Origin of the sequence: Persicitalea jodogahamensis, from assembly GCF_014651615.1 — a bacterium.
GTDB lineage: Bacteria > Bacteroidota > Bacteroidia > Cytophagales > Spirosomataceae > Persicitalea > Persicitalea jodogahamensis.
In genome coordinates this window covers 346027-461369 of sequence record NZ_BMXF01000004.1, presented here as the reverse complement: position 1 = coordinate 461369, position 115343 = coordinate 346027, and the positions used below count along the sequence as shown (strand labels likewise).

Genomic DNA, 115343 nt, shown 5'->3' with positions numbered 1-115343 from the left:
GTAAGTAGCTCGCGAGAGGGATTGAACTCCCCCCATGACCATCCCGACCACGGCCGCCAGCACGTAAAATTCGCTCTCCTGAGTAATGAAATAAGCCCCGGCACAAATCCCGATCCATATCACCACGCCGATCATCAGGGCATATATATTTCCCACCAGGGAAGAGAGGTAGGAAAAAGTGTAAGAGCCCAAAATCCCCACGATCTGGATCAGCAAAATGGTGGTGATCAGGCTCTGAGATGGAAGCTTCAACTCGTTGGCTCCAAACATGGCTGCTACATACATCACCGTCTGAACGCCCATGTTGAAAATGAAGAATGCGGTAAGGTACTTGGGCAGGTACTCCTGGGTGCGCATCTGCCCATATACTTTCCGAAGTTCCCCGAAGCCTTTAAACAGCCAGTTGCCGTCAGGCTTCTTATCGAAAGTATTGTTGGGAAGGTACTTGAATGGAATTTGTGCGAAAAGTACCCACCAAACTCCCACGGTCAAAAACGAGATCCGGGCGGGCAACGATTTGTCGGTGATTCCATACCAATCCGGGAAGAGTACCATTGTAAGGTTAAAGAGCAGCAACAATACACTGCCGACATACCCAAGTGAAAAGCCCCGTGCGCTGTAACGGTCGTAGTTGTCTTCGGTGGCAATTTCTGGTAGAAAGGAATAATAAAACACAATGCTTCCGGACCACCCGACCAGACTTAGCATGAAAACTATGACTGCAAAAGTGGTAGTTTCGCGAGTAAAAAAATACAGTAATCCGCAGCAGACTGCTCCCGAATAACAAAATATTTTCATGAATACCTTTTTCCGGCCCGTATAGTCGGCAATGGCCGTGCAGAACGGGATCAACAGCACTACCAGCAGGAAGGAAAAAGAAACCGTATAAGAAAAAAGTACTGAATTTTTGATGGATATGCCCAAAAACTCAATGATATCTCCACCCTGCGCATTGAGCGCGGTGGCACTGAAATAAACGGGAAAAATGCTGGACACGATTACCAGGGCATGTACCGAATTTGCCCAGTCGTACATGCACCAGGCATTGATGGTGCGAGGGTCGTTTTTTTTTAGCAATGGTTTTTGTTGAATTGAATTAGGGGAAGAATGGGAGCTATCTATGTTCCCTCATCCTTCCCCTAGAGATGTCTCAGAGTTCTCTTACCCAAATATTCCGAAAGCTGATCGCCTCGCTGGGATCACCGTGGTCTTGAAGTTTGATTGGCGATTTCCCGTGTGGCTTGTTGTAGGAAGGCAAGCCGATGTACTGTGTTGGCCCCTGAAGAATGGTATTGTTTTGCACAACTACCCCGTTGTGAATTGCCGTTACCCGGGCAGGTGAAAATAGCGTACCGTCATCTTTAAACCGGGGAGCCGTAAAAATTACGTCGTACACATTCCATTCGCCGGGCTTTCTGGTGGCGTTTCGCAGGGGTGGCGATTGTTTGTAGATACTACCCGCCTGACCATTGGCGTATGTGCGATTATTATAGGAGTCAAGTATTTGCAGTTCATAGCCGTCATTGTCCTTGCCGGTAGATGCCAGGAAAAGACCACTGTTGCCCCGGGCCTGACTTTTGCCGGTGATGTTCGAAGGTACTTTCCACTCGATATGTATCTGGTAGTCGAGAAACGATTGTTTAGTCTGGATATTCCCGGTGCCTTTTTTTACAGTAAAGGTACCGTCGTTGTTCACTGTCCATTGGGCAGACTTGGCCGGGTCATTCGTCGATACCCACTCGTTCAGGTTTTTGCCGTCAAATAATATGACAGCATCCGATGGGGCGGCATTTTCTGGTGTGGCAACGGTCTTTACTTCGGGCTCCCAGAATTCAGTCATTTCGGGCACCATTTTTGGCGGCTTGGGGACATCCTGAGCGAAGGAATACCCTGCAGAGATTCCCGCCAGGCAAATTCCAAGCGTAATGTACTTACTATGCATATCGATATTTTGATTGAATTTGACAGGAAATGAAAAGTGACATGCAAATTCGTAATTCCGGGCAATTTCACCAAAAGCCAGCTCCAAATAAAAAAAGAAAGCGATGGTTTGTGCCCATCGCTTTCTTTTCCGAACGTTAATTCATCACTTGACTACTGGTTCAAAGACCAGGTTTGCCGGTTGGTTTACTCCTTTCACTGATATTTCGTTACTAAGGGTCATTTTTGCCCGGCTCAGTTCCTTTATCCCAAACTTGCCTTTAAACTGATTCACCTCTATGTCTAGAATTTGTTCATTTTCGACCAGGTACCATGTGCCGCCATTTACCACTTGTCGGGATGTACGGTCGAGGGCTTTGGTGACGTTGTTATCGAAAAACTGAATGTCAAACAGGTAAATGGCTAACGTTTCGAGACCAAGTTGATTTTGGGGTATTGCTTTTCCGGAAGCATCGGTAATATTGACTAATCGCCAGGGATTGGCGATCAGTACTTTGTCTTTAGTGACGTTAGTATCAGGATTTTGGGGATCAGCTGACTGCTTATCACAGGATGTGATAAACAGCAGCACCAAGGCTGCAAGCAGTATGGACTTTACACTTTTCATAGGCTATAACTGCGGTTAGGGATTATGCTGTTTGGTGTTGTTATTTGCAAAAGTAACGAAATACACACTACGAACGATGCTCGCACCTATGCGTTTTTTTATAAATATCAAATTTCTACTGATAGGTACCATGTTGGTTATCAGTACTAATATTGTATTTTCCCAATCATGCTCTCCCGATTTTGTCCTGAATCCTGTGTCAGAAAACAATAGGATCGACTGGAAAAAATTCCCTGAGTTCTCCCTGCCATTTACCATTATTTTCAACGGCCCCCGCTTCGGCGATTCTGAATCGCAACCCTTAAAACACGGGTTCAGCCATCTCGCAGCTTTCAGCGGTCCCGAAGCCAGCAGTCTTCCCGTCCAGAACCGGGCCGTGTTATGGAATAGCGTGGCAAGCATCGATGGCTCCAATCAACCATGGTCGGTGCTTGGCCTGGAAAGTCCCTGGGGCAATGACACCTTAATCTATCGCCAGCATTGGGACCGATACATTGGGGATATGGCAAATCTTTTTGATGATTCGCGTGGCAGCGGCATTCCGAGGGCAGATATTATCAGCCTGGACGTTGAGCGGGTTCAGGAGCTTGACCGCGACATCGTGGCCCTAAAGCGCGATGACCGTATCGCCCAGGGGTATCGCATCCTGACCGATGAAAAATTCCTTTCCACCTATAAAAAAGATATTCGCTGGTGGTACGCTGAGGCAGCAAAGTATTTGAAAAACAAAGGGATTCCGGGCTCAACCAAAGTCACCAGTTATAGCGATGTTCCGGTGCGTGGGACCTGGCTTAACGTGACCAGCAACAGCTGGCAGGACTGGACGACCAATCGGGAACGGACTCATTTTCTCATGCAGGATGAATCCGGGAAAATTGGCGGGCCGTTTTATGATCAAATGAACATACTTTCGCCCTCAGCCTATTATTTCTATCCTTACGAAAACCCGCTTGGCAAGGATTACTTATCTTATTTATTATTCCAGATCGAGGTCAACCGTGCATGGAGCGATAAGCCTGTCGTACCATTCGTCTGGCTCAGGTATCATGACAGCTTCGTGCCGGGCTCTCCCCTAATTCCGAAATTCATGGCCGAAGCCACAGCTATTTTCCCTTTCTTTTCTGGTGCCAAAGGATTGTGGCTTTGGGAAAACCCCTTTTTCGAGGGAAACAAGCAGGAGAACTATGCCACCTACGAGCATTTTATTAATGGCCTCTACCGGTTATCCCGCTTCGCCGATATGTTCAGGGGCGATTACGAGCTGGTGATCCCTATGTCTGCGCGCGACCATATGGAACGGCGAAACCCAATCTGGCGCGCTGTGGTCAAGGATGGCCGCATTCTGGTGGCTGCCCAAAACACCTACGCCAGCGAATCGCAACAAACGCAGGTCCAACTTAATTACAAGCAATGGACAAAAACGATTACTTTGCAGGGACGTGAAGTGTTTCTATGTCAATTCGACCTGGCCGACGTCGTTTCTGCCCTGGATTCTTCACTGGCTGTCGCCTCTGTTTACCCCAACCCAGCACAAAAATCGGTTTACATAGACCTTGTAAGCGCCAGTAGCCAAAGTGAAATCAAGATAGAACTCCTGGATATAAAAGGAGTTACCCTGAAAACACAAACTTCCGCAACCCAGCAGGGCAATTTCCGCTATGAACTGGAACTACCTAAGCTACCGCGTGGAATGTATTTGGTAAGGGTTAGTTCAGAAAGTACCTCAATCACCAGGCGGGTATTCGTAGAGTGAGCAGCAGGTCCGGTTTATCTATTTCTCCCCGCCTTACATTCGATCACGCTCCCTTCGGCCCCCCGCTTATATTTCATCAATCAAATCTCGTCAAAAAATTGAATAATCTCGCCCAGGAATCCAGCCCTTACCTTCTTCAGCATGCTCACAATCCAGTCGATTGGTATCCCTGGGGTGAACAGGCACTGGCTAAAGCCCGCGCCGAAAATAAACCGATACTGGTAAGTATCGGCTATTCGGCCTGCCATTGGTGCCATGTGATGGAACGTGAAAGTTTCGAACAGGAGAGCGTGGCGGCAGTAATGAATGAAAACCTGGTATGCATTAAAGTAGACCGGGAGGAAAGGCCGGATATTGATGCCATTTATATGGATGCAGTGCATATGATGGGAGTGCGCGGCGGCTGGCCGCTCAACGTCTTTTTAATGCCTGATGCGAAACCATTTTATGGGGTTACCTACCTCCCACCCCAAAACTGGGTGCAATTGGTAAACAGCATTCGCAATGCGTTTGAGAATCATCACACTGAACTCACTGAATCAGCAGAAGGCTTCGCACAGAGTTTACAAATGAGTGAGATGGAGAAATATGGCCTTCAATCTGACGGCGCCGCATACTCTGTGGAGGTACTGGATGCGATGTTCGACCGATTAAAAGCCCGGTTCGACGAGATGGATGGCGGTATGGATCGCGCCCCCAAGTTCCCGATGCCTTCCATTTATAAATTCCTGTTGCGGTACTATGATGTGACCCAAAATCCCGAAGCACTGGCACAGGTTGAACTTACACTGAATCGCATAGCGCTTGGTGGGATTTATGATCACGTGGGTGGGGGTTGGGCCCGCTATTCGGTAGATGGAGAATGGTTTATTCCGCACTTTGAAAAAATGCTTTATGATAATGCGCAGCTATTAAGTGTTTATGCCGAAGCCTACTCGCTTACCAAGAACCCACTCTATGAGGATCGGCTGCGGCACACCTTTGACTGGCTAACTCTGGAAATGAGGAACGAGCAAGGCGGTTATTATTCCGCTCTGGATGCCGATAGTGAGGGCGTCGAGGGAAAGTACTATGTCTGGGAGGCAGAAGAACTTAAAGAAGTACTGGGTGATGATTTCGACTGGTTTGCGTCGCTTTACGAAATTTCCGATGCAGGAAACTGGGAACACGGCCTGAACCACCTTCACCTGACCAAGGACATTGAAATAGTTGCCAAAAACAAAGGAGTTTATTTTGATAACTTTGAAAATCACTATCGTGAGACTTTGCAAAAACTCCACTCGCACCGTCAATCACGGATCAGGCCCGGCCTGGATGACAAAATCCTGGCTTCCTGGAATGGTTTGTTATTGAAAGGGTTGGTCGATGCCTATCGCGCGTCTGGTCATGAAACCATCCGCGAATCAGCTGTACAACTCGGGGCCTTTTTGCGGGATGAGATGTTTAAGGATGGTACACTCTATCATACTTACAAAAATGGAAAAGCCACCATCCCCGGTTTTCTGGAAGATTACGCATCGGTCAGTGAGGGATTAGTGGCCCTCTACCAGATAACTTTTGATGAAGCATGGTTACGCCTGGCAGAAACCTTGCTGGATAAGGCGATTTCCAATTTCTACGATGAATCTGACGGGTTCTTCTTTTTCACCGATGAAAAGGCCGAAACTTTGATCGCCCGAAAAAAAGAACTGCTGGACAACGTGATTCCGGCTTCAAATTCCATCCTGGCTCATGCTCTCTACCAGACGGGCACAATACTTGATCGGGTAGATTTTGTGGATAGTGCAGACTCGATGTTAGATAAAATGTCGCGCCTGTTGAACACGGATATTCAGGTGGGCACCAACTGGGCAGCCCTCTATTGCCAACGGGTCGCTCCAACCGCGGAAATTGTGATAATCGGCCCAGAGGTGGATGATTTCAGAAAGGATTTCGATCGTTTTTTTATCCCAAACAGAGTGATGGCAGGTACAAAAAGCACATCCAATCTACCATTATTGGAAGGCAGAACTGCGATTGAAGGGCGTACGACCATCTATGTTTGCTATGACAAAACCTGCCAACTACCTGTATTCAGCGTGGAGGAGGCGATGAATCTTTTGTCAAAAATTGACTAAAAGGGCATCTCATTTTTGGCACAAAGTACCAATGCTTTATTTCACTCGTCCGGGATTTTCGGTAACGAACGCCCCCCAGCCTCCTTTTTTGTTTTTAGCAGAACCGGATGAGGCCGACGATGCGGGTGAGCCGGCATGGTAGTGGTGACAAATGGCAATGGCTATGCCATCGGTGGCATCCATAAACTCTCGGCTTAGTTCGGTGTTCAGGATATTCTCCAGCATATAGGCCACCTGCTCCTTACTTGCGTTTCCATTTCCCGTCACCGATTGCTTTACTTTTTTGGGAGAATACTCAACAATGGGAATGTCGCGCGAAAGAGCAGCAGCCATGGCAACGCCCTGAGCACGCCCTAATTTGAGCATGGATTGCGCATTTTTTCCATAAAAAGGGTCTTCAATAGCCATTTCGTCCGGCAGGTACTCATCAATGACCTGGATCATCCGCTCAAAGATTTTCTTCAGTTTCAGTTCGTGGGTAGTATATTTGTTCAACTTGATTACCCCATATTGAACCAGTGTGATCTTTTGGCCTGAAACCTGAATCACCCCATATCCCATCACCTGAGTTCCGGGATCTACACCTAATATTATCTTTTCAGCCGCTGGTTTTACACTAATCATCTTGCAAGATAGCCAACTCCTCCCGCCAAAAGAAAAATCACCCACACACAGGTGGTGGCGGTTGGCTAAGTTGATCGTCACCTTATTGATTTTCAGCTATGTATTCAGGATTTTCCGAAACCCTGAAAGTGGATTTTCGGAGGTACTTCAGCTGCTTGGCACTCTATTTACCGAAAAGCACCTCATTTCGTTGGCGGTACTTTTCCTATTAGTTCCATTGAACTGGGCACTGGAAAGTATCAAGTGGCGATTTCTTGCCCAAAAAGCGGTTCGAATTTCTTTTTCAGAAGCGTTCCGAAGTACCCTAACCGGACTGGCAGTGGGCGTTGCCGTTCCGGCGCAATTGGGTGACACAATCGGACGCATCACCTCATTAAAAGCAAAATCCAGGCTGCGAGCTCTGGGAGCAGCGTTGGTTTCCAATGGGATACAGTTCTATGTTTCCATTGCTGGAGGCAGCATTGCCTGGTTCTGGACGGGTAGTTCTCTGGGATTTTCCAAGAAATTATCCTGGTCTATCAGTGCTTTGCTGATTACTATCCTAATTGGCGGAATTCTTTTGGGGCTTTCCCGTCAGCGTTTGCTCAACTGGAAGAGTGAACGTTTATGGATTGTCAAACTTAAAAAAAACCTGGCCGTGGTGAAGCATTACTCAGGCAAGGATTTAACCATCGCATTCAGCGTGGGTTTTATCCGTTACCTGGTTTTTGTCACGCAGTTTACGATGGCATTCATCCTGTTCGAAATTCCCGTATCTACGCTTGACACCATAAGTAGTGTTGGGTTGATTTATCTGGTAAAAACGCTTCTGCCTGCCATTAATGCAATCGGTGACCTGGGTATCAGGGAATTTACAGCCTTATATGTTTTTGCACCCTATCATGTTTCCTCTGAAAAAGTCATGGCTGCCACCTTCCTGATCTGGCTATTGAATATTCTGGCGCCGCTGTTGGTAGGCGTTTATTTCATCTGGAAATACAAATGGAGTGTCCGGTATGCCTAGTTATTTCGTCGCCATGGTACTTTTGATGGCAACCTACGCCCTTTTCACTCTGACACTTTGGTACTTTTGGTCGAAGATTCCGGCCGTTGTCCCGAAAATCGGCTCCCCTACTGTTAAAATCACGGTAATCATCCCGGTACGGAATGAGGCCAATCATATAGGTGCTTTGTTGATGGATCTTGCCCAACAGACTTACGATCATAATTTATTCGAGGTAATCATAGCCAATGATGGTTCTACTGACAATACTTCGTATATACTGGAAACCTTCAAAGAGAAATCGCATCTTTCTCTAAAAATTATTGAATTGGACCAAAGCTTAAAATCAGCATCTCCCAAGAAGCGAGCCATCGAAACAGCACTTAAAAGGGCAAGCGGAGCGCTTATTGTTACGACTGATGGTGATTGCCGGGTTGGTCCGGGTTGGCTGGCAAGTTTGGCCGAAGCTTATGTATCCACGGGTGCCAAGTTGATAAGCGGCCCCGTTACGTTCATAAAAGAAACTACCTTAACCGACCATTTGCAGACGATTGAATTCTCAAGCCTGATTGGCAGCGGTGCTGCATCTATCGCAGCGGGCAATCCTTCGATGTGCAATGGCGCAAATCTGGCTTACGAGAAAATAGCTTTTGAAGAAGTGGGGGGCTTCGAAGGAAACGAACATATTGCCTCAGGTGACGACGAATTTTTATTGCACAAAATTGCGGAACGACACCCCGGGAAGATTTTTTTTCTGAAAGACCCAAGATCCATTGTTCGAACCACACCACACCATAAGTTGGAAGTTTTTTTTCAACAGCGAAAGCGCTGGGCCAGCAAGTGGAAGCATTACAAAAATCCGGTGAGTGTTACTTTGGCGGTTTACATCTTTTCCTGCAATGCTGCCTTACTTATTGCGGTAAGCCTGTCACTGTTTGGTTTGCTTTCCTGGCCACAAATAGCGACGATTTTCCTTTTAAAATGGATTCCAGAGTGGTTATTTATTGGTACTATTTTAAGTTTTCTGAGAAAAGAGAAATCAATTATATACATATTATTTGTACAAGTCCTTTATCCATTCTACGTCACACTATTCGGGATCGTCGCTCAAAAACCAATGTATAGGTGGAAAGGAAGAGAACTGAGTTAGAAATATAAGAACTTCATAAATAATTTTCTCTGATTACTACCAATTTATAATTTCCCTTTAATTGAATTTATTTTTACATAAATCTCCTTGGCTCCTGCGGGCTGTTTATCCAAATTTTCTTTGGAGGATGCCTGCATACGAGAAAGCTTTGTATTTGACATTCGACGATGGGCCTATTCCCGAAGTGACAGAGTTTGTGCTGGATGCTTTGGAGAAGTATCAGGCAAAAGGTACTTTTTTTTGCATAGGCGATAATGTCCGAAAGCATCCCCATATTTTTAACAAAATTAGCGCGCAGGGTCATACAATTGGAAACCATACATTTAACCATTTAAATGGCTGGAGGACAACTGACGAAGACTACTTAACCAATATTCTGCAATGTGACGAGCAACTACCGAAAGCTACCGGGCTGTTCCGTCCGCCCTACGGCCGTATTAAACAATCTCAGGCCAGGCGGATTTTACCTTCAAAAAAAATAGTCATGTGGGATGTTCTGACCGGTGATTTTTCACCAAATATTTCACCAGATACATGTTTCAAAAAAACAGTTAAATACAGCAGATCTGGTTCCATTATTTTATTTCATGACAGTCTGAAAGCGCGAAAGAACATGGAGTATGCGCTACCGCTGACTTTGGATTATTTCAAAAACAAAGGCTATAAATTTCTTCCCTTATAAATAGTTTCGGCTCATGTTTGTACTGGCAAGGCGATAATTGGTCACGAAGTAGATGAAAGATATTCCAGATACTATACAGATAAGTATTCTTCTGGCCGCACGCAATGAAGAGAATACTATATCTCGCTGCATGGCTTCTTTACAAAACCTTGATTTTCCAAAAGATCAGTTTGAGGTCCTGATAGGTAACGACCAATCTGAAGACCAAACTGAAAACATAATCCTTAACTACATTCAGGATAAAAGTACATTTCAATACCATTTAATTGATTCTCAAACTCCCGGCTTACGCGGAAAAGCCAATGTACTTGCTCAGCTTGCTCATTACGCCAAGGGTCAGTACCTGTTCTACTGTGATGCTGACATTGCCGTAGCCCCCGGTTGGCTTAATGAGATGCTTGCCCTTTTTAATGTGAATACAGGGGTGGTGGTAGGCGTTACCCGCATGACGCCAACGGGCGTGTTTGCCGCCATGCAGTCAATCGAGTGGCTGTTTTCTCTTACGGCGATGCGTTTTTTCTCCCATTTTGAAATCCCATTTACCGGTATGGGCAACAACATGGCCGTTCGCCGGGAGGCCTATTTTGCTGTGGGTGGTTATGAAAATATCGGGTTCTCAATTGTGGAAGATTTCGCCCTCTTCATGGCGATCCTATCGAATGGTTACGGCTTTGTGCAGGGTTTCCAACCCGGAATTATTTCCACTTCACAGCCTACTCAAACCCTTTCCGAACTCCTGACGCAGAGAAAGCGTTGGGTCAAAGGCGCCATGCAAGCGCCCTGGCAAATCAAATCAGGCTTTTTTGCATCAGCTTTATTTTTACCGATGGTGATTAGCCTGATTTTTATCGCCCCATCGTGGTCAATTGGCTTGGCGCTTGCTCATTTTCTGTTGGTGACGGTAGTAGGCCTCACTGGACTTACTATTCTGAAGCAAAGGGATTTATTCAAGTACCTTCCCCTGTTTTGGTTTTATTTCAACCTCAATAATACGCTCATGCTTATCAATTACCTGCGTCCATCCTCTACCGTATGGAAAGGACGCAGCTATGAATAATCTACCATGAGCATTAACAAGACTACCTAAGGATCAAGGGATCTGAACAAAACTACCATGATAGAGACCCACGCCCATATTTATGACGACCAGTTTGCCGAAGACAGGGATGAAATGCTGCAAAGAGCCTGGAATTCGGGGATCAGGCAAATCTGGATGCCAAATTGTGATCAAGGTACTATTCAAGGCATGCTGAAGCTCGCGGATGTTTACCCTGAGCGCTGCCTACCGATGATTGGATTGCACCCTTGCTATGTAAAAGAAGGGTTTGAAAAAGAATTACAACTTGTGGAAGAATGGCTTAATAAGCGTTCTTTCCTGGCCATTGGAGAAATCGGAATGGATCTCTATTGGGATAAGTCTTTCCGTTCCCAACAGGAGGAAGCTTTCCTTTTCCAATGTAATTTAGCCTTGGAGCATGATCTATGGATCGACATTCATAGTCGCGAGGCATTCTGGGAAACTGTGACTTTAATCGAAAAAATTGGGGATCAACGACTCAAAGGGATCTTTCACTGTTTTGTGGGCAATCTGGACGAAGCGAATAAAGCCATTGAATTAGGCTTTAAACTTGGGATTGGGGGAGTATCGACTTTTAAAAATGGCGGCTTGGACAAAGTTCTTCCCCACATTGCGCTGGAACATCTGGTGCTGGAAACGGATAGCCCGTATCTGGCACCTACCCCTTATCGTGGAAAACGAAACGAACCCGCCTATCTTGACCTTGTGGCCGAGCGCGTGGCCAATCTCAAACAAACCTCAAAAGAAGTAGTAATTGAAGAAACTACCCGTAATGCCATGAGTATGCAACTTGATTTTGCCCCCAATAATGCCATATAATATAATCCGCCTGAACACCCCCAAAACTCAACCCTCAGATCTGCCGGTTTTGGTCATCTACACGGGTGGTACTTTGGGGATGGTTTACGACACCAAAGAGGGGCAGTTGGTCCCATTTGAGTTTAAGCAGGTTCTGGACCTTGTCCCGGAAGTTAGACGGCTAACTTTCGGAATAAGCTTTCTGGCTTTTGATGAACCCATCGATTCAGCCAACATGACACCTGAGCTTTGGCAGGAGCTGGCTAAAATAATTTCCGCCCACTATGATGCATTCGACAGTTTTGTAATTTTGCATGGCACGGATACTATGGCCTACACCGCCTCCGCGTTGAGCTTCATGCTTAATGGGCTGAACAAAGCGGTGATATTGACCGGTGCCCAATTGCCGATTGGTATTGCCCGATCTGATGCCCGGGAAAATTTTATCACTGCGCTGGAAATAGCTACGGCTAAGGACAAAAACAAGCGACCAATCATTTCAGAAGTATGCATTTACTTCAATTCCGTATTACTTCGCGGGAATAGAGCCAAGAAAAAAGAAAGTTCAGACTTTAATGCTTTTCATTCTGAAAACTACCCCATACTGGCGAAAGCCGGTGTAAGCATTGAATACAATTTGCCATATATAAGGCCTTATGCCAAAGATTCTAAACTTGAATTACTGGACAATCTTGGAAACCAGGTTGCTTTTCTAAAAATTTTCCCGGGCATAAGCCGGGAAGTCGTGCGAAGCGTCTTAAGTATGGAAGGTTTAAAAGGCGTTGTTTTGGAAACTTTTGGTGCCGGGAACGTACCGACTTCGGAGTGGTTTTTGGCAGAGATCGGCGCAGCAATTGACCGTAAGCTGTTGATTTTTAATGTTTCGCAATGCGACGGGGGGCGTGTTATGCAGGGACTATATCAGAGCAGTCTTTTTTTAAGGGATTTAGGCGTGGTAAGCGGCTCAGATTGCACGGCAGAAGCGGCTATTACCAAAATGATGTTTGTTCTGGGTCAGACTGATGATTTTGGTAAACAAGCCGAATTGCTTAAAAAGCCCTTGTGCGGGGAAATGAGCATTTGATATTAAAGGATATTCGGCTATATTTGCGGCCCCAATAGCGTATTAGAGAGGTGCCCGAGTGGTTGAAGGGGCACGCCTGGAAAGCGTGTAAGTCGGTAACGGCTTCGAGAGTTCGAATCTCTTCCTCTCTGCAAAATGCCGTCCCTGTCATCAGGAACGGCATTTTTTTTGTCCCTCTGGATTTTTATCCAGAAATTTCACACCATATGTTTTAATTTCAAAGCTTGATATCCCTATATTGTTGGATAATTAAATTTCGAGATCTTCCATTCAACTAAAATTTCATTTCCAATGACTCGCAAATTACTATTTGTGTTATTCATGGGCAGTATGCCCTTTTTATACTCCTGCGACAAGCTGAAAGGCGAAATCGGTCCGGCAGGCGAGCAAGGAGAACAGGGAATTCAAGGAGAAAAAGGTGATCCTGGTGATCCGGCGGGTGCGATTCAAGTCACCTTGGACACTGCCTCTACGGATGCCAACGGAGATTTGGCGCGGGGCTTCGAAGTGGGTGCTGCCAACGCAGCCATTGTAGAAAAAGGCGCTGTGCTTGTTTACGCCAAAACCAGTATTGCCTGGTTCCCGCTTCCTGGTCCCATCATTTTTGCGGATGGGGTTTCCAATTATACCTTCGCTTATGTAATTCAGGGCGCAAACCTGGTCGTTCAGTTGCTTCAGTTGGATGAAGTACCTAAAAAGCGAAAGTTTCAGGCGGTTCGGGTTGTCCTGATCCCTGCTGCCAACGCCAGGTTAAATGCCGATATTGACTATAAAGATTACGAGGCGGTCCGAAAGGCCTATAATTTGCCTGAGTAGTTTATTGGGACGGCTAAATTTTCCAGTTGCGGGCAATTTTCAAAAGGCCGGGTTTGCGCCCGGCCTTTTTTGATTTCCGGCACGATATTATTCTTAATTTCAACTACTCATACTATTCTCCCCTGGGTCACGTGGCACTCAATCCCGATAACATAAAATTAGTCTTTGGGCTTAAAATTAAACAACTGCGCCTGGATCGTGCGTTATCGTTAAATGATTTGTCCCAAAAATCCGGTCTATCCATTTCCTATATTAATGAGATAGAAAAGGGCAAAAAGTACCCGAAAGCGGATAAAATAATCTCCCTTGCCCATGCCTTGGGCACTGATTATGACTCATTGGTGTCCCTGAAGCTAAGCAAACGGCTCGAACCGATTTCCGAACTGTTAAGTTCTAACATCCTGACCGAACTACCGCTCGATATTTTTGGCATCGATCAATCGAACTTGCTGGAAATGCTCTCCGACGCTCCTACGAAGGTCAGTGCTTTCATTGGCACACTGATTGAAATCTCCCGCAATTACAATATGTCGGTTGAGCAATTTTACTTTTCAGCTTTACGGACGTATCAGGAGATGCATGACAACTACTTCGAAGAAATCGAAAATGCAGCAGAACAATTTTTGAGTGAAAAAGGAGTGGATGGTAGCTTCATTTTGGATGAAGCCTACCTGATTGCGGTTTTACGTAAAACCTACAACTACGAGATCGAGCAAATCGACAAAATCGCTCACCCGGAGCTAAAAGCGGTGCGTTCGTTGACAATTCCCCAGCCCGGTGGTCCCAGGCTACTCGTAAACGGGAGCCTCACCCCGGTCCAAAAATCTTTTATCTATGGCCGGGAAATTGGCTATCAGTACCTCAAACTAAACAATCGACTGTACACGACGTCTGTGCTTGAAGCCGACTCATTCGAACAGCTTCTCAACAACTTCAAAGCCTCCTATTTTGCCAGTGCCATCATCATCCGCCGTTCCCTTCTGATTCCGAAATTGAAGGAATTTTTCAATTTAAAGATCTGGCAACCAGAGCAATTGCTGGGCATGATCGACCATTTCAATACTACTCCGGAATCATTCAGTTACAGAGTGAGCAATATTCTTCCTAAACACTTCGGAATCAATCAAATATTTTTTCTTCGTTTCAATAATTTCGCCGGGCAGAATAAATTTGAGTTGACCAAAGAGATGCACATAGCCCGAAAGCACATACCGCATTCGGTGAAGGATGAACACTACTGCCGCCGGTGGTTATCGCTTACCATTTTGCAGGATCTGGCTGAGCAAAATCAGGAAACGAAAAACCCGGTCAATACGCTTTGCAAAGCTCAGATATCCAAGTACGCAGATAGCGGAGAGGAATATCTGATGGTCAGTTTTGCTAAGTCTTCCCTGAACTCGCCAAATCCCAATGTAAGTGTGTCGATGGGAATATTTTTAAATGAAGATTCCCGTAAAATTATTGGTTTCCTGAATGACCCAGATCTGCGGTTGAGGCTGGTAAACGAAACGTGCGAACGCTGTACTCTTTTCGACTGTAAAGAAAGAATGGCCGCGCCTACAGTTTTGCAACGCAGGCACAAAAACGAAGAACTCAAAAAAAGAATCGCAACCTTATTGAACAGCAAATTAAATTCCGTTAGCCTTTAAATGCTGGTATTCCCGTAATTTCTGCGCCCAAAATAAGCAGGTGAATGTCATGTGTTCCTTCGTAGGTCACAACCGATTCAAGGTTCATCATATGCCGCATGATCGGAAATTCTCCGACAATTCCATTCGCACCCAATATTTGCCGGGCTTCCCGGGCGACGTGCAGGGCCATCGCCACATTGTTACGCTTGGCAAGTGATATTTGGGTAGTTGTGGCTTTCCCTTCGTTTTTAAGTACCCCAAGTCGCCATGCAACCAATTGAGCTTTTGTGATTTCAGTAAGCATTTCGGCCAATTTCTTTTGCGTAAGCTGAAACGCTGCGATGGGCTTTTCAAATTGAATGCGTTCGGCAGAATAGCCTACCGCAGTTTCGTAACAGTCGATTGCCGCACCGATCGCGCCCCAGGCAATGCCATACCGGGCGTTGTCAAGGCATTGAAGGGCGGCACCAACGCCCAGGGCCTGCGGCATCAGATTTTCACTTGGTACTTTCACATTGTCAAATACCAACTCACCTGTCACACTGGCCCTCAGTGACCATTTGTTGGTAATTTCGGGCGTGGTAAATCCTTCCATTCCTCGTTCCAGAATCATTCCCTGCACTCTTCCTTCAGGGTTTCTTGCCCAAACTACCGCCACATCAGCCAATGGCGCATTGGAGATCCAGGACTTTGAACCATTCAAAACATACTCCCCATTCACATTGGTCAAGCGCGCCTGCATGCCCGCTGGATTCGAGCCATGGTCCGGTTCCGTCAAACCAAAGCAGCCCAGCCATTCGCCCGAGGCAAGCTTTGGCAGGTACTTTTTCTTCTGCGCCTCAGTACCGAATTGATGGATGGGCCAGATAACCAGCGAATTCTGAACTGAAAGCGTGGACCGCATACCTGAGTCGCCCCGTTCAATCTCCTGACATACCAGGCCATAACCAATATAATCAGCGCCAGTGCCTCCGTGGTCTTCCGGTAACGTTACGCCAAGGATGCCTAATTCGCCAAAACGCTTTACCATGTAAGCAGGAAAAGCTGCACGCTGGGCGTAGGAGTCAATGACAGGTTTAATTTCTTTATCCGTAAATTCGGCCACTGATTGACGAATCAGCAGATTTTCTTCCGAAAGCAACTCATCAATTTTAAAGAAATCAGTCATTTATTCTGGGAGATATGAACGGTAAATTTTGAACTTATCAAGTTAACTGGATTTACCCGAATGCGCAACACAGACTAAAAAATCCAGCCCAAATGCTTGTATATTTAATGGGGGGCCTGTACTTTCTGGCCGGAGTCAATCATTTTATCAGCCCCAGGTTTTACCTGAAAATAATGCCGCCTTACCTACCTTATCACGATTTTCTGGTGATGATTTCCGGGGTGGCTGAGATAGTACTTGGGTTGTTGCTCTTTATACCCGCCACCCGAAGTTGGGCCGCCTGGGGAATTATCCTTTTGCTGATTGCTGTTTTCCCGGCAAACATATACATGGCTTATGGTGAAAAGTTTCAGGACATATCCCCATTGATCCGCTGGGGTCGTCTGCCGCTACAATTCGTTCTGATTTGGTGGGCCGCGCAGTATATCAAATAATTAAAACATTCATCAGGAATTCGCGTATTCAGTAACGACACGAAAATTCCCAATAACGAATTCAAGTATTGCCACTCACGAAACAATATATTCTACCGCCAGAGGTGGCGATGGAAGATAAAAGCTTTAAAGAATTTGTCCTGTCCGATCTCAGAATCAGCGGGCGGGAGGATGTAACAGTCCGCAAAACCCGGCAATCGATCGACGCACGAGGCCAGCAAATAAAAGTCAATGTGCAGGTTGACGTATTTGTGAATGAGGCACCGGACAATTTTATTGACTATAAACTCCCGACAACCGACGTAAGTCATCAGCCCGCGGTGATCATTGTCGGCTCGGGTCCCGCCGGGACGTTTGCAGCGTTGCGTCTGATCGAATTAGGCATTAAACCCATACTATTGGAAAGAGGGAAAGATGTCAGGGCACGAAGGCGTGATTTAGCAGCGATTAACAAACAACATATTGTTAATCCCGACTCCAATTACTGCTTTGGTGAAGGCGGGGCGGGTACCTATTCCGATGGAAAGCTTTACACCCGCTCCAACAAACGCGGAAACATCAGGCGAATACTGGAAATATTCGTGGCACATGGAGCGAGCGAAGATATTCTGGTAGAAGCGCACCCCCACATTGGTACCAACAAACTACCAAAAATAGTGGCCGAAATGCGGTCCACAATTTTGCGTGCGGGAGGTGAAATTCATTTTGATTGCCGGGTAACGGACCTGTTGCTAAAAAAACAGGAGATAAAAGGGGTCACCACTGCCAGTGGCCAGGAATTTGCAGGGGAAGGAGTTATCCTGGCAACGGGTCACTCGGCACGGGATATTTTTGAATTGCTGCACAGGCGCGATATTCTCATCGAAGAAAAGCCCTTCGCAATGGGGGTCCGCATTGAACACCCTCAACGCGTAATCGACCGCATTCAATATCGATGTCGTTCTGACAGGGGTCCCTATTTGCCGGCAGCCTCGTACAATCTGGTAGCACAGACTTATTTTGAGGGAGTGCAACGCGGTGTTTTTTCGTTTTGTATGTGTCCGGGCGGCTTCATAGTGCCGGCGGCCACGGCCCCGGGCGAACTGGTGGTTAACGGAATGTCCCCCTCGCGGCGCGATTCCCGGTTCGCCAATTCCGGAATTGTGGTGGCAGTGCAACCCGAAGACACGAAAAAGTACGCCAGCTATGGGCCCTTGGCAGGGCTGCAATTGCAGCGCGTAGTTGAACAGGCAGCCTGCCGATTGGCAGGAAATGGTCAGGCGGCCCCCGGTCAGCTAGTCAGCGATTTCGTTGCTGGAAAACTTTCTGGTGAGCTTCGCGAAACCTCCTACCAACCCGGACTGGTGTCAATGGACATGCGTGAAGTTTTACCCTCTCACATTGCTGATCCGCTACGGGACGGGTTAAGGCAGTTTGGGCAAAAAATGCGGGGCTACCTTACCCATGAAGCCCAGCTTATCGGTATTGAAAGCCGTACTTCTTCGCCCGTCAGAATTCCCCGTGACTCAAAAAGTTGCGAACATCCTACGGTGAAACGGCTATTTCCTTGCGGTGAGGGAGCAGGGTACGCTGGCGGCATTATGTCGGCAGCCATGGATGGCGAACGTTGCGCCGAGCAATTGGTGTTGCATTATGGCAGGAAATAATTAACATCCACCATGTCTCTACCCTTTTTTGAAGAATTTGTAGTCAGCTTACACCAAAAATTCGAACGCCCGTTACCCGGTCAGCTCGCCCACGCCCGCATGCTGACCAACTCAGAGTCAAGACTCAAAGCCAGGCCAAACTCGCGTACCAGGAAAAGTGCCGTATTGATTTTGTTTTATCCTCATTCAGGAGCAGTTTCACTCCCCCTCATCCTCCGCCCACCCTACGATGGCGTGCATTCAGGCCAAATGGCTTTCCCAGGTGGTCGTTACGAACCAACTGATGAGGATTTGATCCGGACTGCCATGCGTGAAGCCCAGGAAGAGATTGGCCTGCGGCTGACCGACGTCAAGGTAGCGGGCCTTCTGAGCGAGCTTTTTATCCCACCCAGCAATTTTTTAGTGCAGCCCGTGGTGGCCTACATTCCCTACCGGCCCGAATTCTTTCCTGACCCCCGCGAGGTTGAAAAAGTGCTAGAAGTACCATTGCACGAGATTCAGGATAAATCAATCATTGGCAGCAGTGAAATTCAGGTTGCAGGGAGTTTTATTCAGGCTCCGCACTATCTCATTCAGAATTATAAAGTCTGGGGCGCAACGGCGATGATGATAAGTGAGTTGCTTGACGTTTTGAACGTTTAGTGACTGCCTTCGCATCTGGTTTTCGGAGCGGAGCCCTATCGCACGCAAATTTGGACTCCTTAAAAGCGTGGATTAGTATCTTTTAGATTGGAAGAAAGTCTGGCGCCCCTTTATCAGTTTCAGAACGAAATACATAGAACGACGAACTAAAAGACTCTTAAATTTTTCGTATTTTTACCCCACACCATAACCCCCAACACCCTTTCTCCCCTACATGGAAGAAAATACTGAAAACCTCGAAAACATCCCACAAGAAGACGGCGAATTACACGAAAAGACTCCCATTTCGGGCTTATACGAAAACTGGTTCCTCGAATACGCATCCTACGTTATATTAGAGCGGGCGGTTCCCGCCACCGAAGACGGCCTCAAACCCGTTCAGCGGCGGATTATGCATGCCCTCAACGAGATGGACGACGGCCGCTTTAACAAGGTGGCCAACGTGATAGGCTCCACGATGCAATACCACCCACACGGGGATGCGTCAATCAACGACGCGATAGTCAACCTTGGGCAAAAAGAACTGCTATTCGACACGCAGGGAAACTGGGGTGATGTGCGGACAGGCGATAGCGCCGCGGCTCCTCGATATATCGAAGTCAGACTTTCGAAATTTGCCAAAGAGGTAGTTTTTAACGGCGATACCACCGATTGGCAGCTTTCTTATGACGGACGCAAACGTGAGCCTATCACACTGCCTGTAAAGTTTCCGCTTTTGCTGGCACAGGGTGTGGAGGGTATCGCAGTGGGCCTTTCCACTAAGATTATGCCGCATAATTTTTGCGAGCTGATCGAAGGATCCATCAATATACTACGAGACAAGAAGGTAGAGATTTACCCTGATTTTCAAACGGGTGGTTACGTAGACGTATCCAACTACAATGATGGTGAACGTGGCGGCAAAATCAGGGTAAGGGCAAAAATCGAGGAGGAGGACAAAAAAATGCTGGTTGTCAGGGAAATACCTTATGGCACCACGACAACCTCTATAATTGATTCGATCATCAAGGCTAACGATAGCGGTAAGATTAAGATTAAGAGAGTAGTTGACAACACCGCCGCCGATGTTGAAATCCAGATTCATCTTGCCCCCGGAGTTTCACCGGATATCACGATGGACGCGCTTTATGCTTTCACTGACTGTGAAGTGTCGATTTCCCCGAACGCTTGTGTGATTGTAGCCGATAAGCCGCATTTTCTGGGCGTAACTGAAATCCTGCGCTACAATACTGAGAAAACAGTTGATTTGCTACGGCAGGAGTTGGAGATCCGTAAAGCTAACCTCCTGGAAAAAATCCTTTACGGCTCATTGGAAAAAATCTTTATAGAGAACCGGATCTACCGGGACATTGAAGAAGCCGTGACTTTTGAGGATGTGATCAAGCGCATCGACAAAGGGCTGACACCTTACAAGGGGCAGTTCTACCGCGAGATCACCGAAGAAGATATCACGAATCTGACTGAAATCCGAATCAAGCGTATTTCCAAATACGACGGTTTCAAGGCAGATGAACAAATGAAGAAATGGCAGGAGGATCTCACAGAGACGGAGGACAACCTGGCTAATCTGGTTCGCTTTGCGATCGACTACTTCAAGGACTTGCTTAAGAAATTCGGCAAAGGGCGTGAACGTAAAACGACCATACGCACCTTCATGCAAATCTCGGCGAACATCGTCGCCGCCAATAACCAAAAGCTCTACGTCAATCGAGCTGATGGATTTATCGGCTATGGTCTGAAGAAAGATGAGTATGTGATGGACTGCTCAGACATTGATGACATTATAGTCTTCCGCCGGGACGGGGTGTGCACAGTGACTAAAATTCAGGATAAGGTTTTCGTCGGAAAAGACATTATCTATGTGTCGGTTTTTGTCAAGGGAGACGAGCGGAAGGTGTACAACATGGTCTATCTTGAAGGGAAGTCAGGAGTATCCTACATCAAGCGCTTTCAGGTCACGGCTGTGACCCGTGACCGGGAGTATGACCTGACCCAGGGGTCACCGCGCTCGAAGGTGACCTACTTTACCGCCAATGACAATGGTGAGGCGGAGATCATAACCGTAAATCTCACTGCTCAATGCAAGGCCAAAGTCAAGCAGTTTGATTTTAATTTTGCCGATCTACTTATCAAGAATCGAAACGCCAACGGTAATATTCTAACCAAGTATCCTGTCCGGAAAATCACTCTTAAGCAGGCAGGAGGATCGACTTTGGGTGGGGTGGATATTTGGTATGACCCAACGATTGGCCGGCTGAATCGTGATGAGCGTGGGCTCTTCCTCGGCAATTTCGATTCTGACGATACTGTTCTGGTAATTTATAAGGAAGGATCGTATGAGTTGACAAACTTTGACCTCACCAATCACTATGAACCCGGCGAGATCCTACTTGTAGCTAAGTTTGATGCCAATCGAATCGTAACGGCTGTTTATTACGATGCGGGCACCAAAACCCATTTCATCAAGCGATTCCAGATTGAAACCTCCACAATTGACAAAAAATTTGGGTTTATAAGTGAGGCCAAAGGCAGCAAGCTTTTATTGACAACACTCGAAAAACACCCCCGCCTGGAAATTTCGACACAAGAATCAGCCAAAAAACCCGTAGAAGTTTTAGAAATCCTGGCCGAGGAGGCAGTGGATGTTCGGGGCTGGAAGGCCATTGGAAACAAACTGACCGCGGACAAAGTCAAAGATATTCACTGGCTTGCCCCCTTGATAGTCGAGAACGAGGGTGCCGAAGACGATGAGGAGGATGAAGAAGGGCCAGAATCGGAAAATAGCCCTTCGGCAGAAAAAATCTCCATTCCCAACATCAAACAGATTGGATCTTCCGCCAACGGTAAAAATCAACTTGGCATGTTTGAATAAGGCCAGACAAACAGAGTTATGCGGGTAAAACGAATGCTTAAAATCCTGATTTTTGTCTCATTTCTGGGAATTGTATTCGTTTTACTCTGCAACGTTTGGGTGGTGGTAAGTACCCGCCCCCACAGCTATTTCTCGGTGGATAGCGTACCTTCTAACCAGGTTGGTCTGGTTTTGGGAACCAGTAAAACTACCTCCGCCGGAGAGGTGAATTTATATTTCAAACACCGGATGGAAGCTGCCGCCCGCCTTTACAATGAAGGGAAAGTTAAGTCACTGATCCTAAGTGGAAATAATGATTCGAGGTACTACAATGAGCCATTGGATATGGAAAAAGCCATGTTAAAATTGGGTATTCCAAAATCCGCACTGCTACTCGATTATGCCGGCTACCGGACATTTGATTCTGTAATCAGGTGTAAGTACCTTTTCAAACAAGACCACATCACTATCGTGTCGCAGGATTTCCATAACGCCAGAGCGCTTTATATCGCTCAAAATGAGGGCCTCAATGCTGTTTCATTTGCCGCCCAGGACGTACCAGCGGGTTACTCCCTACGTACATTGGTGCGGGAGTACCTGGCACGCCCCAAGGCGGTGCTTGATGTGCACTTTTATCGACCTGAAACAGAGCCTAATAACGAAATGCGCTAATGCCTGGCTACTAATTGGCTGTGTTTTTTGCTGCTGGTAAGGAATACCTTTTCTCCCACCTCCCTGTCCCTCCTGCTCCGATAGCACAATAGGTCTTCTCCCTGTTCTGTTCTGCAATAATATTCGTAATGAGTGCCTTTGAAGCGGATTTTCACAATTACGGCAGTCCAGCACGCTTTGCTTTCATCCTTTATTATTCGAATAAAATTCGGCCGGATGACCCTTTGCCCGGCGTTATTTTCCGCTGAAAGAATATTAACCAATCCAGTCAGCTCCGCAGCGTATTGATTTATTGGGTATTGGTAGACCTCTTCCGGCCGGCCTTCCTGAATAATATTACCTTCCCGCAAAATGACAATCCTGTCTGCCCAGGCCAGCGCTTCGGAAGCGTCATGGGTCACGAACAGACATGTGAGTCGGTGAGACTTTTTTAAATCCTCTATCGCGTCAGCCAGTGTCTGTTTGTTATTGGGGTCAAGATGGGCAAACGGTTCATCCAAAAGAAGGAGGCCGGGTACTTCGGCCAGCGAATGAGCCAGTGCCGTTCGTTGTTTTTCACCACCTGAAAGAAGTTTGGCCTTACGATGTTGGACATCCTCCAACCTTGTAAGTTTCAGGAGTTCATTCACGCGTTGATTACGGTATTCCGGCTCATAAAATCGCAGTGCATAGGCTATATTTTCCCGAACGCTTTGATTGGGAAAAAGCTCATATTCCTGATGCACCAGTTTGATCGCCTCATGGCCTTTGAGAAGTTGCGAGCTAACCGGTGGTAGTTTTTTCTCATCTACAAATATCTCGCCCTTGTCCGCATCGAGAAAACGGCCTATGATTTTCAGCAGGGTACTTTTGCCTGAGCCACTTTCACCAATAATCCCAACCCATTCTCCTGCCTGAATATCTAGGTCAACTGAAGCCAATGCTTCTTGGCCATCATAGGTTTTGGTCAGAGAATGAATTTTGAGTTTTTGCATATGGATGGATTTTCAAGAGGCCATGTAAGGATTGAAAGAGAACGCAAAGCTAGTGAAGCCCGGATGATTGTGACGATCGTATCCGAGAAACATCGGTGAGACCCGAGTCGCCTGAACTGAATAACACAGGATATTTACCGTTTGTGCTTTTTTGCACCCTTCAAAACTTTTTAAGCGGCTCTGAGGATTTTATTTAATTAGTTTTGTTACGGTTAATAGTAAATATTTCATTTTAGAATCAAACCTAACCTATGTTGCAGTTTCTGAAATTTGTTCTGGCCACGCTCGTGGGGCTGTTTTTATTTTTTGTATTGTCATTTTTCATTCTGGTCGGTATTGGATCGGCATTTTCCAGCGAAGACAAAACGGTCATTAAGGACAACTCTGTGTTGAAACTAGACCTCGACAAACCTATCCAGGAAGTCGGCGTTGAAAATCCTTTTGCCGAACTGGGTGCTTTTGGCGGAGGCGAAGAAGTGATAGGCCTGAAAGATATTCGCGAAGCTATCACCCTCGCGGCTCAGGACGACCATATCAAAGGAATCTACCTGAAAAGTGAAAACCCTGGCGCTGGCTGGGCCACCCTTGAAGAAATCCGCGATGAACTTGTGGAATTCAAGAAATCGAAGAAATTCGTGTATTCCTACGGAGAGTTTTACTCAGAAAAAGGCTACTACATTGCTTCCCTGGCCGACAAGATCTACCTTAATCCCGCCGGTGGAATGGAATGGAACGGTCTTTCGGCGGATTACGATTTTTATAAAGGAACGTTTGACAAGCTGGACATCAAACCAGTGATTTTCCGGGTGGGTGAATTTAAAAGTGCCATTGAAACTTTCACCCGCACCGACATGAGCGAAGCCAGCAAAAAACAGTCAATCGAACTCCTTGACGCACTTTACGGCAACTACATCAGTAACATTTCCGAATCACGTCGCATTTCTGTAGCCGAACTCCGGGGTCTGGCGGACTCTCTGGCAGTCACCTCCGCGGAATCGGCAGCCAAGTACAAGCTGGTCACCCATGCCGGGTACTCCGATGAGATGGAAGCAGCTATGAAAAAAGAGCTGAAACTCGACGAAAAAAAGGATATTGAGTACGTGAGCCTGGGCAAGTACCTGAAAGGGGATCATCCCAGTGAAGATGGTGATTTTAACAAGCGTGTTGCCGTCGTAATAGCGCAGGGAAGCATCGTTTCCGGTGATGGAGACGACGATAACATTGGTTCTGATTCGTTCGTAAAAGAACTTCGGGAAATTCGCGAGAATGACAAGATTAAGGCAGTAGTACTTCGGATCAATTCACCTGGTGGCAGCGCCCTTGCTTCGGATGTAATGTGGCGCGAAATTGAATTGACACGCAAGAAAAAGCCCGTCATCGCTTCTATGTCAGACGTTGCCGCTTCGGGTGGCTATTACATGGCGATGGGTTGCGACACCATTGTTGCACAGCCCAATACGATCACCGGTTCCATCGGAATATTTGCCCTGTTATTCAATCTTCAGGATTTTATGAACAACAAGCTGGGTGTGACCTTCGATGGTGTGAAGACGAACCCTCATGCTGACTGGCCTTCGCTGACGCGGGAGATGACTGATTTTGAAAAAATGAAAATTCAAAGGAACGTCGAGGAAGGCTATGCGACATTTACCCGGAAAGCCGCCGAAGGTCGCGGAATGTCAGTCGAACAACTCCGTAGCCTGGCCTCGGGCCGGGTATGGTCGGGGGTAGAAGCCAAAGCCAATGGACTGGTGGACGTGCTGGGAGGACTTGATGAAGCGATCAAAATTGCCGCAAAAGCTGCAAAACTTGATGATAAGGACTACCGGGTGCGCTATTATCCCGAAAAGAAAAACGTGGTACAAGAGATGATTAAAGAACTGACTGGAAAATCAGAAGATAAAATCCTGTCAGAAAAATTAGGTGTTCTTGCCCCGCATATTAAAACCTATCAAAAACTCATGAATATGAATGGTATGCAAGCCCGCATGCCGTTCGACCTTAATATTCATTAATTGATCAGGCAAACAAAGAAACGGGCGGTCAGAGTTTCACACTCTGACCGCCCGTTTCTGTATATTTAATAGTTTGAATCCCAAGCCATTCGATTACGGATTCATCCGTTACATAAGCAATCCTGCAAAAGTGGCGGACATGTAAGAAGCGAGTGTTCCGCAAATCAAGGCTCTGAAACCCAGGCGGGCCAGATCAGACCGACGTGAAGGAGCTAACTCCCCGATGCCACCCACCTGAATGGCGATGGAGCTAAAATTAGCAAAGCCACAGAGCGCAAAACTGGTAATAACCAAGGTCTTGGGATCTAGCGTTTCCTTCATTTTTACCAAATCCAGATAAGCGACAAATTCATTGATAACCATTTTGGTACCCATTAAAGCGCCAGCGGATTGGACATCCTGTGACGGTACTCCCATTGCCCAGGCAAAAACAGCAAAGATGTTTCCCAGGATGTAGTTGAAACTCAACTGGGGAAAGTTGAAGACGCCACCTACTTTACCCAATAAATAGTCGAAAAGGGCCACCAGAGCTATAAAGCCTATCAACATGGCGACCACGTTGAAACCTACTTTTAACCCTTCGCTTGCGCCGGCGGCAATAGCGTCCAGCAGGTTGGCGTGCGTTTTCTTTATTTCGAGCTTAATCGCCCCTTTTGTTTCTGATTTTTCGGTTTCCGGGTAGACAATTTTCGAAATTACTAGCGCACCCGGTGCGGCCATCAGGCTCGCTGCGATCAAATATGGTGCTGGAACGCCAAGCGATATGTAAACAGCCATTACTCCGCCCGCTATGCACGCAAAGCTACCAGTCATTGAAGCCATGAGTTCCGAGTTAGTCATACCTTTCAGATACGGCTTTATCATGATCTGGGCCTCAACCTGACCCACAAAAGTACTGGCAACGTTGGACAGTGCCTCCGCCCCACTGACACCCATCAGCCAATATACACCCCGGGCAATAACCGCCACCACCCGCTGCATTATACCGAGGTGATAGAGCATGTTGACCAAAACGGCCACAAAAATGATCGTGGGAATTACTTTGAAAAAAAACACGAAGTCATTGCCCGGTCCAAAAGCCTTTTGCATCAAATCGCTTCGAACCAAAGTACCAAAAACAAAATCGGCTCCCTGATCTGAAAATGAAAGCAGTTTTTGCACCTTATCCCCCAACCACTGGAAAATAATTCTGCCCGTTTCGGTACGCAGTATAAACACAGCCAGCCCAAATTGAAGACCCAAACCAACTCCCACGGTCCGGTAGTTTATGGCTTTGCGGTTGTTGGAAAGTGCGTAGGCTACGCCCAAAATAAGTACAATGCCAATGAGTCCGGTAAATCTTTCCATGCAGGTAGGCTTGGGATAAAAGTTTTTTGAACCAAACCGCGAAAGTAGCTAAAATTAGCCTTACAAATGAGTACGGGATGCAGGTTTGCGACTTTTCTCAAAAATCACCCATCCTAAACCAAACCATCAATGGAAGATTCAAATCTTATTTCTCCGGCCGGGGTGCCGTCTGAACAGCGTTCACTTGGAATGTGGATGCACCTAACTCCGCTCCTGGCAACTGTTGCCAGTTTTGTAGTACCAATTCCCTTCTTGTCGCTGATCGCCACTTACGTAATCTACTCCACCCAAAAGGACAAAGGTGATTTCGTGGCAGAAAATGGAAGAGAATCTGTTAATTTTCAGATTACCCTGGCGATCGTATTTGTCGCCTTGATCATCATTCTTATTGTCATGTTTGGCGGATCGATTTTATCCACCATTTTCGGCAGCCAGTCAGACAATGATACAGCTACTGGTGCGGGGATTATGGGGATGATTGGGTCAAGTTTATTAATGATTACCGCGTTTGCCATTATCGGCATTGGCGCACTGGTATTTATGGTAGTTGGCACTTTCCGGGCCAATAACGGGAATGTATACCGTTACCCGGTTTCATTACGCTTGGTTAAGTAGTGATTTTAATAAATAAAAAGCCCCGTCAGGTACCTGACGGGGCTTCTCGTTCCGATTCATTTTCCATTTACTAGATCTTCTCGGCATTTTCATTTTCCGCTAGTACTGGATCAGGACTCGTCCGGGCAAACAACTTTGCTTCCATTACCTCCTCGGGCTTGATCTCAAAAAATGCCTGATGAATGTTAAACGGCTCTGTCCCCTCCCCTACGTGGCACCTTTCGTAAGTACCGTCCTCCCGGAGTTCATACGAGTTGACATTATCCCTTAAGTTGTATTCAAGCATCAGAATGGCTTCCTGGCGCACCCGATCACTGACCAACAGGAATAATGATTCTATGCGCCGATCGAAGCTCCGGACCATGACATCAGCACTTCCCCCGTAAACCAGCGGGTCGTCGTTGTTATGAAAATAGTAAATCCGGGAGTGTTCCAACAAGTCGCCAACAATGGAGCGCACCCTGATGTTTTCACTCAATCCGGTCCGACCAGGTCTGATGCAACAAATACCGCGTACAATCAGGTCAATTTTCACTCCTGCCTGCGATGCCTTATAAAGCTCCTCAATGACGGCACGGTCTTCCAGTGAATTAATCTTTATGCATATTCCGCTCGGCAAACCGTTCCTCGCGTTTTGGGCTTCCTGTTGAATCATCGCAATGATCCGGTCACGCATCTGCCGGGGGGCAGTTATGAGGTTACGGTAGTCACTGGGAAGCGAATGGCCGGTTATAACGTTGAAGAACTCCGAAATATCGTGCGTATATTCCTCATTGGTTGTCAGCAGTCCAATGTCAGTGTAAAGCCGCGCGGTATCCTCGTTATAGTTTCCCGTTGACAGGTGAGCATAGCGGACCACTTTTTCAGCCTCCTTTCTTACGATCAGCAGTAGTTTGGTGTGGGTTTTGAGTAATCCGATACCGTAGATTACGAAGCAACCAGCCTTCTGCAGCCTTTGTGCCTCCCTAATGTTGTTCTCCTCGTCGAACCGCGCTTTCACTTCAAACAAAACGGCCACATTTTTGCCATTTTCGGCAGCGGTAAGCAGCGCCTCGGTCACGCGCGATTTTTTGGCCAGCCGGTAGATTGTCAGTTTGATGGATAATACATTCGGGTCTTCCGCCGCTTGCTCCAGTAGCTGAAGCACTGGCTCAAAGTTATTGTAGGGATGGTGCAGGAGAATGTCCCGCTCACGCATCACCTCGAATATATCGGTAATACGCTCGCGGCCCATGGTCAGCGGCGGTATCGGGGCATGCAACGGTGGAATCTGATCCTTGAATTCGCTATGACCGATGAGTTGCCAAAAGCAGGTATAATCCAGCAAACCTCCTGCCCGGAAAACATTGAAATCATCAATTTCCCAGCGCTTTTTCAACAAGCTCAGCAGGTCTTCGTCAATGTCGTGCTCTACCTCTACTTTAACGACGCGCCCCAAGCGACGATTCTTTATTTTCTGCTTTATTTCATCAATGAAATCTACCTCCATATCATCATTCTCCTCCAACGAAAAATCCCCGTTTCGGGTAATCCTGATGAGGTTGGTGGAGACGATATCCACATTACGGTAAAGCTTTTTTATGTACGCTTTAACGATGTTTTCCAGCGGAAGGAAAAGTATTTCGTCTTCTCGCTCTATAATATAAAAGCGGGGCAGATTGGCTGGCAGCTGTACGAAAGACAGTTTCCTATCCTCCTCGCTTGTAGTACCGGAAACCTGGGTGATGACGCCCAGAATCAGTACCTTGGCCAAGAGAACCGGAAACACATGGGTATAGTCGTACAGCATCGGAGTCAACATCGGGTAAATCGTCCGATCAAAGTACTCCGAGACCTTTTCGGTTTCCGGCTCGCGCAAGTCTGACATCTGAGCCAGCGAGCATCGTTGTTCATTGAGTAGCGGCAGAAGTTCCTCTTTGTAGCATTTGTTCTGCTCAGCCACGAATTGCTGCAACGATCGCAGCAAGGTTTTCCGGAATGGCACTTCCCTCAAACCCGAGTAGTCCACCCGCTCTTTTCCGTAATCCAGGTAGTTGTACAAACTACCCACGCGGATGGAGAAAAACTCATCAAGGTTGGAGGCTGTTATTGCCAGAAATTTCAGCCGGTCGAATACCGAGCGTGACGGATCCAATGCCTGGTCCAGTACACGTTCGTTGAATTTCAGCCAACTCAGGTCCCGACTGATAAAATCGCTCTGTTCGATCAGCTCATTTACCTTATCCCCGGCCCGCATGAATTTCCCTTCCTCCATGATTTCTTTTTTGTCTTCAAAAAATGAAAATATGTTAGATAAAGGACTTCTTCGCTCACTACTTCTCATATCTTTCGGCATGGCTTGCTTCACTCTTCTTGTTATTCAATTCTATTTTCAATTTCGCAGGCTCAATCATTCGCGTATTTGATCCTTCTAAATTATCGGTTCTTAGTGATTGAAAGGAAATTTAGCTAAAAATCTTTTTATTGACCTTCTACTGACAAAAAAATATGGCTGACCCTTGACAGTCAGCCATATATATTCGTCGTACCGATGCTTTAAATGATAACGGCCCGGATAAGCAAATTAAACATCCACACGGGCATACTTGGCGTTCTTTTCGATGAACTCCCGGCGTGGGGCCACCTCGTCGCCCATAAGCATCGAGAACAAGTGGTCAGCTTCAGCAGCGGATTCAATACTTACCTGTTTGAGACTGCGGTGTTCGGGGTTCATGGTAGTTTGCCAAAGTTGCTCGGCGTTCATTTCACCCAATCCTTTGTACCGTTGGGTATTTACCGATTCCTCACGGCCATTGCCAAGTTCCAGCACGGCGGCTTCACGCTGTGCTTCGTCCCAGCAGTAACGCTCCTCTTTCCCTTTCTTGATTAAATAAAGGGGTGGCTGAGCGATGTAAATGTAGCCCATCTCGATCAGCACCTTCATGTACCGGAAAAAGAATGTCAGGATCAGGGTACGAATGTGGCTGCCGTCGATGTCGGCGTCGGTCATGATGATGATCTTGTGGTAACGAAGCTTTTCAATGTTCAGCGCCCGCTCGTCGTCCACCATGCCAATCTGTACACCCATTGCGGTGAACATATTCTTGATCTCTTCATTTTCGTAGATCCGGTATTCCTGCGCTTTTTCCACATTCAGGATTTTACCCCGCAGTGGCAAGATTGCCTGGAAAGCCCGGTTGCGGCCCTGCTTGGCAGTACCACCTGCCGAGTCTCCCTCCACCAGGTACAATTCGCACTGCTTGGGATCTGTCTCGGAACAGTCAGCCAGTTTGCCGGGCAATCCGGTGCCGGTAAGGACGTTCTTGCGCTGAACCATTTCGCGGGCCTTGCGGGCGGCAATGCGGGCCTTGGCAGCCAGCAACACTTTGTCCACGATGGTGCGGGCTTCTTTGGGGTGTTCGTTGAGGTAGTTGTCCAGCATTTCGGAAACTACCTGACTCACGGCTCCGGCTACGTCAGAGTTGCCCAGTTTGGTTTTGGTTTGTCCCTCAAACTGCGGCTCCTGCACTTTCACTGAAATAACGGCTGTCAGTCCCTCGCGAAAGTCATCGCCACTTACTTCAACCTTTTCTTTGGCCAGAATCCCTGACTTATCAGCGTAGCTTTTCAAGGTCCGGGTCAAAGCTGCCCGGAAACCAGATACGTGCGTACCGCCCTCGATGGTGTTGATATTATTGACGTACGAAACCACGTTCTCGCTGTACGAGGTGTTGTACATCATCGATACCTCCACCGGCACAGCCCCTTTGTCACTATCCATGTGAATCGGTTCCGGAATCAGCGGCTGCCGGGTATTGTCGAGATAAGTAACAAATTCAACCAGGCCACCCTCCGAATAAAACTCATCGTATTTCGGTTTGCCTTCATCGTCCAGGTCGCGCATATCCGTGAGCGTCAGACGCAATTTTTTATTCAGGAAAGAAAGCTCCCGCAATCGCGTCGCCACCGTTTCATACTTGAACTCAGTGACGGTGAATATAGAGTCGTCGGGCTTGAAGTGAATGAAAGTACCCGTATCGCTGGCATCACCGATAGCACGAACCGGATACTGAGGTATACCCTTCTTGTACTCCTGCTCGAAAACCTGGCCCTCGCGATGTACCTCGGCCCTTAAATCAACGGACAGGGCGTTGACGCAGGATACCCCCACACCGTGCAAACCACCCGAAACCTTATACGTGTCTTTGTCAAACTTACCACCGGCATGCAGCACGGTCATTACCACTTCCAGCGCCGAGCGTTTTTCTTTCGTGTGAATTCCCGTAGGGATACCACGACCGTTGTCCCGTACGGTGATGGATTCATCTTCTTCTATTATAACATGAATGGTGTCGCAGTAGCCTGCCATCGCTTCATCGATGGAGTTGTCCACTACCTCCCAGATCAAATGGTGTAAGCCCTTAAAACCGGTGTCGCCGATATACATCGCCGGGCGTTTACGCACAGCTTCCAGTCCTTCAAGGACCTGGATATTTTCGGCTGAATAATTATTTAATGCCAGTGTTGCTTCGTTAGCCATGAATTTTGTTTTACGCTACAATTATTGGTGCCCGCCGAAGCGGTTATTTTGAACGTGTAAAGATACCATTTTTTCCTCGTTTTGCCTAGCCCAAGCGATCCAAACTATGTCGAATGAAATGATTCCTGAAAACAGCAATGATATCCTCGCATTGGCGAAAAATCAAGACGTTCACAGCAGTTTTATTGAACGCTCGTTGTCAATATTCAGCCGATATCTTGACATCAGCAGAGAATCCCTGAATTGGTATCCAATTCGGTAGGTGCCCGAAGGCAGGTTGTCACTAAAAAATCGAGTGGAAATTTCCGGTTTCCGGAGTCTCTGTTCGGTCAACATTTTACGATAGCCATTTCGTCCCCGGTAAAAAGGAACCATCATTGCCGGGCCAGCTTCCGGAATGAGGCACAGGAAAGGGATTTCACCGGAGAAATTTTTATCCACAAAGACAATCTCTTTTTCAAAAGTCTTCCCACTAGCGTCCGCAGTTGGGTTCTCCACTAGCTCAACGCCCAGCACAATGCTGCTATCCATGGCAGTCCTTAAAGTAGTTGAAGCGGGTAAGCTCAGCGTGGGGCGACAAATCCCACGTGCAAGGGCGGACGAATACACATCACGAATGTTGTGATTGAAAGAAGGCTGGTACTCCAGAAAAGTTTGGTAGTTGAGCCAGTTGACATAATCGGCGGTAAGCCAGTCGCGACGGTACTCAAGATCACTGACATAATTCAGATGGGAGACCAGGTTGAAAAGTACCGCGCCTATGCTCCAGGAAATGGCCCATCCTTTCGCAGCGAGCCGATAAAATACAGCCAGCCCCACCAGGTAGAACCAGGCGGTAAGGTAGGGGGAGTAGTGGGCATAACGGGGCGGAATATCAAGGTCTGGCGAGGACCAGCTTCTTGACACTGCCACCAGCAGGGCGGTGATGCTTAGGAATAATAAGTTTCCGAGCAGTAGTTTGTCGAAATAACTCAGCGATACATTGAAACGGTAGTGCGCATAAACCCGGGGAATACCATACCAGGCAATTCCCCCAAAGACTAGAATACCCAGAGATACGGAAGGCACAAATCCAACGCCAAGCACTTCGGCAGCGGAACCAAAAAATGCAAAAAAGTAGCCGAACATCTGAACCGGATGAGTCAGGCTTTGCAGAAAGTCGGCATTCTGGCCCTTCTCAAATCCGTAAAAATAAAAGACGGCCGTACTCAGGCAAACCGCCAGCCATATCCACAGCCATTTCCACTCCTTGTAAAGGACAAGAAAAGCCACTCCTACGGCGACGCCAAAAATCCCATTTCCGTGAGTGAAGGTACCAATCAGAAAAATGAATATGGCAAGCAGAAAACGGCGATTGACGAAAGAATACACCAACCACGCTAACAAAAAAACAATGACAGACTGCTGCAGCACACTGATGCTCCAATTGTAGTTGTCATAATAGGCGGGTTGGAATAGTAGCCAGGGAACGGGAAGGAAGTACCAAAGACTGAGTTTGAGGGTTCGGAAGGCGTCCCAGAGAAAGTAGAGGACCGTACACCACAACAGATTCCCAAACACCATCAACACCGGCCAATCGATATGCCCCTCCAACTGGTAGTTTAGCCAGGTAAAGAGGCGCGGGATCAGTATCCGGTGTTCGTTATGCTGCTGGACGAGTAGCTTGAATTTCTCCGCGATAGAATCCGTTTCCTGCCCCCAGACAATTGTTTTCAGCAAGTGGAAATCGTCCGCAAAGAACAGGGTCCCGGAATAGTGGTAGACAAGAAATAACAGGAGTACAGCTGGAAGTAAAATAAGCACCCAGGCGGAGAGCTTTGCAACAGACTTCATGGTAGTGCGGGAAAGCCTTTCTTTGTGAGCAATTGGATCAAAATGGCAAAGCCAAAAATTCGTAATGCCAAACTGAGAAAGAGAAAAGAGCCGCCAAAAAGATTAGTCTTCTGGAAAGGGAACAAAAACGAAGCCTGCGAAATCGGCCTGAATAACGAACAGGCAACAATACTCCTCCGGATTCTTGTAATTTTCAATAAATAACTCGACAGATTCCTGACCAATCAGATTTCGATCCACAAATTCCTGCAAATAGGAGGCCTGGTAGTTCCAGCGATTGCCCATTGACTCACGTTCAAAGAGCAACACACCTATTCCGGAGGGTTCCTTGGAGACGGCGAAAACCGGATGTTCGGAGAAGCCACGCTTACGAATCTGATAGGAAGCTTCTTTCAGCTGGTCGGCCACTTTCACAAAGTCCTGAGAAATCATGCCAAGAAGTTTTCGGTTCACTTCCGGAGAGTTGGCATCGTCCATCAGGACATTTTCATTACTGTGATTTATCATGATTGGGCTTTAAAATATTTTCCTTTCGGGCCGATTGTCAGACCTTATGCGGTGTTTTAATTAAGATAATACGTATCCGCGCTACCCTTGACCGATTCGCCCTCAACCTACAAAACTACATTCTCGCCGCCAGCAGCAGCGTAAGATCCTTATACCGCATCCCGAATTTTCGGGCGATATAGGCATTGGTGAGCGTTCCATTATGACTGTACACTCCTTTCATAAACCAACGGTTGGCATAAATCATTTCTTCAATCCCGCCGATTGTGCCGGTTTTCAACAAAAATGGCAAGAAAATATTACTCAGCGCCGTACTGGCAGTATGGGCCACCCGTGAGGCAATATTGGGCACGCAATAATGCAAAACGTCACTATAATGGTAGACGGGGTCTTTATGGGTAGTCATACGCGAGGTCTCAAAACAGCCTCCCTGATCGATGCTTACGTCCACAATGACGGAATTCGGCTTCATCCGCCCCACCATTTCTTCGGTCACTACACAGGGGCTGAGGCCATCCTCTGCCCGCATGGCACCGATCACCACGTCAGCGCGGGCGATGGCCTCTGTCAGAGTGTCAGAGTCAATGATGGAAGTGTAGAGATTCTGACCGACTGAGTATTTCAACCGTTGCAGCCGGTATATGTGGTTGTCAAATACCTTGATGTCGGCTCCCACCCCCATAGCGGCCCGGGTGGCGTACTCTGCCACTGTTCCGGCTCCCAGAATCACCACTTTGGTCGGTGGAACGCCCGTTATGCCGCCCAGGATAATTCCCTTGCCTTGGTTAGAATTACTCAAATATTCAGCGGCGATAAGCAGCACAGTGCTACCTGCAATCTCGCTCATGGCCCGAACGATGGGCAAGCCACCGCTCTGGTCCTCGATAAATTCGTAGCCAATCGCGGTGATTTTCTTTTGATTGAGCTTATCAAAATAGCTCTTATCCAGGGAGGGCAAATTGAGGGTCGAAATAAGGGTCGCTCCTGCTTTGATCATCTCAAACTCCTTATCCACCAAGGGCTCTATTTTGAGAATCAAGTCTGCCTGAAAGACCTCTTTGGCCGAATACACGATTTTGGCACCTGCCTCACTATATTCATGATCGGAGTACTTGGCCTCTTTTCCGGCGTCTTTTTCGACCCAGACCTCATGACCGTTCCGCACCAGGACGGCCACGCCATCGGGTGTGAGGGCAATGCGGTTTTCCTGCAAAGCCACTTCACAAGGCAAACCGATCAGCAGCGAATTACCGTCTTTTTTTACTTCAAGAAGCGACTCTTTGGGGTATAACGCCGACTGCTTGGCCAGTTGCTCGAATCCGGTAACTTGAGGCATGGTTGATTATGGATTTGTGAATGACGGTGCGGCGCAGGCTTAACGAGAAAAGAAAATAATCAATGCCAGTGGCAGATTTATTGAGTTGCAAGAAGGACTTTTGCCTTAATCGATCTCTTACCATCGACCTGGCTCTCCATCTGCACGCTAAAAAATTTTGGCGGCCAAAGGGACTCAATTTTTTCAGGCCACTCAACAAAACAATAATTTCCTGAATAAAGGTACTCTTCTGCGCCGATATCGAAGGCTTCGTTCTCGTTTTTCAGACGATAAAAATCAAAATGATAAACTGGTTTCCCGACGCTATCATCATATTCATTAACGATTGAAAACGTGGGACTCTGCACGATGCGCTTTACGCCCAATCGTTCGCATACCTTCTTGATCAAGGTCGTCTTTCCCACACCCATTTCACCAAAAAAAAGCCACACTGGAACTTCCTTGCCCAATTCCATGAGATCGCTGACTACGCGGTCAAGTTCAGACAAGTCTGAGTATTGAATCAAGGCAATCCGGTCTTTCATCACGCAAAGGTAGTTCTAGCGTGGCTATTTGGCAACGCGGAACAGATTTACTGCCGTTTGTCTTTTCATAAGTACTAATGATCCACTGAACTTAAACCTTCCACTCTTTCTTCATTGGCCTTTTGAGCAGGTCGTTTGCTTCTTTGTCATTTTCGAATCTTTCCTTGACAGGATCCCAACGCAACGATTTGCCCAGACGGTAGGCAATATTCCCGATATTGCAGACGGTGGCCGTCCGGTGCCCAATCTCCACATCACATATCGGCTTTTTGCGCGACTTGATAGCATCCATGAAATCCTTGTAATGGTTCTCACTTACGTACACCTTGTAATCGCCCTCAGCGAAAGATTTATCAGCCAGACTTTCAGGGGTAGTTTTGATTTTTTTCCGGGTTACCCATACATCGCCTTCGCTACCAAAGAATTGGCAATAGTTGCCATTTTTAGAATCGTGGGTCATCTCGATTCCGTTGGCGTATTTATAAATCAAACCGTCGCTCATACCAGGTCCCGGCGCAATCACCTCCACAGGTCCACTATCGTCCATTCCCAGACCCCACTGAGCTATATCGAACATATGTGCCCCCCAATCTGTCATTCCGCCCCCACCAAATTCATCGATATACCGCCACTCCGGCCAGAATTTCGCATCCAGAGTCGGGGCAAGCCTGTTGCTGTAAGGTCGTTCGATGGTGTTCGGCCCCATCCAGGTGGCCCAATCGAGTCCTGAGGGAGTCGATTCCGCTTCTAGATCCCAAGGCCGAGGTGGCCCACCATTTCCCACCACTACCCGCTTCACTTCCCCAATGGCACCACTTTGTACAAGTTGGACTGCCTGCCTGAATTCGGGCCAGGAACGTTGCATACTCCCGGTCTGAAACACCCGCTTATGCTTCCGGGTGGCATTCACCATCGCGCGTCCTTCCTGAACGGTAAGGGACAGAGGTTTTTCGCAATAGATATCTTTACCCGCCTCAGCGGCCTTTACCGCCGCGGCAGCGTGCCAGTGGTCAGGGAGGGCAATAACCACGGCATCCACGTCCTTCCGGGCGAGCAGTTCGCGAAAATCACCATACCCTGTTATACCTTTATAGCTGGCTTTATCAGCCTTATCGGCGTACCACTTTTCCACGTTGTCGGTAAAAGTTTGCAACTTATCCTTATACACATCGGAAGCGCCGACAATCTGGGCGCCATTGGTCAGGAAATTCCCCCGCAATCCGCCACTTTGTTTGCCACAGCCGATAAAGCCCATTGTTATTTTGTCGCTGGGCGCCAAAAAACCCGGTCCGCCAATGACGTGGCGCGGCACGATCATAAAAGTAGAAAGCACAGCTCCTGCCTTCAAAAAGTCCCTTCTTTTTACGTTCTTGACAGTTTTCATATAGAATTGGAAAAATTTGGTCGGAAAATTGAATTCATTTTTCATTAAAAAGACGCTTGTGGGCATCTTTACTTATTCTCCGGACAGTTCTACTTTTGTTTAATTCCTTAATCATCGGGCGGCGAATCGCTCAATTACTATCAAAATAATGAAAACGTTAAACGTCGGCCTCATCGGCTTCGGACTTTCAGGTCGCTACTTCCACGCACCTTTCCTATCGGTAAACCCTCGATTCAAATTAAAAACCGTTGTAGAACGCTCCAAAAACGAAGCGCAGGACTTTGACCCCGCCATTGGCAATGCCCGGTCCGTCGAGGAAATGCTGTCCGACCCGGAGATCGATTTGGTATTTATCTGCACCCCAAACGACACCCACTTCTCCTACGCGATGGACGCGCTGGAAAATGGCAAGCACGTAGTAATCGAGAAACCCTTCGCCAATACTGAATCTGAGGCAAAGCAGTTGTTTGAGGTTGCGGAACGGAATGGGCTAGTCGCTACGGCCTACCAGAATCGCCGCTGGGATTCTGATTTCCTTACTATCCAGAAACTGATCCGGGAGAATAAGTTAGGTAAAATCGTGGAATACGAAAGCCGCTACGACCGCTTCAGGCCAGAAGTACTTGCCAACACCTGGAAGGAAAAGCAGGCCGATGGTAGTGGTAACGTATACAACCTCGGCCCTCATTTGCTCGACCAGGCCTTTGTTCTGTTCGGAGATCCTCAGACGGTCACTGCGACCATCAGCACGGTCCGGGAGGGGGGTGATGTCGACGACTATTTCGATATCCGCCTGGGCTACGACGACAAATTTGTCATCGTCAAATCAAGTCTGATGGTTTATGAAAACAGTCTGCGCTACGCAATACATGGTACCAAGGGTACTTTTATCAAACGCGGACTTGACGCTCAGGAAGAAACCCTCCGGCGGGATGTACTACCCAATACGGAGAACTGGGGCGCAGAACCGGAAGACCGTTGGGGAACATTGTATAGCGAGGAGGACACTGGCATCGTGTGTAGCCTGAATGGGGATTACATGGCTTTTTACGATTCGATATATGACGCAATAGTGGATGGCAAGGAACTGGCTGTCAAGCCGGCCGAAATTCTGCGAACGACGCGCGTCATTGATCTGGCCTTCGAAAGCAACGAGCGGCAGACTACCATCAGCTACTGAACAGAAAGCGGATATTTAGTGTAAATTTGCTTTCCTATGGGAACCTCATATTTCCTTATCGTCCTCTTCTTCGTTCAGTACATCCGCAAGACGCTGGGTACAAAGGAAACGCATCCGCATTGGGATCAGATATTGATCTATTCCCGGTTTACGGCCATTTTTTTGATGTGCGGCCCCTGGGTATTTGACTACGATGCGGCATTCGGCTGGTTCTGGCATATTTTCATGCTGGCATTTGTAGGCGTTATTTACACCCGCTACGAATTCAAATCCGTTCGCTCGCTGATGATGTCGGTTATTCCGCTCATTGTCATCGGCGTGTTGGGCGACGTAACCTCTCTGGTGTCGAAATCCTTCTACGACAATTACAATGAGTACTTTGACATGTTCAAGGTGTTCGCCATTATTTGGGTAGTTGCGATGTGGTACCAGAACCGCAGACAGCAAAAACAATTGGCTGCCGAGCGGCTTCAACGACTCGAAGAAGAAAAACAAAACCAGCTGATGCAGGCCCGTAAGGCCGAACTCGAAGTTCTGGTCGCGGAGCGAACGAATGAGATTACCCGCCAGAAGGAGGAGCTGGTCATTGCCCTTGATCATCTCAAAACTACCCAGGGCCAACTGGTCCAGTCCGAAAAAATGGCTTCGCTGGGGGAACTGACGGCGGGTATCGCCCACGAGATTCAGAATCCACTCAATTTTGTCAACAACTTTGCTGAGGTAAACACTGAGTTAATCCAGGAACTGAAAGAAGAACAGGAAAAAGGTGATCCCGACCATGAGCTGGTTGAGGAAATTCTGCGTGATCTGGCCGATAACATGGAGAAGATGGTGTACCACGGCAAGCGCGCCGACTCCATTGTGAAAGGCATGCTGATGCATTCCCGAACAGGGACCGGCGAGAAAGAGAGTGTGGACGTAAATGCGTTGGCCGACGAATACATGCGCCTGGCGTATCATGGCCTGCGGGCCAAGGATAAATCTTTTAATGCCACACTGGAAAAAGATTTCGATCCGGAAGTTATCGTGGCCCGAGTGATGCCGCAGGACTTCGGGCGGGTTTTGTTAAATATTTTCAACAATGCTTTTTATGCAGTGTCCCAGCGGGCCAGGCAAGAGGGCGAAGAATATCGCCCTACCGTTTGGCTAAGTTCAAAACTGGAAAACGGGACGGTTGAAATCAGAATAAAAGACAACGGTACGGGAATTCCTGATGAAGTTCGGGCCAAAATATTTGAACCTTTCTATACAACCAAACCTACCGGACAAGGGACGGGGCTTGGATTATCGCTTAGCTACGACATCATTCACAATGGTCATGGCGGTAGATTGGAAGTTGAGAGCGAACAAGGTTCGCATACGCTGTTTATCGTCAGGATTCCGGTTAACTAAGCACTATTGAGAGGTATTTCCCTCCATGCGATTGAACTATATAGAGTTATGGAAAATACTACCGATGCACACGCCAAAATATTGGTCGTAGATGATGAAAGAGACATAAAGTCTCTATTTGAAATGAAATTCCGGCGAGAAATCCGAAAAGGTGAACTCGCCTTTTCCTTTGCTTTTTCGGGAGAGGAAGCGTTGGACTACATGAAAGGTCACGCTTCAGAAATAATATTGATCCTCTCGGACATTAATATGCCGGGCATGAGCGGAATTGAGCTGTTAAAGCGAATCCGGGTACAACACCCGTCACCCAACCCCAAAGTGATGATGGTGACCGCGTACAACGACGACGATTATTATCAACAGGCGATTACGAATGGGGCCAATGATTTTTTGACAAAACCTATTGATTTCTCTCAACTTAAAGAAAAACTGCAAAGCCTATGACCACTAAAATATTGGTTGTGGACGACGAAACGGATTTGCAATCATTGATTAAACAAAAGTTCCGGCGCGAAATACGTGAACAGAAATACGAGTTCGCATTTGCTTTCGACGGCGAGGACGCTCTCGAAAAGTTGAAAGAGCAGCCCGATATCCATCTCGTGCTGAGCGACATCAACATGCCTAAAATGGACGGGCTGACGTTGCTGTTAAAGCTTCACGACCTTAGTCCGATGATCAAGGCGGTAATCGTGTCGGCCTATGGGGATATGGAAAAAATCCGAACCGCCATGAACAGGGGCGCTTTTGACTTTGTCACCAAACCGGTAGACTTCAAGGACCTTGGACTGACGATCGAAAAAACGATCGATCATATACAGCAACTGAAAAGGACGCTCGATGCCATAAAAGAAAATAACATTCTTAAAATGTACGTGGATCGCAATGTCCTCGATTTTATGAGTGGCAGCGAATACGAAAATGTGATCACCGCCAACGAGACGGTGGTGGCTACCGTGGTGTTCATCGATATATGCGGCTTCACGGCCATCTCGGAAAAAGTCGCTCCGGATGTGGTGGTAAGGCTCATCAATAAATACTTTGACGTGATGGTGGGCGAGATCATCAACCAGGATGGTTACGTCGACAAGTTTATGGGTGACGCCATCATGGCTGTTTTCCGCGACGAATTCCATCTGGATCGGGCCATCGAAGCTTCGCTCGCGGTACGTTCAAAAATCGCCGAAATTGAAGAAGAAATCACCGCCGAGCTCACCTACCTGCCAGAGGTAGCCATCGGAATCAATTCAGGAGAGATGATAAGTGGCAACATTGGTTCGGCGAAGCTTCGGAGGCTCGATTACACCGTCATTGGGGACACCGTCAACATCGCCCAGCGTTTTCAGTCAATCGCTAATCCCAGCCAGATAATTATCAGCGAAGAGGCATTTCATCAGGTAAAAGAATCGTTTATTTGCGCCGAAGTCGGTACAGTAGATTTGAAAAATAAGGCTTTGCCGGTCATGGTTTACGAAGTGGTGGAATAACCAGGTTGAGAAAACGCCTCGATTTAGTACCCCGCCAGGGCCGACTCATTACTTTCATTTTCTTCAATTGAAACATCTTTTAAGATGCTTTCGTTGAAAATGCGTCCCCTATACCTGTTTCACAAATCCATCAGATTAAATTATATCAGTCAATAAAAGCTAACAGCAGAGAGCTGATCGCCAGATATGAAGAATTTCGCCCTAGTTTTCCTATTAAGTATTACCACCCTTTTTGCCCAGGTACCTGACACTTTTCAGTGGCTACCTGATGGCAGTGGCTATCGTGACGTAACACAGACCGGCACCATTGAGCAGGTGACCTTGCCTGCCCGGACTAGTAAGACGCTGGTATCCAAGGAGCAGTTAACGCCGAAGGGAGAAACTGATGCCCTCAAAATCAGGAGTTATGCCATTTCAGAAGATGGTAACAAAGTACTGATCTACACAAATTCCAAGCGTGTTTGGCGGTATGACACCAGGGGTGATTATTGGTTGCTTGACAAATCGAGTAATTCCCTTACCCAAATTGGCAAAAACAGGCCCGAGTCGTCACTAATGTTTGCCAAGGTCTCGCCCGACGGGCAGAAAGTGGCCTACGTGAGTGAGCACAATATTTATGTGGATGACCTCAAATCGGGTCAAACCAAGGCCCTGACACAAGATGGAACAGACCGGATTATCAATGGTACTTTCGACTGGGTGTATGAGGAAGAGTTTGATTGTCGTGATGGTTTTCGATGGAGTCCCGATAGCAAATCCATTGCTTACTGGCAGCTCGATGCCCGAAAAATTCGCAATTTTCTGATGATCGACAATACCGATTCCATCTACGCCTTCACTGTGCCGGTTGAGTACCCAAAAGTAGGTGAGACACCCTCTCCTTATCGCATCGGAGTAGTGGATGTGTCTTCAGCCAAAACGAAATGGATGGATATTCCCGGTGATCCGCAAAACACCTATGTACCGCGTATGGAGTATGCGGGTAACCCTCAGGAGTTGGTGATCCAGCAGCTCAATCGCAAGCAAAATGAAAGCAAGTTGATGTACCTCGATACAAAATCGGGCAAGGCTTCGCCGTTTTTTTCGGAGACAGACCAGGCCTGGATCGACATCAAAAGCCGCTGGACGGATGGTCCCGACGGCTGGGACTGGCTCAATGGCGGCAAGGAATTTCTGTGGGTGAGTGAAAAAGACGGTTGGCGCCACACGTACCGCATGAGTCGGGATGGCAAGAAAGAAACGCTTATTACAAAGGGGGAATATGACATGATCAGCCCCGTGCTGATCGATGAGAAAAATAACGCCTACTATTTCATGGCTTCCCCGGAAAATTCCACGCAATCATATCTTTATAAAACTACCCTTGACGGGTCAGGAAAGGCAACGCGCGTTTCGCCGGCTGACCAAATAGGGACGCACCGGTATGACCTTGCCCCAGGTGGGACTTTTGCAAAGCATACGTTTTCTAACGCCCGAACCTACCCGATTACCGAGTGGATCACGGTGAAAGATCAGGTTTCGCTTGATCCCAGCATGAGTGTCGATAAGGGTATAAAAGCCGCACAGCGAGGAGATGCTCTGAATATCGAATTCTTCAAACTAAAAACGCAGGACGGAGTGGAGGTTGACGCCTGGATGGTAAAGCCAACGAATTTTGATCCAAAAAAGAAGTACCCGATTGTATTCACAGTATATGGCGAGCCTGCCGGAAGTCAGGTAATGGACCGGTTCGGTACCGGACGCAATCGCCTGTATATGGGAAACATGGCCAACGATGGGTACATTTACGCCGCAGTGGACAACCGCGGAACCCCTATGCCAAAGGGCAGAGAGTGGCGGAAAGCCATCTACCGCAGCATCGGCACGATCAACATCCGGGATATGGCCATGGGTGCAAAAGCGATGTTCGAAAAATATCCCTTCATCGACACCGACCGCGTGGCTGTACATGGATGGAGTGGGGGCGGCTCCTCTACGTTGAACTTATTGTTCCAATATCCGGAAATGTTCCAAACGGGCATTGCCGTGGCAGCGGTGGCCAACCAATTGACTTACGATAATATTTATCAGGAGCGTTACATGGGGCTTCCCCAGGAAAACCGGGAGGATTTTGTAAAAGGCTCACCCATAACCCACGCTAAAAATCTGGTTGGTAATCTGCTCTATATTCATGGCACAGGGGACGACAATGTCCACTATCAAAACGCCGAGATGCTGGTAAACGAATTGGTGAAGCATAATCGGCAGTTTCAGTTCATGGCCTACCCGAACCGTTCCCATGGCATTTACGAAGGGGAAGGAACCAGCCGGCATTTGGCAACACTTTTCACAAAATTTTTAAAGGAAAACTGTCCTCCCGGTGAAAAAGCATCCGGCAGTAATCCCTCCGGAAGCGCCAAAGTATCGTCAGGTTCCAACTAGGCAGTCATCAATCCAGACAATTGCTACTTGAAAAATCTCACCGTCATTTTTTGTCTGTTATCTGCTCTTTGTGCTTCGGCGCAAACCGCGATGATGAATACTACCCGGGATCAGATCAACCTCAACGGAATGAGAATTCCGACAAACGGTACTTTGTGGGGAGTCGCTTCCGGCGATAAAGGTGAGACGGTGGGAAACACCTATTTGGATACGACCTGGGCCAAAGGGAATCTGAAACTTTATGAGCCTGTCCTGCCGGTAGGTGGGCAATCTGTGGATACTTTGACTGGCTTGGCGCTGCGTTATAACGTGTATTTTGACGAAATAGAAATCCTCATGAACACCTATAATGACGTTAAAGCATTACAGGGCGGAAAGGTCAGGGCTTTCTCACTCGAAGAAAACGGAATACCTGTAACTTTCGTGAATACAAAAATGTATGAGGCGGAAAAGGTTCCGACAGGCTTCTACGAGATTCTGACCTCTGGAAAAATTACCTTGGCATCTCACCATAAGACACTAATAAAAAAGCCAACTTATAATGCTGCCTTTGAAGTAGGGAGCAAAGACACGGAAATTATGATGCAAGAGGATTTTTACGCCCTGCAAAAAGGTAAAGCCCGGAAAATAAAACCAAATAAGAAAGGTATTCTCGACCTCATGAAAGACAAATCAAAACAGATCGAGGCCTTTCTGAAAATAAATGATCTCGACTTAAAGGAGCGCGGTAACCTGACCACGTTGTTCGAGCGATACAATAGTCTTTGAGCGTCATGCACGCAAACTGTTAACTAGTCTTTTGACGCCCCGTTGACTTAAACAGGTTGATTGGGACAGGCAGGTTAACCTATTAACTTTTTCACACTCAATTTATAAGATGGAATCTAAAAGGCAACAGAAAGTAGGCCGACAAATTCAGAAAGATCTCGGCGATATATTTCAGAAGGAAGCACAGCACCTCATCAACGGTTCATTGGTGACGGTGACCGGAGTCCGAATGACACCCGACCTGGGGATTGCCCGCGCGTACCTGAGCTTTCTACCCGAAAAAAATAAATCGGTCGTATTCGAAAGTATTCTTGAGAATACGAAGTTTATCCGCCAGAAACTTGGCGAGCGCGTGAGGCATCAATTGCGCATAGTGCCTGATCTGGAATTTTACTTGGATGACACTGCCGAATACGCGGCAAAGATGGACGCCCTGTTCGCAGACATCGTAATTCCGCCCGCCGAGGACGAAGACAAAAGCGAATAACCCACCCGATTGAGGCGCATGAATTTATCCTTTCGGATTGCCAGGCGATATTTTTTTTCGCACAACAAGCGAAGTTTTATCAGCATTATCGCCCTCATAGCCATGATTGGCGTGGGCGTGGGTACGATGGCAATGGTCGTGGTACTTTCAGTGTTTAATGGAATGGAGGATCTGAACCGTCAGATTTTCAAGACCTTTGACGCCGACATAAATGTGACACCTGTGGAAGGGCGACGTTTCGTTCTTAAAGATGGTGTCTTACAAAAAATCAAAAATACTGCAGGTGTAGCGTTTGTCACGCAGGTCATTGAGGACAATGCCCTGGCCCGATACCGGGACAATCAAATGGTGGTCCGGCTGAAAGGCGTGGATAGTACTTATGAACGGCGAGGTCAACTTGACACCGCGATGACCGAAGGGGTTTTACGATTGAAAGGAGAAAATGGCACGCCATTCGCCGTGGTGGCCGACGGAGTCCGAAGCTCGCTTCTGATTTCAATGAATGACCCTTTGTCGGCCATCGAGCTATGGTATCCGCGTAATGACCGTCGTACATTGAGTCTCACCTCACCGGATGCCTTCGATCAGGTGACGGTTCGACCGGGTGGTACTTTTTTCATCGAAAGTCGCTACGACGATTTTGTTATCGCGCCATTGTCAACAGTCGCATCGCTTCTGCAATACGGCAAGCAACTTACTTCCCTGGAGGTGCAACTTCAGCCCGAGGCAAATCTGGAGTCTGTTCAGGTCCAATTGGAAAAGCTTTTGGGAAATTCATTTCTCATAAAAAATAGGGACGAACAAAACGCAGACCTGCTAAGGGCAATTCGGGTCGAAAAATTATTTGTCACTATTACGCTGGCATTTATCATCTTGGTGGCGGCGATTAACATATTCTTTTCGTTGAGTATGCTGGCTATTGAAAAAAAGGAAGATGTTCGCATGCTTTTCGCGCTTGGAGCTACCACCCTACTAGTGCGGAGAATTTTCCTGTCAGTTGGCGGAATAGTCGCACTCACCGGAGCGGTGCTGGGACTGATTTTTGGAGTAGCATTGTGCTGGGCCCAGCAGAAATATGGACTGGTTTCGATGGGGATGGTTAGCTCCCTTGTGGACGCATATCCGATAAAGCTGGTCTGGAGCGATGTACTGCTTACTGCTTTCATTATCGTTTTGATAACAATTGCCGTTTCTTATATCCCGGCGAGACGAGCTGCTCAGGGGGTAGATACGTCGCAGATTGGATAATTTTTGCAATTTTGGTACTTGTTATAAGGTAGTTTGGATTGCTTTCGTGTAGCAAAGAAATTAAAAGTTGAGTCATGCATCTGGTATGATTCATAAAGAAATATGATCACTATGAATTTTTTGAAATATACATTCAAAAGCAGACTTGTATGCCTGGTATGCTTCGCACTATTTGCGATTACAAATGCTGACGCGGCTCCGATGGGCATTGGGCATAATCTCTTTGCACCTGAAAACATAATCGCAAAGGATACCGCGCGCCGTGCGCCGGGGGTAGTGACAAAAGCAGGAGCTTACCGCCCAACGAGAACGCTACTGAACGACATTATACATACCCGCTTGGACTTACGGTTTGACTGGCTGCGGAAACAAGTAATCGGCACAGCTCTCATTACGTTCAAACCTTATTTTTACCCCCAGAATCTGCTTGTATTGGATGCAAAAGGGTTTGATATTCAGGGAATTTACCAGCTGGATACCCTGTCACGGCTGGATACCTTGAATAATAAAGTGATCAAAGAATCCAAGCGCGGGCGGCTAGAGTATGCTTATGATCGTAAGCAACTGACAATTCGTTTGCCCCGCTCGTACAATCGTAATGAAAAGGTATATGTACAGGTCGACTATGTGGCGAAGCCCAATGAACTGCCACGGGATATTCTGGGCGATCACCCCGAGGAAAAAGGGCTGTACTTCATAAACGCTGACGGGATGGACGAGGGGAAGCCTCAGCAAATCTGGACTCAGGGCGAGACCCAGTATAATTCGACCTGGTTCCCAACGGTGGATAGTCCAAATGAAAAGATGTTGCAGGATTTTTACCTGACTGTCGATACCACCTACCAGACTTTGTCCAATGGAAAGCTCATAAGTGACTTCAGCAACGGAGACGGCACCCGTACCGACCATTGGCGCCAATCGCTTCCTCACGCGCCTTATCTGGCGATGATCGCCATCGGCAAATACGCAGTCACCAAGGAGGTTATGGCCAATGGGCTGGAAGTAAGCTATTATGTGGAGCCAAAATACGCCAACGATGCCAAAGCAATCTTTGGGCGCACGCCTGAGATGGTTGCATTTTTCTCAAATGTCTACGGAGTGCCTTATCCATGGGAAAAGTACGCCCAGATTGCCGTGCGCGATTTTGTGGCTGGGGCCATGGAAAACACCACTGCTACGGTTCACGAACAGGGAATTCAGGCAGACACCAGGGCGCTGGTGGATGGTAACTCAGATGACGTAATCGCCCACGAACTGGCTCATCATTGGTTTGGCAACCTGGTCACAAGTGAAGAATGGGGGCAGCTGGCTTTAAATGAATCCTTTGCCAACTACGCCGAATACCTTTGGGCGGAAAACTACACTGGGACTGCGGCCGCCGATTGGAAGAATTTGCAGGAATTGAAACAATACCTGGGGGAAGCCGACCAGAAGAAAGTACCAATCGTCCGATATTTTTATAAGGACAAGGAGGATATGTTCGACAGCCACTCCTACTCCAAAGGCGGTAGGGTACTTCATATGCTGCGCAAGCTGGTAGGCGATGATGCTTTCTTCGAATCCTTACAGGTTTATTTGAAGAAAAATCAATTCGGTACAGCCGAAATCGCCGACCTCCGCATGGCATTCGAGCAGGTGACCGGCCAGGATCTGAATTGGTTTTTCGACCAGTGGTTTCTTACGGCCGGTCATCCGGTGCTTAAAGTCGAACAGGACTACACGGGCGCAGACAAAACGGTCAGATTGAAAATAACCCAGTTGCAGGATACGCTGGCCTCAACGGTATATCGCCTTCCGCTCAAGGTGGATGTGTGGGTGGATAGTGTCAAAACACGCTACAATGTAGTTATTGATCAGGCAAAGCAGACGCTCGAATTTCCCGCCAAGTACAAGCCCGAGCTCGTGATCCTGGATGGCGAAACACAACTCCTTGGCACCATTGATATGGACCGAAACCGTAACGAGTGGATTTACCAGTTTTACCATGCGGACAAATTCCTGTTAAGATATGATGCCTTGACACATTTGGAAGGACAACTCAGCGATCCTGAAATAAGGAAACTGATGTTTGCGGCAATGTCTGATCCTTTCTGGAAGATCAGGCAAGTGGCGGTGGCTAACTTTTCAGCCTATGACGGCCCCGAATTCGCCGAAGCGGAGCGACTCCTGCAAAGCCACGCTCGCACTGACCCCAACTCTCAGGTTCGGACCGAAGCCATTTTGACCTTGGCTTCTTTCGGTGACGACGCCAATATGCAAATCTTCCGTGAAGCACTCGATGACACTTCTTATTTGGTAGTATCAGTGGCGCTTGATGCCTTCCTGATGCGAAAGCCGGAGGATGCGGCCGACGTTGCCAAGCGCTTTGAAAACTCCAAGAACGATGCCATCGTGGCATCGGTAGGCAACTATTACGCGGGATTCGCCACCCCAGAACGATATAGCTGGTTTCTCAATAAGATGGAGGATATGAATCCCTCGGATCGCTATAATTTCTTGCAGGTGTTCGGCAAGTACCTTATCAAATCACCCCCAGATGTTCAACGCCGCAGCATCCCGGTTCTGGAAAGCATGGCAAGGAATAATCCCGCCTATTTCGTTCGCTTTGGTGCCTATCAGGTACTTGGGCTACTTACCGACATTCAGGGGGTCTCTGCCATTAGAAAGGACATCCGTGGAAACGAGCGCGATCCGAAGTTGAAGGAAATGTACAGTCAGATTGGCGAACTGTAGCATTGGATCATGGTTCGCGAAAGATGACATTTCTTTTCGAGAGAAAAATCCTTTCTCATAGTCTTCCCCCACAGTTTTGATAAAGTTTCCAACCTTTATTGGCAAATCTTACTCCCAAGGGGTAGTATGAACTAAACCATTAAAAGGACATGAAAAAAAGATACACTACCGCGTTTTGCCTCCTGATTTATTCCTTGACTTTCATAGTCGGCTGCACAAACGACTCCCCTACCCCATCTGCTGACATCTCTCAACTGCAGGGGCAGTACACCACCAACGGTCTGCTGGACCCAAGCTGCGTATTTATTTCCGATGCAAGTCAGTTGCCCAGCCTGACCATCACGAGGCAGCCAGACGGTACTTTCAGGCTGGTACGAACGGACTATATTCCTTCTAAAAGTACCAACACGCTTGACGGTGCTAGCGTGAATATCACGCCGGATACCACATTCATCCTGCACGACGGCAAACAGATCGGAAAACTGTTTATGAGTACTTTTCCGGATTTTAACAGCCCAAAGTCTCGCGACATAACGGCTGCGCGCCTTTCGGTTATGTATTCAGACCCAACCGCCCAAAAATTTCTAGGTTATAGCGGCTACCGTAGATAGGCCATTTTTTCATGTTCAGGGACGCCATTTTGTCGGCTAAAACACTCATTGGCTCGGTTGTTTTCGTACTATTTGAGTTAAAATCGCTTTCACAGAGACAATAAAACCGGAATTTGAAAAATAACCATTATGGAAAAATCAAGAGAAGAAGTTATAAGGGAAGTTGCCGCTGAACATGGGGTGACTGTTGGAACAGTGGCCACATTGCTGCATGGCTTGCAGACAACGGGTGGCAACCAGGTGCAGTTTAATATTGGAGAGTTGGGTGGAATGGGCCAATGGCAACCCGGCATGACAATGGTCGGGGACATGTTTAATCACACCCTGAAAGCAAAAGTCGATCAGCTGTGTTCGGCCCTTTCGGCATTATCCAGGAAACTGCCCCGGGAAGTGGTTGACGATAGCCATACGATACCTGGCCGTAGCAATGCCACATTTAAGGGCAGCCAGAATGATACGCACTACACGTATTATGCAGACGAAAATCGGTTGGTCATTTATGACGATGGCAAAAACACCAGCTACGATACCACAGGATATACGCTTACGGGCGTTCAACAATCTCAGGACGGCAGCGGTAAACGTCTCAGTTTCACATACCCTGGCGGTACAGTACAAGCAAAAGATTTAAAAGAAATACAAGAAAGCAAATCCTGATTGTTTTTCGGTTTTGTATTCAATGTACTGAAAAGCGCTGCCCGGTAGTTACCGGGCAGCGCTTTTTAGTAATGAGGGTATCGCATTGGCCAGAAATCGACATCAAATACCCGGTAGATTCGGAGACAATTGTTCTCTATATCTTTAAGCAGGTTTGTATAATTCAACGGGTCAGTTACTCATGTCGTTAGTTGTAGGCGATATATTCGAGGGAGTCTATCAACTGGAAGAGCGGGTTTCCCAGCAGGATGATGGGTTGACAAGTCGCTGGTGGGCGGATGACATCACCGCCTACCGACGTGCTGAGGTACGTATTGATATATATCCCAACAAGTACGATACTCAACTTCACTGGTTTGGAGACATCGATGGACTAATCAAAATTGGCCAATCCCCCCAATGCAACTGCCTGTACTTTGTATGGAAACCGAACGACGCTCAGTCGTTAAATCCAGTCAAAGTCACTATGTTGAGCCAAGAAGAAAGGGGTAGATTTAATGATCTGATTGATGCCCTACCCATTGCAGCTCATGAAACTATATACGAAGCTGAACATCCTCAGATCTGGCGTTCAACGTCAGGAGCGCTTCTGATCTTCTTTCGCAAACATGAGAATGACTTGACCACGCCTTATCAGACCCAAAATATTCGGGAACTCTGGAAAAACCAGAAACCATTTCCACAGGAAGACCCAACAGACCAACTACCCCATTCATCGCCAGATTTGCCATCTGAGGTAGCTAATTCAAAAGGCACCAAATGGTTTATGTTGGTTATTGGTCTCGGTATTCTTTCAGTTTTAGGCCTATACCAAACCATTCCGCCCAAACCTTCGTCAGGGCTCATCTCCTTTCAGCGTTCTCTCGCGAACGGTATAGCCCAGGAAAGAAAAGGTGCCTATGATTCGGCATTGGAACACTTTAAAGCGGCTGCCTCGGTACCTGAAGATCTGCAGGCAGATGCCCAGCTAGATAGCCTGGCGACCATCTACCTGATGCGGGCGCGCAATGATTGTGCTAAGTTTAAAGATGCTGGTAGCCCTGATCTTTACTTTATTCCCAACCAGTATTTCAATTACGCAGCGGTACTCTCCCGCCAACCCAGCCCCGAAATATGCCAATAAGATTACTCATCGTGTTCATAGTAGTCCTGGCAAGCCTCAACGAGGGTTTCGGACAAAGGTTTCCCAATCGGAACCTGTACGATATATGGATCGTAGCGGGCGAGCACCTTGACAAAGGGCGCTTTGACGACGCAATCAAACTCTATGAAGTTGCGCCTGCCGTACCGGAGTTTGCCAAAAGGCTAAGTTCTGCCAAGCGAATTCAGACGATATTTCAGGCTGGCGAGCGCTACTATCGGGCCAAGCGCTACCCGGAAGCGCTGGAAGCGTTCAGCCGGTACCGCTCGATCGACCCGACTCTTCAGGTGGACGTGCTGGATGCCAGGATTATGACATGTCTTCAGGAACTGGATAAAAAACTGGCCGCAAAACTCGACGCAACCACCCGGGTAGTTGCGGGCTTCGAATGGGCCTACAAAGGGGAACAGCAACTCGCTGTGCTTGACACACTGGCTGCAAAACGGAGTTTCACCAAGGCGAAGCAGCTCGGGGGAGGGTTGAACACTACGTTGCGCGAGCAATATCAACAGGGCCTCCGGTCCGTAAAGACTTTGGGAGCGTGGGGCAATGCTTACCATCGGGCAGTGAATAAAGACGGAACCCACTCACTGGAAACCATGAAAGCATACCGGTCTGCCTCCAAATATATCATCAGCGACATAGAGTATGAAATTAAGAGTGTGGAGGAAGGAGCGAAAGCTACTTTGTCCGCCTCTTCCAACATTGACATCGCAGACCGGCTGAGGGGGTACGCTGAGCAGTGTCGGATTGAAGACCTGTACTATTTCATAAAAAATAACCGCAACCTCATCCCCGACTCGGATTCGTTGTCCGTCCATATTGAGGAATACAGACGGGTAGAATGGGATGTGGAACGCCTCAAAAACGACCCCGCCAATCGTCCTTTTCTGGAAAGCGCATTCGCAAGCCTCCTGAAAGTGGCAGAAGAAATTCCTCAGATAGGGAAGCAAGTGTTGTTCTGCGCCAGGAAAAATTATTCTGAAGATCTCATAGAGGCCGCCCGGGTTTCTGAAACCCAAGGAGATGAGGGGACTGACAATGAAAAGTACCAAGAGGCGATAGGGTACATTGTAAAGGCACGGACTTTACACCTCTCACAGTTTGAAGCACAACTGGATGAAATCCAAACCCGGCTCTCGGTAAAGTTGGAATGCAAGCTGAAGCAGCAGGAGTTTGCCGAGGTGGCTCCCCGGATAAGAACTGAGTTATCGAACTGCCGGATAGTGGAAGCGTGGCAACTCTGGGAACCTGCCAAAGCCAAACTGGCTGGCTGCGGAGCAAGTGATCCTGAATTTTTTGGTCAATACCAAAACTTACAGGATATGGTGTACCGATTTCACCGGGCAGACAGTTTATTCAGGGTTTTGAACCCATTGGCCGAAAAGGCATTAGCCGCCAGACAATGCGGTCAGGCCAGGCAGCTTTTCCAAAAGATTGGTAGTCTGGATCTGTGCGATTTCACTCCGCGTGATCAGGCTATGGCGGGAAGCAGTCAACGAATTGCTGAATGCGAAAGGGTTAATTGCTATCTGGTTTCGAGGGATAAGGCATTCCAGAGTGCCGAAAACCGTGATTGGAAAAATGCTTATGATGCCTATCAGGTAGCCTACGACTGCGCGGAAGAAAGTCAAAAGGTCCGAATCAAAAAGATAATGGCCGACATGAAATGCGACGCGTATCCTGATAGTTGCCGGAAAGGGAACGTTTCTACGGCATTGCATCCGACAGGTCGCGTGGCCTTCAACAATCCGGTTTATTTTGATAATGGGTTGCTGAATGAAACAAATTTTGGGTATTTCGTTTCTACGGGACTTCAGGTATCCTTCCTGTCCTACCTGAATCCCGTGGATGTGGTGATCGGGGCTGAGTACTTCAGAACCAAGTACTCCGTATTAAGCACCACGCAGGGACAATCGCGCTCTGCAGGCGACTTTGAAGTGGAAGGGGCAGATGCCTTTGTAGCTTTAAAACTACATAAGCCGAATACGGACCCCAACAAACTGCGGCCATATTTGAAAGGAGGCATTGAAATGTTATTGCCTTTTGGGTATTCATTGACCAATCACGACATGTACGAAGCGACCAGCGATCGAAGATTTCTTAAAAAACAATCGCTGGGAGCCACTGCCGGATTCGGCATCGAGATGGAGAAAAAGAAATTCGGTTTTTTTGTTGAAGCCGTCTTTGGCTATAACTTTTCGGGTATCTACAATTCCAACTTCGTGACCTCCTCCGGTTCCCGGGGCAAAACAGAAGCCAATTTTCGTACGGCGGGTTTGCGGGCCGGCATTCGGTTTTGGTAGTTACTGCCAATCAGTCGGGGATTTGAAACATGTCTTTTGCCTCCGCATACGTCAACTTTTCATAGCTGATCCGTCCTGCTTGCCCGCCCGGAATGATGACGTAACGAAACTCATGATTGGGCGAAGGCTGGATGGGTGTCTGGGGGCCACGAACAGGGACCGACCAAACTCGAATTCGGTTCACAGTCAAGGTAAAATCGATGATGTCCTCGGTAAACAGGGCATAAACACGTATCGGCAATTGACGAACCTGATTATTCTCGGTTTCCAGCTTGGCGTACATTAAAACTACCCCCTGATCCAAAACAGCCTGTGTTAGACGGTTGACATTAGTGATGTCGAAATAAAATCGATCGGTCCCAAACTGGTTGGTCTTAATCCAGGTACCCGCTTTTGTCCAATTTGAATAGAGGACATTGGCTGATCCGGCGGGGCCCTGAGGCCCGGCGGTTCCAACAGGACCTTGGGGGCCGGCAGGCCCCACAGGACCGGCTGGCCCTTCAGTTCCGCTACAGGAACCCAGGCAGATCATGACAATAGCCAGGAGACTCAACGACCAGGCATTTTGAATTTTTCTTATTTTGTAATATTTGTTCATAGATTCTATTTTGACTCAAATGTCCTGATTTGACCAGACATTAGCAAGAACTGTTCCAAAATTGAATCGTCGGACGATTGCCATATTACGGGATGGCCTACTAATATTAGCCAGAGGTCTTATCTTTACGAATTGAATCATTGCCGCAGAATCAAGACGAAAATTCAAATCAATTCAGCCCGAAATATGCCCAAGCCTTCGCAGAAACTTTTTCTCCTCGATGCATTTGCCCTAATATACCGTGCTCATTTTGCTTTCATAAAAGCCCCCCGCATTACTTCCACGGGCATCAATACCAGCGCTGTTTTCGGTTTCACCAATACGTTACTGGAAGTACTGAAAAAAGAAGCCCCAACCCATATCGGGGTTGCTTTCGATACGCCCAAAAAGACGTTTCGGCACGAACAATTCGAAGCCTATAAGGCCCAGCGTGACGCGCAGCCTGAGGACATTACCATCGCTATCCCCTATGTGAAGCGCCTGCTGGAAGCCATGAATATTCCGATATTATTGGTGGATGGTTACGAAGCGGATGATGTGATCGGAACACTGGCCCGCTGCGCGGCAGAGGAAGGCTTTGAGGTATTCATGATGACGCCAGATAAGGATTATGGGCAACTCGTGCAAGAACACGTTTACATGTACAAACCTGCCTTCATGGGCAAAGGGGCAGAAAAAATGGGTGTTCCTGAAATTCTCGAAAAATGGCAGATTGAACGTGTAGATCAGGTCATCGATATGCTCGGATTGATGGGTGATGCCTCAGACAACATTCCCGGGGTACCCGGAGTGGGCGAAAAAACGGCTCAAAAGCTCATCGCGCAGTATGGCAGCATGGAAAATATCCTGGCGCGGGCTGGCGAGATTAAAGGAAAACTAGGAGAACGCATCCGGGAAAATGCCGATCAGGCCATTATGTCCAGAGAGTTGGCAACTATTGACGTGAACGTGCCTATCCCTTTTAGTGCCAAAGACCTTATTCACGAGGAGCCTGACGCTGAAAAGGTAAATGCGCTGTTTGACGAATTGGAATTTCGTACCCTTCGCCGCAGGGTGCTGGGTGATGATCCGATAAGTACCACTGCCACTACGAAGCAAAAAACTACTACCAAAGATCAGCCTGGCCAACTCGATTTGTTTGGCGCTGCCAGTAACCCAAACATTGCCGCGTTCGAAAATTCCACTTCCACCAACCAAACGGAACCCGCCCCCGTCGTTTATCGGAGCATTGCCACGGCTACTCACGATTACCAAACCGTTGATACGCGTGAATTGATGGTCAGTCTGGCAAACTACCTCAGCCAACAAAATGAATTCTGCTTTGATACGGAAACTACCTCTTTGGATGCGCTCCAAGCCGAACTAGTCGGCATCGCTTTTTCTTACCGGCCCGGTGAAGCATTTTACGTGCCCGTTCCCGAGGATCGGGAGCAGGCACAAGCGATCGTTGAAATTTTTCGGCCTGTTTTTGAAAACGAGGCGATTACCAAGATTGGCCAAAACTTAAAGTACGATATGCTCGTACTAAAAAACTACGATCTGGAAATACGCGGTCCACTCGCCGACACCATGCTGGCGCACTACTTGCTGGAACCCGAGCAAAGGCACGGTATGGATCGTCTGGCGATGAACTACCTGCAGTATCAGCCCGTCGCCATTGAAGAGTTGATCGGCAAGAAAGGAAAGAACCAGTCCACGATGCGTGAAGTACCGGTGCACGAAGTGACCGAGTATGCGGGAGAGGACGCCGACATCACCCTCCAACTACATCAGCTATTAACACCCGAATTAAAGGAAAAGGCCGCTACCAAATTATTCGAGGGGGTTGAAATGCCACTGGTTCGCGTGTTGACTGCCATGGAATGCGAAGGGGTCAGGATCGATACCGAGGCATTAGCCAAAATGTCACAGCAACTCGAGAACGACATCAGGATACTCGAAACCGACATTTTCGCGACAGCTGAGACAGAGTTTAACCTCAATTCACCAAAACAGCTGGGGGAGGTACTTTTCGACAAAATGAATTTGGTAAAAAACCCCAAGAAGACGCGTACCGGCCAATATGCCACGGGAGAGGATGTACTTTCAGCCCTGGAAAGCGAGCACGAAATCGCGCGAAAAATTCTGGATTACCGGGAATTGCAGAAACTCAAATCCACCTACGTAGATGCCTTGCCGCTGCTGATAAACCCAAACACGGGCCGCCTTCATACATCCTACAACCAGGCGGTTACGGCCACCGGGCGGCTAAGTTCTACAAATCCTAACCTCCAAAATATCCCAATCCGAACCGTTCGTGGACGTGAGATAAGAAAAGCCTTTGTACCCCGTTCAGAAGAGTTTCAAATCCTGTCGGCGGATTACTCCCAGATCGAATTGCGAATTATGGCGGCGTTTAGCGGTGATCCCAGCATGATTGAGGCCTTCAATCTGGGCCGGGATATTCACGCGACTACCGCCAGTAAAGTATTTCACATTCCACTCGAAGAGGTCACGTCCGACATGCGCCGCCAGGCCAAGTCAGTCAATTTCGGAATCATTTACGGAATCTCAGCCTTCGGACTGGCCCGGAATCTGGGAATTTCGCGTGGTGATGCCGGTGAAATTATCAAAGCCTACTTTGAGGAATTTCCGGCCGTCAAAGCCTACATGGACCGCGTAATCAAGGAAGCCCGCGAGCGAGAGTACGTGGAGACTATTCTAGGCCGTCGTCGTTACCTGGCGGACATCAATTCCCGTAATCAGACCAACCGCGGCTTTGCCGAGCGTAACGCCATCAATGCGCCGATTCAGGGATCAGCGGCCGATATGATCAAGCTCGCGATGATTAATATTCAGGCATTCATAGAGAAAGAAAACCTTCGCTCGCGGATGATTCTGCAAGTTCATGATGAACTCGTATTTGACGCCCACCGCGAAGAGTTGGACTTTCTTAAATCAAATGTTGAGGACCTCATGCAAAATGCCTTACCAATGGAAGTCAAGATGGAGACCGGCATTGGCGTAGGAGCTGATTGGCTAGAGGCGCACTAATCGGCGCGGCCGTGATCAGTTGGGGCAAGGTTCTGCCAGGAAATCTTCGTAAGCCTGTTTAGAGGCCCCTGTAAAATACGTCGGGCAGCTTTTGAAGAAATCTCTCACCGTATTTTTGTACGCCTCGCAGTTCGCTTTGTTGGGGTTGGTGGCATATACAGTCACCGCATCCGTAACTTTCTGCGAATTGTCGACGCAGTTTTGCGGGGAGGGGGATGTGCCGTCTTTGCTACATCCTAACACCAAAGTAATAGCAAGTGGAGTGATTGTTTTGAGGAGCTTTTTCATTTGTCTGGATTTTTTATTTTAAAACTACTCCAAATAGAAAATCATAGCAACCCTGACACTCTGGAACTTATTAGGCGGTAGGCCCAATTGAGTAATCGGTACGCGGGGCAGTACTTTACCCTGGATTGACTTCGCTGGCATGAGATTTATAAGGTGTATGGATTAATCAATCGTAATCCATACACCAAGACAAATTCATGAAAACGAATGCCAAGTACCTCGCAATCGCGTTGCTGATCTCCACTTCTGCCTGGGCCCAGGAAAACATCTCTATTGGCCCGATCGCAGGAGTATCCATTGCCAATCTTAGAGGCGACATCCCCAATAATGACTGGAAAGCAGGATTGACAGCCGGCGGCTTTTTCAATTACAGCTCAAATTCCGGATTAGGAGTGAGCGGACAAGTCCTCTTTACCCAACTTGGGGCGCAGATTAACAACAAAACCAATGATATCAATCTCAACTACATTCAGGTCCCTATCCTCTTGACCTACTTTTTGGGTCAGAAGGGAAATACCTTGAGGCCCAAAGTATTTATTGGCCCTCACGTCAATTTCCTGGTGGGTGCCAAAGATCGTAATGGGAATGACATTTCCGGTGAATCTAACAATCCGAACTATAATTCGATTGATGGAGGCGTTACACTGGGGGCAGGCTTCAACTACCGGATTCAAAACAAAATCTGGTTGAACGTAGACGCACGCTACGGAGTGGGTCTGGTAGACATCACCAAATCAGCAGCCAATGAATTGAGGAATCAAAACTTTGGAATCAACTTAGGGGTAAGCTTTCCCTTCGGCTCCTACAATGAAAGGAGTGGAACAATCAATACTCGTTGATAAATCATTTTCCAGTAAAGAAAGGCGCTTTGATCGAAGCGCCTTTTTTTGTTAAATAGATCTTAGAGTTTCGGCTTTGTTGGCTTTACCGGCTCCTCAAAACCATTCACGCCTTTCGCGTTCAGCCGGCGTCGGTAGACCCTGTTCTTACTGCTGATATAAAGTTGGTCGAAGTCCTTGCCACCAAAAATCACGTCTGTCGCACTGCCGTTGGGAACGGGCAGGATCACGTTTACCCTTCCGGTTTGGTCAAGCACCTGAATGCCTAAACCTGTTGCCACGTAAACCCGGCCTTCACGATCGCAAATGACACCGCCTGCTCCGGCGTTGTCGGCAGTATCGGGCGAGTGAAGCCAGCCGTAGCGTTGCGCGTGCCGCAAAGTACCGTCTGCCTGAATTTGAACTACCCCTACCCAGTGCGAGTCCATATCGGTCATGTAGAGTTGGGTATGGTCGGGGGAAAGTGCCTTGCCCCCGATTCGATACTCCCAATCACCTTTGAACTTGTCAATTGCCTGTGGTATTACCATAATATGGGTTTCCACTACCCTGCCCGCCGCGTCTGTAAGGTAGTTTCTGTCTGGCTTTACGGCATCCTTAAAAAACAGGTTCCCTTGTTGATCAACCGCCAGGCTATTATTGGCGGCAAATTTCTCGATAACCAGTTCCCAATCCGCGCCCGGTATCACTATGTCGGTCAGCATCGGGTTTTTGGAGCCGCTGTTTTTTATCGGCCCGGGCCAGTCTTTCCACAAATACCGCATGGCCTCGGGAAACAGTGCCGTGCCGTGCTTGCCGTTATGCCCTCCCTCGCCCCAGATATGTGTCACTTCGTAGCCCGAGAAATTCAGAGCCCGCAACATCATCTGATTGGCCATCCACCAGTCACCCGCATAGATATTGAGGTCGTTCTCTCCATCCTGCAGAAAAATTCTCAGCGGTTTGGGCTCATATTTTCTTAATAGAGTCGGATAACGGTCGGCCCCGCGAAGACCTACGTAGGTACCTATGGCACTGAATACCCTGGAAAACTCATTCGGCCGCTCCCAGGCTGCCGTAAATGCGCAAACCGCTCCGCTGCTCGATCCGCCGATTGCGCGGTCATTGCCACTTTTTGACAAATGAATGGCGCGGCCGTCGCTGGTTTTCATATTTTCGACCTCGGGCAATATTTCTTCCAGGATGAATCGAGCGTATTTATCTCCAAGGCCGTCGTATTCAAAGCTACGATTATACCGATCCAGCGCCTGATCGGGATTACTGGCGATTACCCGCCCCGGCGTGATGAATACGCCGACTGTGACTGGCATTTCTTTCTTATAAATTAGATTGTCAAAAACCGTAGGCGCTTTCCATTGAATACCGTCCTGGTTTACATAAACGCAGGCAGGTACTTTCGGATCATATTGCTTCGGCACGTACACCCACACTTCCCGCCAGGTACCTGGAAAAATTTTGGACTGATCAAAGGCAAATTTCAAGACTTCTCCTTGCGGGACACCAGCTTGTTCGACGGATGCCGGGTCAATTGAATATTCCTCATCGGGAGTTTGAGCTTTTGTAAAAAGAGGGTAGTATACCAAAAAGAATATGAACAGCTTTTTCATGCGAAATCGAAAATAGGGTTGTTGTAAAAAAGGACGCCCGAGGAATACTCTACCCTGCTTTCTGAGCAAAGCCTTACCTTTGTCCAAATTGATAATCAAATCCATGAAATTCGACGACTATTCCATTGCTTTTGAAATAAAAAGAAACCTTTCAAAGATGGGTTTCAAGCGTCCTACTGACATTCAGTTCCGGGCAATTCCTTCCATTCTGAAAGGGGAAGATGTGCTGGCCATCGCCCAAACCGGAACGGGAAAAACTGCGGCCTTCGCCATTCCGGTGGTGAGTATGATTCACGATATCAAGCAGCGGAGCCGCACTTCCCCGATCAGATGCGTGGTGATGGTGCCAACCCGCGAACTGGCGCTACAAATAACCGAGGTATTTGACCAAATTGCCCGCCATACCCGCGTAAAGGCGGTGTGTCTGGTCGGTGGCGTGGCGCAAGAACCTCAAATAGAGCGGCTGAATGATGGCGTGGATATATTGATTGCCACACCGGGACGAATGTTCGATCTGACGAGCCAGGGACATATCGACCTAAGCCGGGTTGAAATCCTGATTCTGGATGAGGCGGATCAGATGCTTGCGTTGGGGTTCTATAAGGATATTGAGGATGTGATTAAAAAATTCCGGCGAAACCGGCAGACGCTGTTTTTTTCAGCCACTATTGACGATACGATTAAAAAGCTGGCTTACAGTATCGTTCATACTCCCATTCGCATCGAAATTGCCCCCAAAGACCGGGTTTCCAAAAATATTACCCACTCAGTGGCACATATTGAAATGGACGATAAGCGATTTTTCCTGGAACGCATTATCAAGCAGAATCCTGAAAAGAAAATCCTGGTTTTTGTCCGCACCAAAGTGAGGGCGGAGCGCGTAGCCGCAGCGCTCGCTCGCATGGAAATCGATAGCCAGACCATTCATGGTGACAAGGAACAAACCGACCGGTTGAAAACAATGCAGGATTTCAAGAAAGGTCGTACGCGGGTAATGATTGCCACGGATGTAAGTGCGCGTGGTATCGACATCCCCGAGGTGGATTTTGTTATTAACTATGACTTGCCCGAAGAAACCGAGAAGTACGTTCACCGGGTCGGTCGTACGGGACGGGGTGTCCATAAGGGCCGGGCCGTGTCTTTCAGCAGCCAAGAGGAGCAACCTTTACTGGAAGCCATTGAGGACTTTTTGGGCTATAAAATCACAGTGCTTGATATTCCAAAAGAAGATTACGAGCAAACCATCGATCTTACCCAGGATAATGTCACAGTTGACCTCAAAGGGTTGATGCAGGAAGTGGAAGCTTTTGAAAACAGAAAAAAGAAGAAGCGTAAATGAGCATTTTCATTTACACCCCCTTTTTCACCCTTATATTTTCATACTCAGCGCAATTCGCTTTCGTGGCAAATCCACCGAAGTCACTTTGACCCGAACCGTCTGCCCCAGTTTCACCACCTCATTGGGGTCTTTTACAAAACGGTCGGCCAATTGGGACACATGAACCAGACCATCCTGTTTCACTCCTACGTCAACGAAAGCTCCAAAAGCGGTGATATTGGTAACTATGCCGGGCAATACCATGCCTTGGTGCAGATCTTCTACGGACCGAACATGTTCGTCAAAAGCAAAAGCTTCCCGGTCAGCCCGGGGGTCCCGAGCCGGTTTTTCCAATTCTGCCAGGATGTCCTTGATCGTTGGCAAGCCGATGTCGCCCGTAATGTACCGGTCCGGTTGGATTTGGCTGCGGAGTTCAGGTTTTTTCATCAGGTCGGCCACCGTAGCTTTCACATCCATCGCCATTTCCTGAACCACAGCATACCGTTCCGGATGCACGGCGCTGTTGTCGAGAGGATTTTTTCCACCTTCAATTCGCAGAAACCCCGCCGCCTGCTCGAATGCCTTGGCTCCCAGGCGCGGTACTTTCATCAGCTGATTCCTCGACTGAAATCCTCCCACCTCGGCACGGTAATCTACGATGTTCCTGGCCAAAGCAGGTCCCAGGCCCGACACATAGCGGAGCAGGTGCTGGCTGGCGGTATTCAAATTGACGCCAACCAAATTGACACAGCTTTCCACGACCGTATCGAGGGTGTTTTTTAAAGCCGTCTGATCAACATCGTGCTGATATTGCCCAACGCCGATCGACTTCGGATCGATTTTAACCAGTTCGGCCAGGGGATCCATCAACCGCCGCCCAATGGACACAGAGCCGCGTACCGTGACATCCTGATCAGGAAATTCTTCCCGGGCCGTATCGGACGCTGAGTAAATGGATGCGCCTTGTTCACTCACCATGACGACCTCTATTTCTGCTCCATTATCGACCCCCATTAGTAGTTTTCGGACAAAATCTTCCGTGTCTCGCCCTGCCGTTCCGTTTCCAATAGCAATGGCCTCCGTATTGTATTGCACTAAAATCTCTTGCAATCGCCGCTGCGCCTGGGCTGGTTTGTCGAAGGGGTATATCACAAAATCTTCTAATAAATTGCCTCGCTCGTTCAGTACCACTACTTTGCAGCCCGTGCGATAGCCGGGATCTATGGCCATTAGTCGCTTCTGGCCAAGAGGGGGAGCAAGCAATAGCTGACGGAGGTTTTCTGCAAAAACCTGTATTGCCTCCAAGTCTGCCTTTTCCTTTGACATTTTGGCAAATTCGGTCTCGATGGCGGGTTTGAGCAACCGCTTATAACTATCCTTAACTGCCATCTCCAGCTGTACTTGTCCTCCCGCCGGGCCCACGACGAACAAACGATTCAATGATCCAAGGACCCGATCTTCATCCGGCGAGATACTGACGCTTAATACTCCTTCTTCCTCCCCGCGCCGAAGAGCCAGTAGCCGGTGGGAGGGAATGCGCGACAAAGCCTCTGAAAAATCAAAGTAATCGCGATATTTTGCCCCTTCTTCCTGTTTGGATTTCTTGACCTTGGCCGATATGATCCCCCCGCGTTCAAACCATCCACGAATCCGGGCCCGCGCTTCGGCATCTTCATTAATCCACTCCGCGATGATGTCACGCGCACCTTGCAGAGCATCCTCAACGGAAGGTACTTCTGCGTTAAGAAAACCAGCAGCGCGCTTTTCAGGTGATGCCTCCCGGCCCTGAAAAAGCGATTTGGCCAAAGGTTCCAGGCCCCGTTCAACCGCCAGAATGGCCCGGGTCTTGCGCTTTTGTTTATAGGGTAAGTACAAATCCTCCAATTCTGTCAAGCTGAACACGCCTTCAATTTTATCGCGCAACTCTGGCGTCAGCTTGCCTTGTTCACCAATACTTTTCAAAATGCTTTCACGGCGTTTTTCAACTTCCTGCTGCTTTTGCCAGGCATCCTTGATCGCACCGATCTGAACTTCGTCGAGCCCCCCCGTGGCTTCCTTACGGTATCTGGCAATGAAAGGCAGCGTCGCACCTTCCTCAAAAAGTTGGATGGTGGCGACAATCTGTCGTTCGGAAATATTCGCTTGTTGAGAAATGAGTTTGTAATTCACAAAAGATATCGATACTGGTAATCAAATACTTATTAATCTATCCATTCTGTTCCCGAATCGGCCAGTGTCACCAGCAACCCCTTACAATCCGGCCGGTTCATTGACTGGTAGGCCTGCAAGGCGCGGCTTAATTGCTTTCGGGAAGCATCGGACCCGGCACCCGCCACCACGTTTACCAGGACCTCGGTACCGTCCGGCCGGGTCACCAGACGGTCGGCCAAAAGCATTTTGCCCCTGGGCAAAAGCAATTCCTTCTTTAAGCGCACGGTAGCTCCCTCAGCAAAAAGCGATGCCAACGGCTCATTCAATAAGAGTCGTTCGACAGAAATACGCAAGTGTTCGGCCTCGCTGCCTTCCACAATCCCCTCTGAAATCAGCTGGCGAATAATTTTATTGATGTCAGCCCTGGTGGCAATCAGCGACATGGCGTACCGCAATTTTTGAAGACGGTCCTTCTTTTTTTCGAAGGTATCTACATCAAAGATCCGCTCGGCCATTCGACGCAGACGAAGCCGCTCGGTGCGGTCGGTGCTGATGACACCATTCAGGAGATAGGGCGTTGAGTCACTTCCTGTTTCCTTATGGCGGCATTCACCACGCCCTTCCGATAAAATGTAGGTACTTTGCCCATCATCCCAGGGGATTGAGGATTTTTCGCTATTTAAGAAGTCGTACAGCCAGCGATGCACGGAATCGTTGCATTTATTCCAGTCCTTAGGATTTCTGGCCAGCACATACAATCGCTGTACCGGACGCGTGAATGCTACATAAAGTAAGTTCAGGTTTTCCAGCAAAGTTCGGTTTTTCTCTTCCTGGTAATCTGCCTGTAAAATAGTCTCATCCAGCTCTTTCACCATAGACACCACCGAACTATTCAATCGTTTGGTAATGCTTTCCTGCGCATCGTTCAGGCCTTCTATCAGCAATTCAGCATCGTTGACCGCATCCAGGTCCACCCAGATTCGGTCGCGGTTTCCGCTGGGCGTAAAGCTCCAGTCACAATTTGGGACGATGACGACGGGATACTCAAGGCCTTTGGATTTGTGAATTGTGGTGATGCGCAGGGCATCTGCGTTGGCCGGAACAGTAATTGAAATCTTGTGCTGTGCTGTCTCCCAATATTTAAGAAAATCCGCCAGGTGGTTGCTTTGCCGGGTACCAAATTCCAAAATTGCATCCAGAAACCTAAAAAGGTAAGGGCCTTCGGTGAGGCCTTCGAAAAGGCGAAACGTATTGATTAGCTTTTCACATAATTCGTACACCCCCAATTGCCGCAGCCGGAAGGCGTTCAGCTCCATCCCGAAAGCTTCGAAGTAATGCAAAAATGAAGTTGTGTCTCGCCTGGCGCACATTTCACGAATGGCCGTGTGCTGGGCAGCATTGGGGATTTTTTCTAAAATGATCCGGTGAAAGTGGTAGGCAGCTTCGTAGCGGGCCAAAGCATCGTCCGGCGTTTGCAATACCTGCATGAACGAAACCAGAAGGTTGACCGTCTGGGAGTAAGTCAAAAGCAGCGAATCGTCGGAAATCAGCGGATCTCCGCGCTCCTTCAATGCAGCGGCAATTGATCCAGCTTCGGATTTTCGGCGACATAAAATGGCGATGTCCCGCCAGTGGTACCCCTGCCCCCGTAGCTCATCTACGAGTTCCAGGGTTCGGCTGACCATAATTTCAGCACCCTCTGTTGGCTGTTCCTCCAATTCGTCGGCAGTGGACTCGGACAGGAATTCGACCTGGACGTGACCTCCCAATTTCACATCAGGAGTGACCTCCTGCTGGAAATGCTCATCAAAAACTGACGATAACAATTCGGAATCTCCTGCCCACTCACCTCCAGCCACAGAGGAGAAAAAGCTGTTGTTGAAGTCCGTCACTTCGCGATAACTGCGCCGGTTGGTTTTCAGGTGCGCTACATCAAGCTCACGTTCCAGGCTCAGCAGTCGTTCTTCGGTAAAGGCATTGTCGCCAATTACACCGGACAGGCTACCAAACTGGTTTTTGGATAAATGCAGGATCAAGTCCATGTCCCCGCCTCTAAAGCGGTAGATAGACTGCTTGGCGTCACCCACTATCAGGTTGAAATTACCGAAGCCCAATGCGTTATCTATAAGCGGCAGCAAGTTGGCAAATTGCAATTTGGACGTATCCTGAAATTCATCCACTAAAATATGGTTGTACTTCTCCCCCAGCCTTTCAAAAATAAAGGGCACTGGTTCACGGGCAACAATTTCCAGCACCTTGCGGTTGAAATCAGAAATGTGAACCTGATTGCCTTGTTTTAATAGGGCGTCGAATTCTTTGCGTATCTCGCCCAATAAGGAGAGGTTATACAAATGCTTGTCAATGAGACGTAAAAGACTACCCTTTTGGGCGGCAGTTTCCAGTGTGTTTGCCATTTCGCGATGGCAGGTAACAAGAACGGAGGAAATACTGTCAATTTCCTGCTGAATGAAGGATGAAACTTTACCGCCACACCATTTGGCTTCGCTTATTGAAGCTCTGACGTAGGAATTTCCCTCTTTCCAAAGATCGATACCCGCCGCACGTTTCTCAAAAAAACCATAAATTCCGGTATTGGAATAGTAAAAATCCTTGGCAACCAAATGCTTGCCTTGTATGGCAGCAAAGCCTTGCCGGGCCTGCTCCTGGATGCTATGCTCGGTTTCGCGTACGAATGCCTTTATTTGGCGGCTTATGCCCACCCAATCCTGCACATCAAGGGTGTCCACCTTTTTCATCGCGAGGTAGCTCTTTTCATTCAACAGGTCGTAGGCAGCCTCACGAATGCGGTGCGGCAAACTACCCCAGCTCTTGCCGCCTTCGGCGCTTTCGCGGTAGTAAGTCTCAACTACATCAGTCAGCAATGCTTCGCCCTCTTGCCCGATGCGTGCCAGCATCCGGTCTACGGCGTTGGAAAGCTGATCGGTTTCAAGAATCGTCTCGAAAGCAAACGGTATTCCCAGTTCATCAGTAAAGCTGCTTACGAGTCGTTGGGTGAACTTGTCGATGGTCATCACCGAGAAATCAGAATAACGGTGCAGTATTTTTCGAAAAATCTTTTTGGCCCGTTGCGCAAAAAGCTCAATGGTACCCTGATAGAGTTCAGGGTCACTCTCAATGCCGGGATACAGCTCAGTCACGATATCCTTCAACATGAAATGCGTACTGCCATCCGGTGATGAAAAAATCCGGAGCATCAACAGGATCCGTTCTTTCATCTCGTTGGCTGCGGCGTTGGTAAACGTAACAGCAAGTATGGAGCGAAAATAGGTATCTGACTCCGAGCTGAGCGCCAGCTTTAAATACTCCTTGGTGAGTGTGTATGTCTTACCTGATCCGGCTGATGATGAATATACTTTAAACAATTTTAGATATTGAGACCGGGTCTCCGGCGCGATTAAATGTTAAGAATTGAGAGTGAATTTACGCAAAAAAGGCAGACTTGCGCCCGCCTTTTAATTCTTAGAAACAGTAGGATTACAAATTCAAACGCACACCACCTGATACGTTGGGGCTTATGAAAAAGGGGCCCGGCAGAAGTTCGATGTAAACCCCGCCTTCAAGAAATATTGAGAGGCGGCCGTCGGGCAGGAAGTACTCAAATCCGCCGATGCCTGAACCACCCAGTGAGATGTTGTTGGTGTACTTGATCTGCTGATTCTGCAAATTGTCAGGATAATAGCGCCTGCTGTTAACCTGGGGGCCAAAACCGTAGTAAATGTGCGCCAGTTCGGAGTTGAACAATGAATTGTGCCAAAGGTAGTGGGCCTGAAACGATAAGCCGGTGTTTTTATAGAGGCCTCGCCGATATTCCCGGTTATTCGCCAGAATGCCGCCATAGGATCCGACAGTCACATCAATGGCGTTAACGTTATTGAAGTACTTTCGAATGTTCACGCCCGTGGGTTCGCCGAGTTTGAAACCTACCGCCCAGTTATCGTACTGAGCATGGGCCATAGTCACTGCCAAAAGGCAGATCAGGGTAAGCGCTGTTTTTTTCATGAATTCAGGTAATTTATTCTGCATTATGACAAGTCGATGAGTGCAAACCACTACGCAGACACAATTTTTTGCGCAAATTTACGCAAAGCCTTGACTAAAACCGCGTTTTCTTCCGATGTGCCCACCGTTATTCGTAAGCAATCACTGCACAAAGTCACTTTACTCCTGTCCCTTACGATAATTTCTCCATCGATTAAGTATTTCATTATTGTGGGGGCATCCTGAAATTGCACTAGGAGGAAGTTGGCATCAGAAGGGTGAATTTTGATCACTGAATCCAAACTACTCAGTTGATTTGCCAAAACTGCCCTTTCAGATAAAATTTGCTTAACCATTTCGCTCTTATAAGACTCATTATCCAAAGCATCAAACAGCAGTGCCTGAGTGGGTCCACCCAGGTTATAAGGAGGTTTTATCTTATTCAGAATTGAAATCAATTCAGGTGAAGCGAAACACATGCCCAGGCGTAACGAAGCGAGTCCCCAAGCTTTGGAAAAAGTCTGAAGTACCACGAGATTGGGAAATTCTTCCAACCTTTGGGTCCAGGAAGCTGTGTCGGCAAAATCGATATAGGCTTCATCCACTACGACCAGCCCATTGAAGTTTTTCAAAAGGGTATCTATAGCTGAATCCTGTACGAGATTTCCCGAGGGATTGTTGGGTGAACAAACCCAGATTATTTTAGTGGAGGGATGTATGTCCTCCATCACGGCCCCGACATCGATCTGGTACTTTTCGGTCAGGGGCACCTTAATTACTTCAATGTCATTTATCGATGCACTCACCTCATACATTCCGTAAGTAGGCGGCAGTATAATGATCGAGTCTTTTCCGGGTACACAGGTAGCCCTGATCAGCAAATCAATGGCCTCATCGCTGCCATTGCCCAGGAAAATCTGGTCGGAAGACACTCCTTTGATTGGAGCCAGCTTTTCCTTGATTGCCCGTTGGTGCGGATCAGGGTAACGGTTAAAATCTTTTTTCAAAACTGACCCGAACGGATTCTCATTGGCGTCAAGAAAAACGCCTGCCTTTCCGGTATATTCATCGCGAGCCGACGAATAAGGTGTAAGGTTCAGGATATGAGGACGGATTATTTCTCTTAAATTAAACATAAAATATTTTTCAACTCAAAGAACTCAACCGGATACTAACTGCTCTCTTGTGCGCAATAAGCGACTCTGCCTCAGCCATCACTTCAACAGTGGGGCCAATATTTTTGATACCGCTTTCCGAGATCTGCTGCACGGTAATTTTTTTTACAAAACTATCCAGCGACACGCCACTATAAGCCTGCGCAAATCCGTTGGTTGGCAAAGTGTGGTTGGTGCCAGAGGCATAATCCCCACAGGATTCCGGTGTGTAGTTGCCCAGAAAAATTGAACCGGCATTCCTGATGGATTCTGATACTTTTTCAGAATCCGTCACGCTTAAAATAAGGTGTTCTGCGGCATAATCGTTCAATAATTCTATTGCTTCCTCGGATGAATTCACCAGAATTGCCTTGCTGTTTGCGATAGCCTGCCGGGCAAGGTCACGACGTGGAAGCGACTCCAATTGCGTGGAGAGCGTGATATTAACACTGTTCAGCAACCTGCGGCTGGTAGAAACGAGAAGTACCTGGCTATCTGCACCATGTTCGGCCTGAGAAAGCAGGTCGGCAGCAACAAAGGAAGGGATCGCAGAGTCATCGGCATAGATCGCCACCTCGGAAGGACCTGCCGGCATATCAATTGCGATGCCTTCTTTACTCACTAACATTTTGGCAGCAGTGACGTACTGATTGCCCGGCCCAAAAATCTTGTAAACTTTCGGAACACTCTCCGTGCCATAAGCCATGGCAGCAATCGCCTGGGCGCCTCCGATCCGGAAAGCCTTGGTGACCCCTACCAGCTTGGCCGCGTAGAGGATGGCCGGATGGTCACTTGGCGTGCAAAGCACGATCTCGCGGCAACCCGCCAGCTGAGCCGGAATGCCCAGCATCAGTACGGTACTAAATAACGGAGCCGTTCCACCGGGTATGTAAATCCCTACCTTTTCAATGCCCACGCTCCTTCGCCAGCAGACCACCCCCGGCATAGTTTCGATTTTTTCGACGGCTTGTTTCTGAGCTTCATGAAAAGTGCGAATGTTTTGGTAAGCCTGATGAATGGCCGCTTTCAGCGTTTCATCGAGTTTGTTCTCAGCATCCTGAATAGCATCCGTTTCGAAAGCAATGTCACCCAATTCGATCTGATCGAATTGAAGGGCATAATCACGCAATGCCGAGTCTCCTTCAAGTTTTACCTTTTGCAGGATCGGGAGAACTTTCCCTTCGATCTCGGCAAAGTCCTGGGTCGGGCGCGCCAGTAAGGCAGGCCAATCGGCTCTATCAGGAAATGGGATAATTTTCATGGGTACAATTTCCCGAAAGTGTGGCTTCCGGGTAGTTAGGGTTGCCGGAAATATGAAGGTGATTAAAGAATCATTTTCTCTATCGGAATCACCAGAATTCCTTCCGCCCCAGCCTGGCGGATTTTCTCGATATTTTCCCAGAAATCATTCTCATTAATTACAGAGTGCACTGAGCACCAGCCTTCCGTAGCGAGGGGCATCACGGTAGGCGATCGCATCCCAGGCAGGTACTTGCTTACTTCCTCCACAGAATCCGTAGGGCAGTTTAGCAGAATGTACTTATTATTCTTCGCAGCCTGAACGGATTTGATCCTGAAAAGCAACTGATCAAGGTGAGATTGCTGGGTATCGCTGAGATTCCGACTCGCGATCATTACCGCCTCAGACCGGAAGATGGTTTCAACTTCCTGCAAACCGTTGCTCAACAGCGTACTTCCGGAACTTACTATGTCACACACTGCTTCAGCCAGACCAATGCTTGGTGCTATTTCGACTGAACCGCCTATTTCGTGAATCTGGGCTTCAACTTCGTTATCCTGCAGGTACTTTCCAAGAATGCGGGGATACGAAGTGGCAATGCTCTTCCCATGCAGATCTTTTATGGAGCCGTACTTTTCACCACGCGGAATCCCGATTGAAAGGCGGCACTTGGAAAAACCCAGCCGGTACACGGTATCCACGTCACGCGCAGTTTCCACGGCCACGTTTTCACCCACAATTCCCAGATGAGCCACACCGTCCTCAACATAGCCTGGTATATCGTCATCGCGCAGAAAAAGAATCTCTGCGGGAAAATTAGCCGCCGGAGCACGAAGCTTTCCGGCACCATTGTCGAAACGAATTCCACACTCCTTGATTAATTTAAGAGAGTCGTCGCTGAGACGTCCGGATTTTTGTACGGCTATGCGTAGTATTTCTGTCATTATGGGGAGGGCGGCATCGGCATTCAGCAGACGACGCTACGCCGTCTGGCAATTCTGCTCCTACCTGTTGTTCAATTTAAAATTTTATTTTTTCTAATGCTTCTACGATCGAAACGGAAATTTGTTCACCCGTTTTCATATTTTTCAGGGTCAAATTTCCCGATTCCATTTCCTGGGAGCCAATCAGTATGACGAAAGGTATTTGTTTGCGGTCGGCGAAATCCAACTGTTTTTTAAGCTTAACTGAGTCAGGGTACATTTCGGCATTGAAACCAGCCTCCCGTATCTGTTTAAGTACTTTCAATCCATAGTTTGCCGCTTTTTTGTCAAAATTGGAAAGCATTACCCGGGTAGTTTGAATTTGATCGGCAGGAAACAACCCAAGCTCCTCCATCACGTCATAAATCCTGTCTACGCCCAATGATATGCCAACCCCCGATAAACCATCCACTCCGAACGTCCCGGTGAGATTATCGTAACGCCCCCCCCCGCTGATACTACCCATATTAACCGGGTGGTCGTCATGGTCATGGGCCTTCACTTCAAAGATGGCACCCGTATAGTAAGAAAGCCCGCGTGCTAGGGTAACATCGAATTCCAGTTGTGGATTTTCCAGTTCGAACCCATCGACCAGAGCCCATATTTCCTCTAATTCGCCTATTCCCTGCATGCCTGTTTCGGACGGATTCAGCCATTGTTTCAATGCCACAAACGGTTCAGCCTGATTTGACAGCGTGAATATCGGTTCCAGTTTGGCTACGTTTTCCTCCGTAAAACCCCTGTTCAGTAATTCCTGAATCACCTTCTCTTTGCCGATTTTATCCAGCTTGTCGATCGCCACAGCAAATTGGCCTTCCAGTCCGGGAGCGCCGATTACCTCCGAAATCCCACTTAGAATTTTTCGGTTATTGAGTTTCACTCTAAAATTTGGAATCCTCAGATTACGCAGGCTTTCGTGCAGCATCAACACTATTTCTGCCTCACACAGCAGGGAGTCGGTCCCTACTACATCGGCATCGCACTGATAAAATTCGCGATAACGTCCTTTTTGTGGCCGATCAGCCCGCCAGACAGGTTGAATCTGGTAACGTTTGAAAGGCAGTGGTAACGTTCCGCGGTTCATCACTACGTACCGGGCAAAAGGGACCGTTAAATCGTACCGAAGTCCTTTCTCAGAAATCTTTGACGTGAGCTCCTTACTTTCCAATTGCCAATCCTGTTCTGTCAATTTATTTGAATAATCGCCAGAATTCAGAATTTTAAATAACAGTTGATCCCCCTCTTCACCGTATTTCCCCATCAGGACCGACAGGTTTTCAATGGCTGGGGTCTCCAAAGGCTGAAAACCATACAATTGAAATGTGCGTCGTATGGTTTCCAGAATAAAGGTTCGCTTGGCCATTTGCTCAGGACCAAAATCACGGGTACCCCGCGCTAAACTGGGTTTTGACATAGCTTGTTTGCAGAAAAGGCACCTGGTATTTCCAGTTTCGTCTTCTGCTGGCGGTTTACTGCAAAGTTAGGGGAGCACAGACAATTTTCCGGCTTAAATCTCACTTTTTTAATTTATAAACACTACTTTTGCACCTCTTTTAACTCAAAACTAGCATACAATGGCAGTTACCATACTTAGGCGCAAAGCGCTTCGCAACCAAACCAGGACCGTCAATCGCCTGAACAAAATAAAAGACCTCATGCGCAAGCCCGAAGTGAGGAACGTGGACGTAGAAGCCATCAAGGCTGAGTTTGCCGAACTGAAGAAGCAGCGGGATGCGGAAGAAAAGAAAGCCGCCAAGCCCACAGAAAACAAGAAAGCAGAAGCTGCTACAGATAAGAGTGCCGAGGCAAAAGGAGCCGAGAAAACTACTGCAACAGCTACTGAAAAATCTGAAGAGACTAAGGAAAAGGCCGATAAGAAATAATTCAGTTGCGCTCGACCGAAAGTTACAAGCTCTGTCAATTAGATTTGGTGGAGCTTTTTCTTTTCCGATCGCGTGACCGTTTGTTGCGTTCCCGACTGGCCAGTTTTGTTTCCAGCTTGCGTAGACTTCGTCGTGTTTCCCGGCGGACGTCCATCATCACCCTGAAATACACAGCTTGACCAAACAACGAGAGTCCGCCGTTTATTAAAATCAGGCTGTAAGTGCCCAGCAGAACCCATTCAATCGTCGGGCTGCCGGTATGCTTCAGGTTTCCGGCCTCGCTGAACACGCAAAGTCCGTAACCGATAAGGACCAATCCAACGGGAGCTAAGACCAGCCATTTGGTTCGGGCCGAGAGTTTTGAAACTAATTTTTGTCCTGGGGGTTTGATGTCAGATTCGTTTGGTAGCATATTTTATGTGGATTTGATTTTTATCAAAATTAACAATTTTCATTACTTAGCGTAAGGATAAGCCCTTGCCAACATTTGCCGGGGGAAGCCCTACATCCAATAGATGAAGTCGATCATTAGCCTGGTATTGCGTTATGTTCCTCGGCCCGCTTTGCAGAGAGTAGGCCATTTTGCGGCGCGTTTTCTGGGTTTATTCCACAAAGGCAATCGTGTGGAGTGCCCTGTCTGCGACCATCAGTACGCCGAATTCCTTCCCTACGGACGAAAGGGACGTGACAACGCGCTTTGTCCTAACTGCCTTGCCTTGGAACGTCACCGGTTGATGTACCTATATCTCAAACGAAAAACCAATTTCTTTACCGATAATCTGAAGGTACTGCATGTAGCCCCTGAATACTGCTTTATCGATCGCTTCGAACGTATGTCTAACCTTGATTACATCACGGCAGACATTGAATCTCCCCTCGCGAAAGTCAAGATGGATATACACGCCATCCCTTTCCCAGACAATTCGTTTGACGTGGCTTTCTGTAACCACGTTATGGAACATGTTGACGACTACGTTCTGGCAACCAGCGAATTGCACCGCGTGTTGAAACCGGGAGGCTGGGCCATCATTCAGTCACCCCAGGACCTGACCAAGGCTACAACCTATGAAGATGCCAGCATCACCGACCCGCGCGAACGTGAAAAACATTTCTGGCAGAATGACCACCTGCGCTTGTTTGGCCGCGACTATGCCCAGGAACTGGAAAAAGGAGGATTCGAGGTAACGGAGGATCGCTTCGTACTGGATGACCTAACAAAAGAAGAGGTTAAAAGATTTGCCCTTCCAGCGACAGAATTGATTTATTTTTGCAAAAAGTGATTGGTTAATAATCCCAAATCCTCTACCCTATTGGTCTCAAAACGACTTTTTGATGGTACTGAATGTATTTAGGCAGAACCAAAAAGACGACGGAATCCTTCCCGGATAAACCCCGTCCCGTAGCCGATAAGTTGTACAAAAGCTGCCATCACGCTCAATGCCCCCACTTTCAGGCTCTCGCTTTTCAGTGAAGCATCCAGGAAAATACCCACTACGAAGAATGCCAACAGTAATGTAGTTAAGACGCCAATTGGTTTTAAAATAAAAAACCAGAGTGGAATCAGAGCACAGTAAATTGTAAACAGTGCCGGAAAAGCGTGAACAGGCTTGATGAGGCCCTGCCCGGGATGAATTCTGTCCAGGATGAATCTGGTCCTACCAAAAGAATGAACTTGCCGCCAGAAGTCGCGGAAATTCCCTCGGCGCTTGTGGTACACATAGGCCTCAGGAATCAATGCCGTGCGGTAATTTTTGGCTTTCAGCCTGATTCCAAACTCAATGTCTTCGCCCATATCCCGCTTAGCAAAGCCGCCAGTTTCGTCAAAAATCTGCTTTGACATCCCCATATTGAAGCTTCGGGGCTGAAAGGCGCCACCCGCATTCCTGGATTTGCCCCGGATACCACCTGTTGTGAAGAAAGAGGTCATTGCATAGCTGATGGCCTTCTGCAATTCGGAAAAATTGCCGGCAGCCTGGTCCGGTCCACCAAAGGCATCCAGGTAGTCATTCTCTAAATGGGCATCAACGGCCTGCAGGTAGTGGGCAGGAATAATGGTGTCGGAATCGAAGACGATCAGATAATCGCCGTTGGCCTTTGAAAAACCGTAGTTTCTGGCAAACCCCTGCCCGACATTTTCAATCTCAAAGTAGTTGATGTCAAGCTGATCGATATATTTCGCGACCACGTCGGTAGCAGGAATATTAGAACCATCTTCAACAACGATTACTTCAAAGTTCTTGAAAACCTGGTGCGTGAGACTGCTAAGTAGTTCGTCCAGTTCATCGGGACGATTATAGACTGGAACGACGATGGAGTACTTTCGCAATTCAGTTGATGGGTGAAGCCAGGGCATCCGCCTGATGCCCTGGTTTGTGCTATTTCTAATTGAACTTTTACTTCCTAAACTACCCAATCCCTTATTCCATAATTGCTCTCAGCGAATCTTCGTTCGCCTGAATGATATGGTCGAGGTGACTCTCTTCCAGAGCCGTGGAAAGAAACATACTTTCGTATTGGGATGCACCCAAATATACGCCACGCTCGAGCATGGCATGAAAGTACCGGCCGTATAGTTCCATGTTGCATGAACGAGCCGCCGGAAAATCCTTTACAGGCTCTTCGGTAAAGAAAAGCGTGTACATAGAGCCAATTTGATTTATTGTGTATTTAAGCCCCAGCTTTTCCATACTTGAACGAAACCCCTGTGCCAGTTTTACGCCCGCCTGGTCCAGGTTCAGGTATACCTCCTGGTGGTCGTTCAGGTAATCCAGCATGGCAAGTCCCGCCGCCATGGCTATGGGGTTACCCGAGAGGGTGCCCGCCTGATACACCGGACCTGCCGGAGATACGTAATTCATAATGTCTTCCCGACCGCCATAGGCTCCAACCGGCATACCACCACCAATTATTTTACCCAGGGTGGTCATATCAGGCATGACACTGAAACGCTCCTGCGCTCCGCCTTTGGAGAGTCGGAAGCCTGTCATCACCTCGTCGAAAATCAAAATAATTCCCTCCTTGTCGCACAAGCTCCGAAGGCCTTCCAGAAACCCCGGTTCGGGCAAGACACAGCCCATGTTTCCCACCACTGGTTCGATGATTATCGTAGCCACCTGACCAGAGTTGGCATCTACGAGCTTTTGTACAGCCTCCAAATCGTTGAAAGGGGCGGTCAGCGTATCTTTCGCCACACCTTCCGGTACACCGGGACTGTCTGGTGTTCCGTGTGTTACTGCCCCAGAACCTGCCGCGATCAGAAAGCTATCGCCATGCCCGTGGTAGCAGCCCGCAAACTTGATGATCTTGTCACGGCCGGTGAATCCCCGCGCCACGCGGATAGCCGACATAGTGGCCTCGGTGCCTGAGTTTACCATCCGGACCTTTTCGACCGAAGGTACCATGCCGACGATTCGCTCGGCCATTTCGACCTCGCGACGGGTAGGCGCCCCAAACGAAAAAGAATGTTGTATCGCATCGGCAACGGCTTTCTCTATCAATTCGTTGGCGTGGCCAAGTATCATTGGCCCCCAGGAGTTGATAAGTTCGATGTATCGGTTATCGTCCTCATCGAAAATATACGGTCCTTTGGCTGATTTAATGAAAATGGGAGTACCCCCCACCGCCCGGAATGCCCGGACCGGAGAATTGACCCCACCGGGAATAAATTGATTGGCTTTTTCGAAAAGTTTCTGACTCGTGGTAATGTTCATATGTTAGGTGAGGATGTATTGGTATTTAGTGGCCGAGAAATTTAATGGTGATCCAGTGTAATGCTGTCCAGGTATCCGATTTAATTCGATTTCCATGGGCTCCAGCGCTTGTTCTCATAGGTCAAAATGCTGGGTATGGTATTCTCGCGAGACTGGGTATAATCGAAACCTGAAAGCAGATAATCGTCTTCGTATGTACGCAGGGTAAGGCCATCAGGCATCCGCTCATTGTACTTTGCCAGCATCCGGCCGAAGAATAGCATCTGGTCGTAGCCCTGGTAGGAATAAATGGATGGCAGAGTATTGGTTTTGCCAAAGTACTCATTCTGAAATGCTTTGACGCTTTCCTTTGTAATATCCACATAATCAGGAGCAATCAGAAATAAATTGCTTCCGTAACCAGTGGGTCTTATTCGGTTAAAATCAAAACTGTGGGCCGTTGCAATGACGGGTACCTGATTGATTTTCCGGCCAGAAAGAATATTCATGAGGGCGGGGCCAGCTTTGGGGTCAGTGCAGAAAAGCACGACATGGTTTGGCTTTTGGGTGCTGAATTGTGATATCTGCTCATTCATCTGAGGAGCGTCTCCGCTAATTTCTTTAATTTCCAGCACTTTGCCTCCTGCTTTATTGATTGCCTCCTTGTAGGTAAAGGCCATCGCCGAATCCTTAGTGTTGTTCCCATAGTAAATTGCGGCAATGGGAACGGTGGTCTTGCTCTTTACTACACGAAGTACCTCCATAGTTTGGCTCTCAATGGATGGATGCGCCAAATAGACAAGGTTGCCATTTTCAAGCAGGCTCCCATCGGTAGCGAGTGGGTTTACCATCGTTATCCCATTTACATTGGCAAATTCTGAAACGAGTTCGAAGGGCCGGGAGTACAGTGGACCAATGATAAGATCAGTATGGCGAAAGTGCGCGTTGTTAATCATATCCAAAGACTTGTCTTCCTCGTTGCCCAAATCATACGCCTGAATGTTGATATTCACGCCTTCGGATTTTAACTTTTGCCGGGCAATCTGCAAGCCTGCGAAATAATCATAGGCATACTGATTGGGAAGACCTCGCTTCGTCGATTTTATTTCGGCCAGCCGGTAAGGAAATAGCACTGCCACGTTGTAATAGCCCTTCGTCCATTTTTTCTCATAGGGTGGATTTTTTGTCAATTCCTTCTCAGTTTCAATTTTTTTAGGCCGGTTGACGTCGATATTGTACTGATTGGTAAGCCGGTCAGAGAGTTCAAGGTCAGCTTTGCTGCTGGATTTGCTTTGAATGAGGTCTACCAGAGCCACAGCAACTACCCGGTCGTTAGGATACTCCGAATTTAAGGATTTGAGCGTGGCAACATCTTCCACATTTTTCAAATAGTGCTGCTTCAAGCCCTGAATATCCTTACTCATCCGGGCGTCTCCTATACGGTTGAGCGCATCGAATGCCCGACGGTAGTCCAACAAATCGAAGTAGTTGGTGGCCATCAGGTAGTAGGCTTCATCGCGTTGGGGCCAAGTGGAATAGCGGGTCAGCAATTGGCGAAGCATGAGGTTTCCCTCATTGTACTTTTTCAGCTTGTTGGCCGACAGTGCGTAATAGAAATGAGCAAGGGGTGCGTACTCATCATTGGCACTATTGGAGGTAATTTCGGCAAATTTCTGAATGGCGGGTTCATACCGTCCCTGTTTGTAGAGGTTGATGCCATCCTGAAACTTTTGCTCGGGACGATCGAATAACTGAGCTTGTGAACTTTGCGAAAAAAATATAAAGCCTAGAATCAGGAATCTATGATAATGACCAATGCGCTGCATTTTTTGGATTTAGTTTTAAGACACTAAAATACAAACTAATCTACGGTATAAAAAAAGGGTAACGCTCAATGATGAAAACGTTACCCTCCTTTACATTTCACACGCAATCACTTTTTGGGCCTACGCGTTGGCTTCTTGGTTTTCTCCAGTTCAGCCTGCTTTCGCTTTGCTTCTTCACCTGCCTGAAGCGTTTTTTCAAGGTACTTCTGAAACTTCGTTTGCTTTCTCTCACCGTTCGCATTTTTAGCGCGGTTCTCATCCAGAATTCTCTTGATTTTGTCTTCATCCACAAAACGGCGGATGATTAATTGCTGGGCGATCGTTACAACGTTTGACACAAAATAATAAAATGTCAGTCCGGCCGGGAAATTGTTCAGAACAAACATGAACATCAATGGCATCACGTAGCTCAGAAATTTCATATTGACGGGCCCCGGCTGGGTAGGCGTCATCTGATTGTTATAGTAAGCGTAAGCGATGCTCGATACGGTCATCATCAGTGTAAACAAACTCACGTGGCTGCCATAAAATGGCAGAGTGAATGGTAGTTTGATAAAAGAATCGTATGTCGACAGGTCGTTGGCCCACAAGAATGACTGACCTCGTAGTTCAATAAGGTTTGGAAACAGGAAAAACAGAGAAAAGAGTATGGGCATCGTTGCCACCACCGGCACGCAGCCACTCAAAGGACTCACTCCCACCTGCTGGTAGAGTTTCATTTGGTCCTGCTGCTGCTTGGCCATGTCATCGCCATTCTTTTCCTTTAATTCTGCCAATTCCGGGGCAAGCACGCGCATCTTGGCCATGCTCACGTACGACTTGTAAGTGAGCGGTGTCAATAGCGTCTTGACGATTAAGACGAGACAAATAATCAGAATACCATAGTTGGAGAAAACTTTTTCCAAGGCATTGAAAAGCGGCACAAGGATGTACTCGTTGATGGGCTTTAAAAATGCGTATCCCAGGTAAACGTTTTCGTCAAAGTCCACAATGGGTAGCTCTTTCAATACCTGGTAGTCGTTCGGTCCAAGGTAATACTGAAAACGGGCTGTACCATCCTGCAGCGCTGCACTAGGTACCATGGCCTGGACTTCCAGTGATTTTACCACTACGGTGTCTGCGGGATTTACCCTGGCCTCCACTTTAACCCCCTGCAAAGGCGACTTCTCCGCTACCAAACCTGCCAAAAAGTACTTTGATTTCATCGTGAACCATTGCACGGGTTCTTCGGCAGCGGCTTCGACATTGCTATCGGTGGCCGGGCTGAGACTTTCAAGTTCGTCGGTATAGTAGTTGATCGTGACCGCCTTACGGTTTTCGGTCATGTCATTTTCCCATTGCATCATTTCGTTCTGCCAGCCAAATTGCAGGGGCTGGCCCGTCTGGCCTACCCCCTTGGTTTGAATGCCATAGTCGATCAAAAAGCCCGAACCACGAACAACGTAGGTTTGCTCCACGAATTGATTTTCGGACAGCGCTAAGCGGTACTTAATCACAGCAGAGTCACCCTCGGCAAGGGTTTGGCTGGTGGAGGTGGAACTGAAATAAAGGTTGGCCAGATCAATGTTTCCTTTTGCCGTTGGCAAATTGAATTGAAACCGGGTATGCTCATCGGAAATCAAGTAAAGCGGCTTGTCGTCGTAGGTTTTGTAATTCTTCAGTAAAACCTCCTTCAACATTCCGCCCTGATTTGAAAAAACAACCTTTGCGTCTTTCGTATCGATCGTAAGATCCTGCGATTGCCCCTGGGCGGCAGCGGCGAAGTCGCCGTAGATTGCTCTGTTCTGGGTTGTGTCCGGGGCCGATAACGTATCGGCCACAGGAATCGAAGGCTCTACCTGCTGCACCTGCTCCTGCGCTACGGGAGCTGGTTCTTCCCGTGGTACCAGCACCTGGTAGCCAATCAGCATGAGAAGAATAAGTACTAAACCAATAACTTGATTTTTTTCCATTTTTAAGAAGGGCTGGTGGCTACCTGTTGTCGGCTTAACCCGAATTTCCGGTTTACCCAAAAGATTGCCTTAAATAGCTTCATACTTTATCGAATGAAGCATTTTTCATTGATTGTGAAATAGTTAAGAAATCAGACTTACCACTAAACGAACACACCTAAGTGATTTAAGTCCGCAAAGGTAAGGAAGATTTCGGGAGTATGGGATTGAACCTTATCCAAGTGGTGCGAACTACTGATGAACAGCGCGTTTCTTCAATGAGTACTCCATGGCCGCTTTTACGAAATGAACAAACAGTGGATGAGGACTCATAACCGTACTTCTAAGTTCGGGGTGAAATTGAACGCCAATGAAGAATGGGTGTTCCGTCAACTCAACCATTTCTACCAAATTATTTTTGGGATTGATACCGGTGGCGTGCATCCCTGCTTCTTCAAAGGCTTTCAGATATTCATTATTAAATTCATATCGGTGGCGGTGTCGCTCGCTGATATTCATTTTACCATAGATTTTGTGCGCCAAGGAATCTTTTTTGATCTTACAATCGTAGGCTCCCAGCCGCATGGTACCACCTTTGTCTTCCACGTTCTTCTGGTCGGCCATCAGATGAATGACCGCGTGCGGGGAATCATTATCCATCTCGAATGAATGGGCTCCTTCCATGCCTAACACGTTGCGGGCATACTCAATTACAGCCATTTGCATACCCAGGCAAATTCCGAAGAATGGGATGCCCTTTTCACGAACATAGCGGATAGCTTCAATTTTACCATCAATACCGCGCTCTCCAAAACCAGGAGCCACGAGTACGCCATCCAGGTTTTGCAGCTTTTCCAAAGCATTTTCAGGAGTCAGGGTCTCGGAGTGAATCCACTCAATGTGGACCTTACACTCGTTCATGGCACCGGCATGAATGAACGATTCTACAATGGACTTGTAGGCATCATGCAATTCCACGTATTTGCCTACCAGTCCAATGCGAACTGAATCACTTGGATTTTTGAGTTTAGAGAGAAAACTTTTCCACGAATCGAGGTCGGCATCCTGGTCGTTGTAAATGTCCAGCATGTACAGTGCCCGTTGGTCGAGCCTCTCCTTTCGCATCAGCAGTGGTACATCGTAAATTGTTTCGGCGTCCATCGCTTCGATTACCGAGTTAATCTGCACATTACAAAAAAGCGCGATTTTCTTGCGGAGGTCGTCTGGTAGAGGATGTTCAGTACGGCACACCAGAATGTCAGGCTGAATTCCGGCTTCCTGCAACATCCTTACGGAGTGCTGTGTAGGCTTGGTTTTCAATTCTCCTGCCGAACTCAAGTACGGAATCAAGGTAAGATGAATGATAAGTGTGTCTTTTTCACCCAATTCAAACTTGATCTGCCGCACTGCTTCAATAAACGGCAGCGATTCGATGTCGCCCACACACCCCCCAATCTCAGTGATAACTACATCGTAGTCACCACTTTCGCCGAGAAGCATCATGTTTTTCTTGATCTCATCGGTGATGTGCGGAACTACCTGCACGGTGCGACCCAGAAAGTCCCCCCGCCGTTCACGCATGATGACGTTATAGTATATTCGGCCCGTCGTAACGTTGTTGGCCTGAGAGGTTCGGACGTTCAGAAAACGCTCATAGTGACCCAGATCAAGGTCAGTTTCGGCACCATCATCCGTAACGTAACACTCTCCGTGTTCATAAGGGTTGAGAGTGCCGGGATCGACATTGATGTATGGATCGAATTTTTGGATAGTGACCGATAACCCCCGCGCTTGCAGTAGTTTGGCCAGTGAAGAGGCAATAATTCCTTTGCCCAGTGAAGATGTGACGCCGCCCGTAACGAAAATGTACTTAGCGGTCTTGGGTGCATTTGCAGCCATAAGACGTAGCTTTTTTTTCTTTGATTACGGGATTCAAAGGTACGGAAAAGCAGTCGGCTTTCGGCAATGCGGATTGGGGTTTTTGATTAGATTCTAAGATAGATGATCTTTAAAACTCTCATAACCATAGCTCCGGACAAGACGAAAAGTTTCGTCTTTTTGCCAAATGCCAATTGAGGGCAGGTTTACTCCGTTAAAAGTCGTCGTTTTCACCATTGTGTAATGAATCATGTCCTCAAACACCAGCTTATCCCCAATTTCGAGAGGGCGGTCGAATGAGTAATCTCCCATATAATCCCCAGCCAGACAGGTCATTCCGCCAAGACGGTAAGTAGGCTTGCCCTCCACAGGCTCATGATGAGCGCCTTCAATTCGAGGTTTATAAGGCATCTCGAGGGTGTCAGGCATGTGCGCGGCGAAGGAAACGTCCAAGATCGCAACATGGATTCCCTGGCTGTCCATGATGTCCAGCACCGTTGAGTACAGGGTTCCCGTTTGCCAGGCAATAGCCGAGCCGGGCTCTAAAATCACTTCAAGATCATATTTTGCCCGAATTGCCTTAACCAAACGGATCAACAGGTCAGTGTCATAACCTTGCCGCGTCATGAGGTGTCCCCCACCCATGTTTAACCATTTGGCCTGATACAACAGGTCACCAAATTTTTCTTCCAGAGCCGCCAAGGTCCGCTGAAGAGTTTCGGAGCCATTCTCGCAGAGGGTGTGGAAATGGATGCCATCTACGCCTCCGGGTAAGGTCTCACCAAATTTATCGCGGGTTTCTCCCAGTCGAGAACCGGCAATGCACGGATTGTACATTTCAGCTTCTACCTCAGAGTACTGGGGATTGACGCGAATGCCAACCGAAATTTTCTGTTCAGGATTAGTCTGGTTATAGTCCTGAACCCGCCTTATAAAACGATTATATTGGCTGAGGGTATTGAAAGTAAGGTGACTGCTTCGTTTCAAAACCTCATCGAATTCAACATCCAGATAAGCCGGAATATAAGTGTGGGCTTTGACGCCCAAAAATTCATTAATAAGCTTGATTTCATTCAGCGAACTAGCCGTGGCCCCGCTCAGATATTCTCCAACTACCGGGAAAACACTGTACATCGAGAAAGCCTTCAATGCCAGAATGATGTTGCAACCCGCAGCTTTTTGTACCTCATCGATCAAAGAAAGATTAGATCTTAGACGACTTTCATCCAGTACATAACAAGGAGAAGGAATATTTGAATAATCGATGGGCATACTACTTATTAAATTCAAAATTGATTACACACTAATTTTACTTGATCAAATCACTAAAGATTGTTTATGTCAACGCGAAAGTTCTCAACAATCTTTTTGCTATACCCCTTCCAACCTCCCCGAAAATCACGTCCGGCAATGGCCATGTAATTTGCCATTTTTTCAGAATTCAATTGGGTAAGAAGCCTGTGATAATCCCCTTTGTATTTAATAAAATAGCCGGAGTAAATCGTAGCTGACTCATTCTCATAAAGAATAAATTTTGGCTGCTTATTCATAGGGGAAAAAACAATCTTCTTGCCAAAAGATTTATCGAGACTCTGCGCCCGGCCAAAAGCATACCATGCAACTGTATTCGGTCTGCCATTATCGCGTTTATCCAATCCAGATTTCTGGCTCAGCAAGTAGGCATAAGCAAAGGGATAATCGCTTTTCATGTTCTTCTCAGGAATAATTTCGTGCTTTCCCTCACTATTTTTTAAATATGGAAACAAAATATACTCTGAGATAGGTTCTTCGCTATTTTTTAACCTTGACCCTTTAATGATTGGCTTCAGCAAACTGCGCTCAATGGTTGCCAAGGTACCTGCCTTCGACCTCACTTTGGCAATTTCATCTGAGATAATTTCCTGAATGCTAAATAGATAAAGCTTATCACTTAGTGTGGTTATTCCGACTGAAATTTGGCAAATATCGCCTAGTCGTTCACCATTGCTGCTTTGAGGTGAGGAAGCATCTAACTGCCAAAGATCATTTTCGCCTAATTCTTTAAATGTAATTTCCCGACCACTATAGGCGAAATCAGAATCGGATAGTTCGTACCTGAATGCTTCTCTGTTACAATTACCGAATACAGTGATAGCAGAATAAGTACCCGTATTCTCAAATACGCGAATTGAACCAAAGTTTGTAATAACGATCAGGTTTTGTTTTTCTTCAAAGTACCTTCTGAGTACGCGTGCAGTCTCAGAAAAAAAATAGGAGTTTGGCGTAATGAAGCCACAAACGCCATTTGAACTCAATAGCTTAGCTGCCAACTCAAAAAAAGCGATATATGTATCAGTCGAACCTGATTTGCAAAAACTATACTTTTCCTGTAAAAAGTTTCGTTGTCTGACGAGCAAATGCTGAATTCTGATATAAGGAGGGTTGCCTATTATAAAGTCGAATTTAGAATCGGATTCCAGTTCGTGTAATGCATCTTTTTTAAAGAGATTCCAATCTATTGTTACATCCAGGTTCTCAATTTCTTTATTTAGATTTATTCGGCAAAGATCAAGAGCTTTCTGGTCAATATCCCAACCATAAACATAACTCAAATTTTTTTCAAGATTAGAATTAGCAGAGTATTGGACAATACGTCTAACGACTTCAACTAAAAATCGTCCATCTCCGCACGCCGGATCTAGAATAGATTTACCCGGAAAATTTTCGTCATTGATTCCTGCTTCGTTTAATATTTTCTGGACGATGACTGGTGGTGTATACACCTGACCCAGCAATTTTTTCTGGTCGTAATTACGCGTTAGTGAAGCCATGCATTATTGTCAGGTGTGACCTTCTTTAAGTTTGCACTTTCTGAATCCCACCAGTTTTTCTATGCGCTCAGTGATTATCGGTGAACTAACATCCTTAAACAGGATCTCATACGTATCCTGTTGAAACATAAATTCTGTTCGGTCGGCACGGATTCTTTTGGTTCCGGCCCTATAAAGTACCCCCAATTCGCCTTTTTCAACGGCTTCTTTATCCACGAAGCCCAACAGGGAAGCCACCGTACCCTGCTGCTCGGACTGGTGAAACGACAGGCAAAAATAGTGTGTTGTTCGGGAGTTTGGTTTATGCAGCTGTGAAGCCGGAATATTTAGCACATAATCAGCCGCCAAAATGCCTGTTTGCCTTTTCATCGCTTTTATGTCAAGCGAAAAAAAGCCGTCCTCTGTTCTTAGCACAAAATCCTGCCCCCAGTCCTGTCCATCCACTGCACCAAAGGAACGTTGCGGTCGGGGAAGCTGGTAAAAGTCAGCGAAAACTACTTCTCCCAAACTACCCGTGTACCTCAGCATGCGGGTGTGAACCTTTTTATTGTCGGACCTGTCCCAAATATTGGCTACGCGATGATTGGCCAGCGAGTGTTCCACCAGTCGCCGCGCGTGGCTTTTCTGTTCATCGCTGACATTGATCTGAATATAAAATTCATTCGTCAAAATAGGTTCGCATTTTTTGGAAAGCAAGCAGGTACTCTTCCGTAAAGGTGGCTGCTTTAGGGTACTTTTCCATTTTCCCTACTGATTTTTTCAACTGTTCAAATGCTTTTTGAGCATCCTGCCGATCGTAAAAGTATGACTGCCACCGCTCTCCGGAAGGACTGTTTTTATTTAAACCAAGACCGTGCGCATAGAATACGAACGGCGAATTGACAAGCCCTGTTTCAAAATACGTTTGTTTGTTTTTGACGACACACTTGAAGTAGTGAATGAGATAATCCAGGTGCGCAATGGCCCGCATCCGGATTTCATGGTCAGTCTGCTTCGTTTTAGGTTTGATCCGCCACTCATTTTGTTCTGGGGCCAACAAATCCACATCATCATAGATGTACTGCTTGCTTTTTTGGCATACCAATGTCAGCTCCCCTTCGGTAGGGCCTACCTCTCCGAGTAGTAAAATCAGCATTTGATCGTTTTGTTCTATAATATCAAACGCGAACTGGGCCTTTTCACCGATTTTTAGGATAAGTCGGTTGCCATTCTGGTGCCAGGTACCCTGTCGGTAAGGAGTCTGGGTGGAGAAAAAAGCAGAGCGTTGTCCTTCGTAAAGCGCAAACGTTGAATTTTGAAAACCTGAACCCATCGCTTTGATCTGCTGGCCCTGCTCATAATCTTCCGGCGTAGCGAGCGGACTGGGCTGGTAGCTGATTCTGACGATTTTCCAGGTAGCCATAAGCGGATCATCGGGCTGGCACTGTACGAGGAACAGCACCAGCCCGAGAATCCAGAATTTAGTATTTGTCCTACTTCCCAATACCTTTTAAAGGCAGGGGAAGTCCCCTGCCCCTGCCAATTGATGTTAAATTTGTTTTCAGGGTAGTTCCAGCAAGAAACCAATGGTAAAGTTGGCATCCCAGTCGAATACGAACTGGTCAGTTCCAGTGGCGTCGGCAATGGCTTTATAGATATTGATACCAGCCTTTGACTTGGCATTATCTAGCTTGTAAGCATCGGGTGCGCTCAGGACTGTGTATCGTTCTTTTCCTTTTCGGACTTCTTTTGCCATCTCGAAAGGAACTCCGCCAATGATAAAGCAGGTCTTGCGGCGGTCGGTTGGCACCTGCTTCGCTTTGGCCATTACTTCGCTATATACTTTGTCATCCTGCACATTATCCTGAAAATACTTAGCTCCGTACGTTTCTATGGCCCTGACTTTACCGCTTTCCAACCAGGAAATTTTGGTATTTCCCGATCCTATGTCCGTAACGAAAGCCCGTTGATCGTACAGTTCAGGCAGTACGGATTTCAAGGCAAGGGTTCCCTCCTGCTGTGGCGTCACCTGGTTTACCTGGTATCCCAGCGACTTAAGGGCAGCAGTAATCTTACTGGTTACCTCGGCTTTGGCCGCACCCGAGCTGACCACGAAATGGATGTTCTTGCCACTCACCCCGTAGTCGAGCATGCTGCCAATATAACGCTTCAGCCCCATACGTACATCGGCGTCGGTAGCCATGTTCTCTGTCACCAGGCTATTGCCGAATTCTGCCTTTTCAAGTTTCCAGCGCTTTTGCGGGTCCACGCTTATAATAAAAGAATTAAAGCCGCTTGCTCCCAGTTCAACTACCCCTTTAAGTGTTCCATTGACTGGTTTGGGAGCGTCGTAGTCGAACGATGATCCCGCCACATCTGAGGCAGAGTTGTCGGAGGAGGCAGATGAGCCAGGTTCAGGCGTTTTGTATTCCGAAGTACCCTCGGCCGATTCGATGCGGGCAGTATCTGCCATCGACTCGAGGGCTTTCTGACCACCAAAGTACTTAAATCCAAAATATAAGGCGGCCAAAATCAATGCGGTGACAATCAAGCGACCAGCTACGGTAAGTCGTTTCATTCTAGAGGATGTTGAAGTTGATACTTGTTGTTAATTAACGTTTTGCAAAAAATTGACTGTTATGATTGCCAATCACTAAAAACTGTCACTCAGTCCAACAGACCGCGATAGTTAGAATCTTTCGGCGGGTTTATTGAAATCGTGGTCGGTACAGGTTCGGGAGCGTTGAGATCCACCAGGGAAAACTCTCCCTGATTATAGGCTTCCAGCATCTTTTGACCTTTGTCAGACAGAATGCCGTTCTGCACGTCTACCCCATTGATGAAGTCCATGGAAAGATCCATCGCCCGCTTCATCTCCCCGAGTTTACGGCTCATGTCATCCTGGATGTACTCCATCGACTCGTCGAAGTAGAATTTTTTGTCAGGATTCCCTTTAAAAATACTGATGGCCGTGCGCAGTGCATTCGAGCTTTCCTTCACGATTTTATACTCGGTTTCCTTGAGCTTGACCTTTATTTCGGTTTCTTTAATGAAATAGTCGGCGCTGGTATTAACCTTTTCCATGAATTCCAGAATGGTTTTCATGTTCCGCTGGAGCGGGAACAGTTTCTCGTTCATCTCCTGCAGGCCCGCACCTTCAATGGTGGCCAGCTGAGCCGTTTCGCGCATTCCGGGCTTGTGCGAAAGCTCACTGGCTTTGTTAGCCTCAGCGAACTTCTGCTTGATTTGCTCGTTGTTCTCGTTGATTTTTTTATTCAACTTGACAAGTTGTCCGGCCAGCGTATTGATTTGCCCCTGCATCTTCTCCCGTTTATCTTTCAGGTCACTGATGTAAATCTTCATGATCGCAATGGGGTCAAGTTTGATTACCAGACCGGTAATCTTGCGCATCATGGTTTTGAACAGAAAGAATACCGCCGTACGCACATCTCTGCTGGTCAGCAGAAAAACCAGTTTGGCTAGCGCCGCCAGCAGAATGCCCAAATAGAGGGTATTCTGTGTGACTTCGATGAGAAATAAGGCGATGATATTCCAGTAGTAAAGTACCAGGGCACCCGCCGCGCCAAGAAACAACAATGAAGTGATTCCCTCCGGTTTGGACCAGTACGACTTCTTATGGTCGTCTTCTGCGCCACCAAGTTGTGAAAAGTCTGCCATTTTTTTGGTTGTTAAGTTAAAAGCGGACAATCAGAATTATTTCAGGAGAATTGGCGATGTCCGAAGCCCGTTCCCCATTGACTATTATTTTAAGTACCTGTTTATCTTCTCTATATCCGCATTGATTTGGTCCACCATACTCTGGTAGGTAAGATCGAAACTGGCGCGGCTGCTATTTATTTTTTCGGTTTGCTCCTGTACTTCATCATTAATCTTGTCCAGGCGCCCGTTATTTTCATCAATCTTCTTTTGGAGATCCAAAATCTGCTGGGAATAGCTTGTATTGTTATCATGCAATTTTTTGGATTCCTGCTTCAAGCTTCCAATCCGATCATCGATGGCCTTTTCGACATCTTTCAAAAAACTTTCCCGGTCTTTGTTCAGCACATTCCCATAATGGTTTGCCGATGATGTAAGTACCGAGGTATCGGTAATGCCTAATGCCATCGCCTTAAAGCTCGCCCAGGAGGCCTGAAACTGCTTCTCTTCGCTCAGTCCCAACCCTTCCATACTTTTCAGCGACTGCTTGAATTCAAAATAGTCAGGGCCGGGAAGGTTGGCTTTCTCCAATAACTCAGCAAAATGCTCAACGAACTTACGGTCAACCTCAGCGGTGGCCGAGATTGGTGCACTTTCTGGTTTGTTGACAATTTCCGGCTGAGCGGGTATCGGACCACTTGCCTTCGTGGCAGATGATGGCCTGGGGGCAGGACGAATATCTTCCGGGTCTTTAATAAAAAAGCTCAGAAGTTTCCTGCCCAGGCTTTTCTCATTTTCGGCCATAATATTGCTGAATCAAGTAGATGCGACATTAAATTTACCTGTCAATATTACAAAACCCGGACCGTTTTTCCACTATTGGATTAGGACGAGCGGTGTAGGGCGTGGATGGCTCCTTGGATTGCCCGGACGATCTTTGCTCAAAAAGCTTACCGAATATGCTTTTCCTTCTTACCTTACAGATTCGGATAATCAACAGTTTTTACCGAGATTACTAACAAATTGCCCAAAATAAATAATGGAAATGCTGAAACTAGGAATTAACAGTGCAATACTTGCAGACTTCAATCTGGAGCATACCGTAAACTTTGCGGCCCACCATGGATTTGGCTGCGTGGAGGTAATGTGCTGGCCCCGCGACAATGATGACAGCCGCCGGTACGCTGGCGTGTCCCATATCGATATCCATAATCTGGATGAGCGTAAAATCAACGATATTCATTATATCCTTCGTAGTGCAAATGTGAGTATTTCGGCCTTGGGTTACTACCCTAATCCGCTAGATCCCGATCCAAAAAAATCAGAACCTGGCATTGATCACATTAAAGAGCTGATTCGGGCGGCGGCAAAACTGAACGTACCCGTCGTCACGACATTTATTGGCCGGGACCCCGCCAAAAACATCGCTGACAACCTTAAAACCTTTGCCGACGTGTGGCCGGGGATCGTGAAAGTGGCAGAGGAAAATAATATTAAAATCGCGATTGAGAATTGCCCCATGTTTTTTACCAATGACGAATGGCCCGGTGGTAAAAACCTGGCCATCAGCCCGGCAGTATGGACCAAAATGTTTGAAATAATTCCAAGTCGCTGCTTCGGACTAAATTACGACCCCTCGCACATGGTCTGGCAGATGATGGATGAGGTAAAGCCCATTTACCAGTTCAAGGACCGGCTTCATCATATTCATTTGAAGGACGTCAGAGTATATAAAGACAAGCTTGATCAGGTCGGTATTTTGGCCAATCCCTTGGAGTACCATTCTCCTAAACTACCTGGGCTGGGCGATGTAAACTGGCGGGGCTTTTTCGCTGCACTGACTGATGTCCGGTACCGGGGGCCGGTCGTAATAGAGGTGGAAGATAAGGCTTATGAAGCAAACATTACCGACGTCAAATCGGCCATCCTCACCAGCCGGAACTATGTCAATCAGTTTTTAGGATGAAAAACACCCTTTTTCCGTTTTTACTATCTGTTCTCTTTGGAAACCTTTTTTCCTGCACTTCGGTGTCTTCCGACAAGGCTTATAGGTACGGCGGGGAAAAACTTAAGGGAGTGGCGTTCGTGGCGCCTCGCGATTCGTTAGAAGCTACGACGTATCAACCCGTCAAGCAGATTAACGCTGAGTGGGTGGCGCTGATGCCTTACGGCTATACCCGGGAAGGCACGGCAGACTTTGTGTATGTGAAAGACAACGAGTGGAAATGGTGGGGCGAATCGCCCCGCGGCGTGGCGCATTGTGTGCAGATGGCTCACGACCGGGGTTTGAAGGTGATGCTGAAACCCCATATGTGGATAGGACGCGGCACATTCACCGGTCATTTCGAGTTGGCGACAGAAGCAGAATGGCAAACTTTCGAAAAAGGATTCGGAGAGTACCTGTTGGATTTTGCCCGGGTGGCCGACAGTACCGAGGTAGATTTGTACTGCATCGCCACTGAGATGCAGACATTCGTTAAAAGGCGTCCGCAATTCTGGTTTCAGATCATTCGCGATATAAAAAAGATATACAAAGGAAAACTAACCTACGCCGAGAACTGGGATGTCTACCAGGACGTCCCTTTTTGGAACGAACTGGACTATGTGGGAATAGATGCCTACTTCCCCCTTTCCGACGAGCAATCACCTGATGTCGTCACTTTAAAAAACGGCTGGAAACCTCATTTGAAGGCTCTGGAGAAATATTCATCCAAGGTTCAAAAGCCAATTCTTTTTACTGAATTTGGCTATATGAGCAGCGATTTTGCGGCCCGTCGCCCCTGGGAGAGTGATCGGGACAGACCCGCCAATGAACTACTTCAGGCAAGAACGTACGAGGCTTTTTTTCAAGAAGTCTGGAAACAGGATTGGATGGCAGGAGGCTTCGTCTGGAAGTGGTTTCCGGGCCTAGGACAGGGGGAGCGGGCGAGGGACCCTTTTTCACCCCAAAACAAGGAGGCTGAAAAGGTACTTGAGAAATACTTCCAGGAAAACTTTTGAACTCAGGAGTTATCCTGAACTTTCAGATCATCCAATCGCCCGAATATCTCTTTCAAGCATTTTGCTGTAAGCTCCGCATCTTCAAGTGCGTTATGGGTCTCTTCCTCGCGCTCAAAGCCAAAAAAACCTGATACTGCGCCTAAACTAAGTGAGCGGGGTACTTTGCGTCCGTTCTTTTCCAGGATCATGAAATACAAGTAGGACACGGTATGCAAATCCAGCATTTTGTTGGAATATGGCCACCGCATTTTCTCGTTCGAATAGGCGAATCGTAGAAAGTTGATGTCATAGATCACGCTTTGCCCACAGATCACCGTTTGGTGCAGGGGAGCGCCATGGGTTTTGGATTTGATCCATTGCTCAAATTCCGGTATTACATCATAAATCATTGGGGCGTCTTCCAGCGCGTCCAGAGATAGCCCATGTACTTCCTCTGCGCTGGCCGTAAACGCCTCCACATTCTCAGGATAAACATTGGTGAGGTAGGTGCCCAGAGCATTCCAGCTATCATCAAACAATTCAGCACCAAGCTGAATTATCTCGTTCCATCCAGGGTCGGGGCCGGACATTTCAATGTCCATTACTAGAAAAGGCATCGGTATACATTTACAGCCTCACGGGCTGAATGAAAGACAGTCGAATGACCGGAATTTAGTTCTTCTGACGGTACTGCTCAATAATTCGGTAAAGAGCCTTTTGTTTTTCCAATTCAGGAAAAAAATCAAACAGCTGAATGTGAGCCTCGTAGTTGAGCGTCAAGGCGATTTCAAGGTTGAGGAGTGCCTCACGGTATTCTCCCCCATGAATCAGGTAGACACACAGGCGATAATATAAATCAGCATCTTCGGGAATCTCGTCCACAGCAGCAGAGAGCAAGTCACACGCACGTGAGTAGTTTCCCTGATCAAAAAGCACTAGTGACCATTTGAGCCACACCTCAGGGTCGCCAGGCTCAATCTCGGCCGATTTCTCAAAAGCCTCGAAAGCCGAAACTACATTGCCAAGACGATATTCGGTTTCAGCCAGCGCCAGCCAGTAATCCGGGTTAAGTTCGGTAATTTTGATGGCGCGGCGCAGGAACCCAACGGCTTCATGCCAGCGGCTCATCTCACTCATGCAGATCCCCAGACCATACCAGCCGTCGTCCCACTCGCTGTCGAGTTTGACCGCATCCCTGTAATGACTGGCTGCTGTTTCAAACTGGCCCAGCCGTTCGTAGCAAGCTCCCAGGCAGCAGCAGGTTTCGGGCTGCTTTCCTTCCAGTTCAATAGCCTTGTGATAGTTAAATTTGGCACTCTCAAAGTCCTCGGTATTCATAAAGGAGTTGGCCATGTTGAAATAGGCCGATGCGAAATCCTCTTTTACCAAAGTAGCATAGTCGTACGCCTGAATCGATTCCTCGAATCGCTCCAGTTTACTGTACGCTATTCCCAAATTGTACCAGGCATGGTGGGAATACGGATCGCGGTCCACCAAACTTTGATAGTAGTCAAGATGAGTATCCAGTTGAGAAAGCATGTCTAGACAATGAGCCAGCTCATAAAAGGCGTATTCATTATCAAGGTTAATGGCGATGGATTTTTTATAGCTGTCCACCGCTTCCTCGAACTTACCCCAGTTCTGGTACGTCTGGCCGATCTGGTAGTAAATCTCATCCGCTTCTTCGGCAGTATCGAGCATTCCTTCCAGAATACGAAGCGACTGTTCAAAATCACCCATCAGATTGAACACAGCCCCCTGCATGAAAAGTACCTCCGTATCACCAGGATGAAAGAGGGCAGCTTTTTCAAGTAATTCCAAGGCTGATTCGTAATCTGCACGGTTGGCGTAAAGCTGCGATTTGCTCAGCATTAGTTCGAGCGAGTAAGGATAATTCTCCAATCCCAGATTGCAGGCCTTAATGGCTTTATCCCACTCGCCTTTGTCCAGATAATGCTCGGCGACCTGCTCGTAGGCATCCAAATCGAAGAACTCCAGCTCTTCTGTCTGAAGCATCCGTTCGAAGCGACGGATTGTTTCCTTCATATAATTTTTTCGTTCGTCAAAATCCTGTTCCATTACACAGAAAGGGTTAAATCAGGCGGCAAAAATGCCTCTACGCCATTTTGATAGAAGAAAGTTAGTAATAAATCTCTTGCCGACCTCATTTTGCGGTCAAAAAACTTTCGCTGACGCGTTTCACCGTTTTATCAAGCGGCTGAAAATCAAAAGACAAGTCTCTCTTAATTTTGGCACTATCATATTCAAAATGGTGCGCGGCTGATCGGGCGGTATCTTTTGTGATCAACGGGCGACTTCCCGTTAACCAGGAACGCATGGCTTCCACCCGCCAGATTATAGCAGCCAGCCCTGGTCCAACCTTGATATGGGGCGGTTTTCTGCCAAGTGCCGATGCAATAACCGAAAATAGCTGCTGATAGGTAGTCGTACCAGCACTCAGAACATATCGTTCATTTTCGATGTCTGACATTGTCAATTTAACGACCGCTTCCGCGATGTCACGCACATCTACAAAATTGACCGTTCCGACAGTATAGAATGGTTTGCCATCATACACATACTTGAACAATTGGGTGCTGCTTTTATGCCAGTCACCCTCGCCCAGAATCAGGGAAGGATTCACGATCACGGCAGGCAGGCCCTCCGCAATTCCGCGCCATACTTCCAGCTCCGCCAGGTACTTTGATTTGGCATACGCTGAATTATTGGGAGAATCGGTCCAGCGCTGGGTTTCGTCGATGACTATACGTGACTGATCTTCAATTAACCGTGGATCTGGTCTTCCTAATGCAGCAACGCTGCTGACATGGCACAATTTGCGAATGCCCTTTTTTAAACAGACATTGACCACATTAGCTGTTCCTTCAACATTGACCTTATACATGTCAGCCTCGTCGCGTGGCACAAATGAGACTATTGCCGCCGCGTGAACTACACAGTCCACCTGGTCCATGGCTTTTTCCAATGATAGCACATCCAGAATATCGCCTTCCACCCAGTGGATCTGGTTTTCCAGGTCATTGACCAGGGAGCGGTCGGAATTGGCACGATGAAGGGCAACTATGGTGTGCCCTTTCGCCAGAAAGCTCCTCGCAGTGGCACTGCCCACGAGTCCGGTCGCCCCGGTTATCAAAATTCGCATAAGCAATTCAACGGTCTCCCGACTGGCAAAGTTCAGCTAGCATGTATTGCGAAATTAATGGCTATTTTTGAAATGCTGGGGTTTATCTCGTTCTTTGGTGGAGGTCGCAAGCTCAAAACAATCGAATTCCAGCAGCAAAAGCACTTTTTGATTCAAACCTTTCATGAAAAAACTCTTCACCAACCTGACCTTTTGGGTACTAACCGCTATCGCAACCGGAGCTTTACTTGGTCACTTTTATCCAGATGCCGGGCAACGGATGCGACCACTCGGTACGGGCTTTATCGATATTGTAAAGTTGTTCATTAACCCTATCATCTTCCTCACCATTTCTTTGGGAATAAGCGGAATGGGCGATTTGAAAAAAGTAGGCAAGGTAGGCGGAAAGGCTTTGCTGTATTTTGAGGTCGTCACTACTTTTGCCCTGATCATCGGAGTGGCGGTAGCCTACCTGATACGCCCTGGTGATGGCGTGGTTACCACCAGCCTGACGGGCGACGCTACAGCAACAGGTGATGTTTCAAAATTTGCCCAGGAAGCCGAAAAAGGTTTCAGCTGGTGGGAATTCTTCAAGAACAACTTAACCATTCAGGTACTTCTATTTTCAATTGCCTTTGGCATTTTCCTTAGTAAGTACAATGCCAAGCAACGGATTTTGGATGTACTTAATTATTTATCCAAATACGTTTTCAAAGCACTTCATTTTGTGATGTTGTTTGCGCCCATCGGAGCGTTTGGGGGGATGGCATTCACTATCGGAAAGTACGGAATCAAGACCCTCTTGCCGCTGGGCAAGTTAATGCTTACGGTATACACTACCATGGGGCTGTTCATTTTCATAGTCCTGTATTTCATACTGCGTTATTACAAGATCAGCCTGATGAAGTACCTAAACTACATCCGCGAGGAGCTGCTGATTGTACTCGGTACTTCATCCTCGGAGGCGGGGCTGCCATCGCTCATGGAAAAGCTCGAAAGGATGGGCTGCTCCAAGCCCATCGTCGGGCTGGTAGTTCCGGCGGGCTATTCTTTCAATCTCGACGGCACGACAATATATTTATCGATGGCCACCATTTTCCTGGCGCAGGTATACGGTGTGGAATTGTCACTAGCGCAGATGTTTACAATCATCGGCATCCTGATGGTCACCTCCAAAGGCGCAGCAGGAGTCACGGGTAGCGGCTTTGTAGTATTAGCCTCTACCTTGACAGCCATCAAGGTTATTCCGCTGGAAGGACTGGCCTTGTTGCTTGGTGTAGACCGCTTCATGTCCGAAGCCCGGGCCATCACCAATTTCATCGGCAATGGCGTGGCTACCATCTGGATCGCCAACAATGAAAACGATTTCGACCGGGCAAAAATGAACTACGCCTTCGGACATTTGGAGGAGACAGAGGATATACTGACGGATAATCTCAGGTTTGTCACCAAGGAGGAGATTGACAAGAAAACGAGTTAATACGGTCGAGCGCACTTATCAAGTGTGCACTACACCAAGTACCTTTTTGTATCAAACTCAAATTTCCATTTTTTCTGGAAAGAAGTTTTCTGACTGATTAAATCACGCCTTGCCTTTCCCATTCAAACCAGCACCCGCCGTTTTAGAAAACACGGGCGCAGTCTTCGTGCTCAGGACCAGAACGGGCGAGTCCTGTTTGGCTCTACTAATGAAAGGTACAGAACTCGTCCTGAGGACCTATCGGCGCTATAGTAATCGGTAAATTATAATTCATACCGCACACAGCCGCTTTTTACTAATTTTGCGGAACTAGTCTTTGTTATCTAACCGCTATCGATTTTACTTGTTCCCTGAATATGTCATTGACCAATCCCCAACGCTATACCGTTACCGCCGCCCTCATCTACGCCAATGGCCCCATTCACATCGGCCATTTGGCGGGTTGCTACATCCCGGCGGATATTTATGTGCGATACCTGCGCTCCAAAGGCGCGGATGTCGCCTTCATCAGCGGTACCGATGAACACGGGGTACCCATCACGATCCGCGCCAAGAAGGAAGGCGTGACACCACAACAGGTCGTGGACAAGTACTATACCCAAATCGCCGATTCATTCGCTGAGTTGGGTATTTCGTTCGATGTGTACTCGCGCACCAGCAAGCCCGTCCATCACGAAACGTCGCAGGAAATTTTTAAAGATCTGTACGAAAAAGGAGGTTTTATTGAAGAAACCACCGAACAATACTACGACGAAACAGCGCAGCAATTCCTGGCTGACCGATACATCGTGGGTACTTGTCCGGTCTGTTCGAATCCCAACGCCTACGGCGATCAGTGCGAACGTTGCGGCTCTACGCTCAGTCCGACGGAACTCATCGAACCACGATCCACACTCTCTGGCGCGCAACCCGTTTTGAAGGCTACCACCAACTGGTTTTTGCCTTTAGACACGATGCAGCCTCAAATTCAGGAGTACATCGACAGTCATCCCGAGTGGAAAACCAACGTGCTGGGTCAATGCCAGTCGTGGCTGAAAGAAGGCCTGAAACCCCGCGCCATGACCCGCGACCTGGACTGGGGCATCAAAGTACCCCTACCCGACACCGATGGCAAGGTACTTTATGTGTGGTTCGAGGCACCGATTGGATATATATCGGCCACGAAAGATTGGCTCACGCAGAAAAACGGCGCCGACGCGGGTTGGGAAAAATGGTGGAAAGAAGATGATACCAAGCTGGTGCATTTCATCGGGAAAGACAACATCGTGTTTCACTGTCTCATTTTCCCCGCGACTTTGATAGCGGAAGATACTTATATCCTACCCGATCAGGTACCTGCCAACGAGTTCATGAATCTGGAAGGCGACAAGATTTCGACCTCGCGCAACTGGGCCGTGTGGCTGCACGAGTACCTGGCCGAATTCCCCGGTAAGCAGGATGTACTACGCTATGTACTTACCGCTAACGCCCCCGAAACCAAGGATAGCGAGTTCACCTGGAAAGATTTCCAGACCCGCAATAACAGCGAATTGGTGGGGGTATTTGGTAATTTCGTAAACCGTGCCATGATCCTGACGCAGAAATTCTGCGAAGGCAAAGTACCTTCGGTAAGCGAATTGCAGGAAATAGATCAAAGTACCTTGGACGAACTGGCCGCCTTTCCCGCTCGCATCGCCGACGCGCTGGAAAATTACCGCTTCCGCGAAGGGCTGACGCTTGTTATGGATTTGGCCCGATTAGGCAACAAGTACCTGGCCGAAACCCAACCCTGGCACGCCATCAAGACCGATACCGACGGCAGCACCGACCGCCGCGTGGATACGATCATGAATATCGCGCTGCAAATCACGGCCTCGCTGGCGATCGTAACCGAACCCTTTCTGCCGTTTACGGCTGCTAAAATCAACAAACAGTTAGGAGCTGAAAAAACTACCTGGCACGACGCTGGACGCGCTGATTTGCTTCCGGCCGGACACGCACTGGGCGAATCGAGCCTGTTGTTTGAGAAAATAGAAGATGATGTGATTCAGAAACAAATTGAAAAACTCCACGAAGCCAAACGAATGAACGAACTTGAAAGTAAGCATGTCCCCGAGGTAAGGGCCGAAATACAGTTTGACGATTTTGCCAAAATGGACATCCGGGTAGCGACCGTACTGGAAGCTGAGGTCGTACCCAAAAGCAAGAAACTCCTGAAAATAAAACTTGACATCGGCACCGAACAACGTACCGTGCTGAGCGGCATCGCCGAGCATTTCAAGCCCGAGGAAGTAACGGGACGACAGGTACTTTACCTGGCAAACCTCGCTCCACGCAAAATGATGGGCACCGAATCGCAGGGAATGATTCTGATGGCCGAAGACCGCGACGGCAGTCTGTCGTTTCTGCAACCCGGGAAGACCATATGGAATGGAGGTACCGTCAGCTGATCACGGTCACTATCTTAAAAAAAATCCCCCGGCTCAGAAGAGTCGGGGGATTTTGCCTTATTATAAACAATTTTCAAATCTTGATTACCATCGTTCGATGTTGATCCGCCGATGGAAGTCCTGCTGTGTCTGATCAGAGGGTAGTTCGAGCGTGAGGTAGCGGCGGTCTTCGTCGTAGCGGGCGGATATACTTTCCACATCAACATCAGCAGGAATTTGCATCTTACTTATAAATCGAATGGATCGCATTTCACTGGATTCACCATCCGAGGTGCCGAAAATCGGCAGCAGGTGATAGATCATTAGCTTATCTTTCAAAATCTCGACTTGCAATTCATCAGGTTCTATTCCGGGTGCTTTAACAGTTACCTCGTAACCATTTTCTCTATTTTCTATATTCAGGATGGGCTGACTCATGCCGCCATTTGCGGTATTCATAAAGTCGATGCTCATCAACATTTCTTGCGGGATATTCAGTTTCTTTTTCATGAGCTAGGTTTTTACGTTCATGTATAAGAGTTAAAAAGGATATACCAGTTTAAAGGACGATCCCGGGATAAATAGTATGTCCCAGCAATTTGACAAGCAGATTGTATTTTAACAATCTAGTACATAGAGCCTTACATTTAAACTGAGCGGCATATCACATATTGAGCTTATAAAAGAGGAGAATACGGACACTGCCATATTAGCCGATCCTGGTTCTTATAGTGCCAGCTTGTCAGAAAAGCTTCATCAAATGGTTATTTTCAACAACCCTATAAACAAAGAAGCGTAATAGATAATCTATTACGCTTCTTTGTTTATAGAGGATAACTACCCATCATGCCGCATGTGCTCTATGATTTGCAGTGTGGCGTCCGAGCAGTTGGCTTCTTAATTTTCCTGTTACTTCCAGCAGGGCCTGGTCCCATGTATCTGAGCACGCTTCGGCAACATAATTTCTTCCGGGAGCTCCTACCCTCATACGCGCTACTTTACGATCAGCATCCGTGGGAGAATCATAACACAGGTAAACATCGGCACCCAAAATACTCCCGTAAACGCGCATAAGTTTCCTCAACTCTATGTGTATGGTGGTGATAATGTCTTTACTAGGATCAAAATCGTCAGTTTGAATATCGAGTTTGATGTTTTGAAATCTTTCTGTCTTTTTCATGGCATATCGTATTATGTACTGGTGTTCCAAGATGATCGAGGGGGCGATCAAGTACTTTTTTTTCCTCAGAAGGGGTACATATTCCTCACATTAAATGTCTTTCCATTTCTTCCAGATTTTCGCAAACATCAACCTTGTAGGCTGATAGCGGTAAAAACACAGATTTAACATGGTATGGAATAATCTTGTCAGGTATACCATAAAAATGGCTTGCCTGCCAGATTATATTTAGTCTAAACCTTTAATATTCGAGATATGGAAATTTTCAAAGTTGAACAGCTGAATGAACTTTTAAATGTAAAGGGTCTGCATCATGTGACGATCTTTTCTCCTACGAGCAGAGATTCCACCGACAACCACCAAAAGGACAAAATCAATTTTAAGAATCAGTTGCAGGAAGCAATCTCGCAACTCAACAAACTTTATGGATGGAACGACAATGAAGCCCGAGAATATCTGAAACCAGGCTATGATTTACTGGAAGATTCCCAGTTCTGGCAACATGGTTCGGACGGGCTCGCCTATTTTCAAAGCTCCAAAGGGGTAAATATCAAAACGCTGCCGCTGGAGATAGAAAAACCCTCTACCTATGTTGGAAAAGGCTTCATGCTTCGTCCACTTATCCCGCTCCTGAATGCGGATGGCCGCTTCTATGTTCTCAACATTAATCTGGAGGATGTTCGGCTCTACGAAGCTACGCCCGGTACGGTTTCTGAGGTAGTACTCAATGAAGAAGTACCCACTACCATAGACGACTACATGAAATTTCTCGAAAAAGAAGAGCACCTTCAGTGGCGGAGCGGCCAGGGTGGTAAAGCCGGGGCCACGTTTCATGGACATGGCGTCACTGACACTGATAAAGAGGATATCAAACAGTATTTCCATCAGCTAAGCAATGAAGTGGACGGAATCCTTAATTGTGATCCTTTGCCGACAGTACTTGCGGGGGTTGAGTACCTGCTTCCTATGTACCGGGAGACAAGTAAATACAATAAGTATGTAGAACATACCATTCACGGTAGTTTCTCGGAAGCTGATGCCGCTGTCCTCCACGCAAAAGCTTGGGAGTTCATGGAGTCAAAATTTGATGCTGAACGAGACGAACGCTTCGAGAAGTACGCCGAGTTGGCTAATGGTGATTGGGCCTCCTCCGATCAGGACAAGGTGATTAAAGCGGCCCTGACCGGACAGGTTGAGACCCTGTTTGTGAGGGAAAATGCCGCTATCTGGGGAGTCTTCAATGAGCAGCTTTACGAACTGGAAATTGAACCTTCTTCCACACCTGAAACAAAAGACCTGCTTACCGAGGCCGCAATCAAGACTATCATGCAGCAGGGGAAAGTATATCAGTGCTCAGAAGAAGAAATGCCTGAAGACGGAAAGGTAATTTCAGCGATCTTCAGAAACCCGGTGGTAGTTTAGAAAATACTTTGAAAAAAAGAGAGGCTATGCCAGGTGCATAGCCTCTCTTTTTTATATCCCCTTGGTAGCTTGTTTCATTTTTGCCAGGCCGGTCTTGGCAACCAGTAGCGCATCCTGAGCATAGTATGCCGGGTTGAATACTTCTAGTGATAGGATCACGGGTTTTTCAGGATTTTTTAAAATCGTGAATAGCTCCTTCATAGGACCCACTCCATCCCCCGGGTATACCCTGTCGGCATCAGTGATTACATTCTGAGCGGGGGTGGCTGGGTAATCATTTACGTGAAATATTTCAATGTAAGGCTTCCCGACCCAGGCAACCTGCTGTAAGCCAGAGCCGCCACGGTATAGGTGGTAAACATCCATAAGTACCTTAGCAGAAGGATGTCCGGATTCGATTGCCACGTACATAAGTTCGCTCAGGCGACTGAGATTTTGGGAGAACCCCCAGAGTTCCAGATGAGGGATGACGCTCACCTTGTCTCCAAGCTCAAGTATGGTACGGTAGCGTTCGGCGGCCTTTTTCAGGTCGAGAGTTACGTCCTTGGTTGCGCCCATGGGCGGGGCGGCAATGCGTTTGCATCCAATTTCGGCCAAGATATCCATCTCTTCCTTCAGCTGATCGATGGCCTTACTACGGATTGAATTGTCGTCTACGATCCATTGGGCAAAACCGATGGCATCCTCCACTTCTATACCGGAGTCTTTGAGGTGTTTTCGGGCATCAGCGGTTGTCCCCCCGCCTTTCAGGTAGTCCTGCAGGCTGTTGATCCAGATTTCAACGTGGCGGTAACCAGCTTTTGAAGCAACTTCTATTTCTTTCATAAAGCCCAGCTTATGTCCCCGAAGGGTACTCATGTTCAAGGCATATTTGAAAGATTCCTGCCTGGCGGCAGCACTAGAAATTCGTGGAATGGCAGTAATTGCGGTAGTAGCGGCGATACCGGCGATTGCCTGGCGACGATTTATCATTTTAGTCAAGATGGATAATGAAGTATTGAAAAGGAGCCAGGCAGCTCATTCTCCTTTATCTTAACTGAAAAGCGCCGCTGAAATAAGCAAAAAACAAAGATCCTTAGCTTTCGGATTGTATAAAACCCAAAATTCAACGGTGCTACCGACAAAACCGCCATGACCTCACGCCTACTCCTGCTGCTTTCAAACAACTGTCCAGTTCTTGCGAATTAGTGAATTTTAGCTGATGCAATTCCCGGTATTCGACAGAGACTTCAAATGAATCAGGTTCGAAAGGCCAAGGCTCGACATGGAGATTCTCTTTTTCATCCTGCCAGAGCTGGTACATTGTCTTGTCGGGGCCTGTACTGATGTCCATACGGCGTTGTTCGGGTTGAACTTTATCCATGCACAGCAACAACGATAACGCGTCACACCATTCTACAAATCTGTAATGTTTTTCAGCCTCGCTCCTACTCAGTCCCAGTTCCTTAGTAATTTTTGTCTGAAGTTTTTTCTGCTCGGCTACAAATTCCTTAATGTCAGCATCTTCCAATTTTTGGTCTCCATACAAAAAGGTGGTATGCAATGAGGTCATTAATGCATTCCAGCGGCTTTTGGACGAAGATATCTCCATCACACTGCGATACTGCTCTGCCGAGCGCCCCAATAACTGAAAATGCTTGGGGGCTCCGGCCTCTGTTAAATTTTCGGGCATGCGGGATTCGGGAACACCATCGTCGTGTTCGGCAATGGCCAACAGAGTCTCTACGAAATGGGGAGGGCGTTCGGCCACCTTCCAATAGAAGGCCAACTTAGCAGCAAGAAGTCCATGTGCTCGCTGGTAGATAACTTCCCAGCCGGCGGGAATAGATTTTACGATCATGATGTGGAATTTAAGAGTGTTGAATACAAATCTACGCCCCAATTCCTAAATGCTGCCGAACTTCTTCCTCTGTCAATACGGCCATGCCCTGCATGAGGGCGGGCAGCAACGCTTTTTTTGCAGATTTTTCCATTCTAACCTGCAGAGCTTCCATTTCCTCGTACTCCACCTGATGTACACGCGCGGCCAGTTTCCCTATCATGTTGCGGGCCACAATTTGTTCAGCTTCGAGTTTGGCGATTTTTACAGAAAGAATTTCCAGGTATTGCAGCACAGGTTGTAGATCGTTTGACATTCAGGTGAATGTAAATGGGTTAATCGAATTGCGAATATTTCAAAAACGACAGCCCACCCGAAAGAGTATAAAAAAACGCACCCCTGAAAATTTCAGGGGTGCGTGTATAGTACTCAGTCGAATTTTAATTAATTGCTGGCGACCAGTTTCACTTTCATTTCAACGTCATTTGACAATACCATTTCCTGCATTGGGTGCTTGAATGATACGTCATACTTGGTCCGGTCAAAGGTCAGATCTCCTGTCATCGTCACTTTACCGCCTTCTTCCGTAATACTCACGTTTTTAACCTCCTCAGGATTAGTCTTGCCTCGAACGGTAAGATTTCCCATCACTGTGCTACCTTCCGAACCAGTGATTTCAAAGGTGGCTTTTGGGTGCTGCTCTACGGCAAAAAAGTCATCAGAAGAAAGATGCCCTACCAGTTTTTCGGGAGTACGGTCTTTCTCAGCATCGTAGTTTTCATCAGTCGGGTTGATCGTAGTCAAATCCACTGCGAAGTTACCACCCGTAATTTTACCATCGGTAATCGTGACGCTGCCGTCGGTTAACTTAACATCACCGGAGTGAGAGTACATACCAACCATGGTGCCTTCCCAGTTGACTTCGCTGGACGCGAGATCAACGTTCATTGTCCCATCGGGGATTCCGGCAGTTTCTTCGGCTGTTTCTGACTTCTTCTCTGAATCACAAGCTACAAATGCAAGAGATGCCGTGGCCAAAAAAGCAATTGTGAGGATGTTTTTTTTCATGATGTTAATTTTTTTGGTGATTAAATAGATGTACATACATCTATCCCTAAACCTGTCACTCATGAAAATGGTTCGGATTCAAAAAATAAAATGCCGAAAGATACCTAGCGCAGAATCTTTAAAAATGTTTAGGCGAGTTGACTATTCCCTGCCGAAAACTTCAATTCGTACTTGAATGAGTCAATCCGCCAGCCTTCGGTCATATGTTTAAGGTGTAAATTGTATGTACCGAAATACTCCCTGATTTTTCCCTCACTCGCCGATTCTTTAAAATGGGTAGCTGTTGCGTAAACAAAAACCTCAGCGGAATTATCAACAATCGTGACAAGATGGTTTCCCGCCAAATGATTCACCGAATCTACCCCATCGAAAACTTTAGACCAATATTCACAGATTTCCTGAGAAGTGAGCTCTTTTGATTCGTCACCCATCGACGACATATCGAACTGAACGTGTCCGGTGAATACCTCCTCCTGCAATGCCTCCCAGCGTTGCTGATCCGTATAAACAAAAAGGCGGTTAACTACTTCAATAATTTGTTCTCTTTCGGTGAAATTCGATCTTTCCATGGTTCAATAGCAAATGTTAGTTGATTGTTATCCTGAATAAAGATTATGCCGTGCCACCTTCTCAACGAAGGTTTTCTTCAAACAAATTAAGAATGCGCTTATACTCGTCTGTCCATGAGGATGGTTCGACAAACCCATGGTCTTCCAAGGGGTATACGGCTAATTCCCAATTGTCTTTTTTTAATTCTATCAATCTTTGCGATAACCTTACCACATCCTGAAAATGCACATTAACATCCACCATTCCGTGGCAAATCAGCAAGTGATTTTTCAGACCGGCAGCGTGATAAATCGGTGAGCTTTTGCGGTAAGCCAAACTGTCCAATTGCGGCTCGTTAAGGATATTGGCTGTGTAGGGGTGATTATAGGCCGCCCAGTCAGTCACGGGACGCAACGCCGCACCAGCCTTGAAGACATCGGGGGTGGTGAATAACGCCATTAAAGTGATAAAGCCCCCGTACGAGCCCCCGTAGATTCCAATCTTCTTAGGGTCTACTTTGTATTTCTTGACCAACCAATTGGCGCCATCCACGTGGTCACTAAGGTCTTTTCCTCCCATGAATCGATAAATGCCGGTGCGCCAGTCGCGCCCATAACCCGCACTGGCGCGGTAATCCATGTCCAGAACCGTATAACCTTTATCTACCAATAGATTATGGAACATGTATTCGCGAAAATAATTACTCCACCATGCATGAGCATTTTGCAGGTAGCCTGCTCCATGGACAAAAATCACCGCCCGGCCATTTGGTTTTTTGGGCTCATAGACTCGGGCATGAACATCTGCACCGTCCGCGGCCTTTAAGGTGACGAGTTTAGCCTCACGCCAGGGGTAGGCTTTAAATGCTTCGGTAGTTGACTGCGTAATTTGCTCAGGCTTGGCGTCTACCTTATTAGCCATCAGAAATAATTCCCAGGGGTTATTGCTGTTAGAATAACGCATGGCGAGTTTTGTCTCATCGGGAGAGAGTTCAACTTCATATGCTCCTTTTTGAGGTGTTAAACGAGTCCTCTCTTCACCCGTGACGGCCATCTTGTAGAATTGCTTTTCGCCGGGATGGACTTCGTTGGTGGTGAGGTAGAATGTTTGCTTGTCCTTTGATAGCAAAACACTCTGTATTTCAAATTTACCCTTAGTGAGTTGTGATTTCTTGCCGCTTTTCACATCCAGCGAGTAAAGATGGGCGTAGCCGTCAGCCTCACTCACAAAGTATAGGGTTGAGTTGTCTATCCATCCCAAATCACCAGAGCTTTGCGGATATCCCCCTACACCCGGGCCACCAATCCATGCTTCATCCCGCTGACGTTCAAGCGGCTTTAAACTAAGTGAGTCAGGATCAAAGGCCATGATCCAACGGTCTTTGTTATCGAGCGACCTCACCACCACCACGGCATTGAGTCCGTCCTCCGACCAGGAAGGTCCGTGGACTATTACAGGCCGGACTTTGTCTTTTTTCCAGGAGGTGTCTTGCTTAGGGTAGTCTTTCAGGTAATCCGGCTTATCGCCAATTCCGGGTAGTTTTTTCGTGCTTACCTGCCGCATGGTGTCCTTCTTGATATCATACACCCAAAACTCATACTCCGTCGCCGGATCACCTACTTTTGTACGGGCTGGTAAATCCTCGGTAAATCCAGATTGTGTCACGAAGCTGGGAACAATTGTCCTTTTGGATGATTTGTCGGCTTTGCTGAGACGGTAAGTCACAAATCGCCCGTCGGGACTCAGTTGTTGGGATGAGACCCTTTTTTCACCCAGATAAATTTCTTTGGGGCGATCCGGTTTTTCGGCCTCCGTTATTTTTTTAGCGGAATCTTTCCTGGCTTTTCTTTCTTTCAAAATATCAAACAGAGCCAGCTGATCGCTTTCCAGCCATTTTTCCTCGTCCGATTTTTTGGCTTCGGCCTTCTTACTGCCGTTCCTGAAGTCGGTATGCTGGGTCAGAAGACCCGATGACAACGCAATGCTGAATAAATTGTCATCTTTTTCAAATATCACCCGCTGCTCATCGCCGCTAAATGCAGGACTTCCCTCGATCTCGACGGTGTTGGTCAATTGCCGAATCTGGTACGTCTTGCAATCCAGCAGATAGATATCCCCGTTTTTTGCGTAAACTTTCAATGTCCGGTGTCGATTGTAAACACCACGCTGAGAAGGCATGTTTTTGCGTTCTCCCAGGCTTACCTTAGTGATTTTCTTTTTTTCGAGTGAGTACTGATATAGCGAGTCGCCGGGATTGGCATCCGGATTCCAATCGAAATAGATGATTTTAGAATCCTCAGACCAGTGAACCCCATCGGGCGAAGTACCTATCCAGGTTTTGGGATCCTGCATGATTTTCTCAACGGTGAGTTGAGCTTTGAGGGAAATCGGAAGACAAAGGAGGGTTAACAGTATCGTTTTTTTCATATTTAGGTTATTTGACGTTGCAAGATAATTCAGATTATCTTTGGCAAAACACCCATCTGATACCAATGCTAGAAGAAATTCTCCAAAGACTTGAAATTGACTCGCTGAACCCAATGCAGGAAGCGGCTCTATCCGCTGCCCGGAAAAATGACACCATTGTACTCTCCCCTACCGGATCTGGCAAAACATTAGCATTTCTACTGGCCGCACTTGACCGGTTGAAAGAAGGTGAGCCAGGAGTGCAGGCGATGGTTTTGGTCCCATCGCGGGAGCTTGCTTTACAGATCGAAAGTGTATTTAAAGCAATGGGTACTGGCTTCAAAGTTACCTGCTGCTATGGTGGACATTCAAAGAAGACCGAAGAAAACCTTCTTCTGGAAGCACCGGCATTGCTCATTGGCACGCCTGGCCGGGTTGCCGATCACCTCCGACATCAGAATTTCGACCCGGAAACCATTCACACTTTGATTTTAGATGAGTTTGATAAGTCGCTCGAAATGGGCTTTCAACAGGACATGTCGACAATCATTGAGTCCATGACGGGGCTTGATCGTCGTATATTCACTTCTGCCACTCCCATAGACCGGTTGCCCGCTTTTGTTGACGCCAGGCATCCGGTCACACTTGACTTTTTAAATTCTTCCGATGCAGCGCCCCAATTGACCATGAAGGCAGTCCGCACCACTTCGGTTTCGCGGCTGGATACGCTTTTTTCCCTGGTGTGCGCCATTGGCGCCGAGCGAACGCTGATTTTCTGCAATCACCGTGATGCCGTGGACCGAATAAGTGATCTGCTGGGCGGCTTTGGCCTGGTGCACGCTACATTCCATGGCGGCATGGAGCAACCAGATCGTGAGCGTGCCCTGATGAAGTTCCGCAATGGCACCAGTCGCATATTGATCGTAACTGACCTGGCGTCACGTGGCCTGGACGTTCCCGAAATCGAATCTATTATTCATTACCAGTTTCCACTGACCGAAGAGGCATTCATTCACCGTAACGGCCGCACGGCAAGGATGCATGCTACCGGAACGGTATACCTTATGCTCGATGAATACGAAAAACCACCTTACCTAACCCAAGTACCCGAGGAGGCAATGTTGCCCAAATATGATCGGCTCCCCCCCGAAACAGAATGGGACACGCTATATTTTTCGGCAGGCAAAAAGGAAAAGATCAGTAAAGGCGATGTCGCAGGACTGTTGATGAAAAAGGGAGGTTTGAAAAAGGAGGATGTAGGTATGATCGAAATCAAGGACGATGCCGCATTTGCCGCAGTGAAGCGGGAGAAAGCCGCAGCAGTGATAGAATTCTTGAGATATGAGAAGCTAAAAGGCAAACGTGTCAAGACCGATATAGCCCATTGAGTCACACCTCTGTCCGTTGCTGTTTTCGCGGGGCACGAAGGGTTACGGTGGTACCCTTTCTATTTCGGAGCGAACGTATGGCAAACGACCCGTTCAGCGAATTCATTCGCTGGCGGATGTTCTCCAAACCTTTGCCCGAAACAAATAATTTCTCCTGATCAATACCGTGGCCGTCATCGGTGACCATCAAAACAAAGTACAGGTCTGTTTTCACGAGTTCAATTGCAACATGACTTGCATTGGCATGTTTTAAAATGTTATTTATCAATTCCAGGACACAGCTATACAACTCGAAAGAGATTCTTTTATCGTTTATCGTGATGTCTTCCGGTCTGACCAACTCAAAAGTAGCGCGGCCTGATCGATTCAGGTCGGCAATCAATTTTTCAAGCGCGGGCACCAGTCCTTGTTTCTCTAAAATTGATGGCAGCAGATTGTGCGAAATATGGCGCACCTGGTTATACGCATCAGTAATGAGGCTTACTACGCTCTGATATTGCTTTTTTTCGTCAGGAGTAAAGCTTTCCAGTTCGACTGATTCCAAACGCCATTTGACACCTGAGAGCAGACTTCCTAAGTTGTTATGGAGCTCGGACGCCACGCGTTCACGTTCAATACTTTGACCCCGGAAAAGGGCTTCCTGGATTTCATGGTTCTTGCGTGTGAGATTGTGGTTAGCCACACGTAGTTCGTTGGTTCTGGCAGCCACCCTATCTTCGAGCGTAGCGTTCGTCTGCTTCAGCATTTTACCCACTTGCGTCAGTTGCAAATTGCTGAGATCGAGCTCACGCCGTCTTTTTACGAGAAGGCGGTTGCTGTAACCCAAAGCAAGCGCCAAACCCAAAAATATCAGAATCCCTAAAATCAGTGCGTTCCGCAAATAAGCCTGTCGGGTCATATCATCGATCATGGCCTGAAGCTGCGATTCCCGTTGTTGCGCGTCGTATTCGTAACGAAGTACCTCGATACGTTTATTTTGTGTTTCGGCACGATTGTTCTCCCGTAGCTGGATGAATTTTTCGTGCCATAGCAACGCTTTTTCAGAATCCCCAAACGCTTTGTACGCCTTGAAGAGGTTAAATGCTGCCCGCTCCCGCATGACCGGGCTCTCATAAATGAGGTAGTATTCGGCCCGTTCAGCAAATTCCAGAGCTTTGGCTGGCTTAGCGTTACTGCTGTTGATGAGACTAAGCAGTGAAAGCAGTTCGGCATTGGGGCGGCCTTTACCATCATCTTCAGCATCAAGCGCTAAAAGCCCATATCGTTCTGCCTCAGTGTAATCTTGCTGTTTAAGGAAAGTGGCCGCCAGATTGAAATAGGCATCTGCCCGATCATTTGAATATTCAAGCCCAGAACTGATCTCCAAACTTTGCTGAAGGATAGAAATTGCTTCCTCGGGCTGTTCGTTCTCACGGTATGCCGCTCCCAGGTCGATCATAGCCCGCATTTGGCCAGGCAGGTTATTCTTTTTAATGTAAAGCTCAATGACTTTTTTTTCGGCGCTGATCGCTTTTTCGTAAGACTTCAGATTGGCATAGCAATCGCCAATATGATCCCAGGCGTAGACCTGTTCATTTACAGACTTAGCCATTTCGGCGTACTGGACCCCGCGAAAGAGATACTCGATTGCCTTGAAGTTCACCCCTTTTTCCAGATAGGTAGTCCCGATCCTATTGTGGGTGAAGGCCAGCCAGTGGTTGGATCGATTTCGAAAAGCGATTTTAAACCCCTTCTGCAACCAAAATATTGAGCTGTCCAGATTGGAAGCGGATGCCGATTGCCGGGCATAAAGTCGAATAAGAGTTGTGTCGCGAAGAGGCGACTTTGGCTCGTTTTCCCAATATTTTATGGCTGCTATTGGCGTGTCCGCCTTGCTTTTTAGCGCAAAGAATCCTCCTCCCGCCACTATAATTAACAGAATAATCGCACTTCTCATACCCTTCCGGCTCGTCTGTTTCTCGGTTAAGAAAAATCAGGCCAATATAGCCTAAAATATTGTAATCGCGACATTCAGAGGCAAATATCAAAAACCCGGCCAATTTGGGGCCGGGCTTTATTACCAATAAAAATAGTCGTAGTACAATTAGTTCTCATCTTTACTCCAATCGACTTTAAACTTCCCGTTGGAAATTTTAATCGTATCTGTTTCGCTGGTCTTTTTTGTATTATCATGTTCGTGAGGATCGAAGTTTGCCGCCATCCCTGCACCTGCTCCGGTCAGCATCTTCTTGCCAAGATTAGCCCGCAAACCAGATCCCGTCATTGTGGCCAACACTCTTTTTTGGTAATACACGCCATTCAAAGTACCTTCAAAAGTACCCTCGACCGAGGTGGGGGTGGCGGCGGTAATCGTCACTGTACCCTTTAATGATTCCCCATCGTGGAAACCATGTCCCATTTTCTTCGTTTCTTCCGTATAGTCGACCAAAGCAAAAAGGCCGCCTTCGGACTTAGGCTTGTATTTCCGCTTTTCCATTTCGCTAAGGTCTTCAATTGGAAAGGTGCCGGGCTTCAACTCGTCCGTGAAATAATATAGCCGGATCCATAGCTGTACATCTGGATTGACCTCAAATCCCGCCAGGGCCAGATAGTTAAAATCTTTTTTGCGGAAGGGTACTTTAAGTCGTTTCGCCTCAGCTTTCCATTCCTGACCATCAATTGTTGCGGAAATAAAATTATCAGTTTTCTGAGCAAGGGCCTGTATCAGGCAGCAGCAAGCCAATAGTAAGGATAGCAGTGTTTTTTTCATGACAATCGTGTTCTTATTTGATATTTACCATATTGTGATGAAGGTACTCACCAAGAAATACACAACCAAGGCATCAGGCACAGTACTTAGTAAGCGGTAAGCAAGGATGATTAAATGGAAAAACCCGTCCTTCCAAAGGAAGAACGGGTCAAGAATCGATATAGCAGATTTCCTATTCTCTACAGGTTAGTACCGGCGTATGTTGACTTCTGAAAGCCCGGCTTCATAATCTACCACTATTTTTCGTGTGGCCTCCTCATACCCGGGCGACCTGTATAAACCATCGTCCACCTTTCTCAAATCTCCCATATTCCGGTCATTCAATATTCCGTCAATTCGTACCTCGCAGCCTACTGATTTTGGTATTTCCAGAGTAACTGACGCTACACCAGACTCAATATTCACGTCAGTTCGATTGACTTTGTCGCCTAATTTCACCTTCAAATCAGCCACACCTGTACTCACTTTTAGCGATTTCACCCTGAACTCACTCAGGTCAAATTTTGCCTCCCCGGCTCCCAGCCCCAGATCAATATTCCAGAGTGGCTTTTCGTTGAGATTGATTTCCACCGAATTTTCATTGTTGCCTTTTTTCAGGTTCATCCGGCCACTTTCCATCTTGAAGTCGATTACGGCGGTTTTGGCGTTTCGGTTGTTCCGGATGTCAGACCTGAATCCTCCCAGGGAAGACTTGGAGTCAGCTTCAAAAAGTTTATCGGTGCTGCCATTGATCTTGAACTCCCCGGCTCCGCCTTCGAAATTCAAGGTAGCCTCCTGCAGGCCATTGTCCATTTCGTACTCATAGTGTCGATTTCGGACGTCTCGTTTATCTGACTTGGTGTCTTTGTCACGATTATAGTCCTCCTCATATTTACGGCTACGCTCATTATTTTCCTCCCGCAGGCGATTCCGGTTTCTCTTATTATCGCCAAAATCCCATTCATCGTCATCGTTGTCCCAGTCATTGTCCCAGTCGAAGTTCCAATTGCCCCGATTATCGTTGAAGGCCCGGTCAGTTCGGTGGGTGATGCCGCCCAATACGGCTATGGCAATCAGGATGCCGGCAACGCCCCCTCCCCAACTGTTGCGCTCCCGGCCACTAACCAGCAGGCTGATTCCAGCCAACACCAGGAGTGCGGGCCAGAATCGGGACACTTCATACCAATCGATGTCCAACACGCCCAGGTTTCGGAGCAGCCAAAAACTACCCAAAATGACGAGCAAACCGCCCCAGAATATTCCGCTTGATCTTTTCATGGTTAAAAATTGAGTTTAGAGGTTGGAATCGGTAGGGCGCCTGGTACCTAACTGATGACGAAGCAGGAGCAATGCCCCCGAAACAATCAGAATGATGGGCAGAAAGTACCGTCCGAAATCAAAGTTTGAGAATTCTTCGACCAGAAATAGTACGCCGACAACGATGAGGATAATTCCCCAGAAAGTGTTCTTAAAATTCATGGCTGTTAATCGTTTAATGATTTGAAATTAGGACACGACAACTGGCAAGCCGATTACCTGATCTGAGGCGGTTCATCGCTTGAATCAGTTTCTCCATCCGGGTCGGTTGGGGCATTGGGATCGATATTCGTTTTCCTAGCCGGCTCGTCGAAAGGTCGGTAAGGCACCGGATCGGGCTCAGTGGGAGGAAACGGATCATTCGGAGTGAATGGGTCCGCCGGTGGCTGTGTATTACCGGTACTGCCAAACTGCTCCTTGTCACGCTGACGCAGCAGCAGAAATGCTCCGCCCAGGATAAGCGCGACCGGCCAGACATAATCGCGGATTTCGTACCAGAATGGCAACTCATCGAGCAACAAAATAGCTCCTACACCAAGAAGTACCACGCCAATAATTTTGATAGAACGGTCAGGGTCTGAGCTGTTGGCAAAGAAATTTCTGGACTGATTCGATGTAGCATAAGGATCAGACCCGTCATTTGGGTTGCCGCCAATATCATTGACGACGCCATTGGCTCCTGGCATGCCCTCAGGCAGGGCCACCCAGAATATGATGTACACGATTGCCGTCCAAAAGAAGTTGGGGGGAATGGGGAGGAGCAGTAGCACCACCCACAACACACGAATAATGGTGCGGTCGATACCGAAGTAATCGCTCATCCCGGCGGCCACGCCGCCCACGACAGCTTCGCTGGGTATTCGGGTTAATTTCTTCTCCATGGCTATTTAAAGTTAAATTGAGTTTTTAGGTTGATGTTTACTGGTGGGAGGCCCTATTCCACTACTAGCTCCGCATTCAAATTAAATGAGTTTTTCCTTTATTTGCAATCAAAGGTAGTAGGTTATACAAGATACCGACCCCCTAAAATTTATGATCGGCAATTGAATGGGTTAAATGGTGATTATATCAGGTGGTGTAGAAATAAATTTTTCTTATCAGAGCTTTCAGGAATCTGTTTCCAAGGATTCCAGAATATCCATCAGGCTTCCGAAATCTTTATAGCCTGGCCGGATTTCTTCACTGCCGCGCAGCGCGATACCTTTTAGGCCACTTGAAAAAATAGAGCTTTCCAGTGCATCTTCATTTTCCAATCCAAAGCCCAGCAAAATCGGATATTCCCCTGACAATACCCGAAGGTAGTTCTGCCATTCGTCTGTCAGAGGCGCATTCTGATTGCTCTCCAACAGGAAAAACTCAACCTCGCCTGCGTAACGACTCATAAGTGCATCCAACTCATCCGCTTCATAATGATCGACATCGACCCTCAACAGTAAAGGTTTATCAAGTTCACTCTTCAGATAAAGTAGCAAGTCGGGATCCTCAATCTGCAAGGCATCGCATTCGTATTCAGCCAACGTACTTAACAGTTTTCCCGGATTTTTCTCCGCAGATTCCACCACTAGGCGCACTCCGGCAATCCATGCCCGAATCTCAGCGTATTTCTTAGGTACAATGTAGTGATCCGAATTTTCATCAATAGAGAACCCTAACATGTCTACGCCCATCCCGGCACAATACCGGGCATCGGATAGGTTGGTAACGTTGCTTATCTTTACAAAAGTTTTGAGCATTTATTCAATAGGTAGTTTTGCGCCAGGCGTCTCCGGATAGTATTATATTCAGGGATCCCGCGGTAAATAGAAATACAAAATTACGACAAACTCCCGATTCGGACTAGAAGGGAACCAAGACAATAAGGTACAGCGTTCAAACCCGATACATTTTCTTAAATAACTAAAATCGGAAGGCTTTGAACCTTCGCAGATTACAATTATGAGCAAACACGGAAGAATCCTGGTCGCTATGAGCGGCGGGATAGACAGTTCTCTGGCAGCGGTGATGTTGCATGAAGAAGGCTACGAAGTCATCGGAATGACGATGAAAACCTGGGATTATGCCGGAAGTGGCGGTTCCAAAAAAGAAACGGGCTGCTGCTCCCTTGATTCAATCAACGATGCCCGAAATATAGCCGTGCAGTTGGGCTTTCCGCACTACATTCTTGACATAAGGGAAGAATTTGGCGATTACGTCATCGATCATTTCACGGGTGAATACCTGGAAGGTAGAACTCCTAATCCCTGCGTGCTTTGCAATACACACATTAAATGGGATGCCCTTTTGCGCCGTGCCGACCGTCTCGACTGCGAATCGATCGCTACGGGCCATTATGCCAATATTCGTCAGCTTGAAGGTGGCAAATCCGATGGCCGATACGTCATCTCCAAGGGTATTGATGCCTGGAAAGATCAAAGCTACGTTCTGTGGGGGGTT

At 47.5% G+C, this 115343-nt stretch carries 96 protein-coding genes and 1 tRNA gene (2 of these 97 only partly in view); 43 read left to right on the top strand and 54 right to left on the bottom strand.

Features of this window, described 5'->3' with window-relative positions; translation table 11 throughout:
* The 3 genes from IE117_RS20330 to IE117_RS20320 form a co-directional block, all read right to left on the bottom strand.
* A protein-coding gene (locus IE117_RS20330; protein ID WP_262893116.1) for an MFS transporter crosses the window boundary here: on the bottom strand, positions 1 to 1077 show its 5' portion. The gene continues 240 nt to the left of window position 1, outside the view; the window shows 1077 of its 1317 coding nt (coding positions 1-1077); the start codon lies at positions 1075 to 1077; the stop codon falls past the left edge of the window.
* Positions 1078 to 1150: 73 nt separating this feature from the next.
* Positions 1151 to 1942 (bottom strand): 3-keto-disaccharide hydrolase, encoded by a 792-nt coding sequence (locus tag IE117_RS20325; protein ID WP_189566562.1) that lies wholly within the window; start codon positions 1940 to 1942, stop codon positions 1151 to 1153.
* 144 nt (positions 1943 to 2086) lie between these two features.
* The gene (locus IE117_RS20320; protein ID WP_189566560.1) at positions 2087 to 2548 is read right to left on the bottom strand and encodes a hypothetical protein; all 462 of its coding nucleotides are present in this window, start codon (positions 2546 to 2548) and stop codon (positions 2087 to 2089) included.
* Between the two features lie 196 nt (positions 2549 to 2744).
* On the opposite strand from IE117_RS20320, the gene IE117_RS20315 reads away from it, so the two are divergent.
* Both IE117_RS20315 and IE117_RS20310 read left to right on the top strand, forming a co-directional pair.
* Positions 2745 to 4301, top strand: a complete 1557-nt coding sequence (locus IE117_RS20315) for a T9SS type A sorting domain-containing protein (RefSeq protein ID WP_229581199.1) — start codon at positions 2745 to 2747, stop codon at positions 4299 to 4301.
* A gap of 98 nt (positions 4302 to 4399) precedes the next feature.
* Positions 4400 to 6418, top strand: coding sequence for a thioredoxin domain-containing protein (locus tag IE117_RS20310; RefSeq protein WP_189566556.1), 2019 nt, complete (start codon positions 4400 to 4402; stop codon positions 6416 to 6418).
* A 36-nt stretch (positions 6419 to 6454) separates the two neighbouring features.
* On the opposite strand, the gene ruvC is transcribed toward IE117_RS20310, so the two are convergent.
* Complete coding sequence (ruvC, locus tag IE117_RS20305) at positions 6455 to 7042, bottom strand: crossover junction endodeoxyribonuclease RuvC (protein ID WP_189566554.1); 588 nt, start codon at positions 7040 to 7042, stop codon at positions 6455 to 6457.
* A 1-nt stretch (position 7043) separates the two neighbouring features.
* Here ruvC and IE117_RS20300 point away from each other — a divergent pair, with 1 nt between their 5' ends.
* The 9 genes from IE117_RS20300 to IE117_RS20260 all read left to right on the top strand — a co-directional run bounded on the left by IE117_RS20300 (position 7044) and on the right by IE117_RS20260 (position 15281).
* Positions 7044 to 8045: a lysylphosphatidylglycerol synthase domain-containing protein gene (locus tag IE117_RS20300; protein ID WP_189566553.1), complete on the top strand. Its 1002-nt coding sequence runs from the start codon at positions 7044 to 7046 to the stop codon at positions 8043 to 8045.
* A 25-nt stretch (positions 8046 to 8070) separates the two neighbouring features.
* Positions 8071 to 9174 carry a glycosyltransferase family 2 protein gene (locus IE117_RS20295; RefSeq protein ID WP_229581197.1) on the top strand — a complete coding sequence of 368 codons (1104 nt, stop codon included), beginning with the start codon at positions 8071 to 8073 and terminating at the stop codon, positions 9172 to 9174.
* 127 nt (positions 9175 to 9301) lie between these two features.
* On the top strand, positions 9302 to 9856 hold the full coding sequence (locus IE117_RS20290; protein ID WP_189566551.1) for a polysaccharide deacetylase family protein: 555 nt from the start codon (positions 9302 to 9304) through the stop codon (positions 9854 to 9856).
* A gap of 52 nt (positions 9857 to 9908) precedes the next feature.
* Positions 9909 to 10913, top strand: coding sequence for a glycosyltransferase (locus IE117_RS20285; protein ID WP_189566549.1), 1005 nt, complete (start codon positions 9909 to 9911; stop codon positions 10911 to 10913).
* Positions 10914 to 10970: 57 nt separating this feature from the next.
* Positions 10971 to 11753, top strand: a complete 783-nt coding sequence (locus IE117_RS20280; RefSeq protein ID WP_189566547.1) for a TatD family hydrolase — start codon at positions 10971 to 10973, stop codon at positions 11751 to 11753.
* The gene (locus IE117_RS20275; protein WP_189566545.1) at positions 11743 to 12816 is read left to right on the top strand and encodes an asparaginase; all 1074 of its coding nucleotides are present in this window, start codon (positions 11743 to 11745) and stop codon (positions 12814 to 12816) included. The genes IE117_RS20280 and IE117_RS20275 overlap by 11 nt, the downstream gene beginning before the upstream one ends.
* 44 nt (positions 12817 to 12860) lie before the next feature.
* Positions 12861 to 12947, top strand: a tRNA-Ser gene (locus IE117_RS20270).
* A gap of 160 nt (positions 12948 to 13107) precedes the next feature.
* On the top strand, positions 13108 to 13632 hold the full coding sequence (locus IE117_RS20265) for a collagen-like protein (protein ID WP_189566543.1): 525 nt from the start codon (positions 13108 to 13110) through the stop codon (positions 13630 to 13632).
* A gap of 131 nt (positions 13633 to 13763) precedes the next feature.
* Positions 13764 to 15281, top strand: coding sequence for a helix-turn-helix domain-containing protein (locus tag IE117_RS20260; protein WP_189566995.1), 1518 nt, complete (start codon positions 13764 to 13766; stop codon positions 15279 to 15281).
* Here the strand turns inward: IE117_RS20260 and IE117_RS20255 are convergent.
* Positions 15271 to 16431 carry an acyl-CoA dehydrogenase family protein gene (locus IE117_RS20255; protein WP_189566541.1) on the bottom strand — a complete coding sequence of 387 codons (1161 nt, stop codon included), beginning with the start codon at positions 16429 to 16431 and terminating at the stop codon, positions 15271 to 15273. The genes IE117_RS20260 and IE117_RS20255 overlap by 11 nt on opposite strands.
* Positions 16432 to 16523: 92 nt before the next feature.
* Between IE117_RS20255 and IE117_RS20250 the strand changes: the two genes are divergently transcribed.
* The 5 genes from IE117_RS20250 (at position 16524) to IE117_RS20230 (ending at position 22676) form a co-directional block, all read left to right on the top strand.
* A complete protein-coding gene (locus IE117_RS20250; RefSeq protein WP_189566539.1) occupies positions 16524 to 16865 on the top strand; it encodes a DoxX family protein in 342 nt (113 codons plus the stop codon).
* A gap of 68 nt (positions 16866 to 16933) precedes the next feature.
* On the top strand, positions 16934 to 18511 hold the full coding sequence (locus tag IE117_RS20245) for an NAD(P)/FAD-dependent oxidoreductase (protein WP_510186715.1): 1578 nt from the start codon (positions 16934 to 16936) through the stop codon (positions 18509 to 18511).
* Between the two features lie 12 nt (positions 18512 to 18523).
* A complete protein-coding gene (locus IE117_RS20240) occupies positions 18524 to 19153 on the top strand; it encodes an NUDIX hydrolase (protein WP_189566536.1) in 630 nt (209 codons plus the stop codon).
* A gap of 214 nt (positions 19154 to 19367) precedes the next feature.
* Complete coding sequence (locus IE117_RS20235) at positions 19368 to 22025, top strand: DNA gyrase/topoisomerase IV subunit A (protein WP_189566534.1); 2658 nt, start codon at positions 19368 to 19370, stop codon at positions 22023 to 22025.
* A gap of 33 nt (positions 22026 to 22058) precedes the next feature.
* Positions 22059 to 22676, top strand: coding sequence for a SanA/YdcF family protein (locus tag IE117_RS20230; protein ID WP_308439295.1), 618 nt, complete (start codon positions 22059 to 22061; stop codon positions 22674 to 22676).
* On the opposite strand, the gene IE117_RS20225 is transcribed toward IE117_RS20230, so the two are convergent.
* The gene (locus IE117_RS20225) at positions 22673 to 23650 is read right to left on the bottom strand and encodes an ABC transporter ATP-binding protein (protein WP_189566530.1); all 978 of its coding nucleotides are present in this window, start codon (positions 23648 to 23650) and stop codon (positions 22673 to 22675) included. The genes IE117_RS20230 and IE117_RS20225 overlap by 4 nt on opposite strands.
* A gap of 251 nt (positions 23651 to 23901) precedes the next feature.
* Here IE117_RS20225 and sppA point away from each other — a divergent pair, with 251 nt between their 5' ends.
* A complete protein-coding gene (gene sppA / locus IE117_RS20220) occupies positions 23902 to 25665 on the top strand; it encodes a signal peptide peptidase SppA (RefSeq protein ID WP_189566528.1) in 1764 nt (587 codons plus the stop codon).
* Between the two features lie 108 nt (positions 25666 to 25773).
* Here sppA and IE117_RS20215 read toward each other — a convergent pair whose 3' ends face one another.
* Positions 25774 to 27012, bottom strand: coding sequence for a NupC/NupG family nucleoside CNT transporter (locus IE117_RS20215; protein ID WP_189566526.1), 1239 nt, complete (start codon positions 27010 to 27012; stop codon positions 25774 to 25776).
* A 129-nt stretch (positions 27013 to 27141) separates the two neighbouring features.
* On the opposite strand from IE117_RS20215, the gene IE117_RS20210 reads away from it, so the two are divergent.
* On the top strand, positions 27142 to 27627 hold the full coding sequence (locus IE117_RS20210; RefSeq protein ID WP_189566524.1) for a DUF4870 domain-containing protein: 486 nt from the start codon (positions 27142 to 27144) through the stop codon (positions 27625 to 27627).
* Between the two features lie 70 nt (positions 27628 to 27697).
* Here the strand turns inward: IE117_RS20210 and ppk1 are convergent, their stop codons facing one another.
* From ppk1 to IE117_RS20175, 7 genes are all read right to left on the bottom strand, one after another.
* Positions 27698 to 29881, bottom strand: coding sequence for a polyphosphate kinase 1 (gene ppk1 / locus IE117_RS20205; protein ID WP_229581195.1), 2184 nt, complete (start codon positions 29879 to 29881; stop codon positions 27698 to 27700).
* Positions 29882 to 30190: 309 nt separating this feature from the next.
* Complete coding sequence (gene gyrB, locus IE117_RS20200; RefSeq protein WP_189566522.1) at positions 30191 to 32146, bottom strand: DNA topoisomerase (ATP-hydrolyzing) subunit B; 1956 nt, start codon at positions 32144 to 32146, stop codon at positions 30191 to 30193.
* Between the two features lie 171 nt (positions 32147 to 32317).
* Positions 32318 to 33979: a hypothetical protein gene (locus IE117_RS20195; RefSeq protein WP_189566520.1), complete on the bottom strand. Its 1662-nt coding sequence runs from the start codon at positions 33977 to 33979 to the stop codon at positions 32318 to 32320.
* 102 nt (positions 33980 to 34081) lie between these two features.
* Positions 34082 to 34486: a hypothetical protein gene (locus tag IE117_RS20190; RefSeq protein WP_189566518.1), complete on the bottom strand. Its 405-nt coding sequence runs from the start codon at positions 34484 to 34486 to the stop codon at positions 34082 to 34084.
* Between the two features lie 115 nt (positions 34487 to 34601).
* Positions 34602 to 35822, bottom strand: coding sequence for an alanine dehydrogenase (locus IE117_RS20185; protein WP_189566516.1), 1221 nt, complete (start codon positions 35820 to 35822; stop codon positions 34602 to 34604).
* 77 nt (positions 35823 to 35899) lie between these two features.
* Positions 35900 to 36346, bottom strand: a complete 447-nt coding sequence (tsaE, locus tag IE117_RS20180) for a tRNA (adenosine(37)-N6)-threonylcarbamoyltransferase complex ATPase subunit type 1 TsaE (protein WP_189566514.1) — start codon at positions 36344 to 36346, stop codon at positions 35900 to 35902.
* A gap of 91 nt (positions 36347 to 36437) precedes the next feature.
* Positions 36438 to 37730, bottom strand: coding sequence for a Gfo/Idh/MocA family protein (locus IE117_RS20175; protein ID WP_189566504.1), 1293 nt, complete (start codon positions 37728 to 37730; stop codon positions 36438 to 36440).
* 148 nt (positions 37731 to 37878) lie between these two features.
* Here IE117_RS20175 and IE117_RS20170 point away from each other — a divergent pair, with 148 nt between their 5' ends.
* The 13 genes from IE117_RS20170 (at position 37879) to IE117_RS20110 (ending at position 54161) form a co-directional block, all read left to right on the top strand.
* On the top strand, positions 37879 to 38910 hold the full coding sequence (locus IE117_RS20170; RefSeq protein WP_189566502.1) for a Gfo/Idh/MocA family oxidoreductase: 1032 nt from the start codon (positions 37879 to 37881) through the stop codon (positions 38908 to 38910).
* A 36-nt stretch (positions 38911 to 38946) separates the two neighbouring features.
* The gene (locus tag IE117_RS20165; protein WP_189566500.1) at positions 38947 to 40302 is read left to right on the top strand and encodes a sensor histidine kinase; all 1356 of its coding nucleotides are present in this window, start codon (positions 38947 to 38949) and stop codon (positions 40300 to 40302) included.
* Between the two features lie 48 nt (positions 40303 to 40350).
* Positions 40351 to 40746 carry a response regulator gene (locus tag IE117_RS20160; protein ID WP_189566498.1) on the top strand — a complete coding sequence of 132 codons (396 nt, stop codon included), beginning with the start codon at positions 40351 to 40353 and terminating at the stop codon, positions 40744 to 40746.
* Entirely contained in the window at positions 40743 to 41789 is a 1047-nt protein-coding gene (locus IE117_RS20155) for an adenylate/guanylate cyclase domain-containing response regulator (RefSeq protein WP_189566497.1), read from the top strand. Before IE117_RS20160 ends, IE117_RS20155 begins: the two co-directional genes overlap by 4 nt.
* 186 nt (positions 41790 to 41975) lie before the next feature.
* On the top strand, positions 41976 to 44210 hold the full coding sequence (locus IE117_RS20150) for a S9 family peptidase (RefSeq protein ID WP_189566495.1): 2235 nt from the start codon (positions 41976 to 41978) through the stop codon (positions 44208 to 44210).
* Positions 44211 to 44300: 90 nt separating this feature from the next.
* Positions 44301 to 44978, top strand: coding sequence for a hypothetical protein (locus IE117_RS20145; protein ID WP_189566493.1), 678 nt, complete (start codon positions 44301 to 44303; stop codon positions 44976 to 44978).
* A 109-nt stretch (positions 44979 to 45087) separates the two neighbouring features.
* On the top strand, positions 45088 to 45465 hold the full coding sequence (gene rbfA, locus IE117_RS20140; RefSeq protein WP_189566491.1) for a 30S ribosome-binding factor RbfA: 378 nt from the start codon (positions 45088 to 45090) through the stop codon (positions 45463 to 45465).
* A gap of 18 nt (positions 45466 to 45483) precedes the next feature.
* Positions 45484 to 46713, top strand: coding sequence for an FtsX-like permease family protein (locus tag IE117_RS20135; protein ID WP_189566489.1), 1230 nt, complete (start codon positions 45484 to 45486; stop codon positions 46711 to 46713).
* 111 nt (positions 46714 to 46824) lie between these two features.
* Complete coding sequence (locus IE117_RS20130; RefSeq protein ID WP_229581193.1) at positions 46825 to 49446, top strand: M1 family metallopeptidase; 2622 nt, start codon at positions 46825 to 46827, stop codon at positions 49444 to 49446.
* A gap of 149 nt (positions 49447 to 49595) precedes the next feature.
* On the top strand, positions 49596 to 50057 hold the full coding sequence (locus IE117_RS20125; protein ID WP_189566487.1) for a hypothetical protein: 462 nt from the start codon (positions 49596 to 49598) through the stop codon (positions 50055 to 50057).
* 129 nt (positions 50058 to 50186) lie between these two features.
* On the top strand, positions 50187 to 50714 hold the full coding sequence (locus IE117_RS20120; protein WP_189566485.1) for a hypothetical protein: 528 nt from the start codon (positions 50187 to 50189) through the stop codon (positions 50712 to 50714).
* Between the two features lie 181 nt (positions 50715 to 50895).
* Positions 50896 to 51837 carry a hypothetical protein gene (locus IE117_RS20115; protein WP_189566483.1) on the top strand — a complete coding sequence of 314 codons (942 nt, stop codon included), beginning with the start codon at positions 50896 to 50898 and terminating at the stop codon, positions 51835 to 51837.
* Complete coding sequence (locus IE117_RS20110; RefSeq protein WP_189566481.1) at positions 51828 to 54161, top strand: tetratricopeptide repeat protein; 2334 nt, start codon at positions 51828 to 51830, stop codon at positions 54159 to 54161. Before IE117_RS20115 ends, IE117_RS20110 begins: the two co-directional genes overlap by 10 nt.
* A 10-nt stretch (positions 54162 to 54171) precedes the next feature.
* Here the strand turns inward: IE117_RS20110 and IE117_RS20105 are convergent, their stop codons facing one another.
* Positions 54172 to 54759, bottom strand: coding sequence for a collagen-like protein (locus IE117_RS20105; RefSeq protein WP_189566479.1), 588 nt, complete (start codon positions 54757 to 54759; stop codon positions 54172 to 54174).
* Between the two features lie 186 nt (positions 54760 to 54945).
* Between IE117_RS20105 and polA the strand changes: the two genes are divergently transcribed.
* Positions 54946 to 57792: a DNA polymerase I gene (gene polA / locus IE117_RS20100; RefSeq protein ID WP_189566477.1), complete on the top strand. Its 2847-nt coding sequence runs from the start codon at positions 54946 to 54948 to the stop codon at positions 57790 to 57792.
* Between the two features lie 15 nt (positions 57793 to 57807).
* On the opposite strand, the gene IE117_RS20095 is transcribed toward polA, so the two are convergent.
* On the bottom strand, positions 57808 to 58080 hold the full coding sequence (locus IE117_RS20095) for a hypothetical protein (RefSeq protein WP_189566475.1): 273 nt from the start codon (positions 58078 to 58080) through the stop codon (positions 57808 to 57810).
* 197 nt (positions 58081 to 58277) lie between these two features.
* On the opposite strand from IE117_RS20095, the gene IE117_RS20090 reads away from it, so the two are divergent.
* Complete coding sequence (locus IE117_RS20090) at positions 58278 to 58919, top strand: porin family protein (protein WP_189566473.1); 642 nt, start codon at positions 58278 to 58280, stop codon at positions 58917 to 58919.
* Between the two features lie 62 nt (positions 58920 to 58981).
* Here IE117_RS20090 and IE117_RS20085 read toward each other — a convergent pair whose 3' ends face one another.
* Complete coding sequence (locus IE117_RS20085; protein ID WP_189566471.1) at positions 58982 to 60526, bottom strand: alpha/beta hydrolase-fold protein; 1545 nt, start codon at positions 60524 to 60526, stop codon at positions 58982 to 58984.
* Between the two features lie 103 nt (positions 60527 to 60629).
* Here IE117_RS20085 and IE117_RS20080 point away from each other — a divergent pair, with 103 nt between their 5' ends.
* A complete protein-coding gene (locus IE117_RS20080) occupies positions 60630 to 61865 on the top strand; it encodes a DEAD/DEAH box helicase (protein ID WP_189566469.1) in 1236 nt (411 codons plus the stop codon).
* A 30-nt stretch (positions 61866 to 61895) separates the two neighbouring features.
* Here the strand turns inward: IE117_RS20080 and IE117_RS20075 are convergent, their stop codons facing one another.
* From IE117_RS20075 to hisS, 7 genes are all read right to left on the bottom strand, one after another.
* Positions 61896 to 64013 (bottom strand): Tex family protein, encoded by a 2118-nt coding sequence (locus IE117_RS20075; RefSeq protein ID WP_189566467.1) that lies wholly within the window; start codon positions 64011 to 64013, stop codon positions 61896 to 61898.
* A 32-nt stretch (positions 64014 to 64045) separates the two neighbouring features.
* Positions 64046 to 67378 (bottom strand): UvrD-helicase domain-containing protein, encoded by a 3333-nt coding sequence (locus IE117_RS20070; protein ID WP_189566465.1) that lies wholly within the window; start codon positions 67376 to 67378, stop codon positions 64046 to 64048.
* A 112-nt stretch (positions 67379 to 67490) separates the two neighbouring features.
* Positions 67491 to 68015 carry a hypothetical protein gene (locus IE117_RS20065; RefSeq protein WP_189566463.1) on the bottom strand — a complete coding sequence of 175 codons (525 nt, stop codon included), beginning with the start codon at positions 68013 to 68015 and terminating at the stop codon, positions 67491 to 67493.
* A 50-nt stretch (positions 68016 to 68065) separates the two neighbouring features.
* Positions 68066 to 69130: a histidinol-phosphate transaminase gene (hisC, locus tag IE117_RS20060; RefSeq protein ID WP_189566461.1), complete on the bottom strand. Its 1065-nt coding sequence runs from the start codon at positions 69128 to 69130 to the stop codon at positions 68066 to 68068.
* A gap of 10 nt (positions 69131 to 69140) precedes the next feature.
* Positions 69141 to 70409 (bottom strand): histidinol dehydrogenase, encoded by a 1269-nt coding sequence (hisD, locus tag IE117_RS20055; protein WP_189566459.1) that lies wholly within the window; start codon positions 70407 to 70409, stop codon positions 69141 to 69143.
* Between the two features lie 62 nt (positions 70410 to 70471).
* Complete coding sequence (hisG, locus tag IE117_RS20050) at positions 70472 to 71332, bottom strand: ATP phosphoribosyltransferase (RefSeq protein WP_189566457.1); 861 nt, start codon at positions 71330 to 71332, stop codon at positions 70472 to 70474.
* Positions 71333 to 71408: 76 nt separating this feature from the next.
* Entirely contained in the window at positions 71409 to 72785 is a 1377-nt protein-coding gene (hisS, locus tag IE117_RS20045; protein WP_189566455.1) for a histidine--tRNA ligase, read from the bottom strand.
* Between the two features lie 160 nt (positions 72786 to 72945).
* Between hisS and IE117_RS20040 the strand changes: the two genes are divergently transcribed.
* Positions 72946 to 73254, top strand: a complete 309-nt coding sequence (locus tag IE117_RS20040; RefSeq protein ID WP_189567022.1) for a hypothetical protein — start codon at positions 72946 to 72948, stop codon at positions 73252 to 73254.
* 34 nt (positions 73255 to 73288) lie between these two features.
* Here the strand turns inward: IE117_RS20040 and IE117_RS20035 are convergent, their stop codons facing one another.
* On the bottom strand, positions 73289 to 73666 hold the full coding sequence (locus IE117_RS20035; RefSeq protein WP_189566453.1) for a hypothetical protein: 378 nt from the start codon (positions 73664 to 73666) through the stop codon (positions 73289 to 73291).
* A gap of 103 nt (positions 73667 to 73769) precedes the next feature.
* Between IE117_RS20035 and IE117_RS20030 the strand changes: the two genes are divergently transcribed.
* Positions 73770 to 74534: a class I SAM-dependent methyltransferase gene (locus IE117_RS20030; protein ID WP_189566451.1), complete on the top strand. Its 765-nt coding sequence runs from the start codon at positions 73770 to 73772 to the stop codon at positions 74532 to 74534.
* 68 nt (positions 74535 to 74602) lie between these two features.
* Here the strand turns inward: IE117_RS20030 and IE117_RS20025 are convergent, their stop codons facing one another.
* The 12 genes from IE117_RS20025 to IE117_RS19970 all read right to left on the bottom strand — a co-directional run bounded on the left by IE117_RS20025 (position 74603) and on the right by IE117_RS19970 (position 89828).
* A complete protein-coding gene (locus IE117_RS20025; RefSeq protein WP_229581191.1) occupies positions 74603 to 75580 on the bottom strand; it encodes a glycosyltransferase family 2 protein in 978 nt (325 codons plus the stop codon).
* 91 nt (positions 75581 to 75671) lie between these two features.
* Complete coding sequence (gene hemL, locus IE117_RS20020) at positions 75672 to 76964, bottom strand: glutamate-1-semialdehyde 2,1-aminomutase (protein WP_189566447.1); 1293 nt, start codon at positions 76962 to 76964, stop codon at positions 75672 to 75674.
* Between the two features lie 80 nt (positions 76965 to 77044).
* Positions 77045 to 78769 carry an ABC transporter substrate-binding protein gene (locus tag IE117_RS20015; RefSeq protein WP_189566445.1) on the bottom strand — a complete coding sequence of 575 codons (1725 nt, stop codon included), beginning with the start codon at positions 78767 to 78769 and terminating at the stop codon, positions 77045 to 77047.
* A 107-nt stretch (positions 78770 to 78876) separates the two neighbouring features.
* Positions 78877 to 80721: a membrane protein insertase YidC gene (yidC, locus tag IE117_RS20010; protein WP_189566443.1), complete on the bottom strand. Its 1845-nt coding sequence runs from the start codon at positions 80719 to 80721 to the stop codon at positions 78877 to 78879.
* Between the two features lie 231 nt (positions 80722 to 80952).
* On the bottom strand, positions 80953 to 82599 hold the full coding sequence (pyrG, locus tag IE117_RS20005) for a CTP synthase (RefSeq protein ID WP_189566441.1): 1647 nt from the start codon (positions 82597 to 82599) through the stop codon (positions 80953 to 80955).
* Between the two features lie 93 nt (positions 82600 to 82692).
* On the bottom strand, positions 82693 to 83850 hold the full coding sequence (gene nspC, locus IE117_RS20000; protein ID WP_189566439.1) for a carboxynorspermidine decarboxylase: 1158 nt from the start codon (positions 83848 to 83850) through the stop codon (positions 82693 to 82695).
* Positions 83851 to 83903: 53 nt separating this feature from the next.
* On the bottom strand, positions 83904 to 85388 hold the full coding sequence (locus IE117_RS19995; RefSeq protein ID WP_189566437.1) for an HsdM family class I SAM-dependent methyltransferase: 1485 nt from the start codon (positions 85386 to 85388) through the stop codon (positions 83904 to 83906).
* 9 nt (positions 85389 to 85397) lie between these two features.
* Positions 85398 to 86057, bottom strand: a complete 660-nt coding sequence (locus tag IE117_RS19990) for a hypothetical protein (RefSeq protein ID WP_229581188.1) — start codon at positions 86055 to 86057, stop codon at positions 85398 to 85400.
* Entirely contained in the window at positions 86047 to 86790 is a 744-nt protein-coding gene (locus IE117_RS19985; RefSeq protein ID WP_229581186.1) for a hypothetical protein, read from the bottom strand. The genes IE117_RS19990 and IE117_RS19985 overlap by 11 nt, the downstream gene beginning before the upstream one ends.
* Positions 86791 to 86928: 138 nt before the next feature.
* A complete protein-coding gene (locus tag IE117_RS19980) occupies positions 86929 to 87945 on the bottom strand; it encodes a hypothetical protein (RefSeq protein ID WP_189566429.1) in 1017 nt (338 codons plus the stop codon).
* Positions 87946 to 88034: 89 nt separating this feature from the next.
* Positions 88035 to 89045, bottom strand: coding sequence for a hypothetical protein (locus IE117_RS19975; protein ID WP_189566428.1), 1011 nt, complete (start codon positions 89043 to 89045; stop codon positions 88035 to 88037).
* Between the two features lie 84 nt (positions 89046 to 89129).
* Positions 89130 to 89828 carry a hypothetical protein gene (locus IE117_RS19970; protein ID WP_189566427.1) on the bottom strand — a complete coding sequence of 233 codons (699 nt, stop codon included), beginning with the start codon at positions 89826 to 89828 and terminating at the stop codon, positions 89130 to 89132.
* Between the two features lie 241 nt (positions 89829 to 90069).
* On the opposite strand from IE117_RS19970, the gene IE117_RS19965 reads away from it, so the two are divergent.
* Together IE117_RS19965 and IE117_RS19960 are read left to right on the top strand one after the other, a co-directional pair.
* On the top strand, positions 90070 to 90990 hold the full coding sequence (locus IE117_RS19965) for a sugar phosphate isomerase/epimerase family protein (RefSeq protein WP_189566426.1): 921 nt from the start codon (positions 90070 to 90072) through the stop codon (positions 90988 to 90990).
* On the top strand, positions 90987 to 92024 hold the full coding sequence (locus IE117_RS19960) for a glycoside hydrolase family 113 (protein ID WP_189566425.1): 1038 nt from the start codon (positions 90987 to 90989) through the stop codon (positions 92022 to 92024). Before IE117_RS19965 ends, IE117_RS19960 begins: the two co-directional genes overlap by 4 nt.
* 2 nt (positions 92025 to 92026) lie before the next feature.
* Here the strand turns inward: IE117_RS19960 and IE117_RS19955 are convergent, their stop codons facing one another.
* The 3 genes from IE117_RS19955 to IE117_RS19945 all read right to left on the bottom strand — a co-directional run bounded on the left by IE117_RS19955 (position 92027) and on the right by IE117_RS19945 (position 95166).
* On the bottom strand, positions 92027 to 92620 hold the full coding sequence (locus IE117_RS19955; RefSeq protein ID WP_189566423.1) for a 3'-5' exonuclease: 594 nt from the start codon (positions 92618 to 92620) through the stop codon (positions 92027 to 92029).
* Positions 92621 to 92675: 55 nt separating this feature from the next.
* Entirely contained in the window at positions 92676 to 94082 is a 1407-nt protein-coding gene (locus IE117_RS19950; RefSeq protein WP_189566421.1) for a tetratricopeptide repeat protein, read from the bottom strand.
* An 85-nt stretch (positions 94083 to 94167) separates the two neighbouring features.
* Positions 94168 to 95166 (bottom strand): SDR family NAD(P)-dependent oxidoreductase, encoded by a 999-nt coding sequence (locus tag IE117_RS19945; RefSeq protein ID WP_189566420.1) that lies wholly within the window; start codon positions 95164 to 95166, stop codon positions 94168 to 94170.
* A 163-nt stretch (positions 95167 to 95329) separates the two neighbouring features.
* Between IE117_RS19945 and dctA the strand changes: the two genes are divergently transcribed.
* Both dctA and metG read left to right on the top strand, forming a co-directional pair.
* On the top strand, positions 95330 to 96625 hold the full coding sequence (gene dctA, locus IE117_RS19940) for a C4-dicarboxylate transporter DctA (RefSeq protein WP_189566418.1): 1296 nt from the start codon (positions 95330 to 95332) through the stop codon (positions 96623 to 96625).
* Between the two features lie 356 nt (positions 96626 to 96981).
* Positions 96982 to 99054, top strand: coding sequence for a methionine--tRNA ligase (gene metG, locus IE117_RS19935; RefSeq protein WP_189566416.1), 2073 nt, complete (start codon positions 96982 to 96984; stop codon positions 99052 to 99054).
* A gap of 84 nt (positions 99055 to 99138) precedes the next feature.
* Here the strand turns inward: metG and IE117_RS19930 are convergent, their stop codons facing one another.
* On the bottom strand, positions 99139 to 99543 hold the full coding sequence (locus IE117_RS19930; protein WP_189566408.1) for an Hsp20/alpha crystallin family protein: 405 nt from the start codon (positions 99541 to 99543) through the stop codon (positions 99139 to 99141).
* A gap of 334 nt (positions 99544 to 99877) precedes the next feature.
* Positions 99878 to 100213, bottom strand: coding sequence for an HPF/RaiA family ribosome-associated protein (locus tag IE117_RS19925; protein ID WP_189566407.1), 336 nt, complete (start codon positions 100211 to 100213; stop codon positions 99878 to 99880).
* A gap of 255 nt (positions 100214 to 100468) precedes the next feature.
* Between IE117_RS19925 and IE117_RS19920 the strand changes: the two genes are divergently transcribed.
* A complete protein-coding gene (locus IE117_RS19920; RefSeq protein ID WP_189566405.1) occupies positions 100469 to 101635 on the top strand; it encodes a baeRF7 domain-containing protein in 1167 nt (388 codons plus the stop codon).
* A gap of 51 nt (positions 101636 to 101686) precedes the next feature.
* On the opposite strand, the gene IE117_RS19915 is transcribed toward IE117_RS19920, so the two are convergent.
* The 6 genes from IE117_RS19915 to IE117_RS19890 all read right to left on the bottom strand — a co-directional run bounded on the left by IE117_RS19915 (position 101687) and on the right by IE117_RS19890 (position 107498).
* A complete protein-coding gene (locus IE117_RS19915) occupies positions 101687 to 102607 on the bottom strand; it encodes a sugar phosphate isomerase/epimerase family protein (RefSeq protein ID WP_189566404.1) in 921 nt (306 codons plus the stop codon).
* 142 nt (positions 102608 to 102749) lie between these two features.
* On the bottom strand, positions 102750 to 103475 hold the full coding sequence (locus tag IE117_RS19910) for a DUF3891 family protein (protein ID WP_189566403.1): 726 nt from the start codon (positions 103473 to 103475) through the stop codon (positions 102750 to 102752).
* Positions 103476 to 103506: 31 nt separating this feature from the next.
* Complete coding sequence (locus tag IE117_RS19905) at positions 103507 to 103770, bottom strand: hypothetical protein (RefSeq protein WP_189566402.1); 264 nt, start codon at positions 103768 to 103770, stop codon at positions 103507 to 103509.
* A 128-nt stretch (positions 103771 to 103898) separates the two neighbouring features.
* Positions 103899 to 104522 carry a YceI family protein gene (locus IE117_RS19900; RefSeq protein WP_189566401.1) on the bottom strand — a complete coding sequence of 208 codons (624 nt, stop codon included), beginning with the start codon at positions 104520 to 104522 and terminating at the stop codon, positions 103899 to 103901.
* 128 nt (positions 104523 to 104650) lie between these two features.
* Positions 104651 to 105091, bottom strand: coding sequence for a nuclear transport factor 2 family protein (locus IE117_RS19895; protein ID WP_189566400.1), 441 nt, complete (start codon positions 105089 to 105091; stop codon positions 104651 to 104653).
* A 61-nt stretch (positions 105092 to 105152) separates the two neighbouring features.
* Positions 105153 to 107498, bottom strand: a complete 2346-nt coding sequence (locus IE117_RS19890; RefSeq protein ID WP_189566398.1) for a prolyl oligopeptidase family serine peptidase — start codon at positions 107496 to 107498, stop codon at positions 105153 to 105155.
* A 65-nt stretch (positions 107499 to 107563) separates the two neighbouring features.
* Between IE117_RS19890 and IE117_RS19885 the strand changes: the two genes are divergently transcribed.
* Positions 107564 to 108865: a DEAD/DEAH box helicase gene (locus IE117_RS19885; protein WP_189566397.1), complete on the top strand. Its 1302-nt coding sequence runs from the start codon at positions 107564 to 107566 to the stop codon at positions 108863 to 108865.
* A gap of 1 nt (position 108866) precedes the next feature.
* Here IE117_RS19885 and IE117_RS19880 read toward each other — a convergent pair whose 3' ends face one another.
* The 6 genes from IE117_RS19880 to IE117_RS19855 all read right to left on the bottom strand — a co-directional run bounded on the left by IE117_RS19880 (position 108867) and on the right by IE117_RS19855 (position 114643).
* Positions 108867 to 110801, bottom strand: coding sequence for a tetratricopeptide repeat-containing sensor histidine kinase (locus tag IE117_RS19880; RefSeq protein WP_189566396.1), 1935 nt, complete (start codon positions 110799 to 110801; stop codon positions 108867 to 108869).
* Between the two features lie 147 nt (positions 110802 to 110948).
* Entirely contained in the window at positions 110949 to 111614 is a 666-nt protein-coding gene (locus tag IE117_RS19875) for a hypothetical protein (protein WP_189566395.1), read from the bottom strand.
* A 186-nt stretch (positions 111615 to 111800) separates the two neighbouring features.
* A complete protein-coding gene (locus tag IE117_RS19870; RefSeq protein WP_189566394.1) occupies positions 111801 to 112871 on the bottom strand; it encodes a toast rack family protein in 1071 nt (356 codons plus the stop codon).
* A 15-nt stretch (positions 112872 to 112886) separates the two neighbouring features.
* Positions 112887 to 113072 (bottom strand): LiaI-LiaF-like domain-containing protein, encoded by a 186-nt coding sequence (locus IE117_RS19865; protein ID WP_189566393.1) that lies wholly within the window; start codon positions 113070 to 113072, stop codon positions 112887 to 112889.
* Positions 113073 to 113125: 53 nt separating this feature from the next.
* Positions 113126 to 113791: a PspC domain-containing protein gene (locus IE117_RS19860; RefSeq protein ID WP_189566392.1), complete on the bottom strand. Its 666-nt coding sequence runs from the start codon at positions 113789 to 113791 to the stop codon at positions 113126 to 113128.
* Between the two features lie 225 nt (positions 113792 to 114016).
* A complete protein-coding gene (locus IE117_RS19855; protein ID WP_189566390.1) occupies positions 114017 to 114643 on the bottom strand; it encodes a beta/alpha barrel domain-containing protein in 627 nt (208 codons plus the stop codon).
* 202 nt (positions 114644 to 114845) lie between these two features.
* Between IE117_RS19855 and mnmA the strand changes: the two genes are divergently transcribed.
* Positions 114846 to 115343, top strand: partial view of a tRNA 2-thiouridine(34) synthase MnmA gene (gene mnmA / locus IE117_RS19850; protein ID WP_189566388.1) — the 5' portion only. Its footprint extends 621 nt past the window's final position; 498 of the gene's 1119 nt are visible here — the first part of the coding sequence; it begins with the start codon at positions 114846 to 114848; the stop codon falls past the right edge of the window.

Excerpts from the sequence above, each read along its gene's own strand:
- IE117_RS19920 (WP_189566405.1), top strand. The coding sequence starts at position 100,469 with ATGGAAATTTTCAAAGTTGAACAGCTGAATGAACTTTTAAATGTAAAG.
- IE117_RS19985 (WP_229581186.1), bottom strand. The coding sequence starts at position 86,790 with ATGGCTACCTGGAAAATCGTCAGAATCAGCTACCAGCCCAGTCCGCTC.
- IE117_RS20185 (WP_189566516.1), bottom strand. The coding sequence starts at position 35,822 with ATGCCTCAAGTTACCGGATTCGAGCAACTGGCCAAGCAGTCGGCGTTA.
- IE117_RS20215 (WP_189566526.1), bottom strand. The coding sequence starts at position 27,012 with ATGGAAAGATTTACCGGACTCATTGGCATTGTACTTATTTTGGGCGTA.
- IE117_RS20255 (WP_189566541.1), bottom strand. The coding sequence starts at position 16,431 with ATGACTGATTTCTTTAAAATTGATGAGTTGCTTTCGGAAGAAAATCTG.
- metG (WP_189566416.1), top strand. The coding sequence starts at position 96,982 with ATGTCATTGACCAATCCCCAACGCTATACCGTTACCGCCGCCCTCATC.
- IE117_RS20275 (WP_189566545.1), top strand. The coding sequence starts at position 11,743 with ATGCCATATAATATAATCCGCCTGAACACCCCCAAAACTCAACCCTCA.
- rbfA (WP_189566491.1), top strand. The coding sequence starts at position 45,088 with ATGGAATCTAAAAGGCAACAGAAAGTAGGCCGACAAATTCAGAAAGAT.
- IE117_RS19895 (WP_189566400.1), bottom strand. The coding sequence starts at position 105,091 with ATGGAAAGATCGAATTTCACCGAAAGAGAACAAATTATTGAAGTAGTT.
- IE117_RS20090 (WP_189566473.1), top strand. The coding sequence starts at position 58,278 with ATGAAAACGAATGCCAAGTACCTCGCAATCGCGTTGCTGATCTCCACT.
- IE117_RS19950 (WP_189566421.1), bottom strand. The coding sequence starts at position 94,082 with ATGGAACAGGATTTTGACGAACGAAAAAATTATATGAAGGAAACAATC.
- IE117_RS20110 (WP_189566481.1), top strand. The coding sequence starts at position 51,828 with ATGCCAATAAGATTACTCATCGTGTTCATAGTAGTCCTGGCAAGCCTC.
- IE117_RS19995 (WP_189566437.1), bottom strand. The coding sequence starts at position 85,388 with ATGGCTTCACTAACGCGTAATTACGACCAGAAAAAATTGCTGGGTCAG.
- IE117_RS20135 (WP_189566489.1), top strand. The coding sequence starts at position 45,484 with ATGAATTTATCCTTTCGGATTGCCAGGCGATATTTTTTTTCGCACAAC.
- IE117_RS20095 (WP_189566475.1), bottom strand. The coding sequence starts at position 58,080 with ATGAAAAAGCTCCTCAAAACAATCACTCCACTTGCTATTACTTTGGTG.
- IE117_RS19965 (WP_189566426.1), top strand. The coding sequence starts at position 90,070 with ATGCTGAAACTAGGAATTAACAGTGCAATACTTGCAGACTTCAATCTG.
- IE117_RS19855 (WP_189566390.1), bottom strand. The coding sequence starts at position 114,643 with ATGCTCAAAACTTTTGTAAAGATAAGCAACGTTACCAACCTATCCGAT.
- nspC (WP_189566439.1), bottom strand. The coding sequence starts at position 83,850 with ATGCCCATCGATTATTCAAATATTCCTTCTCCTTGTTATGTACTGGAT.
- IE117_RS20145 (WP_189566493.1), top strand. The coding sequence starts at position 44,301 with ATGATGAATACTACCCGGGATCAGATCAACCTCAACGGAATGAGAATT.
- IE117_RS20320 (WP_189566560.1), bottom strand. The coding sequence starts at position 2,548 with ATGAAAAGTGTAAAGTCCATACTGCTTGCAGCCTTGGTGCTGCTGTTT.
- IE117_RS20080 (WP_189566469.1), top strand. The coding sequence starts at position 60,630 with ATGAAATTCGACGACTATTCCATTGCTTTTGAAATAAAAAGAAACCTT.
- IE117_RS20285 (WP_189566549.1), top strand. The coding sequence starts at position 9,909 with ATGAAAGATATTCCAGATACTATACAGATAAGTATTCTTCTGGCCGCA.
- hisD (WP_189566459.1), bottom strand. The coding sequence starts at position 70,409 with ATGAAAATTATCCCATTTCCTGATAGAGCCGATTGGCCTGCCTTACTG.
- IE117_RS20035 (WP_189566453.1), bottom strand. The coding sequence starts at position 73,666 with ATGCTACCAAACGAATCTGACATCAAACCCCCAGGACAAAAATTAGTT.
- IE117_RS20190 (WP_189566518.1), bottom strand. The coding sequence starts at position 34,486 with ATGATAAATCACAGTAATGAAAATGTCCTGATGGACGATGCCAACTCT.
- yidC (WP_189566443.1), bottom strand. The coding sequence starts at position 80,721 with ATGGAAAAAAATCAAGTTATTGGTTTAGTACTTATTCTTCTCATGCTG.
- IE117_RS19870 (WP_189566394.1), bottom strand. The coding sequence starts at position 112,871 with ATGAAAAGATCAAGCGGAATATTCTGGGGCGGTTTGCTCGTCATTTTG.
- IE117_RS20155 (WP_189566497.1), top strand. The coding sequence starts at position 40,743 with ATGACCACTAAAATATTGGTTGTGGACGACGAAACGGATTTGCAATCA.
- IE117_RS20015 (WP_189566445.1), bottom strand. The coding sequence starts at position 78,769 with ATGCAGCGCATTGGTCATTATCATAGATTCCTGATTCTAGGCTTTATA.
- IE117_RS20150 (WP_189566495.1), top strand. The coding sequence starts at position 41,976 with ATGAAGAATTTCGCCCTAGTTTTCCTATTAAGTATTACCACCCTTTTT.
- IE117_RS20115 (WP_189566483.1), top strand. The coding sequence starts at position 50,896 with ATGTCGTTAGTTGTAGGCGATATATTCGAGGGAGTCTATCAACTGGAA.
- IE117_RS19970 (WP_189566427.1), bottom strand. The coding sequence starts at position 89,828 with ATGGCCGAAAATGAGAAAAGCCTGGGCAGGAAACTTCTGAGCTTTTTT.
- IE117_RS19860 (WP_189566392.1), bottom strand. The coding sequence starts at position 113,791 with ATGGAGAAGAAATTAACCCGAATACCCAGCGAAGCTGTCGTGGGCGGC.
- hisC (WP_189566461.1), bottom strand. The coding sequence starts at position 69,130 with ATGTTTAATTTAAGAGAAATAATCCGTCCTCATATCCTGAACCTTACA.
- IE117_RS20235 (WP_189566534.1), top strand. The coding sequence starts at position 19,368 with ATGGAAGAAAATACTGAAAACCTCGAAAACATCCCACAAGAAGACGGC.
- hemL (WP_189566447.1), bottom strand. The coding sequence starts at position 76,964 with ATGAACATTACCACGAGTCAGAAACTTTTCGAAAAAGCCAATCAATTT.
- IE117_RS20085 (WP_189566471.1), bottom strand. The coding sequence starts at position 60,526 with ATGAAAAAGCTGTTCATATTCTTTTTGGTATACTACCCTCTTTTTACA.
- ppk1 (WP_229581195.1), bottom strand. The coding sequence starts at position 29,881 with ATGGAGGAAGGGAAATTCATGCGGGCCGGGGATAAGGTAAATGAGCTG.
- IE117_RS19930 (WP_189566408.1), bottom strand. The coding sequence starts at position 99,543 with ATGAAAAAGAAACTGAATATCCCGCAAGAAATGTTGATGAGCATCGAC.
- IE117_RS20225 (WP_189566530.1), bottom strand. The coding sequence starts at position 23,650 with ATGCAAAAACTCAAAATTCATTCTCTGACCAAAACCTATGATGGCCAA.
- IE117_RS19980 (WP_189566429.1), bottom strand. The coding sequence starts at position 87,945 with ATGAAACGACTTACCGTAGCTGGTCGCTTGATTGTCACCGCATTGATT.
- IE117_RS20040 (WP_189567022.1), top strand. The coding sequence starts at position 72,946 with ATGGCAGTTACCATACTTAGGCGCAAAGCGCTTCGCAACCAAACCAGG.
- hisS (WP_189566455.1), bottom strand. The coding sequence starts at position 72,785 with ATGTCAAAACCCAGTTTAGCGCGGGGTACCCGTGATTTTGGTCCTGAG.
- IE117_RS20030 (WP_189566451.1), top strand. The coding sequence starts at position 73,770 with ATGAAGTCGATCATTAGCCTGGTATTGCGTTATGTTCCTCGGCCCGCT.
- IE117_RS19905 (WP_189566402.1), bottom strand. The coding sequence starts at position 103,770 with ATGTCAAACGATCTACAACCTGTGCTGCAATACCTGGAAATTCTTTCT.
- IE117_RS20130 (WP_229581193.1), top strand. The coding sequence starts at position 46,825 with ATGAATTTTTTGAAATATACATTCAAAAGCAGACTTGTATGCCTGGTA.
- IE117_RS19890 (WP_189566398.1), bottom strand. The coding sequence starts at position 107,498 with ATGAAAAAAACGATACTGTTAACCCTCCTTTGTCTTCCGATTTCCCTC.
- IE117_RS20295 (WP_229581197.1), top strand. The coding sequence starts at position 8,071 with ATGGCAACCTACGCCCTTTTCACTCTGACACTTTGGTACTTTTGGTCG.
- IE117_RS20240 (WP_189566536.1), top strand. The coding sequence starts at position 18,524 with ATGTCTCTACCCTTTTTTGAAGAATTTGTAGTCAGCTTACACCAAAAA.
- ruvC (WP_189566554.1), bottom strand. The coding sequence starts at position 7,042 with ATGATTAGTGTAAAACCAGCGGCTGAAAAGATAATATTAGGTGTAGAT.
- IE117_RS19875 (WP_189566395.1), bottom strand. The coding sequence starts at position 111,614 with ATGAAAAAAACACTGCTATCCTTACTATTGGCTTGCTGCTGCCTGATA.
- IE117_RS20280 (WP_189566547.1), top strand. The coding sequence starts at position 10,971 with ATGATAGAGACCCACGCCCATATTTATGACGACCAGTTTGCCGAAGAC.
- sppA (WP_189566528.1), top strand. The coding sequence starts at position 23,902 with ATGTTGCAGTTTCTGAAATTTGTTCTGGCCACGCTCGTGGGGCTGTTT.
- IE117_RS20065 (WP_189566463.1), bottom strand. The coding sequence starts at position 68,015 with ATGAAAAAAACAGCGCTTACCCTGATCTGCCTTTTGGCAGTGACTATG.
- IE117_RS20290 (WP_189566551.1), top strand. The coding sequence starts at position 9,302 with ATGCCTGCATACGAGAAAGCTTTGTATTTGACATTCGACGATGGGCCT.
- IE117_RS20210 (WP_189566524.1), top strand. The coding sequence starts at position 27,142 with ATGGAAGATTCAAATCTTATTTCTCCGGCCGGGGTGCCGTCTGAACAG.
- IE117_RS19925 (WP_189566407.1), bottom strand. The coding sequence starts at position 100,213 with ATGAAAAAGACAGAAAGATTTCAAAACATCAAACTCGATATTCAAACT.
- IE117_RS20160 (WP_189566498.1), top strand. The coding sequence starts at position 40,351 with ATGGAAAATACTACCGATGCACACGCCAAAATATTGGTCGTAGATGAT.
- dctA (WP_189566418.1), top strand. The coding sequence starts at position 95,330 with ATGAAAAAACTCTTCACCAACCTGACCTTTTGGGTACTAACCGCTATC.
- IE117_RS19975 (WP_189566428.1), bottom strand. The coding sequence starts at position 89,045 with ATGGCAGACTTTTCACAACTTGGTGGCGCAGAAGACGACCATAAGAAG.
- gyrB (WP_189566522.1), bottom strand. The coding sequence starts at position 32,146 with ATGGCTAACGAAGCAACACTGGCATTAAATAATTATTCAGCCGAAAAT.
- IE117_RS19885 (WP_189566397.1), top strand. The coding sequence starts at position 107,564 with ATGCTAGAAGAAATTCTCCAAAGACTTGAAATTGACTCGCTGAACCCA.
- IE117_RS19960 (WP_189566425.1), top strand. The coding sequence starts at position 90,987 with ATGAAAAACACCCTTTTTCCGTTTTTACTATCTGTTCTCTTTGGAAAC.
- pyrG (WP_189566441.1), bottom strand. The coding sequence starts at position 82,599 with ATGGCTGCAAATGCACCCAAGACCGCTAAGTACATTTTCGTTACGGGC.
- tsaE (WP_189566514.1), bottom strand. The coding sequence starts at position 36,346 with ATGAAAGACCGGATTGCCTTGATTCAATACTCAGACTTGTCTGAACTT.
- IE117_RS19910 (WP_189566403.1), bottom strand. The coding sequence starts at position 103,475 with ATGATCGTAAAATCTATTCCCGCCGGCTGGGAAGTTATCTACCAGCGA.
- IE117_RS20250 (WP_189566539.1), top strand. The coding sequence starts at position 16,524 with ATGCTTGTATATTTAATGGGGGGCCTGTACTTTCTGGCCGGAGTCAAT.
- IE117_RS20120 (WP_189566485.1), top strand. The coding sequence starts at position 50,187 with ATGGAAAAATCAAGAGAAGAAGTTATAAGGGAAGTTGCCGCTGAACAT.
- IE117_RS20165 (WP_189566500.1), top strand. The coding sequence starts at position 38,947 with ATGGGAACCTCATATTTCCTTATCGTCCTCTTCTTCGTTCAGTACATC.
- IE117_RS20230 (WP_308439295.1), top strand. The coding sequence starts at position 22,059 with ATGCTTAAAATCCTGATTTTTGTCTCATTTCTGGGAATTGTATTCGTT.
- IE117_RS20175 (WP_189566504.1), bottom strand. The coding sequence starts at position 37,730 with ATGAAAACTGTCAAGAACGTAAAAAGAAGGGACTTTTTGAAGGCAGGA.
- IE117_RS19945 (WP_189566420.1), bottom strand. The coding sequence starts at position 95,166 with ATGCGAATTTTGATAACCGGGGCGACCGGACTCGTGGGCAGTGCCACT.
- IE117_RS19955 (WP_189566423.1), bottom strand. The coding sequence starts at position 92,620 with ATGCCTTTTCTAGTAATGGACATTGAAATGTCCGGCCCCGACCCTGGA.
- IE117_RS19900 (WP_189566401.1), bottom strand. The coding sequence starts at position 104,522 with ATGAAAAAAAACATCCTCACAATTGCTTTTTTGGCCACGGCATCTCTT.
- IE117_RS20170 (WP_189566502.1), top strand. The coding sequence starts at position 37,879 with ATGAAAACGTTAAACGTCGGCCTCATCGGCTTCGGACTTTCAGGTCGC.
- IE117_RS20265 (WP_189566543.1), top strand. The coding sequence starts at position 13,108 with ATGACTCGCAAATTACTATTTGTGTTATTCATGGGCAGTATGCCCTTT.
- IE117_RS19865 (WP_189566393.1), bottom strand. The coding sequence starts at position 113,072 with ATGAATTTTAAGAACACTTTCTGGGGAATTATCCTCATCGTTGTCGGC.
- IE117_RS20105 (WP_189566479.1), bottom strand. The coding sequence starts at position 54,759 with ATGAACAAATATTACAAAATAAGAAAAATTCAAAATGCCTGGTCGTTG.
- IE117_RS20325 (WP_189566562.1), bottom strand. The coding sequence starts at position 1,942 with ATGCATAGTAAGTACATTACGCTTGGAATTTGCCTGGCGGGAATCTCT.
- IE117_RS20125 (WP_189566487.1), top strand. The coding sequence starts at position 49,596 with ATGAAAAAAAGATACACTACCGCGTTTTGCCTCCTGATTTATTCCTTG.
- IE117_RS20195 (WP_189566520.1), bottom strand. The coding sequence starts at position 33,979 with ATGAAGTCTGTTGCAAAGCTCTCCGCCTGGGTGCTTATTTTACTTCCA.
- hisG (WP_189566457.1), bottom strand. The coding sequence starts at position 71,332 with ATGACAGAAATACTACGCATAGCCGTACAAAAATCCGGACGTCTCAGC.
- IE117_RS19880 (WP_189566396.1), bottom strand. The coding sequence starts at position 110,801 with ATGAGAAGTGCGATTATTCTGTTAATTATAGTGGCGGGAGGAGGATTC.
- polA (WP_189566477.1), top strand. The coding sequence starts at position 54,946 with ATGCCCAAGCCTTCGCAGAAACTTTTTCTCCTCGATGCATTTGCCCTA.
- IE117_RS19915 (WP_189566404.1), bottom strand. The coding sequence starts at position 102,607 with ATGATAAATCGTCGCCAGGCAATCGCCGGTATCGCCGCTACTACCGCA.